General features: G+C 63.7%; 75 protein-coding genes, 2 tRNA genes and 1 other RNA gene. 33 read left to right on the top strand and 45 right to left on the bottom strand.

Annotation, left to right across the window (positions count from 1 at the left end):
- Positions 1-649: 649 nt before the first annotated feature.
- The 3 genes from Q1L59_RS15805 to Q1L59_RS15795 are packed head-to-tail and all read left to right on the top strand — an operon-like array spanning position 650 to position 1,921.
- Positions 650-1,048: a hypothetical protein gene (locus Q1L59_RS15805; protein ID WP_300334014.1), complete on the top strand. Its 399-nt coding sequence runs from the start codon at positions 650-652 to the stop codon at positions 1,046-1,048.
- The gene (locus tag Q1L59_RS15800) at positions 1,041-1,628 is read left to right on the top strand and encodes a hypothetical protein (protein ID WP_300334013.1); all 588 of its coding nucleotides are present in this window, start codon (positions 1,041-1,043) and stop codon (positions 1,626-1,628) included. Before Q1L59_RS15805 ends, Q1L59_RS15800 begins: the two co-directional genes overlap by 8 nt.
- Positions 1,625-1,921, top strand: coding sequence for a hypothetical protein (locus Q1L59_RS15795; protein WP_300334010.1), 297 nt, complete (start codon positions 1,625-1,627; stop codon positions 1,919-1,921). The genes Q1L59_RS15800 and Q1L59_RS15795 overlap by 4 nt, the downstream gene beginning before the upstream one ends.
- A 227-nt stretch (positions 1,922-2,148) precedes the next feature.
- On the opposite strand, the gene Q1L59_RS15790 is transcribed toward Q1L59_RS15795, so the two are convergent.
- The 3 genes from Q1L59_RS15790 to tsaE all read right to left on the bottom strand — a co-directional run bounded on the left by Q1L59_RS15790 (position 2,149) and on the right by tsaE (position 4,226).
- Positions 2,149-2,224 (bottom strand) — tRNA-Thr (locus Q1L59_RS15790).
- Between the two features lie 119 nt (positions 2,225-2,343).
- Positions 2,344-3,768 (bottom strand): N-acetylmuramoyl-L-alanine amidase, encoded by a 1,425-nt coding sequence (locus Q1L59_RS15785; protein WP_300334007.1) that lies wholly within the window; start codon positions 3,766-3,768, stop codon positions 2,344-2,346.
- The gene (tsaE, locus tag Q1L59_RS15780; RefSeq protein ID WP_300334005.1) at positions 3,723-4,226 is read right to left on the bottom strand and encodes a tRNA (adenosine(37)-N6)-threonylcarbamoyltransferase complex ATPase subunit type 1 TsaE; all 504 of its coding nucleotides are present in this window, start codon (positions 4,224-4,226) and stop codon (positions 3,723-3,725) included. The genes Q1L59_RS15785 and tsaE overlap by 46 nt, the downstream gene beginning before the upstream one ends.
- Here tsaE and queG point away from each other — a divergent pair.
- Entirely contained in the window at positions 4,221-5,360 is a 1,140-nt protein-coding gene (gene queG / locus Q1L59_RS15775; protein ID WP_300334002.1) for a tRNA epoxyqueuosine(34) reductase QueG, read from the top strand. The genes tsaE and queG overlap by 6 nt on opposite strands.
- 67 nt (positions 5,361-5,427) lie before the next feature.
- Here the strand turns inward: queG and Q1L59_RS15770 are convergent, their stop codons facing one another.
- Positions 5,428-7,068, bottom strand: a complete 1,641-nt coding sequence (locus Q1L59_RS15770; protein WP_300334025.1) for an electron transfer flavoprotein-ubiquinone oxidoreductase — start codon at positions 7,066-7,068, stop codon at positions 5,428-5,430.
- Between the two features lie 806 nt (positions 7,069-7,874).
- Here Q1L59_RS15770 and Q1L59_RS15765 point away from each other — a divergent pair.
- Complete coding sequence (locus Q1L59_RS15765; RefSeq protein ID WP_300334000.1) at positions 7,875-8,960, top strand: poly(3-hydroxybutyrate) depolymerase; 1,086 nt, start codon at positions 7,875-7,877, stop codon at positions 8,958-8,960.
- Between the two features lie 62 nt (positions 8,961-9,022).
- Here Q1L59_RS15765 and Q1L59_RS15760 read toward each other — a convergent pair whose 3' ends face one another.
- Positions 9,023-9,274 (bottom strand): GlsB/YeaQ/YmgE family stress response membrane protein, encoded by a 252-nt coding sequence (locus Q1L59_RS15760; protein ID WP_300333997.1) that lies wholly within the window; start codon positions 9,272-9,274, stop codon positions 9,023-9,025.
- Between the two features lie 24 nt (positions 9,275-9,298).
- Positions 9,299-9,811, bottom strand: a complete 513-nt coding sequence (lysM, locus tag Q1L59_RS15755) for a peptidoglycan-binding protein LysM (protein WP_300333994.1) — start codon at positions 9,809-9,811, stop codon at positions 9,299-9,301.
- Positions 9,812-9,921: 110 nt separating this feature from the next.
- Between lysM and Q1L59_RS15750 the strand changes: the two genes are divergently transcribed.
- The 3 genes from Q1L59_RS15750 to Q1L59_RS15740 all read left to right on the top strand — a co-directional run bounded on the left by Q1L59_RS15750 (position 9,922) and on the right by Q1L59_RS15740 (position 13,436).
- A complete protein-coding gene (locus Q1L59_RS15750) occupies positions 9,922-11,931 on the top strand; it encodes a 5'-nucleotidase C-terminal domain-containing protein (RefSeq protein ID WP_300333991.1) in 2,010 nt (669 codons plus the stop codon).
- A gap of 97 nt (positions 11,932-12,028) precedes the next feature.
- Positions 12,029-12,100 (top strand) — tRNA-Arg (locus Q1L59_RS15745).
- 148 nt (positions 12,101-12,248) lie between these two features.
- Positions 12,249-13,436, top strand: a complete 1,188-nt coding sequence (locus Q1L59_RS15740) for a toll/interleukin-1 receptor domain-containing protein (protein WP_300333988.1) — start codon at positions 12,249-12,251, stop codon at positions 13,434-13,436.
- Between the two features lie 73 nt (positions 13,437-13,509).
- On the opposite strand, the gene Q1L59_RS15735 is transcribed toward Q1L59_RS15740, so the two are convergent.
- The 5 genes from Q1L59_RS15735 to aceK form a co-directional block, all read right to left on the bottom strand.
- Complete coding sequence (locus Q1L59_RS15735; RefSeq protein WP_300333986.1) at positions 13,510-14,079, bottom strand: cob(I)yrinic acid a,c-diamide adenosyltransferase; 570 nt, start codon at positions 14,077-14,079, stop codon at positions 13,510-13,512.
- 101 nt (positions 14,080-14,180) lie between these two features.
- Positions 14,181-14,660, bottom strand: a complete 480-nt coding sequence (locus tag Q1L59_RS15730; protein ID WP_300334023.1) for a bacteriohemerythrin — start codon at positions 14,658-14,660, stop codon at positions 14,181-14,183.
- Between the two features lie 150 nt (positions 14,661-14,810).
- Positions 14,811-16,088 carry an NAD(P)/FAD-dependent oxidoreductase gene (locus tag Q1L59_RS15725; protein ID WP_300333984.1) on the bottom strand — a complete coding sequence of 426 codons (1,278 nt, stop codon included), beginning with the start codon at positions 16,086-16,088 and terminating at the stop codon, positions 14,811-14,813.
- A 39-nt stretch (positions 16,089-16,127) separates the two neighbouring features.
- Positions 16,128-16,436, bottom strand: a complete 309-nt coding sequence (locus tag Q1L59_RS15720) for a c-type cytochrome (RefSeq protein WP_300333982.1) — start codon at positions 16,434-16,436, stop codon at positions 16,128-16,130.
- 117 nt (positions 16,437-16,553) lie between these two features.
- A complete protein-coding gene (gene aceK / locus Q1L59_RS15715) occupies positions 16,554-18,314 on the bottom strand; it encodes a bifunctional isocitrate dehydrogenase kinase/phosphatase (RefSeq protein WP_300333979.1) in 1,761 nt (586 codons plus the stop codon).
- A 321-nt stretch (positions 18,315-18,635) separates the two neighbouring features.
- Between aceK and icd the strand changes: the two genes are divergently transcribed.
- From icd to tpiA, 7 genes are all read left to right on the top strand, one after another.
- Positions 18,636-19,865 carry an NADP-dependent isocitrate dehydrogenase gene (gene icd / locus Q1L59_RS15710; RefSeq protein WP_300333977.1) on the top strand — a complete coding sequence of 410 codons (1,230 nt, stop codon included), beginning with the start codon at positions 18,636-18,638 and terminating at the stop codon, positions 19,863-19,865.
- A 113-nt stretch (positions 19,866-19,978) separates the two neighbouring features.
- On the top strand, positions 19,979-22,288 hold the full coding sequence (locus Q1L59_RS15705; RefSeq protein ID WP_300333974.1) for a Tex family protein: 2,310 nt from the start codon (positions 19,979-19,981) through the stop codon (positions 22,286-22,288).
- A 216-nt stretch (positions 22,289-22,504) separates the two neighbouring features.
- Positions 22,505-25,114, top strand: a complete 2,610-nt coding sequence (locus Q1L59_RS15700; protein WP_300333971.1) for a DEAD/DEAH box helicase — start codon at positions 22,505-22,507, stop codon at positions 25,112-25,114.
- 40 nt (positions 25,115-25,154) lie between these two features.
- Positions 25,155-25,922, top strand: a complete 768-nt coding sequence (rfbF, locus tag Q1L59_RS15695; protein WP_300333969.1) for a glucose-1-phosphate cytidylyltransferase — start codon at positions 25,155-25,157, stop codon at positions 25,920-25,922.
- A 25-nt stretch (positions 25,923-25,947) separates the two neighbouring features.
- Positions 25,948-27,726, top strand: a complete 1,779-nt coding sequence (locus Q1L59_RS15690) for a thiamine pyrophosphate-binding protein (protein WP_300333967.1) — start codon at positions 25,948-25,950, stop codon at positions 27,724-27,726.
- 381 nt (positions 27,727-28,107) lie between these two features.
- Positions 28,108-29,364, top strand: a complete 1,257-nt coding sequence (gene pgk / locus Q1L59_RS15685; RefSeq protein WP_300333965.1) for a phosphoglycerate kinase — start codon at positions 28,108-28,110, stop codon at positions 29,362-29,364.
- 82 nt (positions 29,365-29,446) lie between these two features.
- The gene (tpiA, locus tag Q1L59_RS15680; protein WP_300333962.1) at positions 29,447-30,214 is read left to right on the top strand and encodes a triose-phosphate isomerase; all 768 of its coding nucleotides are present in this window, start codon (positions 29,447-29,449) and stop codon (positions 30,212-30,214) included.
- Positions 30,215-30,302: 88 nt separating this feature from the next.
- On the opposite strand, the gene Q1L59_RS15675 is transcribed toward tpiA, so the two are convergent.
- Both Q1L59_RS15675 and Q1L59_RS15670 read right to left on the bottom strand, forming a co-directional pair.
- A complete protein-coding gene (locus Q1L59_RS15675) occupies positions 30,303-31,592 on the bottom strand; it encodes an ATP-binding protein (protein WP_300333960.1) in 1,290 nt (429 codons plus the stop codon).
- Complete coding sequence (locus tag Q1L59_RS15670; RefSeq protein WP_300333957.1) at positions 31,589-32,248, bottom strand: response regulator transcription factor; 660 nt, start codon at positions 32,246-32,248, stop codon at positions 31,589-31,591. Before Q1L59_RS15670 ends, Q1L59_RS15675 begins: the two co-directional genes overlap by 4 nt.
- 191 nt (positions 32,249-32,439) lie before the next feature.
- On the opposite strand from Q1L59_RS15670, the gene Q1L59_RS15665 reads away from it, so the two are divergent.
- A complete protein-coding gene (locus tag Q1L59_RS15665) occupies positions 32,440-34,131 on the top strand; it encodes a phosphoethanolamine--lipid A transferase (protein ID WP_300333955.1) in 1,692 nt (563 codons plus the stop codon).
- Positions 34,132-34,152: 21 nt separating this feature from the next.
- Here Q1L59_RS15665 and Q1L59_RS15660 read toward each other — a convergent pair whose 3' ends face one another.
- Entirely contained in the window at positions 34,153-35,118 is a 966-nt protein-coding gene (locus Q1L59_RS15660) for a patatin-like phospholipase family protein (RefSeq protein WP_300333953.1), read from the bottom strand.
- 209 nt (positions 35,119-35,327) lie between these two features.
- On the opposite strand from Q1L59_RS15660, the gene Q1L59_RS15655 reads away from it, so the two are divergent.
- From Q1L59_RS15655 to Q1L59_RS15620, 8 genes are all read left to right on the top strand, one after another.
- Positions 35,328-36,503 (top strand): acetylornithine transaminase, encoded by a 1,176-nt coding sequence (locus Q1L59_RS15655; RefSeq protein WP_300333951.1) that lies wholly within the window; start codon positions 35,328-35,330, stop codon positions 36,501-36,503.
- Positions 36,504-36,512: 9 nt separating this feature from the next.
- On the top strand, positions 36,513-37,436 hold the full coding sequence (argF, locus tag Q1L59_RS15650) for an ornithine carbamoyltransferase (RefSeq protein ID WP_300333949.1): 924 nt from the start codon (positions 36,513-36,515) through the stop codon (positions 37,434-37,436).
- 51 nt (positions 37,437-37,487) lie between these two features.
- Entirely contained in the window at positions 37,488-38,717 is a 1,230-nt protein-coding gene (locus Q1L59_RS15645; protein ID WP_300333946.1) for an argininosuccinate synthase, read from the top strand.
- Between the two features lie 19 nt (positions 38,718-38,736).
- A complete protein-coding gene (locus tag Q1L59_RS15640; protein ID WP_300333944.1) occupies positions 38,737-38,946 on the top strand; it encodes a DUF2788 domain-containing protein in 210 nt (69 codons plus the stop codon).
- 18 nt (positions 38,947-38,964) lie between these two features.
- Positions 38,965-39,459, top strand: coding sequence for a YajQ family cyclic di-GMP-binding protein (locus tag Q1L59_RS15635; RefSeq protein WP_300333942.1), 495 nt, complete (start codon positions 38,965-38,967; stop codon positions 39,457-39,459).
- A 38-nt stretch (positions 39,460-39,497) separates the two neighbouring features.
- Complete coding sequence (locus tag Q1L59_RS15630) at positions 39,498-42,509, top strand: DEAD/DEAH box helicase (protein WP_300333941.1); 3,012 nt, start codon at positions 39,498-39,500, stop codon at positions 42,507-42,509.
- 224 nt (positions 42,510-42,733) lie between these two features.
- The gene (locus Q1L59_RS15625; protein ID WP_300333940.1) at positions 42,734-44,809 is read left to right on the top strand and encodes an EAL domain-containing protein; all 2,076 of its coding nucleotides are present in this window, start codon (positions 42,734-42,736) and stop codon (positions 44,807-44,809) included.
- Positions 44,810-44,900: 91 nt separating this feature from the next.
- A complete protein-coding gene (locus tag Q1L59_RS15620) occupies positions 44,901-45,959 on the top strand; it encodes a GGDEF domain-containing protein (protein ID WP_300333939.1) in 1,059 nt (352 codons plus the stop codon).
- A 94-nt stretch (positions 45,960-46,053) separates the two neighbouring features.
- Here the strand turns inward: Q1L59_RS15620 and Q1L59_RS15615 are convergent, their stop codons facing one another.
- Both Q1L59_RS15615 and Q1L59_RS15610 read right to left on the bottom strand, forming a co-directional pair.
- Entirely contained in the window at positions 46,054-46,437 is a 384-nt protein-coding gene (locus Q1L59_RS15615; protein WP_300333938.1) for a hypothetical protein, read from the bottom strand.
- A gap of 192 nt (positions 46,438-46,629) precedes the next feature.
- Complete coding sequence (locus Q1L59_RS15610; RefSeq protein ID WP_300333937.1) at positions 46,630-48,273, bottom strand: NAD-binding protein; 1,644 nt, start codon at positions 48,271-48,273, stop codon at positions 46,630-46,632.
- Positions 48,274-49,057: 784 nt separating this feature from the next.
- On the opposite strand from Q1L59_RS15610, the gene Q1L59_RS15605 reads away from it, so the two are divergent.
- The gene (locus Q1L59_RS15605; protein WP_300333936.1) at positions 49,058-50,551 is read left to right on the top strand and encodes a bifunctional aminoglycoside phosphotransferase/ATP-binding protein; all 1,494 of its coding nucleotides are present in this window, start codon (positions 49,058-49,060) and stop codon (positions 50,549-50,551) included.
- 492 nt (positions 50,552-51,043) lie between these two features.
- Positions 51,044-51,460: a hypothetical protein gene (locus Q1L59_RS15600; RefSeq protein ID WP_300333935.1), complete on the top strand. Its 417-nt coding sequence runs from the start codon at positions 51,044-51,046 to the stop codon at positions 51,458-51,460.
- A gap of 104 nt (positions 51,461-51,564) precedes the next feature.
- Here Q1L59_RS15600 and ssrA read toward each other — a convergent pair.
- From ssrA to Q1L59_RS15505, 19 genes are all read right to left on the bottom strand, one after another.
- Positions 51,565-51,869: a transfer-messenger RNA gene (ssrA, locus tag Q1L59_RS15595) on the bottom strand.
- Positions 51,870-51,926: 57 nt separating this feature from the next.
- Complete coding sequence (locus Q1L59_RS15590) at positions 51,927-53,372, bottom strand: metallophosphoesterase (RefSeq protein ID WP_300333933.1); 1,446 nt, start codon at positions 53,370-53,372, stop codon at positions 51,927-51,929.
- Positions 53,372-53,989, bottom strand: coding sequence for a serine/threonine protein phosphatase (locus Q1L59_RS15585; protein WP_300333931.1), 618 nt, complete (start codon positions 53,987-53,989; stop codon positions 53,372-53,374). Before Q1L59_RS15585 ends, Q1L59_RS15590 begins: the two co-directional genes overlap by 1 nt.
- A 139-nt stretch (positions 53,990-54,128) precedes the next feature.
- Entirely contained in the window at positions 54,129-54,764 is a 636-nt protein-coding gene (locus tag Q1L59_RS15580; RefSeq protein ID WP_300333930.1) for a DUF47 family protein, read from the bottom strand.
- Positions 54,765-54,876: 112 nt separating this feature from the next.
- Entirely contained in the window at positions 54,877-55,890 is a 1,014-nt protein-coding gene (locus Q1L59_RS15575; RefSeq protein WP_300333929.1) for an inorganic phosphate transporter, read from the bottom strand.
- A gap of 13 nt (positions 55,891-55,903) precedes the next feature.
- Positions 55,904-56,542 (bottom strand): DUF47 family protein, encoded by a 639-nt coding sequence (locus Q1L59_RS15570; RefSeq protein ID WP_300333928.1) that lies wholly within the window; start codon positions 56,540-56,542, stop codon positions 55,904-55,906.
- Positions 56,543-56,750: 208 nt separating this feature from the next.
- Entirely contained in the window at positions 56,751-57,416 is a 666-nt protein-coding gene (locus tag Q1L59_RS15565) for a hypothetical protein (RefSeq protein WP_300333927.1), read from the bottom strand.
- Positions 57,416-58,075 carry an AAA family ATPase gene (locus Q1L59_RS15560; RefSeq protein WP_300334021.1) on the bottom strand — a complete coding sequence of 220 codons (660 nt, stop codon included), beginning with the start codon at positions 58,073-58,075 and terminating at the stop codon, positions 57,416-57,418. Before Q1L59_RS15560 ends, Q1L59_RS15565 begins: the two co-directional genes overlap by 1 nt.
- 265 nt (positions 58,076-58,340) lie before the next feature.
- Positions 58,341-61,040: a LuxR C-terminal-related transcriptional regulator gene (locus tag Q1L59_RS15555; RefSeq protein ID WP_300333925.1), complete on the bottom strand. Its 2,700-nt coding sequence runs from the start codon at positions 61,038-61,040 to the stop codon at positions 58,341-58,343.
- 53 nt (positions 61,041-61,093) lie between these two features.
- A complete protein-coding gene (gene lpdA, locus Q1L59_RS15550; protein ID WP_300333924.1) occupies positions 61,094-62,530 on the bottom strand; it encodes a dihydrolipoyl dehydrogenase in 1,437 nt (478 codons plus the stop codon).
- Positions 62,531-62,620: 90 nt separating this feature from the next.
- Positions 62,621-63,904, bottom strand: a complete 1,284-nt coding sequence (gene odhB, locus Q1L59_RS15545; RefSeq protein WP_300333922.1) for a 2-oxoglutarate dehydrogenase complex dihydrolipoyllysine-residue succinyltransferase — start codon at positions 63,902-63,904, stop codon at positions 62,621-62,623.
- 12 nt (positions 63,905-63,916) lie between these two features.
- The gene (locus Q1L59_RS15540) at positions 63,917-66,757 is read right to left on the bottom strand and encodes a 2-oxoglutarate dehydrogenase E1 component (RefSeq protein WP_300333919.1); all 2,841 of its coding nucleotides are present in this window, start codon (positions 66,755-66,757) and stop codon (positions 63,917-63,919) included.
- 111 nt (positions 66,758-66,868) lie between these two features.
- Entirely contained in the window at positions 66,869-68,164 is a 1,296-nt protein-coding gene (gltA, locus tag Q1L59_RS15535; protein ID WP_300333917.1) for a citrate synthase, read from the bottom strand.
- A 70-nt stretch (positions 68,165-68,234) separates the two neighbouring features.
- Positions 68,235-68,489 carry a succinate dehydrogenase assembly factor 2 gene (locus tag Q1L59_RS15530; protein ID WP_300333914.1) on the bottom strand — a complete coding sequence of 85 codons (255 nt, stop codon included), beginning with the start codon at positions 68,487-68,489 and terminating at the stop codon, positions 68,235-68,237.
- Positions 68,489-69,202, bottom strand: coding sequence for a succinate dehydrogenase iron-sulfur subunit (locus tag Q1L59_RS15525; protein ID WP_300333912.1), 714 nt, complete (start codon positions 69,200-69,202; stop codon positions 68,489-68,491). Before Q1L59_RS15525 ends, Q1L59_RS15530 begins: the two co-directional genes overlap by 1 nt.
- Before the next feature lie 24 nt (positions 69,203-69,226).
- A complete protein-coding gene (gene sdhA / locus Q1L59_RS15520) occupies positions 69,227-71,011 on the bottom strand; it encodes a succinate dehydrogenase flavoprotein subunit (protein WP_300333910.1) in 1,785 nt (594 codons plus the stop codon).
- Positions 71,012-71,359, bottom strand: a complete 348-nt coding sequence (sdhD, locus tag Q1L59_RS15515) for a succinate dehydrogenase, hydrophobic membrane anchor protein (protein WP_300333907.1) — start codon at positions 71,357-71,359, stop codon at positions 71,012-71,014.
- On the bottom strand, positions 71,353-71,745 hold the full coding sequence (gene sdhC / locus Q1L59_RS15510) for a succinate dehydrogenase, cytochrome b556 subunit (protein ID WP_300333904.1): 393 nt from the start codon (positions 71,743-71,745) through the stop codon (positions 71,353-71,355). Before sdhC ends, sdhD begins: the two co-directional genes overlap by 7 nt.
- Before the next feature lie 119 nt (positions 71,746-71,864).
- A complete protein-coding gene (locus Q1L59_RS15505; RefSeq protein WP_300333902.1) occupies positions 71,865-72,602 on the bottom strand; it encodes a GntR family transcriptional regulator in 738 nt (245 codons plus the stop codon).
- 212 nt (positions 72,603-72,814) lie between these two features.
- Between Q1L59_RS15505 and Q1L59_RS15500 the strand changes: the two genes are divergently transcribed.
- Both Q1L59_RS15500 and Q1L59_RS15495 read left to right on the top strand, forming a co-directional pair.
- Positions 72,815-73,801 (top strand): malate dehydrogenase, encoded by a 987-nt coding sequence (locus Q1L59_RS15500; protein ID WP_300333899.1) that lies wholly within the window; start codon positions 72,815-72,817, stop codon positions 73,799-73,801.
- A 162-nt stretch (positions 73,802-73,963) separates the two neighbouring features.
- Positions 73,964-74,314, top strand: coding sequence for a nucleotide pyrophosphohydrolase (locus Q1L59_RS15495; protein WP_300333897.1), 351 nt, complete (start codon positions 73,964-73,966; stop codon positions 74,312-74,314).
- 89 nt (positions 74,315-74,403) lie between these two features.
- Here Q1L59_RS15495 and rlmJ read toward each other — a convergent pair whose 3' ends face one another.
- Both rlmJ and Q1L59_RS15485 read right to left on the bottom strand, forming a co-directional pair.
- Positions 74,404-75,264 (bottom strand): 23S rRNA (adenine(2030)-N(6))-methyltransferase RlmJ, encoded by an 861-nt coding sequence (gene rlmJ, locus Q1L59_RS15490; RefSeq protein WP_300333895.1) that lies wholly within the window; start codon positions 75,262-75,264, stop codon positions 74,404-74,406.
- A gap of 24 nt (positions 75,265-75,288) precedes the next feature.
- A complete protein-coding gene (locus Q1L59_RS15485) occupies positions 75,289-76,536 on the bottom strand; it encodes a nitronate monooxygenase (protein WP_300333893.1) in 1,248 nt (415 codons plus the stop codon).
- 314 nt (positions 76,537-76,850) lie between these two features.
- On the opposite strand from Q1L59_RS15485, the gene Q1L59_RS15480 reads away from it, so the two are divergent.
- Positions 76,851-77,735 (top strand): alpha/beta hydrolase, encoded by an 885-nt coding sequence (locus Q1L59_RS15480; RefSeq protein ID WP_300333891.1) that lies wholly within the window; start codon positions 76,851-76,853, stop codon positions 77,733-77,735.
- Positions 77,736-77,746: 11 nt separating this feature from the next.
- The gene (locus Q1L59_RS15475) at positions 77,747-79,231 is read left to right on the top strand and encodes a 3'-5' exonuclease family protein (protein ID WP_300333888.1); all 1,485 of its coding nucleotides are present in this window, start codon (positions 77,747-77,749) and stop codon (positions 79,229-79,231) included.
- On the opposite strand, the gene Q1L59_RS15470 is transcribed toward Q1L59_RS15475, so the two are convergent.
- The 6 genes from Q1L59_RS15470 to mltG are packed head-to-tail and all read right to left on the bottom strand — an operon-like array spanning position 79,223 to position 83,735.
- Entirely contained in the window at positions 79,223-79,885 is a 663-nt protein-coding gene (locus tag Q1L59_RS15470) for an ankyrin repeat domain-containing protein (protein WP_300333885.1), read from the bottom strand. The genes Q1L59_RS15475 and Q1L59_RS15470 overlap by 9 nt on opposite strands.
- Positions 79,882-80,664 (bottom strand): TatD family hydrolase, encoded by a 783-nt coding sequence (locus tag Q1L59_RS15465; protein ID WP_300333882.1) that lies wholly within the window; start codon positions 80,662-80,664, stop codon positions 79,882-79,884. Before Q1L59_RS15465 ends, Q1L59_RS15470 begins: the two co-directional genes overlap by 4 nt.
- Before the next feature lie 4 nt (positions 80,665-80,668).
- A complete protein-coding gene (locus Q1L59_RS15460) occupies positions 80,669-81,052 on the bottom strand; it encodes a PilZ domain-containing protein (protein ID WP_300333880.1) in 384 nt (127 codons plus the stop codon).
- Positions 81,053-81,058: 6 nt separating this feature from the next.
- The gene (gene holB / locus Q1L59_RS15455; protein ID WP_300333878.1) at positions 81,059-82,105 is read right to left on the bottom strand and encodes a DNA polymerase III subunit delta'; all 1,047 of its coding nucleotides are present in this window, start codon (positions 82,103-82,105) and stop codon (positions 81,059-81,061) included.
- Positions 82,102-82,737, bottom strand: a complete 636-nt coding sequence (tmk, locus tag Q1L59_RS15450) for a dTMP kinase (RefSeq protein ID WP_300333875.1) — start codon at positions 82,735-82,737, stop codon at positions 82,102-82,104. The genes holB and tmk overlap by 4 nt, the downstream gene beginning before the upstream one ends.
- The gene (gene mltG / locus Q1L59_RS15445; protein WP_300333872.1) at positions 82,734-83,735 is read right to left on the bottom strand and encodes an endolytic transglycosylase MltG; all 1,002 of its coding nucleotides are present in this window, start codon (positions 83,733-83,735) and stop codon (positions 82,734-82,736) included. The genes tmk and mltG overlap by 4 nt, the downstream gene beginning before the upstream one ends.
- 200 nt (positions 83,736-83,935) lie before the next feature.
- Between mltG and Q1L59_RS15440 the strand changes: the two genes are divergently transcribed.
- Together Q1L59_RS15440 and Q1L59_RS15435 are read left to right on the top strand one after the other, a co-directional pair.
- Entirely contained in the window at positions 83,936-84,949 is a 1,014-nt protein-coding gene (locus Q1L59_RS15440; RefSeq protein ID WP_300333870.1) for a folate-binding protein, read from the top strand.
- A 32-nt stretch (positions 84,950-84,981) separates the two neighbouring features.
- Positions 84,982-85,770 (top strand): NRDE family protein, encoded by a 789-nt coding sequence (locus Q1L59_RS15435; RefSeq protein WP_300333867.1) that lies wholly within the window; start codon positions 84,982-84,984, stop codon positions 85,768-85,770.
- Here Q1L59_RS15435 and Q1L59_RS15430 read toward each other — a convergent pair.
- Together Q1L59_RS15430 and tadA are read right to left on the bottom strand one after the other, a co-directional pair.
- Complete coding sequence (locus Q1L59_RS15430) at positions 85,757-86,239, bottom strand: L,D-transpeptidase (RefSeq protein ID WP_300334019.1); 483 nt, start codon at positions 86,237-86,239, stop codon at positions 85,757-85,759. The genes Q1L59_RS15435 and Q1L59_RS15430 overlap by 14 nt on opposite strands.
- Before the next feature lie 2 nt (positions 86,240-86,241).
- Positions 86,242-86,703: a tRNA adenosine(34) deaminase TadA gene (gene tadA / locus Q1L59_RS15425; RefSeq protein WP_300334016.1), complete on the bottom strand. Its 462-nt coding sequence runs from the start codon at positions 86,701-86,703 to the stop codon at positions 86,242-86,244.
- Positions 86,704-86,902: 199 nt separating this feature from the next.
- Between tadA and Q1L59_RS15420 the strand changes: the two genes are divergently transcribed.
- The gene (locus tag Q1L59_RS15420; protein ID WP_300333864.1) at positions 86,903-88,021 is read left to right on the top strand and encodes a glycosyltransferase family 4 protein; all 1,119 of its coding nucleotides are present in this window, start codon (positions 86,903-86,905) and stop codon (positions 88,019-88,021) included.
- The last annotated feature ends 68 nt before the right edge of the window (positions 88,022-88,089 follow it).

The raw sequence follows: 88,089 nt of genomic DNA, 5'->3' as shown, positions 1-88,089 counted from the left end.
TAAGCGCCTTGTCCCACGCTGATGCCGGCCAAAATCCGCCCGACTACAGCGTGGGACTTTCCTCTTGTCTCACCCCGGAATAGCTCGCGACGCAGAGTCTTGAATCGGGCGGGACGTAACAGGGCGGAAGGCCGAAGAAGCAGAAACCGGTCTTGTAGAGCGGCAGCCGCCCTGGCCGCAACCAAAGCCATAGACACCCAAGTTGACCACAAGGTTTGGTCCAATGGCGACGAGTCGAACGCCTGACAAGAACCGCGCTGCACAATGCCATTAGCAACGCAACGCAAAGCATGCACCGTGCCTCAGCTTGCTGCTGATGACGTTCAGCGGGTAACAGGCACTACTGGCGCAAGAATTGCATACGTTGCACTGCGCAATGCTTATGGCAAGCCTTCGCTGGCGATGCTCAGGGGGCGTTTTGTGGCGCAGTCGGAGATGGGTATTGCCCCGACGCAGATCGCTCGTCCTGGCGCGATTGCGCAAGTCCTTGACGTGCTGCTGGTGACTGGCTGATACTGGCGCCGTCGCTGCGCATCAGCGATGCGAGATTGGCGTCTCGGATACTTGGCGGACAAGCCGCCTGCATCGCGGCTTTTTTCATGTCCGTTGGCATGGTTCCCGGTTTTGGGCGACCGTGCGGGGAGCCTTCGTGCTCGCCGGTTCCAAGTACCGGTACGCCAACCCGCACGGTCTGCCCTCCTTGATTGGCGTCAGGGACGGCGAGAACATCAACGCTACTTGGAGTCACACCATGTCCAACACCCCCGGCGCCGACGTGCGCCAATCCCGCACGCTGCCTTCCCTCAACCGCTTCACGCCTGACGGCATCAACGCCCTGGCCGCCGTTGGCCTGATTCTGCTCGATGCCATCAACGACGCTCGTCTTGTCGTCAATGCCAGCTTGCCACCAAACCGGCGCGAATCGGCGCGCATCCTCGTTGAGTGGTTGTACGTCCTGCAAGATGCCCTGCATGGCAGTGACGAGCCGTTGCCGGCTGTCCTGGCGTCGTTCCTCTCCGTTGCCGAAAGGAGCGTGTGCCGTGGCTGAGAACAACATCAACCCGATCATGAGCCGCGACGATCTGAGCTTCACGAGGCGCGACGACGCGGGCCGGCTGATCAACTGGTCCGTGACGCACGAACCCCTTGAGGACTGGGGTAGCAAGCACGCCGTCGGCCAATCCTACCTGGCCGAAATCGCCGAACTGGCAGAGCACAGCGAACTGGAAGCCTACAACGCCGTGCGGTTCGCCCTGTCCGGCAGCTGCGACTTCCGGCGCGGAGAGTCCACCACGTTCGGCAATACCGGATGGGGCGAGGAATGCGGTTTCGCCGAAGCGATCGCCCGCGCGGTGATCGACGGCCTGCGGGCGCGCAATGGCGGTCAGGAATCGTTTTCCCCGGACAGAGCACACCGACGGATGTACGTTGAGGAGGCGATCGGTTACTTCCTGGCGTGCAGCAAAGCCTTCACCTGTCTTGAAGTGCTCTTGGGCGAGATCGACGGAAGCGACAACCTCTTGGCCCAAGGCAGCCTGATCGCCGCTGGCCGGGGCATCGCTGCGCGGTACGCAGACCTGGCCGAACGGTGGCGCGACGATCTGAAGGTCGGAGGACTCCAGCCATGAGAACCGAAGACCTGGTCACCACCATCAAGGAAGCTTTCGGTCAACCACCCGAGGATGTTCTTGGCCCCGCCAAGATGGCTGCGAAGGGTTTCGGCTGGCTGAATGAGATTCTGGTCAGCATCCAGCGAGAAGCCGAAGGCGAGAAGTTCTCGCCACGCATCGTCAAGCTAGCCAGTGCCGGGGCTTACCTCGCCGTCGACCTGGAGAACTACTGCAGCAGCGAGCGCGAAAGCATGCTGCAGAAGTTGCAGGAGGTCGGGATTCTTCCGCCAGAGCGAAGGCCAATTGATTGAGGCACTGGAACCAGACCCGGCCAAGCGCCGGGTTTTTCGTTGGGGCGGCGATGGTGTCCGCAGCCATGGCGTCCGGCAAGGTGTCCGTCACCGGCGATGAAAAATTTCCGGCCGACGCGGCGATGGCGCGGCGGGCAAGATTACAGGCCAAGAAACGGCAAATGTAACCCCGGCGTAACCCCACAGAAAAGCCAGACCTTGCGGGTATGGCTAAGTGCTTGTTTATTTGGTGCCGCTGGACGGAATCGAACTGTCGACCTTCGCATTACGAATGCGCTGCTCTACCGACTGAGCTACAGCGGCCTGCTGCTGTGAAGCATAGCAACGGCGACAATTTTAGCAGTGCCGGGCGCGATTTGAAACCGCTATTTTCGGGCCGCCGGTATGTTCTGATCGCGTCGTCTGATCGCGCGGCAACGCGGTTAGTCGAGCCGGGCAAGCCTCGATTTGGCCAGCGGCGGGTTTTTCGCCAAGTACTTCCGGATCCCCGAGAGAATCGCCTCGGCGATCTTGTCCTGATACGCGTCATCATTCAAACGCTTCTCTTCCTCTGGATTGGAGATGAAGGCGGTTTCGACGAGGATTGACGGAATATCCGGCGCCTTGAGGACGGCGAAACCCGCCTGCTCGACGGTCGCCTTGTGCAGGCGGTTGATCCCTCCCAGTTCGCCGAGCACAGCCTTGCCGAGCTTCAGGCTGTCGTTGATCGTTGCCGTCTGCGAGAGATCAAGCAGCGTACGCGCGAGGACGGGATCCTTGACGTCAATGTTCACGCCACCGATCAGATCGGCCGCGTTTTCCCTCTGCGCCAGGTAGCGCGCTGCCGAACTCGAGGCGCCACTCTCGGAGAGGACGAAGACCGATGAGCCGTTGGCGTCGGGGCGAACGAAGGCATCGGCGTGGATCGACACGAAGAGATCGGACTGGATGCGCCGCGCCTTTTGCACGCGGGCTTGCAGCGGAACGAAATAGTCCGAATCGCGCGTCAGGACGGCGCGCATGTTCGGCTCACTCTCGATCTTGGCGCGCAAGCGTCGGGCAACGGCCAGCGTGACGTTCTTTTCGTAACTCCCGCCGCGGCCGACGGCCCCCGGGTCTTCACCGCCGTGTCCGGGGTCAAGGGTGATCGTAACCAAGCGGTCGACTACCGGCCTGCCAGGCCGCTTGGCAAGCTGCCTGCTTTCACCCGCATGTTCTCCTCGCAACTCGGCCCGGGCATCGAACTTCGCTTCGCTTCTTGTCTCGACCTTGGCCTCGCTCCTCACCTCGACCTTCGCCTCGGGGCGCGTTTCGGCAAGCGCTTCGGGACGGCTGTCGGCCTTGCCGCCCGCCCGCCCGTCGACCGGCGTACCGGGCTCACCGCGGTCGAGCAAGGAAAGCAAGGGATCCTGCGGGTTCAGCGGGTAGACGTCGAGCACCAGTCGATGTCCGTAGTTGCCGACCGGCGGCAACACGAAGACCTGCGGGTTGGCCTCGTTCTTCAGTTCCATGACCAACCGAACGACGCCCGGCTTGTAGCGCCCGGCACGCAAGCGGCGGATGTTCGGGTCGTCGGCTACCACCTTGCTCGCCAGGCTTTCGAGCACGCTGTTGAACTCGACGCCTTCCAGATCGACTACCAGCCGATCAGGATCCTTCACGGTAAAGTGCGCGTACTTGAGCGGCGCAGCGTGCTCGATCGTGACCCGTGTGTAGTCCGCCGCCGGCCAGATGCGCACTGCAGTAATGCCCGAACTGCGGCTGGCCGCGACCGCTGGCAGCGGGCTGACGCTCAGGAAGAGCGAGGCGCCAGCCAGCTTGATCAGTTGGCGACGACCGGCCAATGACTTCGGAGTTCGCTCAGACATCGTTTGCCCTCCTCACTGTACGCAACGACCTCGCCAACCCTTCCGTTCTCCGCCATCTGCAGGAGTACGACCAGGTCAGCCGGCGGCACGTAGCCAACGGCCTTTTGCGGCCATTCGACCAAACACACGCAATCACCACGGAAATATTCGCCAAGCCCTGCATCCACAAACTCTTCTGGAAGGTTAAACCGGTAGAAATCAAAGTGATACCAGTATATCCTCGAAATTACGTAAATTTCAACCAGTGTGTAGGTAGGGCTTCTCACCGAGCCGCGGTGGCCCAGGGCGCGCAACAGGGCACGCACCAGCGTGGTCTTACCGACACCCAGCCCGCCCTCGAGCCAGACCACCATGCCGGGAAATAGCAGGGGCGCCAATTGGCCACCCAGGTTGGCGGTGGCCGTTTCGTCGGGAAGCTGCAGTCTGAGCGTACACTGGGTATGATCCGGGCTATGCAAGGGCTTGACTCCACCAGGCGTGAGGACGGCGAACAGGCAAACGAATCCTGCGCCTACGCCGATCTGGTCATCAGGATCAAGGAATGGGGGCGCGCGCTGGGCTTCTCAGCGATCGGCATCGCGCGCGCCGACGTCTCGGCAGCCAGCCACCACCTGCTGCGCTGGCTGGCTCTCGGCCGCCACGGCGAGATGGATTATATGGCCAAACACGCGCCCCTGCGCTGCGCACCGCAAAGCCTGTTGCCGGGCGCGCTGACCGTCATCTCGGCACGCCTTCCGTATTGGCCGGTCGCTGCCGATGCCCGGCAAGTGCTCGCCGACGGCACCTTGGCTTACGTTTCGCGCTACGCGCTCGGGCGCGATTATCACAAGACAATGCGTCGCCGTCTGCAGCAACTGGCCGACGAACTACGGCTTGAATTGGTCGCCCGCGGCCTGGGCGAGCGATTTGCCTGCCGCGCCTTCTGCGACTCCGCGCCGGTTCTCGAAACCGAATTCGCCCGCCTGGCTGGCGTCGGCTGGCGCGGCAAGCACACGCTGAGCTTGACTTGCATGGGTTCATGGCACTTTCTCGGCGAGATCTACACGAACCTGCCGCTACCGGCCGACGCGCCGATCGCTGATCACTGCGGTAGTTGCCGGCGCTGCCTGGACGCCTGTCCAACCGCCGCGATCATTTCGCCGTACGAGGTCGATGCCCGGCGCTGCATTTCCTACCTGACGATCGAACTCGCCGGCCCCATCCCGCACGCGCTGCGCCCGCTGATCGGCAACCGAATCTATGGCTGCGACGACTGCCAGATCTGCTGTCCGTGGAACCGCTTCGGACAGTTCGGTGAGGCCGACTTTGCGCCGCGACATGGGCTGGACGCACCGCAACTGGCAGCGCTTTTCGCGTGGAGCGAAGAGGAGTTCGCCGCGCGGATGGCGGGCAGCGCCATCCGCCGTATCGGCTATCAACGCTGGCTGCGCAACATCGCGGTGGCGCTCGGTAACGCGCCAGGGACGCCGCAAGTCGTCGCTGCCCTCGAGCAGCGCAGAGACTCGGCGACGCCGCTGGTGCGCGAGCACATCGACTGGGCGCTTGCGCAACACCTCGCGCAAGGAAAGTGGCCGCGGCCACCGGCCGCTTGAGCCACTGCCACCCCACCGCTGCCACCCATGGCTGCCGGCTGAACGCCTTCCCCGCGGCAAGCGATATCTACATATTCGGATAATTCGGACCGCCACCGCCTTCGGGCGCCACCCAGCGAATATTCTGTGTGGGATCCTTGATGTCGCAGGTCTTGCAGTGTACGCAGTTCGACGCGTTGATCTGCAGGCGCGGGCCGCTCGCCTCCTCGACGATCTCGTACACTCCAGCCGGACAGTAGCGCTGTTCAGGCGAGGCGTACTCGCGGAAGTTGATCACGATCGCCTTTTGCGGATCGAGCAACTGCAGGTGGACCGGCTGATCCTCTTCATGCGCCGCGTTCGACATGAAGACCGATGAGAGGCGATCAAAGGTGATCTGGCCATCCGGTTTTGGATACGTGATCGGCTGCCGATCGGCCGCGCGCGCGAGCTGCGAATGGTCGTCAGTTTCATCCTTCAGCGTGAAGAACATCTTTCCGCCAAAGAGGTTCATCTGTATCCAGTTGAATGCGCCGCCGAGGAAGGTGCCGAACTTGTGCAGCGCCGGCCCGAAATTGCGCGCCGAATAGAGTTCGTTGTAAAGCCATGAACTCTGCAAGGCATTACTATACGCGACGAGTTCGCTGCGCCCCTGGTCGCCCGCCTGCAGAGCAGCGTGCACCGTCTCGGCGGCCAGCATGCCCGATTTCATCGCCGTATGGATGCCCTTGATTTTCGCGAAATTCAAGGTCCCGGCATCGCAGCCCAGCAGCAGGCCACCGGCAAATGTCTGTTTCGGCAGGCTGTTCAGACCGCCCTTGGTAATCGCCCGGGCGCCATAGCAGAGGCGCTTGCCGCCCTCGAGATACGCCTTGATGCCGCTTTGCGTCTTGAAGCGCTGGAATTCCTCAAAGGGAGAGAGATAGGGATCGGCGTAGTTCAGATCCACGATCAGGCCAACCGCGACCTGATTGTCCGCCATGTGATAGAGGAACGAACCGCCGGTCGCACCGTGTTCGCTGAGCGGCCAGCCGGCACCGTGCACGACGAGCCCGGCGCGATGCTTGGCCGGGTCGATCTGCCACAGCTCCTTGATGCCGATACCGTAGTGCTGGGCGGTCCTGCCGGCGGCCAGATCGTAGCGTGCGATCAGTTCCTTGCCCAGTTGACCGCGGGCACCTTCGGCAAACAGCGTGTATTTGGCGTGCAACTCCAAGCCCGGCTGGAAGCTGTCCTTCGCCTCGCCACGCTTGTCGCGTCCCATGTCGCCAGTGGCCACGCCTTTCACCGCACCGTCATCGTGGTACAGGATCTCGGCCGCGGCAAAGCCCGGGAAGATTTCCACGCCGAGCGCCTCGGCCTGTTCGGCCAGCCAGCGGCAGAGGCTGCCCAGACTGACGATGTAATTGCCCAGGTTGTGCATCGGCGCCGGTACCGCGAAGGCGGGCAGGCGAACGGCCGACGTCTGACTCCGATAGAGATAGACCTGATCCTCGTTGACCTGGACGCCAAGCGGCGCTCCCTGCGCCTGCCAGTCGGGCAACAATTCGTCGAGCGCGCGGCTCTCCATGACCGCGCCGGACAGGATGTGCGCGCCGACTTCCGACCCTTTCTCCAGCACCATGACACCGAGTTCCGGGTTGAGCTGCTTCAGGCGGATTGCCGCGCTCAGACCCGCCGGACCTGCCCCGACGACCACTACGTCGTACTCCATCGCTTCACGTTCCATCATCGCTCCCCAAACGTAGTCAAGCACTCCATCGGTCCGGGCCGCAATCGCGGCGGCCCCCCGGCACCGGGCAAACCGGCGGCAAACGGGCGCACGCACCGAATGCAACCCCCACAGGCACCCTGATATACCGCACTGCGCGAGCGGGGTCAAGGATGCGACGCTGGCCAACCGCGAAGTGTAAGCGAACTCGCCCGCGCTGTGCCTGGCCCGGTGCGGCGAGTGCAGCCGGCCACCACACGATGGCTGCGGCGAAGCAAGTGCGCTGACGACGGGAGAGCGATCGCGCAACGCCGCTTTTTCGGCGCCGCCTGCGGAGGGCGGGCACCTCGATTGGCGGCGAGCGGCATCGGCGATATCATTCCTAGCGGCAGCGATCAGCCCGCCGTTGCGGCCTTCGCGTCAGCGGGCGGTTCACCGAATGACCAAGCGCTCAACCGCGTTTCCGAATGGCGTCGAGCCCGGTGTGACGAACACGGACGATTCATCCGCGACGTTATGAGCTCCGCCTTCCAGCCCGTCGGGCACGCAGCGCGCGGCTTCGTAGCCGAGGCGAGTGCCCGGTTACGGCACGCGGCGTGTCGGCTGGCCAGTTCACGCGCAATCACCTCCAGGCCTTTACCCAGCGTATGGAAATGAACAATCTCGTGCAGAATCAAGTCGGCGACTACGAACTGGCGACCGCTTCCCCACTCGCGAGAGGCAACGAGCCGGCGGCGGCGACCGACCGGACAACAGGCCGCCCGCCGCGCTGGGGAAGGCCACACCGATGCACAAGGCAGAAGGCGAAGCGGGTCCTCCGCCGCGTGACGGCACTCCTTGCCCGCACGCGCCCACTGCTTGCGCCAGCCCTCCTGCTTCCCGCCTTGCTCCTCCCGGCGAAGGCAGCCGCCCAGCCGCCACTCGCAGCACTGCCGGCGCTCGGCGCAGCGTTGGCGGGTGTGACCGTCTCCGGAGTCTCTTCCGGCGCTTACATGGCCGTTCAGTTCCAGGTCGCGCACGCCAGCCTGGTGCGCGGCGCCGGCGTGCTCGCCGGCGGACCTTACGCCTGCGCCGACGGCTCAGCTTGGCGCGCGCTGACCCAATGCATGGCGCCATCGTCGTGGGCGCCGCTACCGTCGGTCGCCGAGTTGCGGCAACGCAGCGAAGCGCTGGCCAGGCAGAACCGTATTGATCCGCTCGACGGCCTGCGCGACGATCGCGTCTGGCTCTTTTCCGGCGGCCGGGATGAGACGGTAGCCACACCGGTAATGGAACGACTCGCCGCGTATTACGCCGAATGGCTGCCGCCTGCGGCGATCCGCTTCGTTCGCCACCCGGAAGCGGCGCACGCCATGATTTCGGTGAGCGAGGCGCAGCCCAACGCCTGCGAAAAGTTTGCCTCGCCCTACATCAACCGCTGCGGCGATCTCGACGCCGCCGGCGAAATCCTGAGCCACCTGCTCGGTCCGCTGCAGGCGCCGGCAGCGACGCCGGGCGGCGAGTTGCTGCGCTTCAAGCAGCAGCCCTATATCGACGGCAGGCCGATCGACGCCTCACTCGCCGAAGAGGGCTTCGTCTATGTCCCGCGTGCCTGCCGGAGTTCGCCCTGCCGCATCCATGTCGTCTTCCACGGCTGTCGGCAAAGCGCCGGGCAGATCGGCAGACGCTTCGTCGAGGGTGCCGGCTACAACCGCTGGGCCGACACCAACCGGATCATCGCGCTCTATCCGCAGACCGCAGCACGCCACGGCCCGGCGCTGTGGTCGTGGAAATGGATCACCAATCCCTTCGCCTGCTGGGACTGGTGGGGCTATACCGGCGACGATTATCAGACGCGCGACGGCAAACAAATCAAGGCCGTACGCGCGATGTTAGAGCGCCTTAGCCGGCCGCGCCAAGCGCCGGATTAAGCGCACAGCCGGCGAAGGTTCCGGCTGGCTAGGCGCGTTCACCTAGCCGAAGCCGCCGGAGCTTACGACGATCCGCTACGCACCTTGCCGTAGATGACGAGCAGGATGATCGCCATGACCACCGAAGCGATGAAGCCGGCACCCTCTCCCGCCCGATACCAGCCGAGCATTTGGCCGACGATGCCAGCGCAGAACGAACCGGCGATGCCCAGGAGAACGGTGACGATGAAGCCCATGTTCTCCTTGCCCGGATGAATCAGCTTCGCGACCACGCCGATCACGAAGCCGAGAACGATTGTCCAGATGATTCCCATGATTGTCCCTGAATAGAGCTGCCGCTATTGGGGCGGAATGCGCAAGACCTGCCCGGGATAGATCTTGTCGGGATGCGTGAGCATCGGCTTGTTCGCTTCGAAGATCACCATGTACTGATTGGCATCACCGTAGTGCGCCTTGGCGATCTTCGACAGGTTGTCCCCGGAGACGACCGTATAGAAGCTTGCCTCGGGCTCGCTCTGGTCGACCGACATCATGTCGTTGACCTGGGAAACTCCCGTGACGTTGCCGCAGCACAAAAGGATCTTTTCCTTGCTGGCCTGGTCGGCGGCGACGCCAAAAACGGTTGCCACGCCGGTCGAACCGTCAAACGTGACGGTCAAGCCGGTCACCGACAAGCCTTGCGTATTGACATAGGATTCGATCGCTGCGCCGGCTTCGCGGTTCAACTCGTCGACTCGCGCCTTCGCCGCGTCGTCGTCTGGCGCGCTGGCCACCGCGGCGGACGCCTCTTCTGCTTCCTTGGCACCAAACAGCTTCTCACCTGCATGCTTGACGAAATCAAAAAAACCCATCTCTGCCTCCTAGAAAAGCAGCGCAATCTCGCGCCGGACCCGTCCCGCGCCCACCTTTCGACCCGGGCGCGCCTAACAGTCTAGCAGTTGCCCGCGTCTTGGCATAGACAATGGCAGCCGGTAGACAAAAGACCCGGCAACGCGCCTTGCGCGACGCTCTGCGCCGCATCGTCCAGCCACCCATTCGTCAGCACAATGTGGAATACTGTTTCGTCTCGTCGCCACCGCCCAGAATGAGGATCATGCGCTTCATGCTTTCGCTCCGCCTGCTCACCAACGCCCTCTTTCTTATCCTGACGCTGGCACTGAGCGCGTGTCAGACGCCGCCGCTCGATGTGGCAAGGAGCGCGAACGGCCGCGAAGTCCACATCGCGCACATCAACGACCATCACTCGAATCTCGAAGCGCACGCCAACTTCGAAATCAGCCTCGACGGGGTTGCCACACGTGTCACGCTTGGCGGATTTCCCCGCCTGACGACGCTCTTCAGGCAATCCTCCAGCTTGCCCAATCTGCTCAAGATTCACGCCGGCGACGCAATGACCGGCACGCTTTATCACACACTGTATACCGGCGAAGCCGATGCCGCGCTGATGAACACGGTGTGCTTCGACGCCTTCGAAATCGGCAACCACGAGTTCGACGAGGGCGATTCCGGCCTGCGCCGCTTTCTCGACCACCTGCGTGCCGGCAGCTGCCGGACGCCGGTGCTCGCCGCCAATGTCGAACCGGCGATCGGCTCACCGCTGGCGCCGCACAAGGCGCACGACTACCTGCAGCCGTACGTCAGCAAACGCCTGGACGGACTGACCGTCGGCATCGTCGGCATCGAGGTGCGCGGCAAGACGATGAACTCGTCGCGCCCGCTCCCGAGCACGCGCTTTCTCGACGAGATCGAGACTGCCCGCCAGGCGATAGACGAACTGCGCGCACGGGGAATCCGGCACATCGTCCTGGTCACGCATCAGGGCTACGCCGCCGACCTGGCAATGGCCGCCCAATTGAGCGAGGTCGATGTGATCGTCGGCGGCGACTCGCACACGCTGCTCGGCGACTTTTCAGCGCTCGGCATCGGCGCGGCGTCCGGCCCTTATCCGACGGTGGTCAGGAACCTCGACGGCGACCCGGTCTGCGTCGTCCAGGCCTGGGAGTATGCCAAGGCCGTCGGACTGCTCAAGGTCAGCTTCGACGATCAGGCGAGAGTCCTTGCCTGCAGCGGCGAGGTGACGCTACCGATCGGCGACGACTTTCGGCAACAGGACGCTTCCGGCCAATTCACGGCGGTCGATGCGACGCGGCGTCAGCAGATCCTAGAACGCCTGGCGACGCGCGCTGGCGGACTCCGGGTCGTCAACCCCGACCCGCTCGCCGCCGCCGAGCTGGCACGCTACGCCAGCCGCCTCGATGACATGAAGCGCCAGCGGATTGGCGTCGCCGACGAGGCGCTCTGTCTGGTCCGCGTTCCCGGCGAGTCTACCAACCGCAGCAGCGGACTGGCCGGCTGCGAAAACGCCAACCAACTCGCGCGCGGCAGCGACATCGCGCAAGCAGTCGCCGAAGCCTACCGCCAGGCGAGCAAACTGGCCGACATTGCGCTGCAGAATGCGGGCGGAATTCGTAACGCACTGCCCACCGGTGAGGTCACTTTCAACACCGCATACACGGTGCTACCCTTTACCAACGTGCTCTACGAGTTTCAGCTTAGCGGCCGCGAAATCGTCAGTGTGCTCGACGACGCGCTCGCCAATCACCTCGACCGTGGCGGGTCGGACGGGTCGCATCCCTATGCTGCCGGCCTGCGCTGGAACCTCGACATGTCGCAAGCGCGCGGTAGCCGGCTGACCAATCTGGAGGTCAAGCGCAAAGCGAGCGGTCAATGGCAGCCGCTCGAGCTGGACAGTACCTACACGCTGGTCACCAGCGACTTCCTGGCGAGCGGCGGCGACGGCTACACGGCGCTGGCAGCGATCCACCGCGCCGGACGCAGCGTGAACACCTATCTGAACTATACGCAGACCTTCGTCGACTACCTGCTGGCACGCGGCGAGCTCAGGCGGCCGATCGCCACCGACTACAGTCACAAGAGCGTCCGCACGCGCAGCGGTCAAGCCTTGCCGTAAGCCGCCTTCTGCGCGCGCCACCAGACGTGTCCCCGCCCGGAGCGGCGATCCGGCAAATTGGCGCAAGCCGGAAGCTGGGGCTACAATACGCGCCCACCTCCTCGTAGCACAATGGACAGTGCACGCGCCTCCTAAGCGTGAGATACAGGTTCGATTCCTGTCGAGGGGACGCTTCCTGGATGGCCGACAACAGCGCAGAGCACTGCCGGCTCGGCGTAGCGCCTTCGCCGAAGACCCCGGCATTTCACCCGCCGGTGACGACCGCAGCGCCGCACCAGCGGGCCGGTGAAGAGATTGAGCAGATCGCGGGAGACGCCATGGCTGACATCTTTCTTTCCTATCGCCGGCAGGACAGCCAGAGTGCCACTGGGCGCCTCGCCGACCGCCTGAGCGTCCACTTCGGCGCCAGCCGCGTCTTTCGCGACCACGACTCGATCGCCGCCGGCGAAGACTTCGCCGAGGCGATCCGGCGCGCGGTGGGGACTTCGGTGGTCGTCCTGGCGATCGTCGGGCCGGACTGGCTGAGCACCTGCAGCGCCGACGGGAAGAGGCGCCTGGACGACGAGCAGGACTTCGTACGACTGGAGATTGAATCAGCCCTGCTCGCGAATGTGCCGGTCATCCCGCTGTTGGTGGACGGGGCAACGATGCCGACAAGTAAAGATCTGCCCGGGCTACTCGCCCAGTTTGCCCGCTGCCAGGCCATCGAACTGTCGGCAACCCGCTGGAACTATGACGTGGACCGCCTGATCGCTCTGCTCCAGGGACGTTTTGCCCTCGAATCGGAACAGCCCGCCGCTGCCCCCTTGCCCGGTGGCGGCGACCAGATTGCCTTTCCAGCGCGTCTGGCGCTTGATCTGCTCGAACTGACGGCGCACCCGACGCGCCTGATCGCACGCCGGCAGACCGGCCATGCGCTCGACCATGTGCGCGCTTTCCTCTTCCTGCTGGCGGCGCTCGTGCTGGGCAACACTGTCTTCCTGCTCGGCACCGGCATACCGAAACTGGCGGAGGGGATCACGGTCGGAACGATCCTCCACCTGCTCACCGTGACGCTGCTCGCGGCACCGCTGACGCTCGCCTGGCGGCTGGTCGGAACGCGCGTCGAGTTCCGCCAGGTGACGCTGATTCTGGCCTACATCTACGCCGGAGTCTGGATGGGATTCTGTGCCGGTGCGCTGCTCGCGGCGCTCGGTGTGCAATTGGTCGAACCCGGTCTGTTCACCGATTATCTGGCGATCGTCGGCAGCGCAGCACCGCTCGCGCAACGCCTGGACGAAGCAGGCGCGCTCTTTGCCAACGCCATCCACGGGCCAGCCGCCGCCCTGCTCGTCCTCGCCGGTGCCGTCTGGACGGCGGTACTGATCTGGGGCGTCGTCGCCTGGGGCGCCTTTCGCTTCAGCTTTGGCGTCAGTCGAAGCAAATCGATCTGCGCCACGCTGCTCGGCGTGGCCATTCTCGCGCTGCTCGGACAACTGGCTGCTCTTGCCGGCCGCAGCCTGTGATCATCGGCCGTCGAGCGCCGCGCACCGCGCACCGCTTATCCCGAGCACCGCGTGACGATTTCTCGATACGCGGTCAGGCGTCAGCGCTGTCGCCCCGGTTCTTGCGCTGTATCCACAGCACATCGTCCCGTCCAGCCGCCTTGTTCAAGGCGCGGGCCAGAACGAACAACAGGTCGGACAGGCGGTTCAGATACTTGCGCGCGAACTCGTAGACGTCTTCGCTGGCTGCCAAGCGAACAATCTGCCGTTCGGCGCGTCGGCAGACAGTCCGCGCCAGATGCGCCAGTGCCGCAGCGCGCGTGCCGCCGGGCAGGATGAAGTCCTTCAGCGGCGCCAGTTCGGCATTGAACTGCTCGACCAGTTTCTCCAGTCGCTCGACATGCGCCGCGTCAATCATCTGCATGCGCGGAATGCACAACTCGCCGCCCAGATCGAACAGGTCGTGCTGAACGCCGACCAGCGCATGCGCGATCTCCGCTGGCAGGTCTTCGCACAGCAGCACCCCAAGCGTCGAGTTGAGTTCATCGACCTGACCCATCGTCTCGATGCGCAGACTGTCCTTACCGACGCGCGAGCCATCGCCGAGGCCGGTCGAGCCGGCGTCGCCGGTGCGGGTGACGATCTTGGAGAGACGATTGCCCATGGCCAACTTCCTTCATGACACTGAGAATACTGCCGATGGGACGCAATTATACCTGACCGGACCGCCCGCCCTGAGCGGCTTGCCGGCGGCCTGGGCTGGTTTCACCAGAACTTCCACCACCATTTCTTCTTCTTCATCGTCGTTTCCACTTCGGCCGTCCATTTCGCGTAGGAGACCAGACCCGCCTTGTGGAAGTGCATGCCAAAACGCTTGTCGCTGTCGTTGATATGCTGGACAAGCCAGTTCTTCAGAAAGTGCAGGAGTTCAAAACTGATCGCCGCATTCTCGCGCTCAAGCTTGGTCTGCAGGGCGTCGACCTGGGTCATCAATTCCTGGTGCTGTTGTTTATGCAGTTCGAAGCCGGGATAGTGCGTCAGGCGCATCAGGCTTTCCTCGAGCAGGAAATGCGTGCGCGTGTATTCGGCCAGCCGCTTCAGGATCTCGCGCGAGGTCGCCTTGCCATGATGCTCGCGTATTGCGCGATGCAGTTCGTTGAGCAAACCGACCAGCACCTTGTGTTGCTCATCGATTTCCTGGATATCGATGTTGAACTCGTTGGACCACTGGAAAAGGTCGGCCATATTCATGGGAAGTCCTCGGAATCAGGCAGTGTGGCTCTGCAGTGGGGGGTGCGCCGCGAACAATGTAAAATCTTATCATCAATCCACATCAGAAATACTTATCTGCACCTGGTCCACCAGATCCGGCCGAGCGAAGGGCGGTCGCGCCGCTCAGGCGAGCGTGTCCGCCCAGATATTGAGGGCCCAGGCGGCAGCGATCTTCGCCTCGAACTCATTGCGCGCCACCGACAGACCGCCTGCCCCGGCGACTGGCAACATCGTCTTCTGCCCGGCATCGTAACGGTGCACCGATGCGACGTGCACGGCGTTGCGCGCGTCGAGGAAGCTGTAACAGGTGTTGGTCAGCACCGGCGTCGGGCTGGGCGAGCGGCCGGCGAGCAGTTCGAGAATCGCCGCCGCCGCCAGTTTTCCTTGCTGGTTGGCGAGATGGCCGGACTTCGGCATCGCCGGCGCAGCGAAAGTGGCGTCGCCAACGACATGTATCCCCGGGTGGCTGGTCGATTCCATCGACCGCCAATCAACGTCAACCCAACGCTGATTGACCAGTCGCAGTTCAGCAAGGCGTGCCAATTCGCCGGCGCGCTGGTTCGGAATCACGTTGAGCACGTCGGCGCGCACCTGCTCGAAGTCGAGGATAGCCGTGCGCGTCGCGGCATGCACGTCGCGCAGTTCGCAATTCGGCCGGTACTCGATGAGGTTGGGGTAGAGTTCGGCCCAGGCCTTGCCGAACAGGCCCTTCTTCGAAACGATTTCGGCATTCGCATCGAGCACCAGAATCTTTGCCCGCGGCTTGTGCGCCTTCAGGTACGCGGCGACGACGCTCGCCCGTTCGTACGGCCCGGGCGGACAGCGATAGGGCGCCAGCGGGACGGTAATCGCAAAAACCCCGCCGTCGGGCATCGCTGCCAACTGTCGACGGAGCGACAGCGTTTGCGGACCTGCCTTCCAGGCGTGCAGTACGTGTTCGCGCGCCGGCGCAGCCTGCAGGCCGGGCAGGTCTTCGTAAGCGAAATCGACCCCCGGCGCCAGGAGCAGCCGATCGTAGCCAATTCGCTCGCCGCCAAGCAAGCCCACCGCGCGCTTGACCGGATCGAGTGCGATCACCGTGTCGTGCACGACGCGCACGCCGCGTCGTCGCAGGCCGTCGTAGGCGAAGCTCAGATCGGCCAGTTCGCGCTCACCGGCAAGCACCAGATTAGACAATGGACACGAGACAAACTCGCGGTTCGCCTCGACCAGCGTCACCTCGACCAACCCTTCGCTCCACAAGCGCAGATAGCGCGCGGCAGTCGCTCCACCGAAACCGCCGCCAACGACCAGAACGTGCGCACGCGTCGCTGCCGACGAGCGGCCAGCGTACGTCGGCAATGCGCCGGCCAAGGCGGCTGCCCCAGCCCGCCTGATGAACGAACGCCGCCGATCATCCATCGCCGTCTTCCCTTCTCCTGCCTTGGCGCATCGGTGCGCCTATTTCTGGCGCGCCAGATAGCCGACGATCAGCGCCAGTTCCTCGTCGGTGTAGCCCTTGACGATCTGCTGCATGACCGTTGTCGGCCGCACGCCGGACTTGAATTCGTGCAGCTTCTGCAGCGTCTTCGCCGCATCGGCGCCGGCCAGCGCTTCCATGCCTGAAGCCTTGACCGCGTGACCGTCGGTGCCGTGGCAGTTGGCGCAGGTGGCCACCAGATTGCGCGCCAGCGTATCGTCCTGCGCCGCCACCGACCAGGCGGTCGTCAGGCAAGCCAGCGCGACCAGGGAAAAGTGAAGCCTTTTCATTACTCTCGCTCTCAAGCATCAAGCTCCTCGGCACCCGGGCACGGCCGCCGCCGACCCGCCTCGACACGCTGGCGCAAAATCCGGCGGGGCGCAAAGTGCTGCTCGCCTGGCACCCGATCAGGCCGCGCCGGCGTCTGCAAAAACCTTGCAGAAACGCAGTTCCTCCGAATAGGGGAAGAAGTCCTCGACATGTCCGGCGCGAATACGTTCCTGCGCCGTCCGCCAGAAGCGCACATTGAGCAAGGCGCGATGATACTTGAGAAAGGCCGAGCGGACCTTGGGCGAGCCGAGCAGAAAGCTGGCGAATTCTTCCGGGAAAACGTCGTTCTTGGCCACCGAATACCAGGGTTCGCCGGACATTTCCATTTCCGGATAAGGCGCTTCCGGAATGACGCGGAAGTTCGTGTCGGTCATGTACTCGATCTCGTCGTAGTCGTAGAAGACCACACGGTTGTAGCGCGTCACACCGAAGTTCTTCCACAGCATGTCACCGGGAAAGATGTTGGCACAGGCGAGTTCCTTGATCGCATTGCCATATTCGAGTACGGCATGGTCGATCTGTTCCGGCGTTGCCGAGTCGAGGTAGATGTTGAGCGGCGTCAGGCGGCGCTCGATATACAGATGCCTGATCACCAGATTCTCGCCTTCGTCTTCGAGCAGCGACGGCGCCAGCGTCTGCAGTGCCGCCAGGAGTTCCGGGGAGAAACGCTTGCGCGGCAATGCCACCTGCGAGAATTCAAGCGTGTCGGCCATGCGCCCGACGCGGTCGACCTGCTTGACGAGCAGATACTTGCGCTTCACCGTTTCGCGGTCCATCTCCTTGCTGGCGCCAAAGACATCCTTGATCAGCTTGAAGACGTAGGGATACGAAGGCAGCGTGAACACCAGCATGACCAGACCGGCGATTCCCGGGGCAATGATGAACTGGTCTTCCGAATGGCGCAGGTGCTCCTTCAGGTCGCGGAAGAACATCGTCTTGCCCTGCTTGCCGAGACCGAGCATCGTATACAGTTCGGACGGCGGCTTGAGCGGCATGATGCTGCGCAGAAACTGGACATAGGCCGAAGGAACCTCCATATCGACCATGAAGTAGGCACGCGAAAGCGAAAAGAGGACGCTGATCAAGCCGCTATCGAAAAGGATGGTGTCGATGTAAAGCTTGCCTTGCGCATCGTGCAGAACCGGCATCGCAAAGGGGTACTCGTCGTGGCCGTTGATCGCCTTGCCAAAAACGTAGGCCCCCTTGTTGCGGTAGAAGGCAGAATGCAGAACCTGAATCTGCGCATTGGCTTCCGGCGCAGGCCACTCGCCCAGCCGCTGCCGGGTCGAGCGCAGGATGTAATCGACATCGCGCTCAAGGTCGGCGAAAGGCCGTTGCCAGTCGAAGTCCAGAATGATCTGCCGCACCGTGCGCCGCAACCCATGGTGTGCCGGATAGTAGCTGCGATACGTCGGTGGGTAGGACTGGATGTACTCGGTCGACACCGCCGGCCGGGCAAAGATGTAGTCGTTGTGAAAGTAGGTCCGGTGCAGGATCTTCGAACAGACCGAATTGAAGAAGGTCTCGGCAAGCTCGGGCTGTTTGTGATTGATCAGCAAGCCAATGTAGAGCAGCTTGACCTGTTGCCAGGTCGCGTCGTCGAGTGTCGCCGCGGCGAAATTCGCACATAGCTCGTCGGCGGCTTCCCTGACCCGATCGTCGTATGAACGAATGCGCTCACGTACCGCATCGTGCACGCCTTTCCAATCACCGGCTTCGAAGAGTCGCTTGGCTTCCTGGCCGTAGCGGCGAATCAGCCGATAGTGCCGATTGAAGCCATCGATCATGGCCGCGGCGACACTTTGCGCGAGAGCGTTCTGAACGGTGGCGATATCCATGGCGGTGACTCAAGTGGTCTCGGGTAAGGCGATTGTAGCACCGCCGGTGGTGCACCGCACCAAGCACCGGCAGCTACCCGTACGCGGCTGCCCGAGTGCTTCATATGACCGGCGGAGGCATCCGCGCAAATCCAATCGACTGGCAGATTGTCACAGTTTGCGACATAATGGCAGATGGTGTCGCGGGAGAGCCCGGCTCGGACAGAACCTCCTTGCCCACCCGCGTCGCGTCGCCCCCCAGGCAGGCCGCGAGCTTGACGAGACCGCCGGTTACCGATGCCGGCACCCGAGGTAGAACCAACCACACGACATGGAGCATGCATGAGCGCAAGTCTGATCAAAGTCCCACAAGGCGGCCAGAAAATCGTTCCCGGGCAGGCGATCCCTGATAACCCGATCATTCCTTACATTGAGGGCGACGGTATCGGCGTTGACATCACGCCAGTCATGATCAAGGTGGTCGACGCCGCGGTCGCCAAGGCCTACGGCGGGGGCAAGAAAATCTACTGGATGGAAGTCTACGCTGGGGAAAAATCGACCCAGATGTACGGCTCCGACGTGTGGTTGTCGGCCGAAACGCTGGAAGCGCTGAAGGAGTTCTCGGTTTCGATCAAGGGTCCGATGACGACGCCGGTCGGCGGCGGCATTCGCTCGCTGAACGTTGCGCTGCGCCAGGAACTCGATCTTTACCAGTGCGTTCGTCCGGTGCGCTACTTCCGCGGCGTACCGTCGCCGCTCAAGGACCCGTCGAAGACCGACATGGTGATCTTCCGCGAGAATACCGAAGACATCTACGCCGGCATCGAGTGGCCGGCCGGCTCCGACGCCTGCAACAAGATCGTCAAGTTCCTGCAGGAGGAAATGGGGGTCAAGAAGATCCGCTTCCCGGCCACTTCCGGCATCGGCATCAAGCCAGTCTCCGAAGAAGGGACCGAGCGCCTGGTACGCGCCGCGATCACATACGCGATCACCAACAAGCGGCGCTCGGTGACCATCGTGCACAAGGGCAACATCCAGAAATTCACCGAGGGCGCCTTCCGCGATTGGGCGTACGCGCTGGCGCAGAAGGAATTTGGCGGCGTACCGATCGACGGCGGGCCATGGCTCAAGCTGCCGAGCGGCATCGTCATCAAGGATTCGATCGCTGACGCCTTCCTGCAGCAGATCCTCCTGCGCCCGGCCGAGTACGACGTGATCTGCACGACCAACCTGAACGGCGACTACATTTCCGACGCGCTGGCCGCGCAGGTCGGCGGCATCGGCATCGCCCCCGGTGCCAACATCTCCGACCTCTATGCCTGCTTCGAGGCGACGCACGGCACGGCGCCCAAGTACGCCGGGCTGGACAAGGTCAATCCCGGATCGCTCATTCTCTCGGCCGAAATGATGCTCCGCCACATGGGCTGGGTCGAAGCCGCCGACCTGATCATCAGCTCGATGGAAGCCGCCATCGGCGACAAGGTCGTGACCTACGACTTCGCCCGCCTGATGGAAGGCGCGACCGAAGTTTCCTGCTCCGAGTTCGGCGACGCGATGATCGCCCGCATGTAATCCGGCGCGCTGCCGCCTAGCGAAAAGGCCCCCGCAAGGGGGCTTTGTCGTTCTCTCGGTCGCCCTTGTTCTGCTTGGCCGACCAGCCTGCTAATGCCGCCCCGACACTTGCCATGCCCAGCCCGACCGAACAACGAATTTCCGCCACCATTGCCGAGGAAATCGGCTGTCGCCCGGCGCAGGTGCTGGCCACTGCCCAGATCCTTGACGACGGGGCCACCGTCCCCTTCGTCGCGCGCTACCGCAAGGAAGTGACCGGCGGCCTCGACGACAACCAGTTGCGCGTTCTGGCCGAACGCCTCACTTACCTGCGCGAACTCGAGGAACGCCGCCAGGCGATCCTCGCTTCGATCGCCGAGCAGGGCAAGCTGACGGCCGAACTGGCGAGCGAAATCGAGGCTGCCGAAACCAAACAGCGCCTGGAAGACCTCTACCTGCCATTCAAGCCGAAGCGGCGCAGCAAGGCGCTGATCGCGCGCGAAGCCGGGCTCGCGCCGCTCGCCGAGGCGCTGCTGGCCGACCCGACGCTTATCCCGGAAGTCGAAGCCGAGCGTTACCTGAACGCCGAGGCAGGCTTCCCTGACGTCAAGAGCACGCTCGACGGCGCGCGCCAGATTCTGATGGAACGTTTCGCCGAAGACGCCGAACTGCTCGGCGAGCTGCGCGACTATCTCGGCGAGCACGGCGTCGTGCGCTCGACCGTCGTCGCCGGTAAAGAGAGCGAAGGCGCGAAGTTCCAGGACTACTTTGCCTACAACGAAGCGCTTCTCGCCATCCCCTCGCATCGCGCACTGGCGCTTTTCCGCGGCCGCAACGAGGGTGTCCTGCAGCTTGCTCTCGTCCTCGACAGCGAACTCGAAGGGCAGGCGGAGAGCGGCAACGCGTGCGAGTCGCGCATCGCGCGGCGCTTCGCCATCGTCAACCAGGGTCGCCCGGCCGACAAATGGCTGGCCGATACGGTGCGCTGGGCGTGGCGCATCAAGCTCTCGCTGCACCTCGAGCTGGAAATGATGAACGCCTTGCGCGAGCGCGCCGAGGCCGAAGCCATCCGGGTTTTTGGCGCCAACCTGCGTGACCTGCTGCTCGCTGCACCGGCCGGCCAGCGCGCGACGATGGGCCTCGACCCGGGCCTGCGCACCGGCGTCAAGGTGGCCGTCGTCGATCGCACCGGCAAGCTGCTCGACAGCGCGACGATCTACCCGCACGAACCGCGCCGGGACTGGCAGGGCGCCCTCGCCACGCTGGCCGCTCTGGCGAAGAAACACGCGGTCGAACTGATCAGCGTCGGCAATGGCACGGCCTCGCGCGAAACCGATCGCCTGGCCGGCGATCTGATCCGCCTGCAGCCCGAGTTGCACTTGTCGAAAGTCGTCGTCTCGGAAGCCGGCGCCTCGGTCTACTCGGCCTCGGAATACGCCGCACGCGAGTTCCCGGAACTGGACGTCAGCCTGCGCGGCGCCGTCTCGATTGCCCGCCGACTGCAGGATCCGCTTGCCGAACTGGTCAAGATCGATCCGAAATCGATCGGCGTCGGCCAGTACCAGCACGATGTCAGCCAGACGCGCCTGACCCGCACGCTCGAGGCGACCGTCGAAGACTGCGTCAATGCCGTCGGTGTCGACCTCAATACCGCTTCGGTTGCTCTGCTCACCCGTGTCTCGGGACTGAGTCCGACGCTGGCGGCAAATATCGTCGCCTTCCGCAACGAGCACGGCGCATTCCGCAACCGGCAGGCGCTGCGCCAGGTTCCCCGCCTGGGCGAGAAGACCTTCGAGCTGGCCGCCGGTTTCCTGCGCATCAACAGCGGCGACAACCCGCTCGACGGATCGGCTGTGCACCCGGAAGCCTACCCGCTGGTCGAGCGCATTCTGGCCGACCTCAAGCAGGAAATCCGCCGCGTGATCGGCGACGTGCGCCTGCTCAGAGGACTCGTTGCGGAACGCTACACCGACGACAGGTTTGGTCTGCCCACCGTCCGCGACATCCTGCAGGAACTCGAAAAGCCGGGCCGCGACCCGCGCCCGGAGTTTCGCACCGCTGCTTTCCGCGACGGCATCGAGGACCTCAAGGACCTGCAGGCCGGCATGATCCTGGAAGGCGTGGTGACCAACGTCGCCAATTTCGGCGCCTTCGTCGACATCGGCGTGCATCAGGATGGCCTGGTGCACATTTCGGCGATCGCCGACAAGTTCGTCAAGGACCCGCGCAGCGTCGTCAAGGCGGGTGACGTGGTCAAGGTCAAGGTGCTCGAAGTCGATCTGCCGCGCCGCCGGATCGCCCTGTCGATGCGCCTCAGCGACGAGCTGCCGAGCGCCCCGCGCGCCAGCTCGGCGCCAACCAGCGGACGCGCGCGCCAACGGCAGAACAGCCAGCCCGAACCGGCGAGCGCCATGGCCAGCGCGTTTGCCCGCCTGCGGCGATGAGGGCGGCAGCGGTCATCGCTGTCGACCGGCCGCGTCTGGCGCCTCGCAACGTCGCCCGCTGCGCACGCCGGACTACAATATGCAGCAACGCGCAGGGGGGCCGTGCTCGACCGACCTTCTCTGGCCTTTTTTTCGGCTTTCAGCTTGCGGCTTTCCTGTTCGCCGCCCTGCGCGCCCTCACCCGCCAACCTTGTTTATCCCAATCCCGATCCCCCCATGCCCAGCCCTTCCGATCAAGCTTCCGCTCCCAGGCAGAAGAACGGCGCGCGTAGCGCGACCGAAACACGCCTCTCGCGCCAACGCAAACCCCTCGACCTGGCCGCCGATGACTGGCAGCGCGGGCTGCGCCGACAATTTGGCCGCGAACAGCCGTTCGAGCTCGAGAATCTCGGCGACGAACCGGTTTTCTCCGAGTTCTCGGTGTATAACCCGAGTCGACGCAGCCGTTACCGCGTCTGGATTCGCGGCGGCGAGACCGGCGACAATCATTGCACGTGCCCAGACTTCGCGACCAACGATCTGGGCACGTGCAAGCACATCGAGTTCACCCTGGCCCGCATCGCGGCCCAGCCCGCCGGCCGGGATGAACTCGCCGCGGGCTTCCGCGGAACGTTCAGCGAGTTGTTCCTCGACTACGCCGGCCAGCGGCGCGTCCGCCTGCGCCCGGGCAGCGCCTTCCCGGACGAGTTGCACACGCTGGCCAGCGAACTGTTCGACGCTGACGCTGGCTGGCAACTGCCGGTTGCGCGCTTCGCCGACCTGGCGGATTTTCTCGTCCGCGTGCGCGCGTCCGGGCACGAACTGCGTTGCGCGGAGGACGCGCTCGCCTTCATCGCCGAGGTGCGCGATGGCGAACAGCGGCGCGCGACGCTCGACGCTGCCTACCCGCTCGGCGCCGACAGCCCGCAACTCGCCGGCCTGCTGAAGACCGCGCTCTACCCCTACCAGCGCGCCGGCGCACTCTTCGCCGCGCGTGCCGGGCGCGCCCTGATCGGCGACGAGATGGGCCTCGGCAAGACCGTCCAGGCGATCGCTGCGGTCGAACTCTTCGCCCGCCATTTCGCTGCCGAGCGCGTCCTGATCGTTTGTCCAACCTCGCTCAAGCATCAGTGGGAACGCGAAATGGCGCGTTTCACCGAACGCCGGGTATGCGTCATCGGCGGTGGCCGCGCCGTACGCCAGCAACGCTACGCACAGGACGATTTCTGCAAGATCGCCAATTACGAAACGATCAGCCGCGACCTCGACCTGATCGACGCCTGGGCTCCGGATGTCGTCATCGTCGACGAGGCACAGCGGATCAAGAACTGGAACACGATCGCCGCGCGCGCGCTCAAACGGATCGCCAGTCCGTTCGCCGTCGTGCTCACCGGCACACCGCTGGAGAACCGCCTGGAGGAACTGATTTCTATCGTCCAGTTCGTCGACCAACACCGACTCGGTCCCACCTGGCGGCTGCTCGACGAACACCAGAAGCGCGACGAAAACGGCCGCGTCGTCGGCTACCAGGCACTCGACCGCATCGGCCAGACGCTGGCGCCGATCATGCTGCGCCGACGCAAGGCGGAGGTTCTCGAACAGCTTCCAGAACGCGTCGACAGCACGCTTTTCATGCCGATGTCGCCGTTGCAGGCCGATTATCACGAGGAAAACCGCGCGCAGGTGGCACGCATCGTTCAACGCTGGCGACAGAGCGGTTTTCTCTCCGAGAAGGATCAGCTCCGCCTGCAGTGCGCCCTGCAGAACATGCGCATGTCGTGCAACAGCAGCTTCCTGCTCGACCACGAGACCGACGACGGCTTCAAGGCGGACGAGCTGATGACTTTGCTGGACGACATTCTGAGCGAGCCGTCGGCCAAAGTCGTCGTTTTCAGCCAATGGCAGCGGACGCACGAGCTGATTGTCCGTCGACTGCTCGAACGCGACTGGCAGCACGTCTTTTTTCACGGCGGGGTGCCCAGCGAAAAACGCGGCGAACTGGTAGACCGTTTCAACAACGATGCCGATTGCCGGGTCTTTCTGAGTACCGACGCCGGCGGAGTCGGGCTCAACCTGCAACATGCCGCCGCGGTCGTCGTCAACATGGACCTGCCGTGGAATCCCGCGGTGCTCGAACAGCGCATCGGGCGCGTGCACCGTCTCGGCCAGACGCGCGGCGTGCAAGTGATCAACCTGGTCGCGCGCGGCACCATCGAGGAAAGCATGCTTTCCGTTCTCGCTTTCAAGAAATCGCTGTTTTCGGGCGTCTTCGACGACGGCGCAAGCGAAATCACGCTACACGGCTCGCGCCTGTCGAAGTTCATGGAGACCGTCGAGCAGGTCTCCGGGGCGATGTCGCAGCAAACGATCGACGCCGAGGGCGATGATGCGGAAGCGCTTGATGCGCTGTCTGCGACCGACGGCGAGGCCGAGGCCGCCAGCGAGCGCGTCGCGGCGACGGATAGCGCAGCAGCGCCCGCCGAGCTGCCGACGGAAATGCCCGCAACGCCAGACAGCCACCCGGAGACGGCGGCCGAGCCAGCAACCGAAGCCGCCACGAACGCCCCCGTTGCCGTACATCAGCCCGACGACGGCGGCGCGGCGATCGACCGCGCTCAGCCCGGCGGGTCGCACACCACTGCCGATCCCTGGGCGCCGCTGCTCGGCGCCGGCATCCAGTTGCTCGGTGAACTGGCTGCGGCGGCACAGAGCGAGCGCGAATCGGCATGGGTGCGCCGCGACCCGCAAACCGGTGAGCGCTACCTGAGGCTGCCGGTGCCCGATGCGCAGACCGTCCAGCGCCTGGCCGAAGGCCTGCTCGGCCTGCTCGGCGGCGGACGGCGCTAGCCCGCTGGGCAAGATACAGAGCGATGGAAGCCAATCGGCAATGAAGGCGGTGATCCTCGCCGGCGGTGCCGGCACGCGGCTCGCCGAGGAGACTGGCGTGCGCCCGAAACCGATGATCGAGATCGGCGGCAAGCCCATCCTCTGGCACATCATGAAGATCTACTCCAGCCACGGGATCAACGACTTCGTCGTCTGCCTCGGTTACCGCGGCTACCTGATCAAGGAATACTTCGCCAACTACTTTCTGCACCTGTCCGATGTCACCTTCGACCTGGCGAACAACCGCATGCAGGTGCACCAGCAGTACGCCGAGCCCTGGCGGGTAACGCTGGTCGACACCGGCGAAGCGACGCAGACCGGCGGCCGCCTGCGCCGCGTGCGGGCGCACGTCGAGCACGAGGAAGCCTTCTGCTTCACCTACGGCGACGGCGTCGGCAACGTCGACCTCACCGGCGCGATCGACTTCCATCGCCGACAAGGCGTTGCGGCAACCGTCACCGCGGTCGCCCCGCCCGGCCGTTTCGGCGCGCTCGCCGTGAGCGGTGAACGGGTCACCGCCTTTCGCGAAAAGGCCGACGGCGACGGCTGGATCAACGGCGGCTTCTTCGTTCTCGCCCCCAGCGTCATCGACCTGATCGACGGCGATGCGTGCATGTGGGAAGGCGCACCGCTCGAACGCCTGGCGGCCAATGGCCAGCTTGCCGTCTGGCGCCATCGCGGTTTCTGGCAGGGAATGGACACGCTGCGCGAGCGCAACGCCCTGGAAGCGCTCTGGGCGTCGGGCGCCGCGCCTTGGAAGACGTGGTGAAGCCCGCTGCCCGGGCGGCTACGGCATGATCAGCGTCGCCGAGCATGTCGCCGACACCCTGGCCGCGGCCGGGCTGTGCGACGCCTTCATCGTCACCGGCGGCGGCGCGATGTTTCTCAACGACGCGCTGGCGCATCATCCGGCGCTTCGCCCGCTCTGGTTCCAGCACGAACAGGCGGCGGCGATGGCCGGCGAAGCCTACGCGCGCATCGCCGGCAAACCGGCGATTGTCAACGTCACCACCGGCCCGGGCGGGATCAACGCGCTGAACGGCGTCTTCGGCGCGTGGACCGATTCGATCCCGCTGCTCGTCATCTCCGGACAGGTGAAGCGACAAACCTCGCTGGCTTTCCACGACCTGCCCGAACTGCGCCAGCTTGGCGACCAGGAGGCAAGGATCGTCGACCTGGCACGGCCGATCTGCAAGAGCGCGGTCGTCCTGCGCGCCGCAGAAGACATCGCCTGGGAGCTCGAACGGGCGCTCCACCTGGCACGCAGCGGGCGGCCTGGCCCGTGCTGGCTCGACATCCCGATCGACCTGCAGGCGGCACCGATCGACCCGGGGGCGCTGCGTCATTTCACTGCGCCGCCGGCCAGCGCGACCTGGCGCGCGAGCGACTGTGATGCGCTTCTCGCCCGTCTGGCTGCCGCCCGGCGTCCGGTCATCCTGGCCGGCACCGGCGTACGCTGTGCGGCTGCCGAGCGCGAGTTCGAGACGCTGATCCGCCGCCTGGCGATTCCGGTTGTCACCGCGTGGACGCACGACCTGATCGCCGACGACGACCCGCTCTACTGCGGTCGACCGGGAACGATAGGCACGCGCGCCGGCAACTTCACCGTACAGGAAGCCGACCTGCTGCTCATCCTCGGCAGCCGCCTGAACATCCGCCAGGTGAGCTACAACTGGGCGGCTTTCGCCCCGCAGGCGTTCAAGATCCAGGTCGACATCGACCCGGCCGAACTGGCCAAACCGCTGGTCGTTCCCGACCTCGCCATCTGCGCCGACCTGCGCGACTTCCTCGCCACGCTCAATAGCCGCCTGGCGATCGACCCACCAGCGCGTGCCCCGGCGCACGAGCAATGGCTTGCCCGCTGCCGCCAACGGCTGGCCGACTACCCTTCGGTGCTGCCGCGGCAGCGCGAATTCCGCGGCAGGATCAACCCCTATCACTTTGTCGAAGAACTCTTCGCCTGCCTGCAGAACGACGACATCGTCGCCTGCGGCAACGCCAGCGCAACCATCGTCACCTTTCAGGCGGCGCGCCTGAAAGCCGGTCAGCGCGTCTTCTCGAATTCGGGCAGCGCCTCGATGGGCTACGACCTGCCGGCGGCGATCGGCGCCTGGTACGGCGCACGCGCGGTACGCGGCGGGCAGCGCCGGGTCGTCTGCCTGGCCGGTGACGGCAGCCTGATGATGAACCTGCAGGAATTGCAGACGGTCGCCCAGCACCGACTGCCGATCAAGATCTTCGTCCTCGACAACCGCGGTTATCTGTCGATCCGGACCTCGCAGAGCGGCTTCTTCGGCCGTCTGGCCGGTGCCGGACCCGAATCCGGCGTGCAACTACCCGACTTCGTCGCCGTCGCCACAGCTTTCGGCCTGCCGGCACGACGGCTGGACGCGGCCGACTTTGCGCAACATCTGGCGGCGATCCTCGACGCGCCCGGACCATCGCTGACGCAGGTCGTCCTCGACGAGACGCAGGAATTCGAGCCGCGCGTCGCCTCGCGCCGACTGGCCGACGGCAGCATCGTTTCCGCCGCGCTGGACGACATGTACCCTTTCCTCAAACGGGAAGAATAGGCGCTGACCGACCGGCCAAGCGCGCTCAGCTCGACCCGCCAGCCACCCGAACAATCGATCCTGCACGTCCTTGGCCGCACTCGGCCAGAGCAGCGGCGCGGCGCGCAGCGCCTTGCCAAGCGCCCGCCACACGAGAGCATTGACTACGCGCGCGGGGCCAAGGATACTTCGTCTGCGTGGTTGAAACGCCTCGCCCGAGCTTACCCCGGCCTGACTCAACGATCTGACGACACTGCCGCACCAAGGAGTTCTGCCGCCGACGCGCGGACACCATGCTCATCGCCATCCGGATCGTCACCCGCTTCATCCTGATTGCCACCCAGATTCCCATTCCATCCCTATTGCCGTTTCTTACGTCACCCACTCACTGTCGAGGAAATCATGTCCAAACTGTTCATCGAAGATCTCGCCCTCGAAGGCAAGCGCGCACTGATCCGCGTTGACTTCAACGTCCCTCAGGACAAGGTCACCGGTGCCATTACCAACACCAAGCGCATCGAAGCCGCGCTGCCGACGATCAAGTATGCGCTCGACAAAGGCGCTGCCGTCATTCTAATGTCGCACCTTGGCCGCCCGGACGGCAAGGCGATTCCGCAGTTCAGCCTGCAGCCGGTCGCCGTCGCTCTGGAAGGCTTGCTCGGGCGCACGGTCAAGTTCCTGCCCGATTGCGTCGGACCGGAAGTGGAAGCCGCCTGCGCCCAGATCAAGCCGGGCGAAGTCATCCTGCTCGAGAACCTTCGCTTCCACATCGAAGAAGAAGGCAAGGCCACGGTCACCAACGCCGACGGCAGCGTCACCAAGCTGAAAGCCGCAGCCGACGACGTCAAGGCCTTCCGCGCGTCGCTGACCAAGCTGGCCGACGTCTACATCAACGACGCCTTCGGCACGGCGCACCGCGACCACTCGTCGATGACCGGCGTGCAGTTGCCCGAACGCGCTTCCGGCTACCTGATGAACAAGGAACTGGCTGCTTTCTCGGCCGTTCTCGAATCGCCGAAGCGGCCGCTGCTGGCGATTCTCGGCGGCGCCAAAGTCGCCGACAAGATCCAGTTGATCAACAACCTGCTCGACAAGGCCGACCAGATCATCATCGGCGGCGGCATGGCCTTCACCTTCAAGAAAGTCATCTCGGGAATGCCGATCGGCAACTCGCTGTTCGACGAGGAAGGCGCCAAGATCGTCCCCGAGCTGATGGCCAAGGCCAAGGAAAAAGGCCGCCAGATCCTGCTCCCGGTCGACTTCATCATCGCCGACAAATTCGCCGCTGACGCGAATACCGGAACCGCCAACGACGTCGACGGAATCCCCGACGGCTGGCTCGGGCTCGACTGCGGACCCGAATCGACGCGCATTTTCAGCGAAGCGATCGTGAACGCGAAGACGATCATCTGGAACGGCCCGGCCGGCGTTTTCGAGTTCGAGAAGTTCGAAGGCGGCACCAAGGCGATGGCCGACGCGGTCGTTCAGGCCACCGCGGCCGGCGCGATCACCGTCATCGGCGGCGGCGACACGGCCACCGCAGCGAAGAAGTACGGCGCCGACAAGAAAGTCACGCACACCTCGACCGGCGGCGGTGCGTCGCTCGAGTACCTTGAAGGCAAGATCCTGCCGGGCGTCGCCGCGCTCTCCGAAAAGTAAGAGAAGTCAGCCGTACGGCCCCGGCAGGTCCGGGGCCACTCGTCCGCACTCGCTAGCCAAAAAACATCACACGAGGAATACCATGCGCAAGATCGTCATCGCCGGCAACTGGAAAATGAACAAGACCGTCGCCGAATCCGTGCGGCTCGCTTCCGAAGTCGCCGCGGCAGCACGCGACGTGCAGAACGTCGTCGTCGTCGTCGCTCCCACCTACCTCGCGCTCGCCAAGGTCGCCGACGTGCTGCAGGGAACCAAGGTCAAGCTGGCCGCTCAGGACGTGCACTGGGAAAACCAGGGCGCGTACACCGGCAAGGTCAGCGCCGACATGCTGAAGGAAATCGGCGTCGAATACGTCATCATCGGCCACTCCGAACAGCGGACCTACTTCGGCGAGACCGATGACACGGTCAACAAGAAAGTCAAGAAGGTCCTCACGCTCGGCATGTCGCCGATCATCTGCATCGGCGAAACGCTCGCCGAAAGACAAGGCGGCCGCCTGGAAAGCGTCCTGACGACGCAAGTCAACGGCGCCTACGAAGGCCTGTCGATCGACGACGCGCGGCGCACCGTGATTGCCTACGAACCCGTCTGGGCGATCGGCACCGGCGTCACGGCGACCGACGACGAAGCACAGCAGGCGCACGCGTTCGTCCGCAGCCTGCTCGCCAAACTCTACGGCGACGAGCTGGCGCAGTCGATCAGCATTCAGTACGGCGGCTCGATGAAGCCCGAAAACGCCGCCGGACTGCTCGCCCAGAAAGATATCGACGGCGGTCTGATCGGCGGTGCAGCACTCAAGGCCGACAGCTTCCTCGGCATCGTCACCCCCGGCGACACGCTCAGCAAGTAGTCCCTGCCACGAGGTTCAGCCCGGAACCCGGCAGCGGGTTCCGGGCCTCGGCCAGCGCGCCGCTTTGGTTAATCTGGCAAAAAGCGCTTTACCCGAGTTGCAGTTCGACGGCGAAACCCCCCTCGACTAAGGGCAGCACGAGCTGTCCGCCGTGCGCCCGGGCAATCAGATCGGCCAGCATCAGACCCAGGCCGGTATTCCCCTCATACGTTTGTGCAGAAATCGCCGCCTGCAACTGCTGCAGACGCTCGGGCGCAACCCCCGTCCCGTCGTCATGCAGCCGCAGGCAGCCGCGCCCGGGCGTCGATAGCACCAGGCGCTGGGCGCCGTTGCGCAGGGCGTTGTCGAGGAGATTGAGCAGGGCCGCAGCGAGCAGGTCGGGGTCGGCCGAAATCGCTTGCGTTTCCGCCAGTTCGACGGTCAGCCCGTCGATTGCCAGGCGCGTGACAAGAGCGGCCGGATCGATCGTCTGCCGCCGCAACTCGACGCCACTGCGAAACAACGTCAAGAGCGCGCTGACGACGCGCTGCAGGCGGCCCGCCGCGCTGCGCACGCGCTGCAGGCGCGGCTGCAGCGCAGGCGGCGACTCGCGCAGCGCGACCGCCAGTTGCGCGTCGATGCCAGCCAGAGGCGTCCGCAAGGCATGTGCGGCATGTGCGGTAAACGCACGCTCCTGCGCCAGACGGTGGGCCAGACGGGCGGCCAGCGTATCGATCGCCGCGTGCATCGGCTGCAGTTCTTCGCATTCGGCGACGCCGAGGCTCCCACCGTCAGCTATCGGATCGTGCGCGGCGAGCCTTTCGGCCAGACGCTGCACCGGCAGCAGTTCGTAGCGTACCCGCGCGCGCAGCCAGAAATGCGCCAGCAGGCCGATACTCAGCGTTGCCGCGGCGACGCTGAGCGCGACTTCGATCTGCACTTCGCTGCGCTCGTCGCGCGTCTGCCCGACGTAGAGGAAGCGGCCGTCGTCGGCCAGCCGCGTCCCGAAAACCCGCCAGCCCGCTCCGTCGCTGAAACCAGTCGTCGGCGCCAGGCGCCACGCCACAGTCGGCGCCGTCGCCGAATTGAAGAGGACATCCGCAGCGTCCGCCGGCGAGTATTGCACGACCTGCCAGGCGAAGCCTGAGTCGGCGTCATCCGCCAGATCACTGCTGCCGGCCGCGTCGGGGCCGCCAGATTCGGCCGGCAGGGTGGCGTCCTCAGCCATCAGCGGTGCCTTGAGCAACTCGGCAGCCGACTGCAGGCTTTCGTCCAGCAGATCCTCGACCTGCTGCTGCACCGCCAGCCAGACCGCCAGCGCTACCGCGAGACTCCAGACGAGCGACCAGACGAGCAAGGCACGCGCCAGGCGCGCCTGGATCGACGGCAGTGGATTCACCTGGGTTTGCCGACGCGGTAGCCCAGCCCGCGGACGGTTTCGATGATTTCCCGACCGAGCTTGCGGCGCAGCCCGAAAATGTGAACTTCGATCGCGTTGCTGGCGAGTTCGCTGTCGAAGCCGACGACCAGGCGTTCGACATCGTCCTTCGGGACAATCCGCCCGGCGCGCAGGACGAGCGCTTCGAGCACCGCCCACTCGCGAGCGGTCAAGGCGACACGCTGCCCGGCGCGCCAGGCGCTGCGTCCGGCGAGGTCGATGTCGACCTCACCAAAGGACAGGCGACCGGCCGCCGAGCCGGCGCTGCGCCGGCAGACGGCGCGCAGGCGGGCGAGCAGTTCTTCCGGTGCGAAGGGCTTGACCAGGTAGTCGTCGGCGCCGCTGTCGAGCCCCCGAATCCGGTCGCTCAGCAGGTCACGCGCGGTGAGCATCAGCGCCGGCGTCGCGTCGCGGTTGAGCCGCCGGCCGCGCAACCAGTCGAGACCCGATCCGTCAGGCAATTGCCAGTCGACCAGCAGTGCGTCGTAGGGCTCGCCGTGGTAGCCGGAAACCTCGCGCAGAGTACGGCACCAGTCGACGCTGTGCCCGTCGGCAGACAGGAAATCGCGCAGCCCCTCGCCCAGAATGTCGTCGTCTTCAATCAGCAACAGGCGCATGGTTCCGCTTCGGTCGTCCTTCAGGCGGCAGCGAAAGAAGTCGATTGTGCCAAAAGTCCGTCTTCACCGCCATCACCGGCGTACCAGCGCGGCACCCCTCGCTGCACCCGGCGCACGCGAAATGCCGACCAAACGCAACTTCGGTCGGCGACTTAAGCGAACCTTCAGGCGCTCAGCGCAAGATGAGCGGCATGCTTCTCAACTTTCGCCTCGCGCGCGTCACACGCGGCGCTGCCAACGACCGACAGCGCCGCTCGCGTTTCACGATTCCGGCCAGCGTCGAGGGCGTCCTGCTCGTGGCGAGCGTGTTCTGGGCGCTTACCGCCAACCGTTCGTTCTTTTCCGCAGCCGTGCAGGACCGCCCACTCTCCGACGTCCACACCTGGGGCTTCGCGCTTGCCCTCGGCGTGCTGCTCGTGGCCATCCACTTTCTGCTCCTCGCGCTGGTGACCAATCGCTGGACGGTGAAGCCGCTGCTCGCCGTGCTGATCGTCGCGACAGCAATCGCCGCCCACTTCATGCAGAGTTACGGCGTCTATCTCGATCCGTCGATGCTACGCAACGTCGTGCGCACGGATGTCGCTGAAGCACGCGAGCTCGTCTCCTGGGGATTGCTGCCGCCGCTCGCGGTCTATGCCGCGCTGCCGCTGATCCTGCTCTGGCGTGTGGACATCGTCCGGCGGCCCTGGCCACGCGCGTTCGGTATACGTGCAGCCGCAGTGCTGCTCGCTGCGGCAACGGCGGCGGTCGCTCTGCTGCTCGTCTTCCAGCCGCTGTCGTCGATGATGCGCAAGCACAAGGAAGTACGCTACCTGATCACGCCGGCAAACTACTTGTGGTCACTGGCCAGCGTGGCCGGCAGCGATGCGCGCGGCGCCGCGCTGGCACGCCAGCCGATCGGCCTCGACGCGGTCCCCGGCGCGAGTTGGGCAACGCGCAGCCGGCCGCTGTTCGTCGTCGTCGTCGTCGGCGAGACGGCGCGCGCGGCCAACTGGGGGTTGAACGGCTACCAGCGGCCGACGACGCCGGAACTCGCCGCTTTGCCGTTGATCAGTTTCCAGCAGGTGACAAGCTGCGGGACGAACACCGAGGTATCGGTCCCCTGCATGTTTGCCCCGGTCGGCCGGCGCAACTACGATGCGGCGCGCATCAACGCCAGCGAGTCGCTGCTGCACGTCCTGGCGCGCGCCGGTGTCGGCGTGCACTGGCGCGACAACCAGTCGGGCTGCAAAGCCGTTTGCCAGGGTCTGCCGACCGACTCGGTCATCGCCCTCGACCCGCCCGGCCTGTGCGCAGCCGGCCGCTGCCTCGATGCCGGATTGCTGCACGGTCTCGACGAACGACTGGCGCAAGCGGCGGGAACGCAACTGCTCGTCCTCCATCAGATCGGCAATCACGGCCCATCGTACTTCCGGCGCTACCCGGCCGAATACGCTCGCTTTACGCCAGCGTGCGAGAACGACGACCTTGGACGCTGCACGCGCGAGGAAATCGTCAATGCTTTCGACAATGCGCTGCTCTACACCGATCACGTCCTCGCCAGCCTGATCGGCAAGCTGCAGGCGCACGCCGAGCGCATCGACGCGGCGGTCGTTTATGTTTCCGACCACGGCGAGTCGCTCGGCGAGAACAATCTTTATCTGCACGGCATCCCCTACGCCATCGCACCGAGCGAACAGACGAGCGTGCCGATGTTCGTCTGGTTGTCCGCCGGCCTGCGCAATTCCGCCGGCATCGACCTCGCGTGCCTGCAGCAGCGCGCGCAACAGCCGGCCAGCCATGATCATCTGTTCCACTCGCTGCTCGGCCTGCTCGATGTGCGCACGGCCTTGTACGAGGCAGACTGGGATGTTTTCGCCGGCTGCCGCGCGCGACCCGCCTGAGCCAGCAGCCGCCCCTGCGGCCTAGCCGAACCGGGCCTCTGCCTCCTGCAAACCAAGCTCGAAATAGCGCTTCTGCGCGCTGCTGTCCTTGAGCGAGATCGTCATGCTGGCGAGATCCTTCGGGCGCAGAATGTGCAGCGGCTTGCGATAGTAGCGCTTGCCGCCAATCTCGGCGCTCGCCTGGCCGAGCACGGCGAGCATCTCATTGACCAGCGCTGCCTGCGTGAAGATGTGCGCGTTCGGCAGCGTGAGTTGCAGGTCGCTGACCAGCAGATGCGTGTCGATGCTGTTGAAGGGCAGGATGAACGACTTCGATCGATAGAGCTGGTCGAGGTCGCGGTGATAGTCGTAGTCGGTAAAGTCGACCGCGATGATCTCGTCGACCTGGTCGTCCTCGAACAGTGTGCGCAGCGGCGTGTTGTCGAGGTAGCCGCCTTCGATGTAGTAGTCGCCGTCGATGGTGATCGCCTTGAAGTAGGGAATCGTCGTGATGCCGGCAAGAAAAGCGTCCATGAACCGGTCCAGACTCGCTTCGTCCACGCTGCGCAGGATTTCGTTGACGTTGAACGAGCGCGCCGCGCGCCGGGTGAGATTGGTCGCCCGGATGTCCCAGCGCACTTCGGCCAGATGCTCGGCCAGTAGTTGGCGGCGGTGGCTGTCGTCGAGCAGCAGCGACTTGCGGCAACTGTCCTTGTCGACGCTGAACAGGTGCGTGCCAGTGGGCAGCAACTGCGGGCGCAGTCCGAGGAAGTTCGAGAAGATGTGGAAGATGTCGGTCACGTTCAGCCGCACGGTGCGCGTCAGCACCGGCGGAAGTTCTTCCTGCTGCCAGTCCCAGAGCAGGTAGTCGATGACGATGTTGTTGCCCGAACTGGTCGACGCGATATGGACGACCGACTGGCCGTGCCGCTTCAGCCAGACCAGCACGCCTTCCGTGTAGAAGCTGCGATAGCCGCCGCCCGAGGCGACGAAACCGTATCGGGTCATGATCCTTTTCTCCCTGTCGTTGTGGTTGCGGCGGCCGTCGGGCGGCGCCGAGACACGCCCAGTTTGCCACAGGCGGACGCCTTCGTGCTGGCCTCCCAGGGGCGCGCCAGCGCATGACATGCCAGGAGTTTTCCCGTAGAATCCATCTTCTTGTTATCCGGCGGCGCAAGCCGCCGGTTCCGTTTCCAAGCCTGTGCAATGGGTAAGCCATGTCTCACCTGATGAACACTTATGCACGTTTGCCGATTGCCTTCAGTCATGGCAATGGTAGCTGGGTGACCGACAGCGAAGGCAAACGCTACCTTGATGCGCTATCGGGAATCGCCGTCAACACGCTGGGCCACAATCATCCGCGACTCGTCGCTGCAGTTGCCGAGCAGGCTGGGCGCTTACTTCACGCCTCGAACCTGTTCCGCATTCCCGAGCAGGAACGGTTGGCCGACCGCCTGTGCGAGCTGTCCGGAATGAAGGAGGCGTTCTTCTGCAACTCGGGCTGCGAGGCGAACGAGGCAGCGATCAAGCTGGCACGTTTTCTTGGCCACGAGCAGGGGATCGACAGTCCGGCGATCGTCGTCATGGAGCGTGCCTTCCACGGCCGGACGATGGCCACGCTGTCGGCCACCGGCAACCGCAAGGCACAAGCCGGATTCGAGCCGCTCGTCTCGGGTTTCGTGCGCGTGCCGTACAACGACCTCGAAGCGATTCGCGCCATTGCCCGGCACAACAAGAAGGTCGTCGCCGTGATGCTCGAAATCATCCAGGGCGAAGGCGGCATCAACCTTGCCGACCACGCTTTTCAGCGTGGCTTGCGCGCGCTCTGCGATGATCGCGGCTGGCTGCTGATCTGCGATGAAGTGCAATGCGGCATGGGCCGCACCGGAACCTGGTTTGCCTTTCAACACGCGGGCATCGTGCCGGACATCGTGACCCTCGCCAAGGGCCTCGGTGGCGGCGTCCCGATCGGCGCCTGTCTGGCCACGGGCAAGGCCGCCGGGCTCTTCCAGCCGGGTAACCACGGCTCGACCTTCGGCGGCAACCCGTTGGCGGCAACTGCCGCCTTGACGACGATCGAGGTCATCGAGCAGGAGGGCCTGATCGCGCACGCGGTGAGCGTCGGCGAACAGATTCGCCAGGGTCTGGCGCGCGCGCTGGCCGGCCAGCGCAGCGTCGTCGATATCCGCGGCCAGGGACTGATGATTGGCATCGAACTCGACCGCCCGTGCGGCGAACTGGTCACGCGCGCGCTGGCGGCTGGCCTGCTGATCAACGTCACCGCCGACAAAGTCGTTCGCCTGCTGCCGCCGCTCACCTTCAGCAACGAGGAGGCGCAGGAACTCGTTACCCGCCTGGCCGCTTTGATCGGCGAATTCCTTAGCGTTCCCTAGAGACCCGTCATGACCAGCGTCAAACACTTTCTTCGGTTCAACGATTTCGCACGCGACGAGTTTTCCTACTTGTTCGAGCGTGCCGCCTGGATCAAGGCGCAATTCAAGGCCTACCGCAAGTACTGGCCGCTTTGCGACAGAACGCTGGTGATGATTTTCGAAAAAGCGAGCACACGCACGCGCCTGTCGTTCGAGGCCGGCATGCAGCAGCTCGGCGGCTCGGCGATCTACCTCAACAGCCGGGATTCGCAACTGCAACGCGGCGAGTCGGTCGAGGACGCGGCGCAGGTGATCTCGCGCATGAGCGATGTGGTAATGATCCGGACGTTTCAGCAGGCGATCATCGAGCGTTTTGCCGCCCACTCGCGCGTACCGGTGATCAACGGACTGACCAACGAGTATCACCCCTGCCAGATCCTGGCCGACATCTTCACCTACATCGAACACCGCGGGCCCATCCAGGGCAAGACCGTTGCCTGGATCGGCGATTCGAACAACATGTGCAATACCTGGCTGCAGGCTGCCGAGGTGCTCGATTTTCACGTGCGCGTGTCGACCCCGCCCGGCTACGAAGTCGAAGCGACCACCGCCGGCGTCGCGGACACCAAGCATTTCGAACAGTTCGCCGATCCGCTGGAAGCCGCACGCCAAGCCGACCTGGTGACCACCGACGTGTGGACCTCGATGGGTTTCGAGGCGGAAAACGAACAGCGTCGACGCGACTTCGCCGATTGGCAGGTCAACGGCGAGATGATGCGCGCCGCACAGCGCGACGCGCTGTTCATGCATTGCCTGCCGGTGCACCGTGGCGAAGAGGTCACCGCGGAAGTCATCGACGGACCGCAAAGCGTCGTCTGGGATGAAGCGGAGAATCGTCTGCATGCGCAGAAGGCGCTGCTCGAGTATCTTCTGCTCGGCCGCGTCGCGCTTTGACCCTTTTGCCCATCGTTTGACAACTTATTGAATCGAATCGTCGGAACGACCATGAGCCAGATCAATAAAGCGGTACTCGCCTACTCGGGCGGCCTCGACACCTCGGTCATCCTCAAATGGCTGCAGGACACCTACCAATGTGAGGTCGTCACCTTCACGGCCGACCTCGGACAGGGCGACGAACTCGAAGCAGCGCGACCAAAAGCGCTGCAATTCGGCATCGCACCGGAGAACATCTATATCGATGACCTGCGCGAAGAGTTCGTGCGCGACTTCGTCTTTCCGATGTTTCGCGCCAACACGCTCTACGAAGGGGAATACCTGCTGGGCACCTCGATCGCCCGTCCGCTGATTGCCAAGCGGATGATCGAGATCGCCAATCTGACCGCGGCCGAGGCGATTGCACACGGCGCCACGGGCAAGGGCAACGACCAGGTCCGCTTCGAACTCGGCGCCTACGCCCTGCGGCCCGACATCCGGATCATCGCGCCCTGGCGCGAATGGGATCTCCTCTCGCGCGAGAAGCTGCTCGCCTACGCCGAAAAGCACGGCATCCCGGTCGAAATGAAGCACCGATCGGGTGGTTCGCCGTATTCGATGGACGCGAACCTGCTCCATATCAGCTACGAGGGCCGGCACCTCGAGGACCCGGCAGCGGAGGCCGAGGAATCGATGTGGCGCTGGACGGTATCGCCGGAAGCAGCACCCGACGCCGCCGAGTACGTTGACCTCGAATTCGAACAAGGCGATCTGACCGCGATCAACGGCGAGCGGCTACCGGCACACGAGTTGCTCGCCAGGCTCAATCGACTGGGCGGCAAACACGGGGTCGGACGGATCGATCTGGTCGAGAACCGCTACGTCGGCATGAAGTCGCGCGGCTGCTACGAGACCCCCGGCGGAACGATCCTGCTGCCGGCGCACCGGGCGATCGAGTCGATCACGCTCGACCGCGAAGTCGCTCATCTGAAGGACGATCTGATGCCGCGCTACGCCAGCCTGATTTACAATGGCTATTGGTGGAGCCCTGAGCGGCGTGCGCTGCAGGCGCTGATCGACCACACGCAGCAGACAGTGAACGGCTGGGTACGCGTCAAGCTCTACAAGGGAAACGTCATCGTCGTCAGCCGCGATTCGAAGACCGATTCTTTGTTCGATTCGACGATTGCCACCTTCGAGGACGACGCCGGCGCCTACGATCAGAAGGACGCTGCCGGTTTCATCAAGCTGAACGCCCTGCGCATGCGGATTGCGGCCAAACTGGCGCAGCGCAAGCGCTGAACGGAGGCAGGCTCAGTCGATGTTCGGACTGACGGAAGAGCAAATTGCCGATTTTGGCATGACCTTCGGGGTCGGTGCCTTCATGCTCTTCATGCTCTTCATCATCGGCGAAATCGCCTGGAAGGCAAAGGCGGGCAAGCTGGGAACGATCATCCTCTTCTTCGTTCTCGCCTTCGGCATGATCGGCTTCATTACCAAGACGATCCTGGAAAAGATGTGGAAAATGTGAACGACGAGGAAACTTGACATGCCTTCATTCGATTTTTCGTCGGAAGCCGACATGGCGGCGCTGCACAATGCAATCGACGTTGCCCGACGCGCGATCGACAACCGCTACGACTTCAAGGGCACGAGCGCCAAGGTCGAGCTGAACGAGAAAGACCGGCTGATCACGCTGTTCGGCGATTCCGAGTTCCAGCTTGGCCAGATCAAAGACCTTCTCTTCCCGGCGATGGAAAAGAAGGAGAAGGAGAGCACCAAGCGGCTGGATGATCTGCCGGTGCAGCGAATCTCCGGCAACAAGGTCAAGCAGGAACTGAAAATCAAGGTCGGCATCGACTCCGAACTGGCGAAAAAGATCGTCCGCCTGGTCAAGGACTCCAAACTGAAGGTACAGGCTTCGATTCAGGGCGAGGCCGTGCGTGTGAGCGGCGCCAAGCGTGATGAACTGCAGGCGTGCATCGCCCTGGTGACCAAGGCGATTGCCGACTTCCCGATCAAATACGGCAACTTTCGCGACTGACGGCCGAGCTCATCGCGCGACCACAGCAGGGGACGGGCATGTTCGATAAACCGGACAAAGGGGTCGCCAAGATTGAACAGTCCAGCCCCGGCGCGCTCTCGTGGACCGAGGAGTTGCGCCGCGTGGCGATGGCGGTCAGCAAGAAGGACCGCGGCGCGCCGGCCGCACGGCAGCAGTTGTTCTACCTGCTGCACTGGACGAGCGATGGCAGTGGCTTCGGGGTTACTGTGCACAAGGGGCGCGAACCGGAAAGCGCCGACGAACTGTGGAACATCGACCGCGCGCTGAGCAAACCACCGCGCTTCGTCAGCGAAGACGACCGGCTGATTCTCGCCTTGCTCTGGGCCGAGCGCTCGGTCGATACCGGATTGCGCGCCTTCAGCCTTGGCCCACAGCACGGCCCGGAAGCGCTGCAGCGGATGGCAAAGAGCGAACGTCTCTGCCGTTGGGACGATTTCTCCTGCCTGACGCTCGCCGACGCGCGGCCCGCCCGCCTGCGCTGGCGGAGCAACGAACACGGGCAACAGGTTCCGGTACTCGAACCGCGACCGCCAGCCAGCCTGATCATTCCGTGGACGGCGCCCTGGTACCTTGACCTGCAGACAAGGCAGCTCGGGCCACTCGCGGTGGACGGCAACCCGGATCTGGTCGCCCGGATCTTTTGCTTGCCGCCGCTCTCGCCAAGCGCCGCGGCGCTGGTCGGTGAAGTGCTGACCGAGCCGGCCTCGCCGCTCCCCGGGGCGCGGCCGGTGGGCAGCACGCGGATGCGCGTCATTGTCGACCAACCGCTCGCGCTGCTGCGCCTGGAAACGGTGAGCACGCACGGCAACCGCAACTGGCGGGATTACTGCGCCAGTTTCGCCGGCGGTCCGTTCGACGTTGCACTGCCGGTCCTTCGTTATGGCGACGCCGAAGTCAAGCCTTACGACGCGCGCGATTTCATCACTCTGGAGAGCGGCGAAACGGTACGCATCGAGCGCCGTGTCGAGGTCGAGCAGCGTCTGATGCAGGCGCTGGCCGACGCGGGGCTGGAAAAGATTCCGGGTTATGTCCTGAATACCTTTGGCAAACCACCCGACAATGCCTATGGTCTGGCCAGCGAGGGCGCCTGGCCGCTCTTCATGCACGAGGACAAGCACCACTTGCAGGCTGCCGGCTGGCAGGTCGACTTCGCCGACAGCTTCCGGCATCGTCTGCTCGTCATCGAAGCGTGGACGGCTGAACTCGTCGCCGGTGACGATGGCTGGTTCGAGCTCGACATGGGCGTCATCGTCGAAGGCCAGCGCCTGCCGCTGGCGCCGTTGCTGGCCGCGCTCTTCCGGCGCGACGGGCGCTGGCTCGACAGCAGCTTGTTGGCCCAGATCCCCGACAACGAACTGATCGAACTGACCACCCCGGCCAGTCAGCGCCTGCGCGCGCCAGCATGGCGGCTAAAGCCGCTGGCGGCGACGCTGATTGACCTCTTCGAGGGTTTTTCCGGTGGCACCAGACTGCAGCTTTCGCGTTTCGACGCCCCCCGCCTGAGCGAACTGAACGACAGCAGCCGCTGGCAGTTCCACGGCCAGGGCGACCTCCTGAAGCTGGCCGAACAACTGACGGCAGCGCAGGGGATTCGCCACATCACGCCGCCAGCCGGACTTGGCCTCGATTTGCGCCACTACCAGATGGAAGGACTCGCCTGGCTGCAATTCCTGCGCGAACAAAAGCTTGCCGGAATACTCGCCGACGACATGGGGCTCGGCAAGACAGCCCAGACGCTGGCTCACCTGCTGCTGGAAAAGGAAGCCGGGCGACTTGATCGGCCGGCCCTGATCATCCTGCCCACATCGCTGATCTTCAACTGGAAGAACGAAGCTGCGCGCTTCGCGCCCGGTCTGTCGATTCTGTCGCTGCACGGCCCAGGACGCAAGGCGCGCTTTACCGAAATCGGCGACCACGATGTCGTGCTCACCACCTACCCCCTGCTCTGGCGTGACGCTACCGAACTGACCCGCTACAGCTATCACCTGCTGATTCTCGACGAGGCGCAAACGGTCAAGAACGCGCGCAGCCAGGGGGCCGAAGTCGTGCGCCGACTCACCGCGCGGCATCGCCTTTGTCTGACGGGAACGCCACTGGAAAACCATCTCGGCGAGCTGTGGAGTCAGTTCGACTTCCTGTTGCCTGGCTTCCTCGGTACTTATCCGAACTTCAACAAGTTCTGGCGGACGCCGATCGAAAAGCAGCAGGACAGCCAGCGGCGCGACCTGCTGGCGCGCCGCGTGCGACCGTTCATCCTGCGCCGGAAGAAGGAGGATGTCGCGCGCGAGTTGCCGGCAAAAACGATCATCGTACGTAGCGTCGAACTGGTCGGTGGCCAGCGCGACCTGTACGAAACGGTACGCATTGCAATGGACGAGCGCGTGCGCGAGGAAATTGCCAGCAAAGGTTTCAACCGTAGCCAGATCGTCATTCTCGACGCACTCCTCAAGCTGCGCCAAGTCTGCTGCGATCCTCGCCTGGTCAGTGCGAAGTCGGCCCAGAAGGTCAAGGAGCGTGCCAAACTCGAACTCTTGATGACGATGCTGCCCGAACAGGTCGAAGAGGGACGCAGGATTCTGCTTTTCTCCCAATTCACCAGCATGCTCGCCCTGATCGAGAAGGAACTGCGCCACGCCGGCCTCGACTATCTGATGCTCACCGGTGAAACCAGGAACCGGGAAGAGCAGGTGGAGCGCTTCCAGTCGGGTGAGGTGCCGATATTCCTGATCAGCCTGAAGACCGGCGGAGTCGGGCTCAACCTGACCGCTGCCGATACGGTCATTCATTACGATCCTTGGTGGAATCCAGCGGCAGAAAATCAGGCAACCGACCGGGCGCATCGGATAGGCCAAGACAAGCCGGTTTTTGTTTACAAGCTGATCGTCGCCGGCAGCATCGAGGAAAAGATCCTCGCGCTCCAGGAACGCAAGGCCGAGCTTGCCGCACGAATTCTCTCCGCCGATCGTGAGATCGATGCGAAGTTTGGCAATGAGGACATCGCGGCGCTCTTTGCACCGTTGCCCGGCTGAAGCCCTGAACGGTTGAGGGCAGCACCCGGCTTGCCCCGCCCCCATCTCTCAAGTTCCCGAGTTAAGGACCGTTAACCGTAAAGCGCGTGCGCAACCCAACGGTTGGGGGCGAGTTCGCGCGCACCGTTCCATGCGAAAGTCAGATGGGCAACCAGCGGAAAGCAATTTCAGATGCGCCGGAAGAGGTATCACGGGAGCAGCCGGCAGAACACGCACGGCCTTCCGTGCTGATTGTCGATGACGACCAGGTCATGCGCCTGCTCGAACGCGAGACCTTGACTCGTTTTGACTTCGAGGTCAGCGAAGCGATCGACGGTCAGTCCGCGCTTGACATGCTGGCGAGCGCCATACCCAGCCTCGTCCTGCTCGACGTTGAAATGGCGGGCCTCGACGGATTCCAGGTCTGCCGGCGCATCCGCGAAAACTGGGACGCAACCGATCTGCCGATCGTGATGGTCACCGGCATGGATGACCTGAGGTCGATCAACCAGGCGTACATGGCGGGCGCCAACGATTTCATCGCCAAACCAATCAACTGGCCAATGCTCGGCCACCGAGCGCGCTATGTGGTGCGCTCAGCGCAGGCGGCTCGCCGCTTGCGCGCACTCGAGGAAAAGCAGGCAGCGATCACACGAGCCATCCCGGACATGATCTTCGTCCACGACGCACAAGGGCGCTACCTCGACTTCAAGCCCGCCTTCGGGCAACAGCCTTTCGTTCCTCCGGAAGACTTTCTCGGCAAGCACCTGACGAGCGTTCTCCCAACCGATGCCGCCGAAGTCATTCAGCATGGCATCGAGCGCGCGCTGGGCCGGCAGGGACTGCAAGCGGTGAACTACAAGCTGCCGATGCCTGACGGGCTGCACCACTACGAAGCGCGCATCGCACCGAGCGGCGAGAATCAGGTGGTGATCGTCGTACGGGACATCACCCTGCAAAAACTGAACGAAGAAAAGGTGCGTCGCCTGGCCTACTTTGACGCGCTGACCGGCATGCCCAACCGGCTGGGCTTCCTCGAACGTCTGGAGGGCGAATTACTCCGCGCGCGCCGCAGCAGCCGACCACTCGCGCTTCTCTTTCTCGACCTCGACGACTTCAAACGGATCAACGACACGCTGGGCCACAACGCCGGCGACTACCTGCTGCAGGCAGTAGCCGATCGGCTGAAGCAGAAGCTTCGCCCGGGTGACTTCGTTTCGCGCCCGGCGCTCGATCAGGTTGGCGCGCAGTTCGCACGCCTCGGGGGCGACGAGTTCACCGTCGTCCTGCCCGGGGTCGACGACACGCAGGTCATTACACCGATTGCCGAGCGCATGCTGGCCCTGCTCAGTCGCCCATTCGTGATCAGCGACCAGGAAATCACGGTGACTTCCAGCATTGGCATCGCAACCTTTCCCGAAGACGGCGACGACGCCGCCTCGCTGCTCAAGCACGCCGACACGGCAATGAATCACGCCAAGGCACAGGGCCGCAACAATTGGCAAAAGTACAGCAAGGCGCTGACCAACCAGGCAATGACCCGCCTGGCGCTGGAAAACGATATGCGAAAGGGCCTCGAACGCGACGAGTTCTGCCTGTTCTACCAGCCGCAAATTGGCGCCACCGATGGTTCGGTCGTCGGGGTAGAGGCGCTCATTCGTTGGCGCCATCCAGAGCACGGTCTGGTCTCGCCAATCGACTTCATCCCCGTCGCCGAAGAGAGTGGCCTGATCGTTCCCATGGGTGAGTGGGTGATTCGGAAAGCCTGCCTGCAGGCGATGCAATGGCAGCAGCGCGGCGTACCGGCACCACGCATCGCGGTCAACGTCTCCGCCCGTCAACTGCGCGGAAGCGATTTCATTGGCCGCGTCGCAGCGATCGTCGCCCAAACCGGGATCAGCCCGGAATGCCTTGAGCTCGAACTGACCGAAAGCATCCTGATGCATGCCGAGGTGCGCCGGGTCGAAGGATTGCTCCGGCTGAAGGCGCTTGGTGTTCATTTCGCAATCGACGACTTCGGCACCGGCTACTCGTCGCTGTCCTACGTCAAGCGGTTTCCCATTGGCATGCTGAAGATCGATCAGAGTTTTATCCGTGGTTTACCGCATAATGCGAACGATGCAGGCATCACGACGGCGATCGTCGCGATGGCCCGCAGCCTTGGCCTGGAAGTGATTGCCGAGGGGGTGGAGACCCAGGCCCAGGTCGAGTTTCTGCGCCATGCGGGTTGCCACAAGATGCAAGGCTATCTGTTCAGTCGCCCGCTTCCCGAGGGCGAGATCGAGCGCGTGCTGCAGGCCGGCCGGATGGTCCTGGCATGAGCTGGCGATGCCCTGAGGCGCTCGCTTCGATGCTCGCCAGGTACGCAAAACAAGCGACGGAGAAACGGGACGGAAAAAAGGGGAAGGGGAAATGAAGTATCGCCATGACACGGTGCAAAGCGCCGAGTACTTGCGTCTGGCCGTCAAGCGTATGGCCCAACAGGCGGCCGGCCTGCATCCGGCAAGTTATGCGATCTGGTACGAGTACGTTGCCGGAATCAATCCGGATCTGCGGTCGGCGATCGACGCGTATCTCCAACGTGGTGAGCGCCTCGACGATCGGACGACGTACGCCCTCTATGCGAAGTACGTCTCGGCACTGGATGCGCAGACTGCCCAGCGGATAGGCGATAACGTCACGCAACTGGTCGATCAGGTTTCGGCATCGGCGGTCGAGGCGGGCAATCAGGCTTCGCGCTTCGGCGACTCGCTTGAACGCTGGAGTGGCGAACTGCTGGAACCGCCGGGGCCGCGGAGTCAATTCAGCCTAGGCGTCGAGGATATATTGCGCGGAACGCGCGAAATGCAGTCGGCAATCACTACCCTGCAGGAACGGCTCGAGCAAAGCACGCGCGAGGCGCAACAGTTACGAAATGACGTTGCGCGTGCGCGTGAAGAGGCCTTGCTCGACCCACTGACCGGGCTGACCAACCGACGTGGCTTCGACCTGGCAATTGCCGCCGCCGCCAAGGAAGTGGAAGCCGGCGCCACGCCGGGACCATGTCTGTTGATGATCGATCTGGATTCGTTCAAGCGTCTGAACGACACCTACGGCCATCCATTTGGCGACCGGGTATTGATCAAGGTAGCTGAGATCTTGCGGGCAAACGTCAAAGGCAAGGACACGGCTGCACGCTACGGCGGCGAGGAATTCGCCGTACTTCTGCCGCAAACCCCACGCGGTGGCGCTGTCGGCCTGGCCGAGGCGCTGCGCGCCATGGTCGCCTCGAGTCGCGTCCGACAAAATGGCAAGAACGAGACCTGGGTGGGGAATTTCACCGTATCGATCGGCGTCGCCGACCTCGTGCCGGGAGAGTCGGCAGCCGACCTCGTTGCGCGCGCCGACCGCGCCCTATACACCGCGAAAACTCAGGGACGAAATCGCGTCCAGCTAGCAACACGCCCAACACCCGTGCCGACCACCGACTGACGCCGCGACCGGGCAAGAGGCGAGCTTGGCAACGCCCGGCCGCAGCGCGGGGTAAACCCGGAGCCAACCGGTCTCCCCCGCCCTATGCTGCGCCCTACTTGCCGACTGCAGCCTTAGCCTTGTCAGCAGCCTCCTTGGTTGCGTCGGCGGCCTTGGCCACCGCCTCCTTGCCCGCTTCCTTGGTTGCCTCGACCACTTCCTTGGTCTTTTCAGTCGCCGTAGCGGCTGCCCCAGCCGCGCTTTCCTTGGCGGCAACCGCGACATCCTTTGCCGCCTCCTTGGTTGCAACCGCGGCGTCCTTGGCCGCCTCCTTGGTTGCCACGGCGGCTGCCCCTACGGCTTCGCCAGCTTTCTTGGCCGCGTCTTCAGCCTTTTGTGCCGACTCCTTGGCCGCGGCTTTGGCGGCATCTTCCTTTTGTCCACACGCCGACGCGGCCAGCGCGAGCAGGGCGGATAGGACAAGCAGGCGAATCTTCATGATTTGTACCTCCGAAAATATATGGGGATCGGGAACTCGTCAGGACGCTTCGCCCCGGAGCGGCGAGAACTCCCGGCGGCAAACGGCTTTCCCAGCCGCGCCGATTGCTCGCGCGCCATGGCGAATCCCTTACATCACACCATATTCGCGGACCGGAGTAAACCGGCTCGCCCATGGTCGGTCCATGATCGGTCACAGCCGCGGGCCATGAACCGGAGTGGTCCTGAACTCGCGGACGAAAGACGTCAGCTCCGCGCTGGTCCCACAAACGAGCACGCTGTCGTCGGCGCGGAGCGAAAAATCGTCTTCGAAGTCGACGATCACACCCGGCCCGCGCTCGACCGCCACCACCAGCGCGCCCGCCCGCTCGCGCACCCGGCCGCGTACCGGGTGCCCGCCGACCAGCGCCCCGGGTGAAACGCGGATGAACCTGAGGCGACTATCGATCGCCACCGCCTGTTCCCCACGCAAGTAATAGCTCAGCGTACGCCCGGCAATCTGACCGAGCGAGAGAGCGCAATCGGCACCAGCCTGGTAGAGACGGGCAACATTCGCGGTTCGCTCGGCGCGAACGATCAATGGAACCTCCGGCGCGTGATCGCGCACCACCGCCGTAGCAAAAATCGCCTCGCTATCGTTGCTCAAGGCGAGAACGACGGCACTCGCCCAACACACTCTAGCGCGCTCCAGGGTGGCATGCTCAAGGACGTTGCCGACGACATCGACACCCGGAATTGGCTGCCGATCGACCACCGTGGTCGTTTCGCCAGCCTCGATCAGCAGTTCGACCAGCCGCCGACCGACAACACCGTAACCCGCAACAACGATCGGCCCGCGGCGACGAACAGGTATTGCCAACCGTTCCACCTTCGCCAGATTGGCATGCGCACCGACAACGACCAGAATCGCGCCCGGCTCGATCCGCGTCTCCGAACGCACGGCAGCCGCGAAGCTACCGTTGACCCACTGCCCGATGACGGTCACTCCGTGCCGTACGCGCAGGTGCAGATCGCTCAGGCGCACACCAGCCAGCGGGCTACTCGCCCGCACGCGAAATTCGGCAACGCCCACCTGACTGTTTAACAGGCGCAGGCCCTCGATCGGCGGGCTGATATGCGTGCTGGCCCGGGCAGCGAGGCCTGCGACCAACACCGGCAAGGGGGTAAGCACCTCGGAAGCGCCCACTTGGAGAAGTGGCGGACGGTACGGCAGATCTTCAGCGAGGGCGTAGATCGGCCCTTCGAAACCGTTCTCGCGGGCGCTCAGAATGCACATTGCATTTCCCTGATCGGGCCCGTTGGCGACCAGCGCACGCGCACCTTCAACGCCGCTCAGCAAACGCGAATCGTCATCCATCTTGCCGAACACGACATCGTAGCCGCGATTCCGCAAACGCCGGGCCAGCGCCATGTCCTCCTCGACGATAACGAAGGCAGTACCGCTTTGCTGGCACTCGTCGAGGACCGATTCGATCGTCGAACTGTAGTGATAGAACAGGATGACGTCGCGCATTGGCGGCAGACAATGCGGCAAGCGTGCCTCGAAACGCTCCTCCAGATAAGGCCGCAGACAAAATGGAATGGCCAGGACCAGGAACAGCATCCCGAACAGCTGGGCGAGAATGGTCAGGGTAACCGTCAGCGGATGAGTTCCGCGCGCGAGTATGCCCGAACCGGCACCCGACAACATGGCCAGGGCCCATTCCAGGGCAGACCAGAAATCGGTCTCTCTACCCTCGAGGTGCTCCGCCGCAAGCACGAAGAGGCTGCCGAAAACGACGACGGCCACCGGTACGGTGAGCAGAACCAGGACCAGACGCCACCTCGATCGCTGCAAGCTGCAAGTCTCCTTTCGCATCACCGAACGCCGCCGGGTCGCTAGCCGCCACCCGTGGCAGCGGCAAGTATCCGCAGAAAGGAGTGTGCCGTCAAACGCTTAGCGCACTTCCTCGGAGCCCGCGCGGAACCCGTTTGGGCAGGTTCTCGCTTGCTGCGCCCGGCCAGCGCCGAGCCGTCGGAAACTACGATCATTAAACCAATCTCCTGAAAGCCCGGTACCGGTGATCCTGGGCGCCGTGCACGAGCGCCTGACAGGACAGGTGATTTATCCGGGCCGTGGGTGTAGATTGCGCTCTGGGCAGGGAGCCGAACACCTCCCGGGCGAACGGGTGGTGTGCCGAACGCTGGGCATGGCCAATCGATGAGCAATCCGGCCCGGCGGTCACCAATCGTTCGCCCAAGCCTTTTGGAGTTCCTGGCATGTATCTGAATTTCCTTGCGATCTGGCGGCCCCTAGCCAGTCCGAGCGTTTCTCTCCGCGATCGCGGCGTGCTCGCAGCCGGCGGCGGAAGTACCGGTGTCGGCGGCCAGCGTCAAGAGAAATTCCCGGGCAAGCACCTGGCTGTAGGCCCTGCACTCGAGTCTAGCGAGATTCTTGCTCCAGCTTTGTGCACTGGTTCCGCTTCAGGCTTCATTCGCGCGCACACGGAAGGAGCCCGCAGGAGGATGCTTCGCACTGCGCACAGTATCGGCTTGCCGGCCGTCGAGCGCGTCTCGCCTTGGCGCCGTCGGGCGCGGTGCTGTGCAGCCATCGCCGAGCCGTGCGAATTGCAGGAGATTTGATGAGCGAAGCTTTACCACCTCTGATCCGTGCCCTTCTGAACCCCCGCTGCTACCCCGAACCGGCAGCGACAGTTGACCTGGTCGAAACGCACGCCTCCTGGGTACTCCTCGCCGGCAGTTTCGCCTACAAGATCAAGAAGCCCGTCGTCTTGCCCTTTCTTGACTATGGCACGCTCGACCGGCGCTTGGCTTGCTGCTCCGCCGAACTGCAGCTCAACCGCCGTTTTGCCCCCGACCTCTACCTCGAGGTGGTCAGTATCGTCGACGGAGACGCCGGTCCCCAGATCGGCGGATCGGGCAAGCCACTCGAGTATGCCGTGAAAATGCGCCGCTTCGCGGAAAGTGGACGCCTCGACCGGCTTTGCGTGCACCGCCATCTGTTTCCAGAACACATCTCCGAGCTCGGCACAGCGATCGCCACCTTTCACCAAGCAGCGGCGGTCGCACCACCAACGAGCGAATTTGGTCGACCAGAGCTGGTGCGCGCCCAGGTGTTGGACAACTTCACCGAGCTCGAAGCGCTGCTCCCCGATGGCCCGATACAGGCGCAGCTCAATTCGCTCGCTGCTTGGTCGTTGCGTGACTTCACTCGCCTGACGCCACAGCTTGCGGCCCGCCGCGCTGGCGGCCGAATACGCGAGTGCCATGGCGACCTGCACTTGGGCAACCTGGTGCTGATTGGATCGCGCGTCAGACCTTTCGACTGTATCGAATTCAGTGAAGTCCTGCGCTGGATTGACGTTGCAAGCGAGATCGCATTCACCTACATCGATCTCCTTAGCCACCAGCAGTCGGCACTGGCTGGCTGGTTCATCAACGAGTGGCTGAGCGCCAGCGGCGATTATGGCGCGCTTGCCGTTCTGCGCTTCTACGCGGTGTATCGCGCTCTCGTGCGCGCCAAGATCGAAGCGGTGCGGGCCGCGCAGCGGTCGGACGAACTGTCTGCCGCCAGCCAGTACCTCGCACTTGGCCTCCGCCTCACGCAAGCTCGCGCCCGACGACTGATCATCACACACGGCGTCGCTGGCTGCGGCAAGAGCCGCGCCGCGCGCCGACTCGTTCTGCAGGATGCCGGCGCGTCAACCATCCGCCTGCGCTCGGATGTCGAGCGAAAACGCCTGTTCGGCCTGGCAGCAACCGCCGACAGCAAGTCGCCGGTCGATCGTGGAATCTACTCGACCGAGGCGAGCGAACGAACCTATTCCCGTTTGCATGATATGGCCGCCGAGGCTCTGGCCCACGGTTGGTCAGCAGTGGTGGACGCAGCCTTCCTCGAACGTTCATGGCGCGAGCGCTTTCATGAATTGGCCAAGAGCACTGGCGTGCCATTTCACATCGTCGCCCCGCAAGCCAGCGAAGCGCAACTGCGCGCGCGCATCCGGCGCCGCCGCGCCCGCGGACATGACGCGTCGGAAGCGAGCGCCGCCGTCCTGGTGCGACAGATGGCTCGTATCGAAGGGCTGACCGATCAGGAACGCCGGCATCTGCTCTAGTTGGCGCGCGACAGCAAGGCCCGGCGATCTGTCGGAAAACTTTACACGCGGCTCGCAGAAGGCTTTTGATTCGTATCCTACTGTACTGTTTTATCGGAACAAGCAGAGCCTTGTGAGAGGCGGCACGAATTTTGCTTTGACGACTTACGAACGTTCCCGGTGAGGCCTCGCAAGTTTGTCGAGGACGCCAGCAGCCATGGCCGCGTCAGACAGAACGCGATCGAGCTCGCCCAGTGGGCCACGGTGCAAGGGTGCAAGGGTGCGTTGCGTGATCGGCGAAGCCCAGCAAGGGAATCTCTGCGACCACCGGTGTGCGCCAGCTTACGGTCTGACGTCCATACGAAAGTCACCGGCCCAGGCAGGCCATCGGTGAGACGCAAGGCGGGCGCGCGCAAGGGTGGTTTCGCTCGAAACGGTGTACAACGCTTTTTTTTGGCGTAAAATCATATCCTGTTGTAGTACGTCGCGATTTGGTCGGGTCGGGGAGCACTAATGAATATCCTCAATAACTGGAAGATTCTTGAACTGATCACCCGTGAAGGCGAAACCCTTGTGTGTATTGAAGGAAGGGTCTACGGAAGCAATCCTCGGTTTCCCTCGTCTTCGCACATCAGGACTTCCCCGGTCACCGGTTACAGCCTTGAGTCGAACTCAATGGTCGTCACGACCAAGCGTGGCTCCGAATACCTTCTGGGTAAGCCCGACCCGTCCGAAACATTTGCCCAGCAACGCCTGATCCGCCGTCTGGCTCGCCTGCGCCAATCCCCGCCTTCCAAGTTCAACGCACTCGAATCGCAACTGACCGACTACAACAACTCCCATCGTGACGGTGAGCCGCTAGGCGAAGCGGAGCGTAACGAAGTCGATGAACAGATCAACAGCTTCCTGACGACCGCAGAGAACCGATAGGACAGCCGCCGAGCGACGACGGGCACGACGCGATGCCGCATCGCTAGACGCTCATAGCTCCTAGACCCTCGTAGCTCGCGGTAACGCGCGAGCCATCTTCCAAATGACGACGGGGACCGAAGCCCCCGCCGATAGCCATTCTGTTTATCGGGCGGCTACGCCCTCAGCAAGCCTTAAGCGGCCAGTGCGAAACGCTCATCGTTGGCGTTTGTGGTTTTGCGCGGATTACGTCCGTCGCCTCTCGGGTCGCCTGCTCGCCATATTTCACCCTGTCGAAACCAGTACACCCCCGTAGTGGTGGAGGTGGCGGGAATCGAACCCGCGTCCAAAGCGCTTCCGGTTTGCCGGAATTACGACCATAGTTGGATTATAGTCCACGTACGATCGAACACCAAGCTAAGGCGCAGGACGCAAATCGCCGTCCTACCTGCGCGCTGGCAGCGCGGACTGCGTCAGCCAAGCTCGTCTAGGCCAGTGCGTTGATCATTGAGCTCAAAGCGTCCACCGGATAGATCAGGGGTATCATCCTACCGCCAACACGCGCAAAGACCCCTACGGTGTTCGGGCACGCGCTGAACAGGACATGATGGTTTTCGATTCCGTCGACGTTCAGCCAAACCGTCGCCTCGTTGTCGATTGGCGTGTGACCGACGATCAACGGCGTGGCCGGATCAAGGTGCAACGAATGGCGGAACTTCGCTACGTTGCGCCCACTGTAGCCAAGCGGGCGATTAGGCCGGCGCAGGCGATTACTGGTCAGTTCAGAGATCAGGCTGGGATTCTGATGGATCTCGATCAGCATCTGCCGAGTCACCTTGCTGGTTGGAGGCGCCGCGTGGCAGGCGATGAAATCGGGCGAGACAACTACGTAAGGCAAGAGGTCATAAAACTCCTGCATCGCTTTCAGGTACGACGGACCGCGTTTGAGACTGAGTTCCTTCGCCCACAACAGTCCTTGTGGGATCCCGTCCTTGGCCAAATCCTCGGAAAACGAGTCATGGTTACCGCGGAGGTAGAAGACTTGGCTGGGAAAGCACAGCTTCAGGCGGAGGATCAGATCCATCAGGACCATCGAGCTTTCCATCTCGGCCAGTTGTCCGTCGAGCTCGCAATGGACGGCATCGCCAAGAATGACGAGCGCCGCGCAGCCCTCCTCCAGCGCGTCGAGGAAGGCGTTCTGAGCCAATACGGTGAGCAGGTTGTCGACCTGCGCGTGCAGGTCGGCGACGATGACCGGGGTCATGCTGCGCGGCAAAGCGATCAGTCCGCCAGGCAGACCGCGTTCGTCGGTCGAACGGTATGCTTCGCTGCGCATCAAGCGGTTGACCTGCTCGATCAGCGGCAATGCGTCGTCGCGCGGCAGCAGTTCGATCGGTCCACCTATGATTTCGCGCAGCCGCCGCAGCCGACCGATTCGGCTCAAACCGACACTGTCGATGACCGGCGCAATCGCCGTCCCCGCGTCGCTCAGATTGCGGAAAATGAGTTCATCTCGACCGTAGATCAGCACCATGTGCTGCTCGTCGATTGCCGCGGGATAGTCGAAAATGACCTTCTGGAGTTCGTCGCTTGATCCCAGGGCAAGCCAGCTCTTCGGACTCAGGCGCACGAAGCCACTGATCCGGCGCATATACGTGCGCGGGTCGACAATGATGAAGCTCTCCAGCCAGACCGGCTTCCCCTCCCGATCCAGGCGGTTCTCGCGGTACAGATGAAGCCGCCGATCATTCAGTCCGAGCGTGATCTCGATAGGAACGGCGTCAAGGGGTACCCGCACTTTCGTGCTTCCGAGGCGGTAGGCTTCGCCGTGCTTCAGGTTGTGGCCCCAACCAAAACCGAAGCGAGCCAGAACCCCCTTGATCCGGGCCAGGAGACTCGATAGCTTGCGTGCCCGCCAGCTCCTGCGCCTCATCACGGCTGAGACTGGGCGGTCACAAAGCGCTGGGGGGGACAATCCGTCGTCTCGCGGTGGTAGACGTAGAACCCTCGCGCGTGCAGAAACTCGGCGACACGCCGGAAGACATCGAGTTGCGCCGCACAGATCGCAAGACTGATCTGGCTGTCGATCGGGTGCGTGCTCTCCTGCGCGCGCGCGGTGCGTCGCGCCAGCAGCAAGTCGGCCGGAGGTAGAAGGAACTCGAAAACGTAACGCCGGTACCAGTCGACCGAAAAGAAGTAGCGCTTGCCTGGCGGCAGGATGATGCGCGCAAAATCGACCGGTGGGAAAGGTGTGCTTTGCAAGAATTCGCCGTCAAAGACCGCGGCTGCGCTCGGCAGCCCGATGAAAGGCATCCCGAGGTGTATTTCGCGCGGCCGGACGGCCAGGATCTCCGAACGCCACCAATGCTTGCGACCGAGGTCGAGATAGCCCTCTTCCGACCAGCCGCCTAGGCGCATGATCAATGTGCTCTTGCCGGCGCCCGGCGGGCCGGTCACCAGAATCTGACCGGGTCGTATGTCACCGGGGAAAGAGATCCCCTTGACCTCTTGAAGCGAAGCAACGACTGCGCTGCTGGCCAAGACGGACATCGCCGCCTGCTCACACGACGTCCGACAGCACGGTGCGCCGCGCTGCTCCTGCGAGAAGACCAGTCGTCGGCGCCCAAGCGAACAACGCCGGCCGGGCAGTCACCGGCCGGCGCACGATCGGCGCGCCAGACAAACAAGCTCAGGCATTCTGCAGCAGGATTTCCTCGAGGGTTTGCGCCGCCTTCTTGGTTGCCCGCAGCACCTTCTCCTGCAGCGAATAGAACTGTCGCATGCGCATCGCCCGCATGGCGGCACGCTCGTCACCCTCGGCATCGAACAGGGCTTTGATCGCCTTGTAGATCACGGCGACCGACTTCTCCTCGATGCGCTCGATCTCGACACAGAGGTTCACCGTTTCCTGATTGCGCTCGCGCTCCTTCAGCGACGCGATGGCGCGCGTCAGACGCGTGCAGGCATCAACGGTCATCGACGCCAACTCGTGCGACTCGCGGCTTGATTCGGTGATGTTGTAGATGCTGACCGCCTGCGCGACATCCTGCACCTTGTTCATTACGCTGTCGATGTCCAGCGTCAGGGCATAGACTTGGTCGCGATTCAGCGGCGTGACGAACGACTTGTGCAGCATGGTCATCAGGTCAGCTTTGATCTGGTCCGAACTTGCCTCGTTCATGTTGATCTCCTCGACCAGCGCAGCGACATCGCCCTGACTGACCCCCAGACTGCTGACCAGGCGCAGCATGGCGCTGGCACCCGCCAGAACGCGCTCGCTGTGTGCCGCGAGAAGCTCAAAAAACTCGGACCGCTTGGGTAACATGATTACCTCCCTTTATTGACTTTGGTGACAACGATTGACTGGGTAGCATTACTTCAGGCGCTCGACGCCCCGTCGCCGGGGCGTCATGCTCTGTCCGGGGACTCTCCCTGCCTTACAGGAACTTCGTCCCGATATACCAGAACAGCGCGGCGATCAGGCCAGAAGCCGGAATCGTCAGCACCCAGGCAACGAGCAGATTGGCGGTAATCGCCCAACGCACGGCCTTGACATCGGTGGCCGCGCCGACGCCGATGATCGCGCCGGTAATCGTGTGCGTCGTCGACACCGGGATCCCACCCAGCGTTGCCAGTCCAAGCGTAATCGCGCCGCCCATCGAGGCGCACGAACCGCTGATCGAGTTGAGCTTGGTGATCTTCGTGCCCATCGTCTTGACGATCCGCCAACCGCCGAGATATGTTCCCCAGGCGATGGCAAAATAGCACGAGTAAATAACCCACGTCGGCAGCGTCGACTGATCCTTGGTCGCCACGCCGGCAGTAATCAGCAGCAGCCAGATGATGCCGATCGTCTTCTGCGCATCGTTCCCGCCATGCCCCAGGCTGTACGCGGCAGCGGCAAAAAGCTGGCCGCCCTTGAACCACTTCCCTGCCTGATACGGCGACTGATTCCTGAATATCCAGGCGACCAGGACCATCAGAAGCCCACCGATGATCACCCCGACCAGCGGCGAGATGATGATGAACGCCAGGATCTTGCCGAAACCTTCCCAGACGATCGGTGCACCCGAACCCGCCTTGGCAACGGTGGCGCCGACCAGCCCGCCAACCAGCGCGTGCGACGACGACGACGGGATGCCGTAATACCAAGTGATGATATTCCACGCCAAGGCGCCGATCAAGGCACCAAAAATGACGTAGTAATCGACGAACTTGGGGTCGACCGTGCCCTTGCCGATGGTCGCCGCTACCTTGAGCTGAAACACCCAGAGCGCGGCAAAGTTGAAGAATGCGGCAAACAGCACCGCCTGCTTGGGGGTCAGCGCGCCGGTCGCGACGATCGTCGAGATGGAGTTCGCGCCATCATGAAACCCGTTCATGAAGTCGAACGCGAGCGCTACTGCGATCAGCAGCGCCAGCGTCCAGATGCTCATATTTAGGCCTTCCATTTTCGGCTACCTCTCAGGAGTTTTCGATCAGGATCTCTTCGATCATCTTCGCCGAGTCCTGGCAGGCATCGAGCACGGCTTCCTGCAGAGAATAGAATTCCCGCATCTTCATCGTCTGCCAGACGTTGGCGCCCTCCTTGAAGAGCGCGGTGATCGCCTTGTGCTGAACCTTGTCGGCCTTCGATTCGATCTCCTCGATTTCCTTGCACAGGTTCAGTGTTTCTTCGCCGCGATTCTTGTCGGCCAGAGCGGCAACTGCCCGGCTCAAGCGCATGCAGGCATCGGCACTCAGCGCCGCCATTTCGCGCGCTTCGACCGTCGACTGCGTGATGTTGTACATGCCCAGCGCGTTGGCCACGCTCTGCAGTACGTTCAGCGTCATGTCGAGATCGCTGACCAGCGCATGAATCTGGTCGCGGTTGATCGGCGTCGTGAAGGACTGGTGCAGGCGCTCGATGACCTTGGCCTTGATCTGGTCGCCATTGTGCTCGTGTTCATTGACTTCCGCGACGAGCGCCGCGAGGTTTGCACCGCCATCCCCCAACCCATTGATCAGACGCAACGTGGCATTCGCGCCGGCCACCACCTGTTCCGCGTGGGCCGCGAGAAGTTCGAAAAATTCCTTGCGTTGCGGCATCAGACTGCTAAACATACGACCTCCCTTGGTTAACTGCTCTGACGAGCACTATCACTGTCAATCAACAAAAAACCGGCGCACCGACGGTTTCCGGTGCGATTTCTGAACCCTGCCTGCATTCTTGCCATGATTTCCCTCCCGTGGCGGCGGCCGCACATGGCACCGGCGGCGCGCCGCGCTTGCGTTCCGGGCCCGGCTAGGGATTGGGTTGCGTCTGTCCCGCTTATCCCCTCTTCTTGCCCTTCCCGCTCGCTATCCTGGCCAGCCCGTCGACAGCGCCCCTCATTTGCTCGAGTGACTGCTCGGCAAACAGGCGAATCCCGGCACGCAGAATGTCGCCCCGGCTCGCCGCGCAACCGCCAAGCTTTGCCAGATTGGCGCGCACGCCTTCGATTGCCGCTTCCTCACTTTGCAAAATCTCGACGGACAAGCGGATGGCTTTATCGCGCTTGCCCTTCGCCGTGACGACCGGCTCGACCGGTCGCCCGGGTTTGCCCGACTTCTTGCCACCCGCACCGCCTTTGGCAGGCGGGACAGTCTTGTCAGCCTTGGCCAATGGCGCCGACTTCTTCGCGCCCTTGACCGGCGCTGCGTGATCACCCGCCGCCGGGGCTGGCGTCTTGCCCGCCGTCTTGTCGGTTGCGGCGGCTCTTGCCTTGCCCTTGCCGGCGGCAGGACGCTGGCCAGTCGACCGCGAGCCGCTGACCTGCGCAAGCGGCGTCACCGGCGTCTCCGCTGTCGGCGCCGGAGCGCTGGCCACCTCCGGGTCCGGCGGGACAAGCAGCGGCAGTTCGCTTGCTGCCAGACGTTCGCCCAAGGATTCGTCTTCCTTCTTGAGGCTGGCGCGCAACGCTGCCTTGTTGCTGGTATCGCTTCCCGATGTCGACATCATGTTTCTCCCAACTGTTTAAGGACTTCGGCAACCAGCTTGCGTACCTCCGCCTGGGCCGCTTCGGCGCCCGCGCCAAGCTGGAAGACAGATGCGCCCACGACCGCACTCTGCGCATAGGCATTGCGCTGGGCAAGCATCACGTCAAGGATTGGCAGAGTGAATTCGCGTAACAGGTCCAGGACATCACTGGCAAGCGCCGTGTTTTGCACGCGGTTGGGCACGATGCAGCCGTGCAGCCGGTGGCTTTGCTCCATTCGCTTGAGGATCAGGCGCTCGACGGCCAGCGTTGACCACAGGTCGGTCGGGCTCGGTACTGCCGGTACGATGGCGAGATGCGCCACCGCGAGCGCTGCCATGGTTGATGGGTGGGCTATCGACGGCGGCGTGTCGAGCACGACATAATCGGCCTCTCCCTGCAGGTCGACCACATGTTTGATCAGCTCGAGGCCCGACATCTTGCGCACATCCAGATGCAGTTTCGCATCGATCAAGGAGGCCGACTCGGCCCAGCGAAAGGCGCTCTCCTGCGGGTCCAGATCGATCAGCAGAGCCGATGCACCGATCGCGTGGAAGCCACCGCCGAGCTGCATCGCCACCGTCGTCTTCCCAGCTCCGCCCTTTTGCGAAACGACGGCAATCACCCTGCCTAATGGCATGGACATGAAACCTTTCCGAAAAACGCTTTGGCGAGAAGAATGTTCATAACGAACAATTATGCCACCGGCGGGAAAAGCGACAAGGCAAAAGACGGGTGATAACGGGCCATGAAATGGGCCATTTTTTTGTTCGGCAAGCTGGCCTGTGACGCAGGTCAAGGAAAAGCCGCTGGACGGCCGCAGCGGCCACTGAGCGCGCCTCGCGCCGCCGTGTCGCCAGGCGCCAATCGACCGGCCGGAACGCTTCAATCGGGGTGAAGCAGACTCAGCGATCGCCGATAAGTTTGAGGCTGCTGGCGCGGGTGACGGCGTCTCGCCGGTTCGATGCGCACAGCTTGCGGTAGATATTCTGTGTGTGGCGTTTGACCGTCGCCCGCGAGATGCACAGCTCTTCGGATATTTCGACGTTGCTCAGGCGCAGCGCCAACAGCTTGAGGATGCGCAGCTCGCGACGCGTCAGGTCGTCGCCAAGCTGGCGTCGGCCGCTGCTCAGCAGCAACTCGTCGTTGAGTCCGGAGAGAATCTGCGCGAGGTAGCGCGGTGCATCCCTCACCAGTTCGAGGCGCTTCAACGGTCGGACCAGGTCCTGCCCGAGGTCGACGAAGACCCGAATCAGGCCGCCTGGCCGGGCAAGCGCCACCGCCCGGGCAAGCCGCTCGCCAGTCGCTACTTGATCCCCGCGCAAGCAGGCAAGCATCGCCTGCAGCGCCAGCACCTCGATCAGGAAACGGTGGTTGTTACCGGCCGTCAGTTGCGATTCCAGCAAACGCAGAAGCTGCTCGGCCTGGTCAAGGCTCTCACCACTCCTTTGCGCGAGCCAGACGCGCGCCAGCGTCAAATGCGGGGCATTGAAGAAACGGTAGGCAAACTGCACGGGACCGGGATCGAAGTTGCCCGCCCAGTTCGCGGCATCGGCTGTACGGCCTTGGCGCAGGGCAAGGTCGGCCTGATAGGCGCGCGCGCGAAAAAGCGCCGGCAGATCTTCGTTACGTTCCAGATGTCGGCACAGTTCGTCGACGATGCCGCGCGCGCGCTCACCCTGACCAAGCGCCTGATAGACCGCAGCCAGCGCAATCGAGATCTCGCTCCGGTAGCCGAGAAGTGGCGCGCAAGTCGGATCCAGCGCAGGCAGCAAGGCCGCCTCAGCCTTGCCGAGTTCGTTGCGCTGATAGTGAGCAATCCCGACGAAATAGCGACCAAGTGCCATGTTGCCAGCACAGCCGGATCCCATGTCGTTCAGATCGAAGGCCTGATTCGCCGTCCACTGCAGCGCCGACAGATCCGCCGCCATCCACTCGATGAAACAGAGCGTGGCCGCCAGTGGCGCCTGGCAGGCGTTCACCGGACCGCTCGCATTGACCAACGCCGAACGCAGAAACTCGCGCGCGCCGAGCAGATCGCCGCTCATTTGCCGACCCGCGGCAAGCACGCTCTGCGCCAGCACGCGAGCATGCTGACAGTCGGCTGGGAGCAGCGCCAGTGCGCGTTCGGCGCCGGCAGTCGCTGCTCCCGCATGGCCGCTGAGGTACGCCTGGACGCTGCGTAGCGCCGTCAAGCTGCCGGCCAGGCCAGGCGCGTCGTTGGCAGGAACCACACTCGCAGCATCGTTGGTGCCGAGCAGAGCGTCGATGCGGTCGAGGACCGGCGCGGTTTCGATGTGCCGCCCTTGATGATGCATCAGCCAGGCTTTCAGCAGCAGCAACGCGGGGGTCTGCTCGACCGTATCGAGCGACAGTGCGCGCAAGCAGCGTGCCAGTTCGTGCCGGCGGTGTCGGCCGAGCAATTCATCGGCATGACGAGTCAGCAGACAGCCCGCGGCCGTATCGCCGCCAGCCGCGCGCGCATGGCGCACGGCTTCTGCCAGTTCGCCACGCGCTTCGCACCAGGTGGCAGCTCGCCAATGCAGTTGCGCGATTTCCTCGGGTGAGCAGAAGCGGGGCAATTGGCGCAACAAGAAGCCACGAAACAAACGGTGATAGCGAAACCAGTTGCCTTCGTCGTCGATGGCCTGGTACGGCACGTCGCCACCGAGGATGGCGCACACGAAAGCCTCAGCGCGCAGATCGGAAGCCTCTGTTCCGACATCCTCGCCGACCAGCGCCGCGTAGAGCTCAACGCAGCAGCGGCTGACCACCGCGGAGACGAGCAAGCCTCGGCGAATCTCGTCCGGTTGCTGCGTCAGAACGTCTTCGCGCAGATAGGCATCGACCCATTGCAACCCGCCGTCCAGCGCCGAAGCCCGATCGTCCAGCCGACCTCCGTGGCGCAGCGCCATCCCGACCAGGCGTGCGCCGACTGGCCAGCCCTCGGCGCACTGCTGCGCGAGAAGCTTCTCCGCGTCGCTCAGGCAGCGACCCGCGCAGCGCTCGATCAGATCGACCGATTGCTGCGCGTTGAACTCCAGCAGGCGCCCGCGCAGTTCACATAGCAGACCGCGCACGCCCAGTGTGGCGAGCGACAAGGGCGGCGCGCGGCGAGTGACGATGATCAGGCGCAGCGCGCTTGGCGGATGCGCCAGCAGACCGTCCAGCAAGGCGTGCGTGTCGGCCGAGTCGATGGCCTGGTAGTCGTCGAGAACGACCAGCAAGGGCTCGTTCAGCGCTTCCAGGTCGTTGCTGAGCAGCGCACCGAGGACGGCCAGCGACGGCTGCCCCTGCTCCAGAAGCCGCAGCGTTTCCTGGCATGCATCGGGCACGACCGTGCGCACGGCAGCAACCAGATAGGCGACGAAGCGCAGCGGATCGCTCTCCTCGCGCGTCAGCGAGAGCCAAGCCGCCGCAGGCACCCGCCTGCTCAGCCAGTGGGAGACGAGCAGCGTCTTGCCATAACCGGTAGGCGCCAGGACCAGCGTCAACGGCAAGTGGCTGCCTGCGTCCAGCCGTTCGCTCAGTTCGCTGCGTACGACATAGTCCGTGACAACCGGCGGACGATGCAGTCTGCTGCGCACGATCAGTACGGGTTGCATGCCCTCCAAGAGCGGCCGCCGTCAGTGCGGCGAAGTCAGCTGGAATCGCCCGCTCAGAAATGCAGCGGTCGCTTGTCGCACGCCAGGGCTGCTTCGTGCACCACCTCCGAAAGCGTCGGGTGGGCATGACAGATGCGCGCCAGGTCTTCCGCCGCTGCACCGAACTCCATCGCTACGACGCCTTCCGAAATCAGCTCGGAGGCATTTGCACCGATGATGTGAACGCCAAGCACGCGATCCGTCGTGGCGCAGGCCAGCACCTTGACGAAGCCCGTCGGATCGCCCATGCCGAGCGCGCGTCCGTTGGCGGCGAAGGGAATCTTGCCCACCTTGTAAGCAGTGCCGTCGGCCTTCAGTTGCTGCTCGGTGCGCCCGACCCAGGCGATCTCCGGGCTGGTGTAGATCACCCACGGGATCGTCTCGAAATTGCAGTGTCCGGCTTGTCCCGCCATCAGTTCGGCGACCATGACGCCCTCTTCCATCGCCTTGTGCGCCAGCATCGGTCCGGCAACGACATCGCCGATCGCCCAGACGCCAGGCAGGTTCGTCCGGCAATGTGCGTCCACCTCGATCTGCCCGCGTGCATTGATCTGCAGACCGACCTTTTCGGCGCCCAGACCATCCGTGTTCGGCACGCGGCCGATCGAAACGATCAGGCGATCAGCATCCAGCCTTTGCGGGTTCCCGTCCTTGTCGGTGTAGTCGATCGAGACGCCGGTCGGCGAGACCCTGACTTCTCCGATCGTCACCCCGGTAACGATTCTCAGACCCTGCCGAGCAAAGACCTTGGCGGCTTCCTTGGCGACATCGATGTCGGCCAGCGAGAGAAAGTCCGGAAGTGCTTCGAGCAGGGTGACGTCGGAACCGAGCCGGCGCCAGACGCTGCCCATCTCGAGGCCGATAACGCCGGCGCCGATCACCGCCAGCCGCTTGGGAACGGCGTCAATGTCGAGCGCGCCGATGTTGTCGCACACAATCTCGTTGTCGACCGGAATGCCGGGCAGATGACGCGCCTTGGAGCCGGTGGCCAGGATCACCTGCCGAGCCTCGACGACGTTCTCGCCGACCCGCATCTGCCAGACTTCGCCGACCGCTGCAGCCTTGCGCTCGACGAAGGCAGCATGGCCGTTGAGCAAGGTCACCTTGTTCTTTTTGAACAGCGCCTTGATGCCGCTGGTGAGTTGTTTGACGATGCCATCCTTGCGCGCAATCATCCGGCTGACGTCGATGTTCGGTGCGCCGACACAAATGCCCTGTTCGGCGAAGCTGTGGCCCGCTTCCTCGAAGAGATGCGAGGTATGCAGCAGCGCTTTCGACGGAATGCAACCGACATTCAGGCAGGTGCCGCCCAGACGCGGCTCGCCTTTCGGGTCGGCGTAGGCGTTGGATTCGCAGCAGGCGACGCTGAAGCCGAGTTGCGCTGCCCGAATGGCGGCAACGTAGCCCGCCGGACCGCCACCGACCACGAGAACGTCGAATTGTTTGGACATGACTGATTCCCTTTCCAAGCGCAGAGACACGAAGGCACGGAGTGCGCGCAGAGTGCGGCTCTGGGCTTCTCCGTGCCCTGAGGTGGGGGGTTAAACGCCGAGCAGCAGACGAGCCGGATCCTCCAGCGCCTCCTTCATCGTCACCAGCCCGAGGACGGCTTCGCGGCCATCAATGATCCGGTGATCGTAGGACATGGCCAGGTAGTTGATCGGCCGGCTGACGATCTGCCCGTTCTCAACGACCGGCCGATCCTTGGTCGCATGGATGCCGAGAATCGCCGACTGCGGTGGGTTGATGATTGGCGTCGAGAGCATCGAACCAAAAACGCCACCGTTGGAAATCGAGAAGGTTCCGCCGGTCAGTTCCTCCATCGACAGTTTGCCATCCTTGGCCTTGACGCCGAACTCGCCGATCTTCTTCTCGATGTCGGCAAAGCTCATCTGGTCGGCGTCGCGCAGGATCGGTACGACGAGTCCACGCGGGCTGCCAACGGCAATCCCGATGTCGATGTAGCCGTGATAGACGATGTCGCTGCCGTCGACCGAGGCATTGAGCACCGGGAAGCGCTGCAAGGCGGCGACCGCAGCCTTGACGAAAAAGGCCATGAAACCAAGACGGACGCCGTGCGTCTTCTCGAAACGCTCGCCGTACTGCTTGCGCAGCGCCATGATCGGACCCATGTTGACTTCGTTGAAGGTGGTCAATATCGCGTTGGTCGCCTGCGACTGCAGCAGGCGCTCAGCGACACGCGCGCGCAGACGCGACATCGGGACGCGCTGCTCCGGCCGCTCGCCAAACGGAATCGTCACCTCGGGCGCGGGCGGCAAACTGGCGGTCACGTTGACGAAAGGCGAGGGCACCGCCGCGGACCCCGCGGCGGCTTTGCCGACCGACTTGGCGGCCGGCGCCGGTGCCGCGGGGACCGCCGCTGCCAAGGCGTCCGCCTTGGTCACTCGGCCGCCCCGGCCGGTGCCGGCAACGTCGCCGACGGCAACGCCTTTCTCTTCCAGAATTTTGCGTGCCGCCGGCAGGGCAACGCCGGGTGCGGAACCGCCTGGTGGCGGTGCGCTGGCTTCCGCCGCCTTGGCGGGCGCTGGCGCCTTGGCGACCGGCGCAGCGATGGTCCCTGCCTGGGCGGCCGTATCGATGCGCGCGATCACTTCGCCGGAGACAACGGTTTCCCCATCGCCCTTGACGATCTCGACCAGCACACCGTTATCGGGCGCCGGCAACTCGAGGACGACTTTGTCGGTCTCGATGTCGATCAGGTTTTCATCGCGCACGACGGCTTCGCCAGCCTTCTTGTGCCAGGCAACCAGCGTCGCTTCGGCGACCGACTCGGAAAGCTGTGGAACTTTGACGTCGATGATCATGTTCACTCCGTTCTAGGGCAATTTATAGTACTCGATCTCACCGAACGCGGAGTCGATCAGAGCCTTCTGTTGGGCATTGTGCTTGCTCTGGTAGCCGACCGCCGGCGACGCCGACGCTGGGCGCGAGACAAGCAGGAGATGCTGCTTGTCGCTCAGCGAGCGCGACAGGTGCTGGCGTGAGGCAATCCAGTACCAGGCCCCCTGGTTGCGCGGCTCCTCCTGGCACCAGACGACTTCCGTCGCCTTCGGATACTTGGCCAGTTCTTCCTGAAAAGAGTCTTGCGGGAAGGGATAAAACTGCTCGAGCCGGGCAATTGCCACGTGGCCGATCTTGCGCTCGTGCCGGGCGGCAATCAACTCGTAGTAGACCTTGCCGGAGCAGAAGATGACGCGCGTCACCTTCTTCGCGTTGATCGGCTCGACTTCGCCAATCACGCGCTGAAATTCGCCGTCGCTCAATTCTTCCAGCGACGACGTCGCATCCTTGTGGCGCAACAGTGACTTCGGCGAAAAGACGACCAGCGGCTTGCGCTGGTTGCGGATTGCCTGCCGGCGCAACATGTGGAAGACCTGCGCCGGCGTCGACGGCTGGCAGACTTCCATGTTCATCTCGGCGCACAGTTGCATGTAGCGTTCAATGCGCGCCGATGAGTGCTCTGGCCCCTGCCCTTCGTAGCCGTGCGGCAGGAGGAGGACGAGTCCGCTTGCCCGCCCCCACTTGGCTTCCCCGGAGGCAATGAACTGGTCGATGACCACCTGCGCACCGTTCGCGAAGTCGCCAAACTGCGCTTCCCAGACGACCAGCTCGTGCGGATTGGCCGTCGAGTAGCCGTATTCGAAAGCGAGCACGGCCTCTTCCGAGAGCACCGAATCGAAGCACTGGAAACCTCCCTGCCGTTCCTGCAGATGCGCCAGCGGATAGTAGGTGCCCCGATCCCAGTGCTCGCGGTTCTGATCGTGCAGCGCTGCGTGCCGATGGAAGAAGGTGCTGCGTCCAACGTCCTCGCCGGATACCCGCACACCATAGCCGGAAACGAGCAGCGAGGCATAGGCCAGATTCTCAGCCATTCCCCAGTCGACCGGCAGTCTGCCCTCGCCCATTTGCCGCCGGTCCTCGATGATCTTCTTGACCCGGCTGTGCAGGGTAAAGTTGGGCGGGATCGTCGTCAGCCGTTCGGCCAGCCGCTGCAGCTCGGCGACCGGCACCTTGGTATCGCAGACCTCGATGTACGTGGGCGTCAGGAACGGCGTCCAGTCGATCGTCATCGGGTGTTTGTAGCCGGCAATCACCGGGTTGTAGAGCAACTCGCCGCGGTCCAGATGCGCCCGGTAGTCGGCGATCAGTTCGTCCGGCCCTTCCGGCGGCAGAACGCCTTCGGCAACCAGCTTGTCGCCGTACAGCTTGCGCGTCCCCGGATGCTGCTGAATCTTCTTGTACATCAGCGGCTGCGTCACCATCGGCTCGTCCTGTTCGTTGTGGCCGAGCTTGCGATAGCAGACGATGTCGACGACGACGTCCTTCTTGAAGGTGCGCCGGTACTCGGCGGCGATTCCAGTAACCAGCGCGACCGCTTCAGGGTGGTCGCCGTTCACGTGGAAAATCGGCGCCTCGGCCATCTTGAAAATGTCGGTGCAGTAGAGCGACGAGCGATAGTCGCGCGGATCGGACGTGGTGAAACCAATCTGATTGTTGACCACGACATGAATGGTTCCGCCGACGCCGTAGCCACGCGTCTGGGCGAAGTTCAGCATCTCCTGGTTCACGCCTTGTCCGGCAACCGCTGCATCGCCATGAATCAGCACCGACAGCACCTTTTCCTTGCCGTTTTCGCCGCGCCGACGCTGGCGCGAATAGACCGAGCCGACGACGACCGGATTGACGATCTCCAGATGCGAAGGATTGAACGAGAGCGTCAGATGGCACGGCCCGCCGGGGGTCGAAACGTCGGAGGAGTAGCCCATATGGTACTTCACGTCGCCCGCCGACAGGTCCTGCGCCTTCCTGCCCTCGAACTCGTCAAAAAGCATCGCCGGCGCCTTGCCCAACGTATTGACGAGCACATTGAGCCGCCCACGATGCGCCATGCCAACCACAATCTCATCAACGCCACCGGCCCCGGCAACTCGAATCAGCTCGTCCATGGCGACGATCAGTGACTCGCCACCTTCCAGCGAGAAGCGCTTCTGACCGACGTAACGCGTATGCAGATAGCGTTCGAGCGTCTCGGCCGCGGTCAGCCGTTCGAGCATCCGCTTGCGTTCGTCGGCGGTGTAGTTGGGCTTCGAGTGGATACGTTCCAGGCGATCCTGAATCCAGCGTTTCTCGGCAACGGTGCTCAGATACATGTACTCGACGCCAATCACGCCGCAATAGGTCGCCTTGAGCGCGTCGTAGATCTGTCCGAAGGTGGCGTGATCGGGCGTCCCCTTGAACGATCCGGCGTTGAAGACGGTATTCAGGTCGGCGTCGGAAAGGCCGTAGTAGGCCGGATCAAGCTGCGGTATCTCGGGGCGTGGGGTACGCTTCAGCGGATCCAGATTCGCCCAGCGGTCGCCAATGAAGCGGTAGGCGGTGATCATCTGGAGAATGCCGACCTGCTTGCGATCGTCGATCGGCGCCACTGCGGCGGCGCGGTACCCACCCTTGCGCGCCTGCTCGGCAAACGCGTTGATCACCGGCAGATGCGGGACGTCGCGGTCCACATAACCCGGCAGCCGGCCCAGTTTGTCGAAGTAATCGCGCCACTGCTCGGAAACTGAACCGGGATTGTCGAGATAGTTTTCGTAAAGCTCCTCGACGAAGGGCGCGTTGCCGCCGAAAAGGAGGGAGTTACCAAACAACTGATTCATCATGGCTTTACCTGTCGTCACGGTCCTGGTTCTGGATGCGAAAACCCGTGGTGTCAAGACCACAGAATGAAAAAAGGGCGGCCCGCGAGCAGCCGCCCTTTTGCGTCTTTCGACCTAGCGCTGGTCGATCGCGATGACGTCGCGTCTCGCCGCACCGACGTAGAGCTGACGCGGACGACCGATCTTGTATTCCGGATCGTTGATCATCTCTTCCCACTGGGTCATCCAGCCAACCGTTCGTGCCAGGGCGAAAATGCACGTGAACATCGAGGTCGGAATGCCGAGTGCCTTCTGCACGATACCGGAATAGAAGTCGACGTTCGGATACAGCTTCTTCTCGATGAAGTAGTCGTCTTCCAGGGCGATCTTTTCGAGTTCCATCGCCAACTTGAACAGGCGGTCGTTCTGCAGGCCGAGCTCGTGCAGGACGTCGCCGCAGACCTTGCGCATCAGCTTGGCGCGTGGGTCGAAATTCTTGTAGACCCGGTGTCCGAAGCCCATCAGCTTGAAATCGTCGTTCTTGTCCTTGGCACGTGCGATGTACTTGCCGACGCGGGAAACATCGTGGATTTCCTCGAGCATTTCCAGGCAGGCCTCGTTTGCTCCGCCATGCGCCGGCCCCCAGAGGCAGGCGATACCGGCCGAGATGCAGGCGTAGGGGTTGGCTCCGGACGATCCCGACAGGCGAACGGTCGAGGTCGAGGCATTCTGCTCGTGGTCGGCATGCAAGGTGAAAATGGTGTCGAGTGCATGCACGAGGACCGGGTTCGGCTTGTATTGCTCGCACGGCGTGCCGAACATCATGTGCATGAAGTTCGCCGTATAGTCCAGGTCATTGCGCGGATAGATGAAGGGCTCGCCGCGGTGGTACTTGTACGCCATGGCGACGATCGTCGGCAATTTGGCGACGATGCGGTTGAAGCTGATGTTCTGGTGCTCGAGATCGGAGAAATTTTCCGCTTCGTGGTAGAAAGCGGAAAGCGCGCCGACCACCCCGACCAGTACGGCCATCGGGTGCGCGTCCCGGCGGAAACCCTGATAGAACTTCACCAGTTGCTCGTGCACCATGGTGTGCTGCTTGATGTTGTTCTCGAAGTTGACCTTCTGCGCCGCCGTCGGCAGTTCTCCGTTCCAGAGCAGGTAGGCGACTTCAAGGAAGTTGCACTGCTCGGCCAGTTGCTCGATCGGATAGCCACGATAAAGCAGCTCGCCCTTGTCGCCATCGATGAAGGTGACCGTAGACCGACAACTCGCGGTCGACAGGTAGCCCGAGTCGTAGGTGAACAGACCGGTCTTGGCGCCCAGGGTGCGAATGTCTATGCATTCGTTGCCATGCGTTGGCGTCATGATTGGAAACTCGACGGGAGCTCGCCCTTCGATGATCAGAGTTGCTTTACGTTCGGTCGTCATTTCTTTTCCCCGTACAGGTGTTGAGGTCACAGCTACGAACTGGAAGCCGCGAGAATCTAGGGCAACTTCCTTACTTCACTCTTACGTTGCGCAATAACGCGAGGACTTCCGCCTGCACCGGGTCCGAGCTTGCCCGGGCGCCATTGACCAGCGGCCACAGTTCAAGATCCTCCATGTCGGCCAGATCGACAAACGCCTCCGCCTGCACCGGCGTCAGACTCGGATAAACGCGCTCGAGAAATTCACCGAGCAGCAGATCCATCTCGAGCATGGCACGGCGCGTGCAGCGCCAGCGCAGACGGTTGAGTTTTTCCCTGTCCTCCATCAGATGGCGCGACGAACCATCATTTCCTTGATCTTGCCGATGGCCCGCGTCGGGTTGAGACCCTTCGGGCAAACGTCTACGCAATTCATGATCGTGTGGCAGCGGAACAGGCGATACGGGTCCTCAAGGTCATCCAGCCGCTCATTCGTCGCCAAGTCGCGCGTATCGGCGATGAAGCGATAGGCGTTGAGCAGTCCGGCCGGGCCGACGAACTTGTCGGGGTTCCACCAGAACGACGGGCACGAGGTCGAGCAGCACGCACAGAGAATGCACTCGTAAAGGCCGTTCAGTTCTTCCCGGTCCTCGGGCGACTGCAGGCGCTCACGCTCCGGACGCGGCCCCTCGTTGACCAGGTACGGTCTGATCGAGTGGTATTGCTTGAAAAACTGCGTCATGTCGACGATCAGGTCGCGGATGACCGGTAGCCCGGGCAGTGGCCGAAGGACGACCGGCTGCTTGAGGTCCTTGATTTCGGTCAGACAGGCGAGACCGTTCTTGCCGTTGATGTTCATTGCATCGGAACCGCAGATCCCCTCGCGGCACGAGCGCCGATACGCCAGCGAATCGTCCTTGGCTTTCAGACGTGTGAGGACATCGAGCAACTTGCGGTCGAGCGAGAAATCGACCTCGACCGAGGCGTCCTGCATATAGGGTGCCTGGTCCTTGTCCGGGTCGTAGCGGTAAATCTTGAACTGCATGATGCTGGTGGCCATTATCAATTACTCCTTGGCGCGCGATCAGTAGGAACGTGTCTTGAGCGCGATCGTGTCGACGGTCAGCGGCTTCATGATCACCGGCTTGTAGCTCAGGCGGCTGCCCTCCCGGTACCAAAGCGTGTGCTTGTGCCAGTTGATGTCGTCGCGACCATTGGGATTGGCCGGCGTGTCGGGCGCGTCGTCGCGCACGTGCGCACCGCGCGATTCCTTGCGCGCATTGGCCGAAACCATCGTCGCCTTGGCCACTTCAATCAGATTGTCGAGTTCGAGCGCTTCGACGCGCGCCGTATTCCAGACCTGTGACTTGTCCTTGATTTCCGTCCTGGCCACAGCCTTTTCGATGTCGACGATGCGGGCGACACCTTCGGCCAGCATGTCCTTGAAGCGGAAAACGCCGCAATGCTTCTGCATCGTCCGCTGCAGTTCGAGCCGTGTCTCATTGACGTTCGCCCCGCCGGTCTGCGTATTCAGACGGTCGAGCCGCGCCAGCGTCCGCTCGGCGAAGTTGGCCGGCAGATCCTTGAGACCGATATTGCCCGACCTGAGGTCTTCGATCACAGAATCGCCTGACGATTTGCCAAAAACCAGCAAGTCAAGCAAGGAATTCGTTCCCAGCCGGTTTGCCCCATGCACCGACGCACAGGCGACCTCGCCGGCAGCATAGAAGCCCGGAACCGGCGAGCCGTCCTCATTCACCACCTGTCCCTTGTAGTTGGTCGGCACGCCGCCCATCTGGTAATGGCAGGTCGGCACGACCGGAATCGGCGCCTTGATCGGGTCGATCCCGGCAAACTGGATCGAAATCTCGCGGATGCCGGGCAGCCGCTTCATGATCGTCGCCGGATCGAGGTGAGTGATGTCGAGCAGCACGAAGTCCTTGTTCGGCCCGCAACCGCGGCCCTCGTTGATCTCGGTGACCATCGCCCGTGAAACGACATCGCGTGAGGCCAGGTCCTTGGCATTCGGCGCATAGCGCTCCATGAAGCGCTCGTTCGTCGAGTTGCGCAGAATGCCGCCTTCGCCACGCACGCCTTCGGTGATCAGCACCCCGGCGCCAGCCACGCCGGTCGGGTGAAACTGCCAAAACTCCATGTCTTCGAGCGGCAGGCCCGCGCGCGCCGCCATGCCCAGGCCATCGCCAGTATTGATGAAGGCATTGGTCGACGAATAGAAGATGCGACCGGCGCCACCGGTAGCAAAGACCGTCGCCTTGGAATGGAAGGCGACGACCTCACCGGTTTCCATCTCGAGCGCAATGACGCCGAGAACCTGCCCGGAATCATCGCGAATCAGGTCGAGCGCCATCCACTCGACGAAGAACTGCGTGTTGGCGCGCACGTTGCGCTGATACAAGGCGTGCAACATGGCGTGCCCGGTGCGGTCGGCCGCCGCGCAGGCACGCCGGACCGGCTTTTCGCCGAAGTTGGACATGTGCCCGCCGAACGGCCGCTGATAGATCTTTCCTTCGTCTGTACGGTCGAACGGCATACCGAAGTGTTCGAGTTCGACGACCACCTCGGGCGCCTTGCGGCACATGTACTCGATCGCGTCCTGGTCGCCCAGCCAGTCCGAGCCCTTGACGGTGTCGTACATGTGCCAGTGCCAATGGTCTTCCTCGGAATTGCCCAGCGACGCGGAAACGCCACCCTGGGCGGCAACGGTGTGCGAACGCGTCGGAAAGACCTTGGACAGCACGGCTGTCTTCAGGCCACCCTCGGACAACTGGATCGCCGCGCGCAGGCCGGAACCGCCGGCGCCGACGATCACTGCATCGAACTTACGTACCGGAATGCTTAGCTTGTTCACTTACATTCTCCACAGAATCTGAACCGCCCAACCGGCGTAGCCGACGAGCACCGCAACTGTCGCAATCATCAGCAGAAGACGCAATCCGTCCGACTTGACGTAGTCCATCCAGATATCCCGGACGCCGATCCAGGCATGGTAGAAGACGCTGACAAAGAAGAGAAAGGTCGCGAAACGCATGAAACCGTTGGCGAAGATGCCGCGCCATGCGTCGAAGGAGTCGGGACCGACAGCGCCGACGACGACCAGAAAAATGATCGTATAGACCGCCATGATGATGGCTGTCGCGCGCTGGATGATCCAGTCCTTGAGGCCATAGTGAGCCCCGACGAGTATGCGGTTTACCATAGTACTTTCGCTCCAATGATCAGCGTCAGCGCGATGCTGACGGCAAAGACGACCTTGCTCGACAGGCGTGCCGACTCGAGGTCTATCCCCTTGTGCAGGTCGAGCATCAGATAGCGGATGCCGGCGCAGAAGTGATGCATGTAGAGCCAGATCAGTCCCAGGAGAACCAGCTTGGCGAGCGGATGGCCGACCACGCCCTTGACGACGGCGAAGGTCTCGGCCGAGGCAAGGCTGCCCTGCAGCAGCCATAGGAGGAAAGGCAGGAGCAGGAAGATCACCGCCCCGCTGATCCGGTGAATGATCGACAGGATACCCGGAAGCGGTAGCCTGATCGTCGGCAAGTCCAAGTTCTTCGGACGCTTTTTCGTGATTGCCATCTCTGCCATGAACGTCATCCCTGTTATGTTATGCAGTCGTACGCGGACCGCCTGACCCCTTCAAAACCGCACTCGATTATAAACCATCGCAGCGCACCATACCGACCCGTCCCGTCTCCTCACGCAGCTCAGCCGAGCTGGTTGTGATAATGATAATTGCGCGTCGAATAGAAGCCACGGCGCCATTCGACCGGCTTGCCACCATAGGTCATGGTGACGCGTTCGACGAGCAACAGCGGGCTTCCCTCGGCCACCTGCAGCAATTCCGCGCTCACCCGATCAGCCGACACGGCGCGCAGCCGTTCGTCGGCGCGGATCATGCGCACGCCGTAGCGGCTTTCGAACAGACTGTAGAGGGATTCGCCGGAGCGCAGAACCTCCAGCGAAAGATCGGGAAAGAGTTCGCTCGGCAAGTAGATCTCGTCGAACACTACGGGTTCCTCGCCGAGCTTGAGCAGGCGCCGAACGATAGTGATCGCCGCGCCCGCTTCCAGCGCGAGCAGCCGGGCGACATCCGGACCCGCCTTCGCGCGCCAGCATTCGAGCGGCACGCTCTGCGAAACCTGCAGTTCGCCGTCATTCGGAACGAGGCGCAGGAAGCGGAAGAAGGAACCCGGGTCCTTGTGCGTCGCCACGAAGGTTCCCTTGCCTTGCTGGCGAACGAGGAGGTTTTCCGCGGCCATTTCGTCGACCGCCTTGCGCACGGTGCCCTGGCTCACTCCGAAGCGCACGGCCAGTTCGGATTCGCTGGGAATCGAGTCGCCCGGCCGCCACTCCCCCGATTCGAGACCATGCATGATCAGATCCTTGATCTGCCGATACAGCGGACTGAACGTAGGAGAATGGAAGGACGCCGACCTGTTCATGGAGCGTCATTTCAGCACAATTTTTGCTGCGCGTCCATCGTGTCCCTGTTTCAAATATCATATATAAGACATATGATATGGCATGGATTTGACATCCTGCAATCGGCGGCTCTATCATTCTCCCGATTTGCTGCCCGGCCCGCTGGCCTCCTGGGCGCAGCGGATCGCTTACCGCTCATTTCTTGCTCATCACTTACGACAGGAGCCGCATCATGTCCAAAGCCCCCATGCGCGTCGCGGTCACCGGCGCTGCCGGTCAAATCGGTTACAGCCTGCTTTTCCGGATTGCTTCCGGCGAAATGCTTGGCAAGGACCAACCCGTCATCCTTCAGCTCCTCGATCTGCCGCAAGCCCAGAAAGCGTGCCAAGGCGTGATCATGGAACTTGAAGATTGCGCATTTCCCCTGCTCGCCGGCATGTTCGCCACCGACGATCCGAACGCGGCGTTCAAGGACGCCGATGCCTGCTTGCTCGTCGGGGCACGTCCGCGCGGCCCAGGCATGGAACGGGCCGATCTGCTGACCGCCAACGGGGCAATCTTCACCGTGCAGGGCAAGGCGATTGCCGAAAACGCCAAGGAAGACGTGCGCGTCCTGGTCGTCGGCAACCCGTGCAACACCAATGCCCTGATCGCTGGCTCGGCCGCACGCAAGGTCGGACGCACCAACCCGGCCAACTACCACGGCATGCTCCGCCTCGACCACAACCGCGCCCTTTCCCAGCTCGCCGCGAAGACGGGCCGACCGGTCGCCAGCTTCAAGCAACTCGTCGTCTGGGGCAACCATTCGCCGACGATGTACGCCGACTACCGTAACTGTACCTCGAACGGGGACAACGTCAAGGCGCTGATCAACGACGCCGTCTGGAACAACGATGTCTTTCTGCCCACCGTCGGCAAGCGCGGCGCAGCGATCATCGATGCGCGCGGCCTGTCCTCAGCGGCTTCGGCGGCCAACGCGGCCATCGACCACATGCGTGACTGGGTCCTCGGTTCGAGCGAATGGGTGACCATGGGCGTCCCCTCGGACGGCTCGTACGACATTCCGGCCGGCATCGTCTTCGGTTTCCCGTGCGAATGCCAGGGCGGCTCGTTCAAGATCATCCAGGGCATCGCGATTGACGACTACTCGCGCGACAAACTCAACAAGACGCTGAAGGAACTCACCGACGAGCGCGACGCGGTCAAACACATGCTTTGATTGCTCCTGCACGGGCGGGAAAAGCCGCGGCATGCCGCGGCTTTTCTTTTCTCCGCCCCCTTTTCTATCCCGGCAGCCGTTGGCGCTCGCCCTCCCGGAACTCGCACCCGCCACCCCGGGCAAGACCGCTGGGCAGAGGCTTTCCCGTTCTTTTTTCAGCCGATGAACCCACTGACCGAACTGACCACGGACATACTGCGCTTTCGCGACGAGCGCAACTGGGCGCAGTTTCACTCGCTGCGCAATCTGATCGTTTCGCTGAACCTCGAAGCAGCCGAGCTGCTCGAGCTGACGCAATGGAAGAGCGACGCCGAGGTGTCGGCCGCCGCCAGCGGCGCGGCGCGCACCGCCCTGCAAGACGAATGCGCCGATGTCCTGATCTATCTGCTGCTGATCGCCGAGCACGCCGGAATCGATCTGCTCGACGCGGCGCGCGCCAAGCTGCTCAAGAACGCAGCCAGGTATCCGGTCGCTTCGAGCTACGGGTCAAGCCGCAAGCATCCGTCGCCGTAAGCGCGCCGGCACACGCGATCCTGTGCCAGCAGCGCGCTGCCGCTGGCCTGGGCGGACGGCCATCTCGCCACTCCGGCCCGGCTGAAACTTCACGCGCCGGGCGGCGCTGCAGTGCTGCACTCGAGCGTGAAACCCGCCCCGGCATCGAGCGCTAGCGCCTCGACCAGGTGAGGCATTGCTTCCTGCAGTTGCGCTGCCAGCGTCCATGGCGGGTTGATCACGAACAAGCCGCTGCCGTGCATGCCGAAGCCGTCCGCCGACGGCGTCCTGACGCGCAGTCCGACATGCAGCCAGTCGGTGGCCGGCAGACGCTTCAAGCGCTGCGGAAGTGCGTGCGCCTCGCGCCGGGTAAGCTGTGGATACCACAGGGCATAGGTTCCGCCTGGAAAACGCTGTAAGGCTTCGTGCAGCGCGCGGATGACCCGCTCGTAGTCGGCCTTGTCCTCGTAAGCCGGATCGATGAAGACCAGTGCCCGCCGCGATGGTGGCGGGAGCAGAGCCTTGATCGCGGCCAACCCATCGCTGCCCGCTACCCGCACCCGCTGCCCGAAAGCCAGCATGTTCTCGCGTAGATGCAGCACGTCCCGACTGTGCAGTTCGAAAAGCCGCAAGGCATCGTGGCTGCGTGTCGTCCACGCGGCGAGCAAGGGCGAACCCGGATAGGCGCGCAAACGACCGTCGCTATTCAGTCGCCCGACCAGGCGCAGGTAGTCGCTGACCAGCGGCGGAAAATCGTCGCGCTGCCACAGTCGTCCGATGCCTGTTCGATGTTCCGCCAGCTTCGTAGCCAGGGCCGAGTCAAGCGCGTAGGTGCCAGCTCCGGCGTGCGTATCGATATACGTGAAGGGCTTTTCCTTACGCGCCAAGTAAGCCGCCAACTGGACGACGACGATGTGTTTGAGAACATCGGCGTGGTTGCCGGCGTGGAAGGCATGGCGGTAACTGAGCATGGCCCGATCGCTGCCGGCCAGTTGCTACTCGGGCGCCGAAAGTATTTTGCCGTCGGTGCTGAACTGGTAATCGTGAAAGATATGTTCCGCGCTAAGCAGTTGGTACGTGCCGTCCGGCAAGCGACGCGAGGTGTCCTTCAAGCGATAGGCGTAGTGCCCACAGGTCCAGCAATCAAAGTTGCGCATCTGCGTACAGAGGCAAGTCTTGTCCTTGACCGAGATGCGTTTGACCCCAGGATTCGCCGCCACCTCGCGATTGTAGGCGGAGATGTACGAACAACTGCCATTGCTGTCGAGCAGGTAACCATAGGCCTCGCAGTTCGGTCGAATGCCGTCGCCGATCGCCGGGCTGTTGCTCAACATGCGCATCGGATAACCGGTGGGCGAGATCAGATTCACTTCGATCTGGTCTTCGGTGGCGGAAAAGTAGCGCTGTTTGACATCCTCCGGCAAGCCGCACTCCTTCGAAACGGTAAAGCGCGTCGCAACCTGCACGGCCGCCGCACCCTGCTCAAGGAAGGCCACGGCATCGCTGCCAGTGAAGATTCCGCCGGCCGGAATCAGCGGGATGTCGAGTTGCTCTGCCTGCAGATGACGGTGGATTTCGCCAAAGATCGTCGCCAGATCGTATTCCTGCCAATCCATGCCGAAACCGAGATGGCCGCCGGCCAGCGGACCTTCGACGACAACATAGTCAGGCAGCCGATTGCAGCGCGCCGTCTTGCGCAGGAACAACTGGAGGGCGCGCAAGGACGAGACGATGATTCCCAGCTTGGCATCGCGAAAACGCGGATGGTCCTCGATCAGGGCAAACGAGCCAAGATGCAGGCCAGCGGCGAGAGTGATTCCGTCGACTCCGGCGTCCAGCGCGCCGGCCATGCGCACGCGCAGGGTCTCACGTGGCGCATTCATCGTCAGCTTTTCCATGCAGTTGACGAAGATCAGGCCATCGCCGCGTTTTGCCTCCATCGTCCTGCCAACATGCATTCTGGTCGCCTCGGCCAACTGACCGAGGTCAAAGCGAACTACCGATTTGTCCGGATTGGCGACGTTGAATTTGTACTGCTGCAGCTTGTCCTTGACGAACTTGGCGTTGAATCGGCGATCGGCAACCGTATTCACCATCGCGTCGGAAATGTGCCCCACTCCACCCAGGCGAGCCGCCTCGAGCGCCAGTTCAGCCGTCGAGATGTCAACACCCATCCCGCCGATGACGATCGGCACCAGCTCATGTTTACCGAAACGCAGACGGAAATCATCAACCCTCTTCATCCATTTCCTTCCGAACTCGGGCCGGTACCGTCGGCCGACCCGACGCGGTGATCGCAGCGACCCCCAAGACCCGGGCATTATCGCTCATCACACGCCTCGATGGCTTGATCGACGCAATGAAAACGCAGCAAGCGATGGCTTGGTAGCAATTCCGACACAAGATGTGCACCCGATCTGCCGGCAGAGCGCCGGTCAGGGGCTGTTTCTCCCCCCCGACCGCCGGCGCCCGCACGCGACACGCGCCGGCGACTCGGATTCGGTGGTAGATTGTCGGCTGTCGGCGCCCTCGCCTCGCTCATTACACGTCTCCTTCCATGCCACAGATTTCCGCCAACAGGATTCACATTGAATACGAGAGTTTCGGCTCACCCGCGGCCCCGGCTGTCCTCCTCGTCATGGGGCTCGGCGCACAACTCGGCCGCTGGCCGGTCGAGCTCTGCCAGGCGCTCGTCGCACGCGGATTCCGCGTCATCCGCTTCGACAATCGCGACTGCGGTCTATCGAGCAAACTCGACGAGGCTGGCGTTCCCGATATCGCGCGCGCCCTGCGTACCGGCCAGGCACCGCAGACGGCTTATACGCTGGACGACATGGCAGCCGACAGCGTCGGCCTGCTCGACGCCCTGGAAGTCGAGCGCGCCCATATCGTCGGTGCCTCGATGGGCGGCGCAATTGCTCAGATTGTCGCTGCCCGCTACGCCGCGCGCATACTCTCGCTGACCTGCATCATGACGACCAGCGGCCACCCCGAGCTGCCTGCACCGACGCCAGAAGCAGCCCGCGCGCTGTTTGCCCCGCTGCCCCCGGCGCGCGACAAGGAAAGCCTGATCGAGGACGCGATCCGCCGCCAGTTGGCGGTCGCCAGCCCGGACTATCCAAGTTGCCCGCAGCGCCTGCGCGAGCAGTTCACAATCGAACATGAGCGCGGCTTCCACCCGCGCGGCGTGACCCGCCAACTCGCCGCGTTTCTCGCCAGCAGCGATCGCCGCGCCTTGCTGCAGACGATCAGCGTACCGACGCTGGTTCTGCACGGTGCGCTCGACCCCTTGATCCCGGTCGCCTGCGGCTACGATGTGGCGGCGCATATTCCCGGGGCGCGCATCCGGGTCATCGAGGGAATGGCGCACGACCTCCCACTTGCCCTGACCGATGTCTTTGCCGACGAGATCGCAGGCTTGGCGCGCGCGAGTGCGCCCTGAAGCAGCCGCCCATGCAGACGCCCGAGGCGAACGATGCGGAACTCCTGCCGCCCACCAGCGCCGAACTGCCCGAGGCGCTGGTCTTCCTCGATCTGGAGACGAGCGGCGCCAATCTGGCGAACGACCGGATCATCGAAGTTGGCCTGGTTGAAGTCGACCCCCAGGGTGTTCGCGAGTGGAACGTTCTGGTCAATCCTGGGATTCCGGTTTCACCCTTCATCGCCCAACTGACCGGCATCAACGATGCAATGCTCAGCGGCGCGCCGACTTTCGCTCAGATCGCTGCCGAACTGCTCGAGCGATTGCGCGGCAAGGTTCTGATCGCGCACAACGCGCGCTTCGACTACAGCTTCCTGAAAGGCGAGTTCGCGCGCCTGACAATCGACTTCCGCATGCCGACGCTGTGCACCGTCCGCCTGTCGCGCAAGCTGTTTCCCGAGCATCACCGGCACAATCTGGATGCACTGGTCACGCGCCACCAACTGCACGTTCCCGGCAGCCGCCACCGCGCGTTGACTGATGCCCGCCTGCTCTGGGAACTCTGGCAGTGCTGGCAGCGCGAGTTGTCCGAATCGTCGATCGAAAATGCGGTCGTCGCACTGATCGGTCTGCCCGCCTGGCCGGCCCAGCTCGATCCGCAGATCATCGACGACCTGCCCGAGGCGGCCGGCGCCTTCGCCTTCTACGCTGACGACGACCGGCTGCTCGTCGCCAAGCGCTGCAGCAACATTCGTCGGCAGGTTCTGGCGCAGTTTGCCGCCGGCAAACGCGCTGCCCAACTGAGCGAGGCCACCCGGCGCATCGACTGGCGCGAAGCCGCCGGCGAACTCGGCGCGCGCTTGCACGAGATCGAATTCGAGCGCTTGGCCACCGCGTCAACGAGCAGCCTCGCGGTTGGCGATGGGCGCCGACTGACCCCCGGCGTCAGCCGTGACCTCTGTTCGTGGCAGGTCCAGCCGGTCGCCGACGGCGACTTCCGGGTGCAACTGGTACACGCCGAGGATCTCGACTTTGCCCTGCGCGACGACCTCTTCGGCTTGTATGCTGACGGGCGCGAGGCGGTCCGCGCGCTGCGCCAGATAGCCGACGCACACCATCTGTGCCATCAGCGCCTGGGGCTGGACGATTCAGCCGCCGGGCAGGCGTGCGCCGCTTACCGACAGAAGAACTGCCGCGGAACCTGTATCGGGCGGGAAGCAGGCGCGCTGCACGGGGCGCGCCTGTTGACGGCGATTGCACGCTGGAAGCTGAAACCCTGGCCTTTCGCCGGACCTATCGTCCTCCTTGAGCGCGACGCTTTCGGCTGGCGCGAGGACATTCACCTGATCGATCGTTGGCGTCACGTGTGCACGGTGCACAACGAGGAAGCGCTGCAGGCCCGCTTGCTCGCCGGCCCGAGCGAGCAGCCGTTCGCCTCCGACGTCTACCGCATCGTCAGCCGCACCCTGGCGAACGGCAAGATCGCGCTGCGCCGACTACCCGCCTGGTCAACGTAGCGCCGGCGCGACCGCCGCGCTGCCGGCCCGGCCGCCGGCTTTGCGCAGCAAGTCGGCAATGTCGGTGTTCTCGGTCGCCAGCGCCCAGTCGACCGCCGTCGCACCGCGGTCATTGGCGATGTTCGGGTCAGCCTGGTGGCGCAGGAGCAACTTGACCACTTCGATATGGCCAAAGCGTGCGGCAAAAAGCAGCGCTGTCGAGCCGTTCTCCGTCCGCGCATTCACTTCCGCGCCCTTCTTCAGCAGGTAGTCGACAACCGCCAGGTGCCCGTTGAAAGCGGCGTAGATCAACGGCGGCCAGCCGTAGAGATTGATGTCGGCACCGCTTTCGACCAGGCGCTGGACGAAGTGCAGGTGACCGCGGTAGGCGGCCAGACTGAGCGCCGTTTCGCCGTTCCGGTTACGCGTGTTCAGCCGCGCGCGCCGGTGCAGCAGGAAATCGAAGAATTCCTTGTTCTCGCGCTGAACCGCCTGCATCAACAGCGTATTGCCGTTGCGGTCTACCGAGTTGACTTCCATTCCCCGGTTGACCAGTTGAATCGCCCACGGCGTGTCGCCCGAGATCAGCGCCTCCTCCATGTCCTCGTAGGCGCCAGCCCGGGCAAGGCAAGGGAGCAGGAGGACAAGCAGCGCGAGGAGAGTGATTTTCTTCATGGTGCAACCTTCGAACGGGCATCGGGAAAGAGGCGGAAAAAATTCTCGCTCGTCGCGGCAACGACCTCCTCGCTCGGCACGCCGCGCAAGCGGGCAACTTCTTCGGCCACATAGCGTACGTAAGCCGGCTGGTTGGTCTTGCCACGAAACGGCACCGGCGCCAGATACGGCGAGTCGGTCTCGACCAACAGGCGATCGAGCGGCACACGCTGCGCGACATCGCGCACGGCGCTTGCGTTCTTGAAGGTAACGATGCCGGACAGCGAAAGATGAAAGCCGAGGTCGAGCGCCTGCCGGGCAATCGACCAGCCCTCGGTAAAACAGTGCATGATCCCGCCGACATCGCTCGCGCGCTCCTCGACGAGCAGGCGCAGGGTATCGTCGGCCGCCTCGCGCATGTGGATGACGAGCGGCTTGCCCGCCACGCGCGCGGCACGGATGTGGTTGCGAAAACGCTCGCGCTGCCACTCCGGCATGTCCTTGTGCCAGTAGTAGTCGAGGCCGGTCTCGCCGATCGCGATGACGCGCGGATGCTGCACCAGTTTGACGATGTCCTCGCAACTCGGCTCGCGACCACCTTCGGCGTCGGGATGGACGCCGACCGTCGCCAGGATCTGCGGCCAGTGCTCGGCCAGGGCAATGACCCGCGGCAGGTCTTCAAGCGTGACGCCGATACACACGGCACAGCCGACGCCATTGCGCGTCATTGCGGCGACGATCTCGCTGACCCGTTGTGAGAGCGCCGGAAAGTCGAGGTGGCAGTGCGAGTCGACCAGCATCAGCTTAGATCGTATGCGTCGGGCGGCCGGACTGCATGACACCGCCGAGCAGGCTCTCGATGCGCCGACGCGCCTCGACGCCGCTCTCGTCGTTCTTGAAGTGCACGCCGATCCCCTGCACCTTGTTGTTCTGCGCACCGAGCGGAGTGATCCAGACCACCGTACCGGCGATCGGCAGCTTGGCTGCGTCGTCCATCAGCGAGAGCAGCATGAACACTTCGTCGCCAATCGAGTAGTTGCGCGTCGTCGGCACAAAAATGCCGCCATTCCTCAGAACGGGCATGTACGCGGCATACAAGGCCGACTTCGAGTTGATGTTCAACGACAGCACGCTGGGCCGCGGCGGCGCGGCAATCGCCGGCTTGCTGGGCGTATCCACTTCTGCCATAACCCCTCAGGAGGCGCGAAAGACCGCCTGGTAGTTCAGAAAGAAGTCTTCAAGAAACAGGCGGCTGTTCACAGGTTGCTCACACTGGACCTTGTATTGTAATGCCATTTTCTGAAATGCCAAGAGGCGCTGCAGATTGCTCAGGGCAGCCAAGCGGCGCAAGAGAGCGACCTGGGCGCGAAAATAGCGCGGCGCCAGACCGACGCTGGTCAGCATCAGGTCGACCAACCATTGTTGCGCCCAGTCCATCGTGTGCTTCAACGCGCCCGGACGCTTCTCGGCGCGAATCGCCTTGTCGAGGTTGGCCGCCGCGAGCAGCGGGTCAAGACCTTCACCCTGCGCGACCGCCGCCAGCCACGCGGCAAGCAGCCGACGCTCGCCGCTGCGGGCAAGATCGAGCGCCAGCAGCGGTGACCCGCCGGCCAGCGCCAGCCAGTCGTCGGGTTCGCTCAGGCCGGCCGCGTGCAGCCATTCGATCGCCAGCTCAGGCGACGGCCGGCGCAGCGGAATGTGCTGGCAGCGACTGCGGATGGTCGGCAGCAGGCGATGCATTTCGCTCGCGATCAGGATGAAGAGCGTTCCCACCGGCGGTTCCTCGAGCGACTTGAGGAGAGCGTTGGCCGTCGCCCGATTCATCGCTTCAGCCGGATTGAGCAGGATGACGCGCAGCCCCTGGCGGTGCGTGCCCACATGCAGGAAATCGTCGAGATCGCGCACCTGATCGATCGTGATCTGCTGACCGAGTTTCCTGCCGCCAGCCGCCTCGTCGCCTTCCGGTGCCGCCGGCGCATCGGCTTCGGCCAATGCTTCCGGCTGCAGCAGCCGGAAATCGGGATGGTTGCCTTGCGCCAGCCAAGTGCAGGCGGAGCAACTCCCGCACGCTTCGCCCGCCGTCGTCGGCTGAGGACAGAGCAGCCGATAGGCAAAGGCGCGAGCCAGCTCGAACTTGCCTATCCCGCGCTGACCGGCAAGGAGGAGCGCATGCGGCAACTGGGCGCGCCGGGCGAGCAACTCGCGCCAGACCTGGTCGTGCAGACAGCGGATCGGCATCATCGGCAGAGTGCGCCGAGTCTCGTCTCGAGTGCCTGGCGGACAAGCGCCCTGTCCTGCGTCGAGTCGACGATCTGGATACGTTGCGGAGCGGCCGCGGCGCGCTCCAGATAGGCTAGGCGCACGCGCTCGTGAAAGTCGGCACGCTCCTGTTCGAAGCGGTCGAGCGGACGCTCCTGGGCGACGATGCGCGCCCCGGCGACGGCCGAAGGCAGGTCGAAAAGAAAGGTCAGATCCGGCTGCAGGTGAGCATGCACCAGGTTTTCCAGGAGGCGGAACTTCTCCTTGTCGAGACCCCGGCCGCCACTCTGGTAGGCGTAGGTCGCATCGCTGAAACGGTCGCAGACGACCCAGACACCGCGTTGCAGCGCCGGTTCGATCAGGCAGGCAAGGTGCTCACGGCGCGCTGCGAACATCAGCAGTGTTTCGGTTTCATGATGCATCGCCGAGTGCAGCAGCAGTTCGCGCAGCCGTTCACCGAGCGGCGTGCCGCCCGGCTCGCGTGTGAGCAGGACGGAATGTCCGCGCGCGCGCAGGAATTCGCCAATTCCGGCAACATGCGTGCTCTTGCCGGCACCGTCGATTCCCTCGAAAGTGATGAACCTGCCGCGCTGCGCGGGCTGATCGGCTGTCATGGTTTGCTCCGCTTCTGGTAGCGATCGACCGCTGCTTCGTGTTCGTCGAGCGTGCGGGAAAAGTAACTGCTGCCATCGCCGCGCGCAACGAAATAGAGCGCCTCACCCGTCGCCGGATGCAGCGCGGCGCGCAGCGAAGCCAGTCCCGGCAAGGCGATCGGCGTCGGCGGCAGACCGCGCCGTGTGTAGGTATTGTATGGCGTGTCGGCGAGCAGATCGCGCTTGCGCAGATTGCCGTCGAAAGCTTCGCCAAGACCGTAGATCACCGTCGGATCGGTCTGCAGCAACATCCCCTGGCGCAGGCGGTTGACGAAGACACCGGCAATCAGTGGCCGCTCGTCGGCGCGTCCGGTCTCCTTTTCGACAATCGAGGCCATGATCAACGCCTGATAGGCATCGCGATACGGCAGGCCGGCGGCGCGCGTCTGCCATTCGCGCGCCAGATGCGCCTGCATCGCCCGATAAGCGCGCGCCAGCAGATCGAGGTCGCTGGAGCGCTTGGCAAAGAGATAGGTGTCGGGGAAGAACAGGCCCTCGGCGGCGGCCTCGCTCACTCCCAGCCGGGCGAGCAGCTCGCTTTCCGCGAGGCTGGCGGTATCGTGTTGCAGGTCGGGATGCGCATTCAGACGCTCGCGCACCTGGCGGAAAGTCCACCCCTCGACGATCAGCAATTCGGCCTGCGTGACATCGCCCCGAGTCAGTTTGCGCAGCAGATCGAGCATCGTGCTGCCGCGCACAAGTTCGTAGCTACCGGCCTTGATCGACGATTCGACGCGCAGCACGCGCGCCAGCCCGATCAGCAGCCACGGTTCGATCCTTGCCCCGGCAGCAGCGATCTCGTGTGCCGCCAAACGCATGCTGCTGCCCGCGCCAATGGTGAACTCGACCCTCGCGCCGTTCAGGCTGATCGGCGAGCAGACCCGCCAGACCAGACCTGCGGCGAGCAGCAAGCAAAGCAGGAGGACAAGCAGCAGAGACTGGCGTACGAGTCGGCGCATCGATCCGGCGCAGCCGGCGGGCTGCTGGGCGAGGGAGAAAGCGGGTGGAGTGGCCCTATAATAGCCGAAACCACGCGCCCGGACGGTACGTCTAGCTGACCCTTCGGCAACCGCCGGCGCGCCGCCGCAGTCGACGGCACGCCCGGCGCGCCCGCTGAGCGGACGGCCGGGCGCTGGTCAAATCTTCAACGGACAGCACGATGAACCAGACCTGGAAGGATTTTCTCCTGGCCCACGGCGCCCGCTGGGCGAACGGAGTAGTGGCCGATTTCGGCGACCCGGCGAGCGAACTGGCGGCCGCCAGTGCGACGACGATCATCGCACCGCTGGCGCATCTCGGCCTGCTCGAGGTGGGCGGCAGCGATGCGGCCGCCTTTCTGCACAACCAACTTACGAGCGATGTCCAGCATCTGTCGCCGAACGCCGCGCAACACTCCGCCTGGTGCTCGGCGAAGGGCAGAATGCTCGCCAGCTTTCTGATTTTCCGTGCGTCTGACAGTTACCAACTGCACCTCGCCGCCGACCTGCTGCCGGTCATCCCGCGCCGACTCCAGATGTTCGTCCTGCGCAGCAAGGTCGTCGTCGCCGACCGCACCGACGACTACGTTCTGCTTGGCCTTGCCGGTGCGCAGAGCCGGGTGGCGCTGGCGGCGAGTGGGCTGCCGGCACCGGAAACGGCGCTGACCGCGGAGGTCGGCCCGACCGGTCTGGTCATCTGCCTGGCGCCGGAGCGCTATCAGGTCGTCGTCGAGCAGGCCGCTGCGCCAGCGCTCTGGTCGCAACTGACTGCCCAGGCGCAGCCAGTTGGCACGTCCGTCTGGCAATGGCTGGACATCCGGGCCGGCGTCCCGCTGATTACCCGGCGCACAAGCGAGGAGTTTGTCCCGCAGATGGCGAACTTCGAACGTCTTGGCGGGGTCAGCTTCCACAAGGGATGCTATCCGGGCCAGGAGGTCGTCGCACGCACGCAGTACCTGGGCAAGGTGAAACGCCATCTCTATCGCGTGCGTGCGGCCGGCGTCATCGACATCGGCCAGGCGATCTATGCCAGCGACAATCCTGACCGACCGTGCGGCACGATCGCCAACGCGGCGCCGGCTCCGGCCGGCGGCTATGAGGCGCTGGCCGTGATGCAGGAGAGTTGCGCGCTGACGGGCAAGCTGGCGCTCGCTGCTGTGGACGGCCCGCGCCTCGAACTCGTGACCAGCGACTGAAGACCAGCCACGCGAGACTGGCGCCGATTGCCATGTGCCTGATCCTGCTCGCCTGGCAAGCGCATGCCGAATACCCGCTGGTCGTCGCGGCCAACCGCGACGAGTTCTTCGCCCGACCATCGGCGCCTGCCGCGTTCTGGTCCGACGCACCGCAAGTCTGTGCCGGGCGCGACCTGGAAGCCGGCGGCACCTGGCTGGGCAGCAGCCGCAACCAACGGTTCGCCGCCCTGACCAATTTCCGCGAGGGCCGCCAGCCCGGCGACGGATGGCGATCACGCGGCGAACTGGTCGCCGCTTTCCTCAGCGGATCGGCTGCGCCGCTGGACTATCTGGCGGGCGTCGCCGACCGTGCCGCCGACTACAACGGCTTCAACCTTTTCGTCGGCGACAGCGACACGCTTGCCTACTACGCCAACCGCGGCGGTCAGCCGCCACGGTCGCTCGCCGCCGGAATCTACGGCTTGTCCAACCATCTGCTCGACACCCCGTGGCCGAAGCTGGCGAGCGCCCGACGCGCGTTCGCCGAGTCCCTGCCCGGGCTGCCCGCCAGCGAGCCATTCTTCACGCTCTTGGCCGATCAGGAAATCGTTCCCGACCGCCATTTGCCCGAGACCGGCGTTTCGCTCGACTGGGAACGTATCCTGTCGGCGGTCTTCGTGCGCTCGGCGAGCTACGGTACGCGCGCTTCGACGCTGCTCATGCGCGGCATTGACGGGCGAACGACCTTGCTCGAACGCAGCTTCGGCGCCGACGCGCGCTTGCTCGGAGAGACCGGCGCAACGTTCGCGTCGGCCTCGACGGCAGACCTCAATCCTCGCTGATCAAGACTGGCGTGTATGCCGGCACGAGCTCGAAGAGTTCGATCAGATCGGCGTTGCGCATGCGGATGCAGCCGCGCGAGCCCGGCCGACCGAGCGGGCTACTGTCCGGACAGCCATGAATGTAGACGTAACGCCGCATCGTATCGACTTGGCCCAGCCGGTTGCGCCCCGGCTCGCAACCCGAGAGCCAGAGAATCCGCGTCAGTATCCAGTCGCGCTCGGGAAACTGCTCGGCCAGCCGCGCGGAGTAGATCTCGCCGGTCGCGCGACGGGCGACGAATACCGCGTTCTCCGGCTGTCCGGCGCCAATTTTGGCGCGCACGATATGGCGACCGCGCGGCGTACAGTAGCTGCCACGCGTCTCGCCCGCGCCGCGCGCCGCGGTCGACACCGGGTAGGTTTGCAGCACCTGCCCGGCGCCGTCGTAGAGGGTCAGCCGCTGCTGTTTGAGCGAAACCTCGATGCGCACCTTCATTCTCCCTTTTCGGCCCTCCGCCGGGCAAAAAAATCCGCCAGCAGGCGACCGCACTCGTCGGCCAGAATGCCGCCGACGACCTGGGTATGGTGATTCAGCCGGGCAACGGCAAAGAGGTCGACGACGCTACCGTGCACACCGGTTTTCGGGTCGCGCGCGCCATAGACCAGGCGACTGATGCGCGCCTGCAGCACCGCGCCGGCGCACATCGCGCACGGCTCGAGCGTAACGAAAAGCTCGCAACCGGGCAGCCGGTAGTTGCGCAGATTACGCGCAGCGTCGCGCAGCGCGGCAATCTCGGCGTGCGCCGTCGGATCGTTTTCGCCGATCGGCGAATTGAAGCCGCGCCCGACCACCGACCCATCGCGCACGACCAGCGCGCCGACCGGGACTTCGCCCAGACACTCGGCGGCCTGAGCGAGCGACAGCGCCTCGCGCATGAAATACTCGTCGTTCATCATCGGACGAATTCTAGCGCAGTCTGTCGACCGCCCAGGCGGCGCGTTTTCGCTGGCGTCGCCGCGCGCGCGGTTGTGGTCGCCGGCGCGCCGCCCGGCCAGGTCGACGAAAGCTCTCGACGAGCCGTAAATCGGCTAAGATCGTCCGTCATCGTTCATCCATTCGCTGGCGCGTGCTTCCGTCCCGCCTTGCCTGCCCATGCGCATCCTCTTCGTGCATCAGAACTTCCCCGGGCAATACAAGCACCTTGCTCCGGCGCTGGCAAACTCGCCAACGAACGAGGTCGTCGCCATCGGCGAAGACGTGAACCTGCGCCGGCAGGCGAGCGTCCTCCATCCTCGCCTGAGAATCGCCGCCTACCCGTCGCCGCCGCGAGGGGCTTCGCAGGAAACGCACCACTACCTGCAGAGTAGTGAAGCGGCGGTTCGCCGAGGCCAGGCGGTCGCCCGTGTGGCGCTCGCCCTGCGCCGCGATGGCTTCGTTCCCGACGTCATCTGCGCGCACCCGGCCTGGGGCGAGGCGCTTTTTCTGAAGGATGTGTTCCCCACCGCACGCTTGTTGCTCTACCTGGAATTCTTTTACCGAGCGAGCGGTTCGGACATGGGCTTCGACCCGGAATTTCCGTCCAGTTTCGACGATCAGTGCCGGCTGCGCGTACGCAACACGATACAACTGATCAGCCTGGAAGCGGCCGACTGCGGCGTCAGCCCGACGCGCTGGCAGCGCGACCAGTATCCCGGCCCGTTTCAGCAGCGCATCGAAGTCATCCATGACGGCATCCGAACCGATGTCGTCCGTCCCGCACCGGTGGCCGACTTCGTTCTTCCGGAGGCGCGCGGCACGCTGTGCTCGGGCGACGAAGTGGTCACCTACGTTGCGCGCAACCTTGAGCCCTATCGTGGTTTTCACACTTTCATGCGCGCTTTGCCGGGCGTCCTGGCGGCACGCCCGCAAGCGCAGGTGCTGATCGTCGGTGGCGATGACGTGAGCTACGGGCGCCGTCTGCCCGACGGAGAGACTTACCGCAGCCGCTACCGGCGCGAACTTGGCGACACCCTGGACGAGAATCGGGTGCATTTCCTGGGCAAGGTTCCTTACGGAAGGTTCCTCGATGTTCTGCGCCTGTCGAGCGCGCACGTCTACCTGACCTACCCTTTCGTCCTTTCCTGGTCGCTGCTTGAAGCCATGTCGTGCGCCTGCCCGGTGATCGCTTCCGATACGCCGCCGGTACGCGAGGTCGTCGAGGCGGGCAGAAACGGGCTATTGGTCAGGGTGAAATTGTCCTTCGGGCTAATAGCTGAAGAATCTGTTGCTTAGGGGCAGCCTATGGACATCGGATGAAGAAGTCTGTATAAAGGGTAGATGGCAGCGGAACTTGACGCGTT

It is taken from the genome of Accumulibacter sp. (assembly GCF_029255125.1).
Lineage (GTDB): Bacteria > Pseudomonadota > Gammaproteobacteria > Burkholderiales > Rhodocyclaceae > Accumulibacter.
This window is presented reverse-complemented; position numbering and strand designations above follow the sequence as displayed.

Bases quoted from the DNA above. Each gene is read 5' to 3' on its own strand.
- holB (WP_300333878.1), bottom strand. From the start codon at position 82,105: ATGATGCCGATCCGCTGTCTGCACGACCAGGTCTGGCGCGAGTTGCTC.
- icd (WP_300333977.1), top strand. From the start codon at position 18,636: ATGAGCGCAAGTCTGATCAAAGTCCCACAAGGCGGCCAGAAAATCGTT.
- Q1L59_RS15645 (WP_300333946.1), top strand. From the start codon at position 37,488: ATGAGCCAGATCAATAAAGCGGTACTCGCCTACTCGGGCGGCCTCGAC.
- Q1L59_RS15700 (WP_300333971.1), top strand. From the start codon at position 22,505: ATGCCCAGCCCTTCCGATCAAGCTTCCGCTCCCAGGCAGAAGAACGGC.
- Q1L59_RS15435 (WP_300333867.1), top strand. From the start codon at position 84,982: ATGTGCCTGATCCTGCTCGCCTGGCAAGCGCATGCCGAATACCCGCTG.
- Q1L59_RS15750 (WP_300333991.1), top strand. From the start codon at position 9,922: ATGGCAGCCGGTAGACAAAAGACCCGGCAACGCGCCTTGCGCGACGCT.
- Q1L59_RS15635 (WP_300333942.1), top strand. From the start codon at position 38,965: ATGCCTTCATTCGATTTTTCGTCGGAAGCCGACATGGCGGCGCTGCAC.
- Q1L59_RS15555 (WP_300333925.1), bottom strand. From the start codon at position 61,040: ATGCAACCCGTACTGATCGTGCGCAGCAGACTGCATCGTCCGCCGGTT.
- Q1L59_RS15505 (WP_300333902.1), bottom strand. From the start codon at position 72,602: ATGAACAGGTCGGCGTCCTTCCATTCTCCTACGTTCAGTCCGCTGTAT.
- Q1L59_RS15470 (WP_300333885.1), bottom strand. From the start codon at position 79,885: ATGAAGAAAATCACTCTCCTCGCGCTGCTTGTCCTCCTGCTCCCTTGC.
- gltA (WP_300333917.1), bottom strand. From the start codon at position 68,164: ATGACGACCGAACGTAAAGCAACTCTGATCATCGAAGGGCGAGCTCCC.
- Q1L59_RS15720 (WP_300333982.1), bottom strand. From the start codon at position 16,436: ATGAAAAGGCTTCACTTTTCCCTGGTCGCGCTGGCTTGCCTGACGACC.
- Q1L59_RS15690 (WP_300333967.1), top strand. From the start codon at position 25,948: ATGATCAGCGTCGCCGAGCATGTCGCCGACACCCTGGCCGCGGCCGGG.
- Q1L59_RS15705 (WP_300333974.1), top strand. From the start codon at position 19,979: ATGCCCAGCCCGACCGAACAACGAATTTCCGCCACCATTGCCGAGGAA.
- Q1L59_RS15735 (WP_300333986.1), bottom strand. From the start codon at position 14,079: ATGGGCAATCGTCTCTCCAAGATCGTCACCCGCACCGGCGACGCCGGC.
- Q1L59_RS15560 (WP_300334021.1), bottom strand. From the start codon at position 58,075: ATGCCATTAGGCAGGGTGATTGCCGTCGTTTCGCAAAAGGGCGGAGCT.
- Q1L59_RS15770 (WP_300334025.1), bottom strand. From the start codon at position 7,068: ATGGAACGTGAAGCGATGGAGTACGACGTAGTGGTCGTCGGGGCAGGT.
- Q1L59_RS15600 (WP_300333935.1), top strand. From the start codon at position 51,044: ATGAATATCCTCAATAACTGGAAGATTCTTGAACTGATCACCCGTGAA.
- Q1L59_RS15565 (WP_300333927.1), bottom strand. From the start codon at position 57,416: ATGTCGACATCGGGAAGCGATACCAGCAACAAGGCAGCGTTGCGCGCC.
- Q1L59_RS15730 (WP_300334023.1), bottom strand. From the start codon at position 14,660: ATGGCCGACCTTTTCCAGTGGTCCAACGAGTTCAACATCGATATCCAG.
- Q1L59_RS15465 (WP_300333882.1), bottom strand. From the start codon at position 80,664: ATGCTGGTCGACTCGCACTGCCACCTCGACTTTCCGGCGCTCTCACAA.
- Q1L59_RS15630 (WP_300333941.1), top strand. From the start codon at position 39,498: ATGTTCGATAAACCGGACAAAGGGGTCGCCAAGATTGAACAGTCCAGC.
- Q1L59_RS15440 (WP_300333870.1), top strand. From the start codon at position 83,936: ATGAACCAGACCTGGAAGGATTTTCTCCTGGCCCACGGCGCCCGCTGG.
- sdhC (WP_300333904.1), bottom strand. From the start codon at position 71,745: ATGGCAGAGATGGCAATCACGAAAAAGCGTCCGAAGAACTTGGACTTG.
- Q1L59_RS15660 (WP_300333953.1), bottom strand. From the start codon at position 35,118: ATGACCCGATACGGTTTCGTCGCCTCGGGCGGCGGCTATCGCAGCTTC.
- Q1L59_RS15495 (WP_300333897.1), top strand. From the start codon at position 73,964: ATGAACCCACTGACCGAACTGACCACGGACATACTGCGCTTTCGCGAC.
- sdhD (WP_300333907.1), bottom strand. From the start codon at position 71,359: ATGGTAAACCGCATACTCGTCGGGGCTCACTATGGCCTCAAGGACTGG.
- Q1L59_RS15760 (WP_300333997.1), bottom strand. From the start codon at position 9,274: ATGGGAATCATCTGGACAATCGTTCTCGGCTTCGTGATCGGCGTGGTC.
- Q1L59_RS15580 (WP_300333930.1), bottom strand. From the start codon at position 54,764: ATGTTACCCAAGCGGTCCGAGTTTTTTGAGCTTCTCGCGGCACACAGC.
- tadA (WP_300334016.1), bottom strand. From the start codon at position 86,703: ATGAACGACGAGTATTTCATGCGCGAGGCGCTGTCGCTCGCTCAGGCC.
- Q1L59_RS15485 (WP_300333893.1), bottom strand. From the start codon at position 76,536: ATGAAGAGGGTTGATGATTTCCGTCTGCGTTTCGGTAAACATGAGCTG.
- Q1L59_RS15570 (WP_300333928.1), bottom strand. From the start codon at position 56,542: ATGTTTAGCAGTCTGATGCCGCAACGCAAGGAATTTTTCGAACTTCTC.
- tpiA (WP_300333962.1), top strand. From the start codon at position 29,447: ATGCGCAAGATCGTCATCGCCGGCAACTGGAAAATGAACAAGACCGTC.
- Q1L59_RS15785 (WP_300334007.1), bottom strand. From the start codon at position 3,768: ATGTCTGAGCGAACTCCGAAGTCATTGGCCGGTCGTCGCCAACTGATC.
- Q1L59_RS15620 (WP_300333939.1), top strand. From the start codon at position 44,901: ATGAAGTATCGCCATGACACGGTGCAAAGCGCCGAGTACTTGCGTCTG.
- Q1L59_RS15615 (WP_300333938.1), bottom strand. From the start codon at position 46,437: ATGAAGATTCGCCTGCTTGTCCTATCCGCCCTGCTCGCGCTGGCCGCG.
- Q1L59_RS15585 (WP_300333931.1), bottom strand. From the start codon at position 53,989: ATGTCCGTCTTGGCCAGCAGCGCAGTCGTTGCTTCGCTTCAAGAGGTC.
- pgk (WP_300333965.1), top strand. From the start codon at position 28,108: ATGTCCAAACTGTTCATCGAAGATCTCGCCCTCGAAGGCAAGCGCGCA.
- queG (WP_300334002.1), top strand. From the start codon at position 4,221: ATGCAAGGGCTTGACTCCACCAGGCGTGAGGACGGCGAACAGGCAAAC.
- Q1L59_RS15540 (WP_300333919.1), bottom strand. From the start codon at position 66,757: ATGATGAATCAGTTGTTTGGTAACTCCCTCCTTTTCGGCGGCAACGCG.
- lysM (WP_300333994.1), bottom strand. From the start codon at position 9,811: ATGGGTTTTTTTGATTTCGTCAAGCATGCAGGTGAGAAGCTGTTTGGT.
- Q1L59_RS15725 (WP_300333984.1), bottom strand. From the start codon at position 16,088: ATGGATGATCGGCGGCGTTCGTTCATCAGGCGGGCTGGGGCAGCCGCC.
- lpdA (WP_300333924.1), bottom strand. From the start codon at position 62,530: ATGTCCAAACAATTCGACGTTCTCGTGGTCGGTGGCGGTCCGGCGGGC.
- Q1L59_RS15475 (WP_300333888.1), top strand. From the start codon at position 77,747: ATGCAGACGCCCGAGGCGAACGATGCGGAACTCCTGCCGCCCACCAGC.
- Q1L59_RS15525 (WP_300333912.1), bottom strand. From the start codon at position 69,202: ATGGCCACCAGCATCATGCAGTTCAAGATTTACCGCTACGACCCGGAC.
- argF (WP_300333949.1), top strand. From the start codon at position 36,513: ATGACCAGCGTCAAACACTTTCTTCGGTTCAACGATTTCGCACGCGAC.
- Q1L59_RS15655 (WP_300333951.1), top strand. From the start codon at position 35,328: ATGTCTCACCTGATGAACACTTATGCACGTTTGCCGATTGCCTTCAGT.
- rfbF (WP_300333969.1), top strand. From the start codon at position 25,155: ATGAAGGCGGTGATCCTCGCCGGCGGTGCCGGCACGCGGCTCGCCGAG.
- Q1L59_RS15480 (WP_300333891.1), top strand. From the start codon at position 76,851: ATGCCACAGATTTCCGCCAACAGGATTCACATTGAATACGAGAGTTTC.
- rlmJ (WP_300333895.1), bottom strand. From the start codon at position 75,264: ATGCTCAGTTACCGCCATGCCTTCCACGCCGGCAACCACGCCGATGTT.
- Q1L59_RS15575 (WP_300333929.1), bottom strand. From the start codon at position 55,890: ATGGAAGGCCTAAATATGAGCATCTGGACGCTGGCGCTGCTGATCGCA.
- Q1L59_RS15530 (WP_300333914.1), bottom strand. From the start codon at position 68,489: ATGGAGGACAGGGAAAAACTCAACCGTCTGCGCTGGCGCTGCACGCGC.
- tmk (WP_300333875.1), bottom strand. From the start codon at position 82,737: ATGACAGCCGATCAGCCCGCGCAGCGCGGCAGGTTCATCACTTTCGAG.
- Q1L59_RS15420 (WP_300333864.1), top strand. From the start codon at position 86,903: ATGCGCATCCTCTTCGTGCATCAGAACTTCCCCGGGCAATACAAGCAC.
- Q1L59_RS15460 (WP_300333880.1), bottom strand. From the start codon at position 81,052: ATGGCAGAAGTGGATACGCCCAGCAAGCCGGCGATTGCCGCGCCGCCG.
- Q1L59_RS15795 (WP_300334010.1), top strand. From the start codon at position 1,625: ATGAGAACCGAAGACCTGGTCACCACCATCAAGGAAGCTTTCGGTCAA.
- Q1L59_RS15500 (WP_300333899.1), top strand. From the start codon at position 72,815: ATGTCCAAAGCCCCCATGCGCGTCGCGGTCACCGGCGCTGCCGGTCAA.
- odhB (WP_300333922.1), bottom strand. From the start codon at position 63,904: ATGATCATCGACGTCAAAGTTCCACAGCTTTCCGAGTCGGTCGCCGAA.
- Q1L59_RS15590 (WP_300333933.1), bottom strand. From the start codon at position 53,372: ATGAGGCGCAGGAGCTGGCGGGCACGCAAGCTATCGAGTCTCCTGGCC.
- Q1L59_RS15665 (WP_300333955.1), top strand. From the start codon at position 32,440: ATGCTTCTCAACTTTCGCCTCGCGCGCGTCACACGCGGCGCTGCCAAC.
- Q1L59_RS15740 (WP_300333988.1), top strand. From the start codon at position 12,249: ATGGCTGACATCTTTCTTTCCTATCGCCGGCAGGACAGCCAGAGTGCC.
- aceK (WP_300333979.1), bottom strand. From the start codon at position 18,314: ATGGATATCGCCACCGTTCAGAACGCTCTCGCGCAAAGTGTCGCCGCG.
- Q1L59_RS15670 (WP_300333957.1), bottom strand. From the start codon at position 32,248: ATGCGCCTGTTGCTGATTGAAGACGACGACATTCTGGGCGAGGGGCTG.
- Q1L59_RS15640 (WP_300333944.1), top strand. From the start codon at position 38,737: ATGTTCGGACTGACGGAAGAGCAAATTGCCGATTTTGGCATGACCTTC.
- mltG (WP_300333872.1), bottom strand. From the start codon at position 83,735: ATGCGCCGACTCGTACGCCAGTCTCTGCTGCTTGTCCTCCTGCTTTGC.
- Q1L59_RS15605 (WP_300333936.1), top strand. From the start codon at position 49,058: ATGAGCGAAGCTTTACCACCTCTGATCCGTGCCCTTCTGAACCCCCGC.